Annotated in this window: 120 protein-coding genes, 7 pseudogenes and 2 riboswitches (2 of these 129 cut by a window edge); of the genes and pseudogenes, 82 read left to right on the top strand and 45 right to left on the bottom strand. The window is 35.9% G+C overall.

Annotation, left to right across the window (positions count from 1 at the left end):
* The 6 genes from fabG to panF all read left to right on the top strand — a co-directional run.
* On the top strand, window positions 1-117 hold the end of the coding sequence (gene fabG / locus PSR12_RS12275; RefSeq protein WP_274769066.1) for a 3-oxoacyl-ACP reductase FabG. It extends 615 nt beyond the left edge of the window; the window shows 117 of its 732 coding nt (coding positions 616-732); its start codon lies off the left edge, out of view; it ends in the stop codon at window positions 115-117.
* Between the two features lie 14 nt (window positions 118-131).
* Window positions 132-1,607 carry a class I adenylate-forming enzyme family protein gene (locus tag PSR12_RS12270; RefSeq protein ID WP_257522243.1) on the top strand — a complete coding sequence of 492 codons (1,476 nt, stop codon included), beginning with the start codon at window positions 132-134 and terminating at the stop codon, window positions 1,605-1,607.
* 61 nt (window positions 1,608-1,668) lie between these two features.
* A complete protein-coding gene (locus PSR12_RS12265; RefSeq protein ID WP_257522242.1) occupies window positions 1,669-1,902 on the top strand; it encodes a Rossmann-fold NAD(P)-binding domain-containing protein in 234 nt (77 codons plus the stop codon).
* Entirely contained in the window at window positions 1,889-2,224 is a 336-nt protein-coding gene (locus PSR12_RS12260) for a Rossmann-fold NAD(P)-binding domain-containing protein (protein ID WP_274769063.1), read from the top strand. Before PSR12_RS12265 ends, PSR12_RS12260 begins: the two co-directional genes overlap by 14 nt.
* 253 nt (window positions 2,225-2,477) lie before the next feature.
* Window positions 2,478-2,741, top strand: a complete 264-nt coding sequence (locus tag PSR12_RS12255; protein WP_004227902.1) for a YhdT family protein — start codon at window positions 2,478-2,480, stop codon at window positions 2,739-2,741.
* Window positions 2,741-4,186, top strand: coding sequence for a sodium/pantothenate symporter (panF, locus tag PSR12_RS12250; protein WP_216486813.1), 1,446 nt, complete (start codon window positions 2,741-2,743; stop codon window positions 4,184-4,186). The genes PSR12_RS12255 and panF overlap by 1 nt, the downstream gene beginning before the upstream one ends.
* Before the next feature lie 40 nt (window positions 4,187-4,226).
* Here panF and PSR12_RS12245 read toward each other — a convergent pair whose 3' ends face one another.
* Complete coding sequence (locus PSR12_RS12245) at window positions 4,227-4,997, bottom strand: TSUP family transporter (protein ID WP_274769059.1); 771 nt, start codon at window positions 4,995-4,997, stop codon at window positions 4,227-4,229.
* A 125-nt stretch (window positions 4,998-5,122) separates the two neighbouring features.
* Between PSR12_RS12245 and PSR12_RS12240 the strand changes: the two genes are divergently transcribed.
* Together PSR12_RS12240 and PSR12_RS12235 are read left to right on the top strand one after the other, a co-directional pair.
* Window positions 5,123-5,905 (top strand): TrmB family transcriptional regulator, encoded by a 783-nt coding sequence (locus PSR12_RS12240; RefSeq protein ID WP_221682870.1) that lies wholly within the window; start codon window positions 5,123-5,125, stop codon window positions 5,903-5,905.
* A gap of 23 nt (window positions 5,906-5,928) precedes the next feature.
* Window positions 5,929-6,315: a hypothetical protein gene (locus tag PSR12_RS12235; RefSeq protein ID WP_257522240.1), complete on the top strand. Its 387-nt coding sequence runs from the start codon at window positions 5,929-5,931 to the stop codon at window positions 6,313-6,315.
* Between the two features lie 50 nt (window positions 6,316-6,365).
* On the opposite strand, the gene PSR12_RS12230 is transcribed toward PSR12_RS12235, so the two are convergent.
* A complete protein-coding gene (locus PSR12_RS12230; protein ID WP_004227912.1) occupies window positions 6,366-6,737 on the bottom strand; it encodes a nucleotide excision repair endonuclease in 372 nt (123 codons plus the stop codon).
* Between the two features lie 203 nt (window positions 6,738-6,940).
* A riboswitch (SAM riboswitch) is annotated at window positions 6,941-7,052 on the top strand.
* A 123-nt stretch (window positions 7,053-7,175) separates the two neighbouring features.
* On the opposite strand from PSR12_RS12230, the gene metA reads away from it, so the two are divergent.
* On the top strand, window positions 7,176-8,111 hold the full coding sequence (metA, locus tag PSR12_RS12225; RefSeq protein WP_004227915.1) for a homoserine O-acetyltransferase MetA: 936 nt from the start codon (window positions 7,176-7,178) through the stop codon (window positions 8,109-8,111).
* A 40-nt stretch (window positions 8,112-8,151) separates the two neighbouring features.
* Here metA and PSR12_RS12220 read toward each other — a convergent pair whose 3' ends face one another.
* The 6 genes from PSR12_RS12220 to plsY all read right to left on the bottom strand — a co-directional run bounded on the left by PSR12_RS12220 (window position 8,152) and on the right by plsY (window position 13,440).
* A complete protein-coding gene (locus PSR12_RS12220; RefSeq protein ID WP_221682868.1) occupies window positions 8,152-9,300 on the bottom strand; it encodes a GerAB/ArcD/ProY family transporter in 1,149 nt (382 codons plus the stop codon).
* 31 nt (window positions 9,301-9,331) lie between these two features.
* Window positions 9,332-9,565, bottom strand: a complete 234-nt coding sequence (locus PSR12_RS12215; RefSeq protein WP_221682867.1) for a hypothetical protein — start codon at window positions 9,563-9,565, stop codon at window positions 9,332-9,334.
* 5 nt (window positions 9,566-9,570) lie between these two features.
* Entirely contained in the window at window positions 9,571-10,770 is a 1,200-nt protein-coding gene (locus PSR12_RS12210) for a Ger(x)C family spore germination protein (protein WP_221682866.1), read from the bottom strand.
* 25 nt (window positions 10,771-10,795) lie between these two features.
* Complete coding sequence (locus tag PSR12_RS12205) at window positions 10,796-12,340, bottom strand: spore germination protein (RefSeq protein WP_221682865.1); 1,545 nt, start codon at window positions 12,338-12,340, stop codon at window positions 10,796-10,798.
* Window positions 12,341-12,527: 187 nt separating this feature from the next.
* Window positions 12,528-12,818, bottom strand: coding sequence for a HesB/YadR/YfhF family protein (locus PSR12_RS12200; RefSeq protein ID WP_004227919.1), 291 nt, complete (start codon window positions 12,816-12,818; stop codon window positions 12,528-12,530).
* 19 nt (window positions 12,819-12,837) lie between these two features.
* The gene (plsY, locus tag PSR12_RS12195) at window positions 12,838-13,440 is read right to left on the bottom strand and encodes a glycerol-3-phosphate 1-O-acyltransferase PlsY (RefSeq protein ID WP_221682864.1); all 603 of its coding nucleotides are present in this window, start codon (window positions 13,438-13,440) and stop codon (window positions 12,838-12,840) included.
* A 560-nt stretch (window positions 13,441-14,000) separates the two neighbouring features.
* Here plsY and parE point away from each other — a divergent pair.
* The 7 genes from parE (at window position 14,001) to PSR12_RS12160 (ending at window position 22,307) form a co-directional block, all read left to right on the top strand.
* Window positions 14,001-15,980, top strand: coding sequence for a DNA topoisomerase IV subunit B (gene parE, locus PSR12_RS12190; protein WP_274769055.1), 1,980 nt, complete (start codon window positions 14,001-14,003; stop codon window positions 15,978-15,980).
* Window positions 15,973-18,411 carry a DNA topoisomerase IV subunit A gene (parC, locus tag PSR12_RS12185; protein WP_221682863.1) on the top strand — a complete coding sequence of 813 codons (2,439 nt, stop codon included), beginning with the start codon at window positions 15,973-15,975 and terminating at the stop codon, window positions 18,409-18,411. Before parE ends, parC begins: the two co-directional genes overlap by 8 nt.
* A 108-nt stretch (window positions 18,412-18,519) precedes the next feature.
* Window positions 18,520-18,630: riboswitch (TPP riboswitch) on the top strand.
* Between the two features lie 153 nt (window positions 18,631-18,783).
* A complete protein-coding gene (locus tag PSR12_RS12180; protein WP_274769052.1) occupies window positions 18,784-19,779 on the top strand; it encodes an ABC transporter substrate-binding protein in 996 nt (331 codons plus the stop codon).
* A 1-nt stretch (window position 19,780) separates the two neighbouring features.
* Entirely contained in the window at window positions 19,781-20,071 is a 291-nt protein-coding gene (locus PSR12_RS12175) for a thiamine-binding protein (RefSeq protein ID WP_004227928.1), read from the top strand.
* Complete coding sequence (locus PSR12_RS12170) at window positions 20,071-20,844, top strand: ABC transporter permease (RefSeq protein WP_221682861.1); 774 nt, start codon at window positions 20,071-20,073, stop codon at window positions 20,842-20,844. Before PSR12_RS12175 ends, PSR12_RS12170 begins: the two co-directional genes overlap by 1 nt.
* Window positions 20,819-21,568, top strand: coding sequence for an ABC transporter ATP-binding protein (locus PSR12_RS12165; RefSeq protein ID WP_274769048.1), 750 nt, complete (start codon window positions 20,819-20,821; stop codon window positions 21,566-21,568). Before PSR12_RS12170 ends, PSR12_RS12165 begins: the two co-directional genes overlap by 26 nt.
* Window positions 21,558-22,307, top strand: coding sequence for a TatD family hydrolase (locus PSR12_RS12160; protein WP_274773478.1), 750 nt, complete (start codon window positions 21,558-21,560; stop codon window positions 22,305-22,307). The genes PSR12_RS12165 and PSR12_RS12160 overlap by 11 nt, the downstream gene beginning before the upstream one ends.
* Before the next feature lie 25 nt (window positions 22,308-22,332).
* Here PSR12_RS12160 and PSR12_RS12155 read toward each other — a convergent pair whose 3' ends face one another.
* The 5 genes from PSR12_RS12155 to PSR12_RS12135 all read right to left on the bottom strand — a co-directional run bounded on the left by PSR12_RS12155 (window position 22,333) and on the right by PSR12_RS12135 (window position 26,869).
* Complete coding sequence (locus PSR12_RS12155) at window positions 22,333-22,509, bottom strand: hypothetical protein (RefSeq protein ID WP_221682859.1); 177 nt, start codon at window positions 22,507-22,509, stop codon at window positions 22,333-22,335.
* 97 nt (window positions 22,510-22,606) lie between these two features.
* On the bottom strand, window positions 22,607-24,151 hold the full coding sequence (locus tag PSR12_RS12150; RefSeq protein WP_221682965.1) for a solute symporter family protein: 1,545 nt from the start codon (window positions 24,149-24,151) through the stop codon (window positions 22,607-22,609).
* 8 nt (window positions 24,152-24,159) lie between these two features.
* Window positions 24,160-24,498 carry a DUF485 domain-containing protein gene (locus tag PSR12_RS12145; RefSeq protein ID WP_004227943.1) on the bottom strand — a complete coding sequence of 113 codons (339 nt, stop codon included), beginning with the start codon at window positions 24,496-24,498 and terminating at the stop codon, window positions 24,160-24,162.
* 481 nt (window positions 24,499-24,979) lie between these two features.
* Complete coding sequence (locus PSR12_RS12140; RefSeq protein ID WP_004227944.1) at window positions 24,980-26,533, bottom strand: solute symporter family protein; 1,554 nt, start codon at window positions 26,531-26,533, stop codon at window positions 24,980-24,982.
* Window positions 26,534-26,869 (bottom strand): DUF485 domain-containing protein, encoded by a 336-nt coding sequence (locus PSR12_RS12135; protein ID WP_004227946.1) that lies wholly within the window; start codon window positions 26,867-26,869, stop codon window positions 26,534-26,536.
* Window positions 26,870-27,454: 585 nt separating this feature from the next.
* On the opposite strand from PSR12_RS12135, the gene PSR12_RS12130 reads away from it, so the two are divergent.
* The 5 genes from PSR12_RS12130 to catA all read left to right on the top strand — a co-directional run bounded on the left by PSR12_RS12130 (window position 27,455) and on the right by catA (window position 31,609).
* Window positions 27,455-28,051 carry an SCO family protein gene (locus PSR12_RS12130; RefSeq protein WP_221682858.1) on the top strand — a complete coding sequence of 199 codons (597 nt, stop codon included), beginning with the start codon at window positions 27,455-27,457 and terminating at the stop codon, window positions 28,049-28,051.
* Window positions 28,052-28,240: 189 nt separating this feature from the next.
* Window positions 28,241-28,576 (top strand): ArsR/SmtB family transcription factor, encoded by a 336-nt coding sequence (locus PSR12_RS12125; protein WP_274769043.1) that lies wholly within the window; start codon window positions 28,241-28,243, stop codon window positions 28,574-28,576.
* A gap of 31 nt (window positions 28,577-28,607) precedes the next feature.
* A complete protein-coding gene (locus PSR12_RS12120) occupies window positions 28,608-29,606 on the top strand; it encodes an NADP-dependent oxidoreductase (RefSeq protein ID WP_221682856.1) in 999 nt (332 codons plus the stop codon).
* 354 nt (window positions 29,607-29,960) lie between these two features.
* Entirely contained in the window at window positions 29,961-30,503 is a 543-nt protein-coding gene (locus PSR12_RS12115) for a pyridoxamine 5'-phosphate oxidase family protein (RefSeq protein ID WP_004227952.1), read from the top strand.
* A 455-nt stretch (window positions 30,504-30,958) separates the two neighbouring features.
* On the top strand, window positions 30,959-31,609 hold the full coding sequence (gene catA, locus PSR12_RS12110) for a type A chloramphenicol O-acetyltransferase (RefSeq protein ID WP_221680405.1): 651 nt from the start codon (window positions 30,959-30,961) through the stop codon (window positions 31,607-31,609).
* A gap of 292 nt (window positions 31,610-31,901) precedes the next feature.
* On the opposite strand, the gene PSR12_RS12105 is transcribed toward catA, so the two are convergent.
* Window positions 31,902-32,369 carry a GNAT family N-acetyltransferase gene (locus tag PSR12_RS12105; RefSeq protein WP_274769040.1) on the bottom strand — a complete coding sequence of 156 codons (468 nt, stop codon included), beginning with the start codon at window positions 32,367-32,369 and terminating at the stop codon, window positions 31,902-31,904.
* 395 nt (window positions 32,370-32,764) lie between these two features.
* Here PSR12_RS12105 and PSR12_RS12100 point away from each other — a divergent pair, with 395 nt between their 5' ends.
* Window positions 32,765-33,301 carry an RNA polymerase sigma factor gene (locus tag PSR12_RS12100; RefSeq protein ID WP_274769039.1) on the top strand — a complete coding sequence of 179 codons (537 nt, stop codon included), beginning with the start codon at window positions 32,765-32,767 and terminating at the stop codon, window positions 33,299-33,301.
* A gap of 1 nt (window position 33,302) precedes the next feature.
* Window positions 33,303-34,904 (top strand): DUF4179 domain-containing protein, encoded by a 1,602-nt coding sequence (locus tag PSR12_RS12095; protein ID WP_274773476.1) that lies wholly within the window; start codon window positions 33,303-33,305, stop codon window positions 34,902-34,904.
* A 595-nt stretch (window positions 34,905-35,499) separates the two neighbouring features.
* Here the strand turns inward: PSR12_RS12095 and PSR12_RS12090 are convergent.
* From PSR12_RS12090 to PSR12_RS12070, 5 genes are all read right to left on the bottom strand, one after another.
* Window positions 35,500-35,907, bottom strand: coding sequence for a hypothetical protein (locus PSR12_RS12090; RefSeq protein ID WP_221683337.1), 408 nt, complete (start codon window positions 35,905-35,907; stop codon window positions 35,500-35,502).
* 292 nt (window positions 35,908-36,199) lie between these two features.
* Window positions 36,200-36,691, bottom strand: a complete 492-nt coding sequence (locus PSR12_RS12085; protein ID WP_221683336.1) for an HIT family protein — start codon at window positions 36,689-36,691, stop codon at window positions 36,200-36,202.
* 258 nt (window positions 36,692-36,949) lie between these two features.
* Entirely contained in the window at window positions 36,950-37,408 is a 459-nt protein-coding gene (locus PSR12_RS12080; protein ID WP_221683335.1) for an NUDIX hydrolase, read from the bottom strand.
* 138 nt (window positions 37,409-37,546) lie between these two features.
* A complete protein-coding gene (locus tag PSR12_RS12075; protein ID WP_274769035.1) occupies window positions 37,547-37,828 on the bottom strand; it encodes a hypothetical protein in 282 nt (93 codons plus the stop codon).
* Between the two features lie 290 nt (window positions 37,829-38,118).
* Window positions 38,119-39,078 carry a DUF2268 domain-containing putative Zn-dependent protease gene (locus PSR12_RS12070; protein WP_221683333.1) on the bottom strand — a complete coding sequence of 320 codons (960 nt, stop codon included), beginning with the start codon at window positions 39,076-39,078 and terminating at the stop codon, window positions 38,119-38,121.
* 1,196 nt (window positions 39,079-40,274) lie between these two features.
* Between PSR12_RS12070 and PSR12_RS12065 the strand changes: the two genes are divergently transcribed.
* From PSR12_RS12065 to PSR12_RS12025, 9 genes are all read left to right on the top strand, one after another.
* The gene (locus PSR12_RS12065) at window positions 40,275-41,501 is read left to right on the top strand and encodes a benzoate/H(+) symporter BenE family transporter (RefSeq protein WP_274769034.1); all 1,227 of its coding nucleotides are present in this window, start codon (window positions 40,275-40,277) and stop codon (window positions 41,499-41,501) included.
* Between the two features lie 26 nt (window positions 41,502-41,527).
* Window positions 41,528-42,820, top strand: coding sequence for a glutamate-1-semialdehyde 2,1-aminomutase (hemL, locus tag PSR12_RS12060; protein ID WP_274773474.1), 1,293 nt, complete (start codon window positions 41,528-41,530; stop codon window positions 42,818-42,820).
* A gap of 133 nt (window positions 42,821-42,953) precedes the next feature.
* Window positions 42,954-44,393 carry a MocR-like pyridoxine biosynthesis transcription factor PdxR gene (pdxR, locus tag PSR12_RS12055; RefSeq protein ID WP_274769032.1) on the top strand — a complete coding sequence of 480 codons (1,440 nt, stop codon included), beginning with the start codon at window positions 42,954-42,956 and terminating at the stop codon, window positions 44,391-44,393.
* A 41-nt stretch (window positions 44,394-44,434) separates the two neighbouring features.
* Window positions 44,435-44,797, top strand: a complete 363-nt coding sequence (locus PSR12_RS12050) for a hypothetical protein (protein ID WP_274769031.1) — start codon at window positions 44,435-44,437, stop codon at window positions 44,795-44,797.
* A 169-nt stretch (window positions 44,798-44,966) separates the two neighbouring features.
* Entirely contained in the window at window positions 44,967-45,467 is a 501-nt protein-coding gene (locus tag PSR12_RS12045) for a sigma-70 family RNA polymerase sigma factor (protein WP_257522229.1), read from the top strand.
* A complete protein-coding gene (locus tag PSR12_RS12040; protein WP_274769030.1) occupies window positions 45,464-46,720 on the top strand; it encodes a DUF4179 domain-containing protein in 1,257 nt (418 codons plus the stop codon). The genes PSR12_RS12045 and PSR12_RS12040 overlap by 4 nt, the downstream gene beginning before the upstream one ends.
* Before the next feature lie 167 nt (window positions 46,721-46,887).
* Window positions 46,888-47,403 (top strand): hypothetical protein, encoded by a 516-nt coding sequence (locus tag PSR12_RS12035; protein ID WP_274769029.1) that lies wholly within the window; start codon window positions 46,888-46,890, stop codon window positions 47,401-47,403.
* A gap of 56 nt (window positions 47,404-47,459) precedes the next feature.
* Window positions 47,460-47,756, top strand: coding sequence for a 3-isopropylmalate dehydrogenase (locus PSR12_RS12030; protein WP_274769027.1), 297 nt, complete (start codon window positions 47,460-47,462; stop codon window positions 47,754-47,756).
* A gap of 80 nt (window positions 47,757-47,836) precedes the next feature.
* A complete protein-coding gene (locus tag PSR12_RS12025) occupies window positions 47,837-48,589 on the top strand; it encodes an SDR family NAD(P)-dependent oxidoreductase (protein ID WP_274769025.1) in 753 nt (250 codons plus the stop codon).
* Between the two features lie 125 nt (window positions 48,590-48,714).
* Here the strand turns inward: PSR12_RS12025 and PSR12_RS12020 are convergent, their stop codons facing one another.
* Window positions 48,715-49,482, bottom strand: a complete 768-nt coding sequence (locus tag PSR12_RS12020) for a sulfite exporter TauE/SafE family protein (RefSeq protein ID WP_274769023.1) — start codon at window positions 49,480-49,482, stop codon at window positions 48,715-48,717.
* A gap of 104 nt (window positions 49,483-49,586) precedes the next feature.
* Here PSR12_RS12020 and PSR12_RS12015 point away from each other — a divergent pair, with 104 nt between their 5' ends.
* The 7 genes and pseudogenes from PSR12_RS12015 to PSR12_RS11985 form a co-directional block, all read left to right on the top strand.
* Complete coding sequence (locus tag PSR12_RS12015; protein ID WP_274769021.1) at window positions 49,587-50,471, top strand: LysR family transcriptional regulator; 885 nt, start codon at window positions 49,587-49,589, stop codon at window positions 50,469-50,471.
* A gap of 591 nt (window positions 50,472-51,062) precedes the next feature.
* Complete coding sequence (locus PSR12_RS12010) at window positions 51,063-51,497, top strand: hypothetical protein (protein ID WP_274769019.1); 435 nt, start codon at window positions 51,063-51,065, stop codon at window positions 51,495-51,497.
* Window positions 51,498-51,514: 17 nt separating this feature from the next.
* Window positions 51,515-52,393 (top strand): tetratricopeptide repeat protein, encoded by an 879-nt coding sequence (locus PSR12_RS12005; RefSeq protein ID WP_274769017.1) that lies wholly within the window; start codon window positions 51,515-51,517, stop codon window positions 52,391-52,393.
* 37 nt (window positions 52,394-52,430) lie between these two features.
* The gene (locus tag PSR12_RS12000) at window positions 52,431-52,883 is read left to right on the top strand and encodes a hypothetical protein (RefSeq protein ID WP_274769016.1); all 453 of its coding nucleotides are present in this window, start codon (window positions 52,431-52,433) and stop codon (window positions 52,881-52,883) included.
* A gap of 19 nt (window positions 52,884-52,902) precedes the next feature.
* Complete coding sequence (locus PSR12_RS11995; protein ID WP_274769014.1) at window positions 52,903-53,814, top strand: tetratricopeptide repeat protein; 912 nt, start codon at window positions 52,903-52,905, stop codon at window positions 53,812-53,814.
* A complete protein-coding gene (locus PSR12_RS11990; RefSeq protein ID WP_274769012.1) occupies window positions 53,807-55,093 on the top strand; it encodes an ATP-binding protein in 1,287 nt (428 codons plus the stop codon). The genes PSR12_RS11995 and PSR12_RS11990 overlap by 8 nt, the downstream gene beginning before the upstream one ends.
* Window positions 55,094-55,349: 256 nt before the next feature.
* Window positions 55,350-55,834, top strand: a pseudogene (locus tag PSR12_RS11985) (Type 1 glutamine amidotransferase-like domain-containing protein); the annotation flags it as partial.
* Between the two features lie 447 nt (window positions 55,835-56,281).
* On the opposite strand, the gene PSR12_RS11980 reads toward PSR12_RS11985, so the two are convergent.
* Window positions 56,282-57,181 carry a PhzF family phenazine biosynthesis protein gene (locus PSR12_RS11980; protein ID WP_274769010.1) on the bottom strand — a complete coding sequence of 300 codons (900 nt, stop codon included), beginning with the start codon at window positions 57,179-57,181 and terminating at the stop codon, window positions 56,282-56,284.
* Window positions 57,182-57,307: 126 nt separating this feature from the next.
* On the opposite strand from PSR12_RS11980, the gene PSR12_RS11975 reads away from it, so the two are divergent.
* Complete coding sequence (locus PSR12_RS11975) at window positions 57,308-58,189, top strand: LysR family transcriptional regulator (protein ID WP_274769009.1); 882 nt, start codon at window positions 57,308-57,310, stop codon at window positions 58,187-58,189.
* A 125-nt stretch (window positions 58,190-58,314) separates the two neighbouring features.
* Here PSR12_RS11975 and PSR12_RS11970 read toward each other — a convergent pair whose 3' ends face one another.
* Window positions 58,315-59,226: a DNA glycosylase gene (locus PSR12_RS11970; RefSeq protein WP_274769007.1), complete on the bottom strand. Its 912-nt coding sequence runs from the start codon at window positions 59,224-59,226 to the stop codon at window positions 58,315-58,317.
* A gap of 162 nt (window positions 59,227-59,388) precedes the next feature.
* Between PSR12_RS11970 and PSR12_RS11965 the strand changes: the two genes are divergently transcribed.
* From PSR12_RS11965 to PSR12_RS11950, 4 genes are all read left to right on the top strand, one after another.
* Window positions 59,389-60,102 carry a 2OG-Fe(II) oxygenase gene (locus PSR12_RS11965; protein WP_274769005.1) on the top strand — a complete coding sequence of 238 codons (714 nt, stop codon included), beginning with the start codon at window positions 59,389-59,391 and terminating at the stop codon, window positions 60,100-60,102.
* 85 nt (window positions 60,103-60,187) lie between these two features.
* Window positions 60,188-60,808, top strand: coding sequence for a bifunctional transcriptional activator/DNA repair enzyme AdaA (locus PSR12_RS11960; RefSeq protein ID WP_221683318.1), 621 nt, complete (start codon window positions 60,188-60,190; stop codon window positions 60,806-60,808).
* Window positions 60,792-61,325, top strand: coding sequence for a methylated-DNA--[protein]-cysteine S-methyltransferase (adaB, locus tag PSR12_RS11955; protein ID WP_274773472.1), 534 nt, complete (start codon window positions 60,792-60,794; stop codon window positions 61,323-61,325). Before PSR12_RS11960 ends, adaB begins: the two co-directional genes overlap by 17 nt.
* A gap of 30 nt (window positions 61,326-61,355) precedes the next feature.
* The gene (locus PSR12_RS11950) at window positions 61,356-62,174 is read left to right on the top strand and encodes an SPL family radical SAM protein (RefSeq protein ID WP_221683317.1); all 819 of its coding nucleotides are present in this window, start codon (window positions 61,356-61,358) and stop codon (window positions 62,172-62,174) included.
* Between the two features lie 97 nt (window positions 62,175-62,271).
* Here PSR12_RS11950 and PSR12_RS11945 read toward each other — a convergent pair whose 3' ends face one another.
* A complete protein-coding gene (locus tag PSR12_RS11945; protein WP_016992948.1) occupies window positions 62,272-62,421 on the bottom strand; it encodes a hypothetical protein in 150 nt (49 codons plus the stop codon).
* A 385-nt stretch (window positions 62,422-62,806) separates the two neighbouring features.
* On the opposite strand from PSR12_RS11945, the gene PSR12_RS11940 reads away from it, so the two are divergent.
* Both PSR12_RS11940 and PSR12_RS11935 read left to right on the top strand, forming a co-directional pair.
* Window positions 62,807-63,256: a GNAT family N-acetyltransferase gene (locus tag PSR12_RS11940; RefSeq protein WP_221683316.1), complete on the top strand. Its 450-nt coding sequence runs from the start codon at window positions 62,807-62,809 to the stop codon at window positions 63,254-63,256.
* A gap of 179 nt (window positions 63,257-63,435) precedes the next feature.
* On the top strand, window positions 63,436-65,592 hold the full coding sequence (locus PSR12_RS11935) for an ATP-dependent helicase (protein WP_274769002.1): 2,157 nt from the start codon (window positions 63,436-63,438) through the stop codon (window positions 65,590-65,592).
* Between the two features lie 64 nt (window positions 65,593-65,656).
* On the opposite strand, the pseudogene PSR12_RS11930 reads toward PSR12_RS11935, so the two are convergent.
* Window positions 65,657-66,412: pseudogene (locus tag PSR12_RS11930) on the bottom strand (LysR substrate-binding domain-containing protein); the annotation flags it as partial.
* A 102-nt stretch (window positions 66,413-66,514) separates the two neighbouring features.
* On the bottom strand, window positions 66,515-67,135 hold the full coding sequence (locus PSR12_RS11925; RefSeq protein ID WP_274769000.1) for a class I SAM-dependent methyltransferase: 621 nt from the start codon (window positions 67,133-67,135) through the stop codon (window positions 66,515-66,517).
* A gap of 413 nt (window positions 67,136-67,548) precedes the next feature.
* On the opposite strand from PSR12_RS11925, the gene PSR12_RS11920 reads away from it, so the two are divergent.
* The gene (locus PSR12_RS11920) at window positions 67,549-67,869 is read left to right on the top strand and encodes an ArsR/SmtB family transcription factor (RefSeq protein ID WP_221683311.1); all 321 of its coding nucleotides are present in this window, start codon (window positions 67,549-67,551) and stop codon (window positions 67,867-67,869) included.
* Window positions 67,870-68,418: 549 nt separating this feature from the next.
* On the opposite strand, the gene PSR12_RS11915 is transcribed toward PSR12_RS11920, so the two are convergent.
* Window positions 68,419-68,694, bottom strand: coding sequence for a YqhV family protein (locus PSR12_RS11915; protein ID WP_009371666.1), 276 nt, complete (start codon window positions 68,692-68,694; stop codon window positions 68,419-68,421).
* Window positions 68,695-69,259: 565 nt separating this feature from the next.
* A pseudogene (locus PSR12_RS11910) lies at window positions 69,260-69,784 on the bottom strand (LysE family translocator); the annotation flags it as partial.
* Window positions 69,785-70,259: 475 nt separating this feature from the next.
* Here PSR12_RS11910 and PSR12_RS11905 point away from each other — a divergent pair.
* The 4 genes from PSR12_RS11905 (at window position 70,260) to PSR12_RS11890 (ending at window position 73,846) form a co-directional block, all read left to right on the top strand.
* Window positions 70,260-70,784 (top strand): sigma-70 family RNA polymerase sigma factor, encoded by a 525-nt coding sequence (locus tag PSR12_RS11905; protein ID WP_221683310.1) that lies wholly within the window; start codon window positions 70,260-70,262, stop codon window positions 70,782-70,784.
* Window positions 70,777-71,793, top strand: a complete 1,017-nt coding sequence (locus PSR12_RS11900; RefSeq protein WP_221683309.1) for an LCP family protein — start codon at window positions 70,777-70,779, stop codon at window positions 71,791-71,793. The genes PSR12_RS11905 and PSR12_RS11900 overlap by 8 nt, the downstream gene beginning before the upstream one ends.
* Before the next feature lie 348 nt (window positions 71,794-72,141).
* The gene (locus PSR12_RS11895) at window positions 72,142-72,684 is read left to right on the top strand and encodes an RNA polymerase sigma factor (RefSeq protein ID WP_202342226.1); all 543 of its coding nucleotides are present in this window, start codon (window positions 72,142-72,144) and stop codon (window positions 72,682-72,684) included.
* Window positions 72,674-73,846 (top strand): anti-sigma factor, encoded by a 1,173-nt coding sequence (locus PSR12_RS11890; protein WP_221683308.1) that lies wholly within the window; start codon window positions 72,674-72,676, stop codon window positions 73,844-73,846. The genes PSR12_RS11895 and PSR12_RS11890 overlap by 11 nt, the downstream gene beginning before the upstream one ends.
* Window positions 73,847-74,252: 406 nt before the next feature.
* On the opposite strand, the gene PSR12_RS11885 is transcribed toward PSR12_RS11890, so the two are convergent.
* Entirely contained in the window at window positions 74,253-74,681 is a 429-nt protein-coding gene (locus PSR12_RS11885) for a HEAT repeat domain-containing protein (protein ID WP_004230391.1), read from the bottom strand.
* 443 nt (window positions 74,682-75,124) lie between these two features.
* On the opposite strand from PSR12_RS11885, the gene PSR12_RS11880 reads away from it, so the two are divergent.
* On the top strand, window positions 75,125-75,415 hold the full coding sequence (locus PSR12_RS11880; RefSeq protein ID WP_274768991.1) for an MraY family glycosyltransferase: 291 nt from the start codon (window positions 75,125-75,127) through the stop codon (window positions 75,413-75,415).
* Window positions 75,416-75,887: 472 nt separating this feature from the next.
* On the opposite strand, the gene PSR12_RS11875 is transcribed toward PSR12_RS11880, so the two are convergent.
* Together PSR12_RS11875 and PSR12_RS11870 are read right to left on the bottom strand one after the other, a co-directional pair.
* Window positions 75,888-76,928, bottom strand: a complete 1,041-nt coding sequence (locus tag PSR12_RS11875; RefSeq protein ID WP_221683306.1) for a cytochrome ubiquinol oxidase subunit I — start codon at window positions 76,926-76,928, stop codon at window positions 75,888-75,890.
* On the bottom strand, window positions 76,925-78,253 hold the full coding sequence (locus PSR12_RS11870) for a c-type cytochrome (RefSeq protein WP_274768990.1): 1,329 nt from the start codon (window positions 78,251-78,253) through the stop codon (window positions 76,925-76,927). The genes PSR12_RS11875 and PSR12_RS11870 overlap by 4 nt, the downstream gene beginning before the upstream one ends.
* A 321-nt stretch (window positions 78,254-78,574) precedes the next feature.
* On the opposite strand from PSR12_RS11870, the gene PSR12_RS11865 reads away from it, so the two are divergent.
* The 7 genes from PSR12_RS11865 to PSR12_RS11835 all read left to right on the top strand — a co-directional run bounded on the left by PSR12_RS11865 (window position 78,575) and on the right by PSR12_RS11835 (window position 83,712).
* Complete coding sequence (locus PSR12_RS11865; RefSeq protein WP_274768988.1) at window positions 78,575-79,168, top strand: class I SAM-dependent methyltransferase; 594 nt, start codon at window positions 78,575-78,577, stop codon at window positions 79,166-79,168.
* A gap of 197 nt (window positions 79,169-79,365) precedes the next feature.
* Entirely contained in the window at window positions 79,366-80,007 is a 642-nt protein-coding gene (locus tag PSR12_RS11860; RefSeq protein ID WP_221683303.1) for a nitrous oxide reductase accessory protein NosL, read from the top strand.
* Window positions 79,979-81,244 (top strand): right-handed parallel beta-helix repeat-containing protein, encoded by a 1,266-nt coding sequence (locus PSR12_RS11855; RefSeq protein ID WP_205443616.1) that lies wholly within the window; start codon window positions 79,979-79,981, stop codon window positions 81,242-81,244. Before PSR12_RS11860 ends, PSR12_RS11855 begins: the two co-directional genes overlap by 29 nt.
* On the top strand, window positions 81,241-81,693 hold the full coding sequence (locus PSR12_RS11850; protein ID WP_004230382.1) for a nitrous oxide reductase accessory protein NosL: 453 nt from the start codon (window positions 81,241-81,243) through the stop codon (window positions 81,691-81,693). The genes PSR12_RS11855 and PSR12_RS11850 overlap by 4 nt, the downstream gene beginning before the upstream one ends.
* Window positions 81,694-81,737: 44 nt before the next feature.
* On the top strand, window positions 81,738-82,487 hold the full coding sequence (locus tag PSR12_RS11845; RefSeq protein ID WP_274773397.1) for an ABC transporter permease: 750 nt from the start codon (window positions 81,738-81,740) through the stop codon (window positions 82,485-82,487).
* Window positions 82,484-83,170 (top strand): ABC transporter ATP-binding protein, encoded by a 687-nt coding sequence (locus PSR12_RS11840; protein ID WP_221683302.1) that lies wholly within the window; start codon window positions 82,484-82,486, stop codon window positions 83,168-83,170. The genes PSR12_RS11845 and PSR12_RS11840 overlap by 4 nt, the downstream gene beginning before the upstream one ends.
* Window positions 83,167-83,712 carry a TlpA family protein disulfide reductase gene (locus PSR12_RS11835; protein WP_221683301.1) on the top strand — a complete coding sequence of 182 codons (546 nt, stop codon included), beginning with the start codon at window positions 83,167-83,169 and terminating at the stop codon, window positions 83,710-83,712. The genes PSR12_RS11840 and PSR12_RS11835 overlap by 4 nt, the downstream gene beginning before the upstream one ends.
* A 60-nt stretch (window positions 83,713-83,772) precedes the next feature.
* On the opposite strand, the gene PSR12_RS11830 is transcribed toward PSR12_RS11835, so the two are convergent.
* Window positions 83,773-85,131 carry a PepSY-associated TM helix domain-containing protein gene (locus tag PSR12_RS11830; RefSeq protein WP_274773394.1) on the bottom strand — a complete coding sequence of 453 codons (1,359 nt, stop codon included), beginning with the start codon at window positions 85,129-85,131 and terminating at the stop codon, window positions 83,773-83,775.
* A 474-nt stretch (window positions 85,132-85,605) separates the two neighbouring features.
* On the opposite strand from PSR12_RS11830, the gene PSR12_RS11825 reads away from it, so the two are divergent.
* The 4 genes from PSR12_RS11825 (at window position 85,606) to PSR12_RS11810 (ending at window position 89,481) form a co-directional block, all read left to right on the top strand.
* Window positions 85,606-86,793 carry a serine hydrolase domain-containing protein gene (locus PSR12_RS11825; RefSeq protein WP_274773393.1) on the top strand — a complete coding sequence of 396 codons (1,188 nt, stop codon included), beginning with the start codon at window positions 85,606-85,608 and terminating at the stop codon, window positions 86,791-86,793.
* A gap of 32 nt (window positions 86,794-86,825) precedes the next feature.
* Window positions 86,826-87,365 carry a LytTR family DNA-binding domain-containing protein gene (locus PSR12_RS11820; protein WP_221683298.1) on the top strand — a complete coding sequence of 180 codons (540 nt, stop codon included), beginning with the start codon at window positions 86,826-86,828 and terminating at the stop codon, window positions 87,363-87,365.
* 10 nt (window positions 87,366-87,375) lie between these two features.
* Window positions 87,376-87,813 (top strand): hypothetical protein, encoded by a 438-nt coding sequence (locus tag PSR12_RS11815; protein ID WP_274773391.1) that lies wholly within the window; start codon window positions 87,376-87,378, stop codon window positions 87,811-87,813.
* A gap of 312 nt (window positions 87,814-88,125) precedes the next feature.
* On the top strand, window positions 88,126-89,481 hold the full coding sequence (locus PSR12_RS11810) for an FAD-binding oxidoreductase (protein WP_274773389.1): 1,356 nt from the start codon (window positions 88,126-88,128) through the stop codon (window positions 89,479-89,481).
* Between the two features lie 785 nt (window positions 89,482-90,266).
* On the opposite strand, the gene PSR12_RS11805 is transcribed toward PSR12_RS11810, so the two are convergent.
* A complete protein-coding gene (locus PSR12_RS11805; protein ID WP_263081689.1) occupies window positions 90,267-90,413 on the bottom strand; it encodes a YrzI family small protein in 147 nt (48 codons plus the stop codon).
* Between the two features lie 488 nt (window positions 90,414-90,901).
* Here PSR12_RS11805 and PSR12_RS23885 point away from each other — a divergent pair, with 488 nt between their 5' ends.
* From PSR12_RS23885 to PSR12_RS11745, 12 genes and pseudogenes are all read left to right on the top strand, one after another.
* Window positions 90,902-91,099, top strand: a complete 198-nt coding sequence (locus tag PSR12_RS23885) for a hypothetical protein (RefSeq protein WP_446720655.1) — start codon at window positions 90,902-90,904, stop codon at window positions 91,097-91,099.
* Window positions 91,060-91,387 (top strand): annotated as a pseudogene (locus PSR12_RS11795) (NUDIX hydrolase). Before PSR12_RS23885 ends, PSR12_RS11795 begins: the two are co-directional and overlap by 40 nt.
* 173 nt (window positions 91,388-91,560) lie before the next feature.
* On the top strand, window positions 91,561-92,508 hold the full coding sequence (locus tag PSR12_RS11790) for a helix-turn-helix transcriptional regulator (protein ID WP_216485913.1): 948 nt from the start codon (window positions 91,561-91,563) through the stop codon (window positions 92,506-92,508).
* 67 nt (window positions 92,509-92,575) lie between these two features.
* Window positions 92,576-93,106: a DinB family protein gene (locus PSR12_RS11785; RefSeq protein WP_216485911.1), complete on the top strand. Its 531-nt coding sequence runs from the start codon at window positions 92,576-92,578 to the stop codon at window positions 93,104-93,106.
* Between the two features lie 11 nt (window positions 93,107-93,117).
* On the top strand, window positions 93,118-93,591 hold the full coding sequence (locus PSR12_RS11780; RefSeq protein WP_216485909.1) for an EVE domain-containing protein: 474 nt from the start codon (window positions 93,118-93,120) through the stop codon (window positions 93,589-93,591).
* A gap of 159 nt (window positions 93,592-93,750) precedes the next feature.
* Window positions 93,751-94,191, top strand: coding sequence for an NUDIX hydrolase (locus PSR12_RS11775; RefSeq protein WP_216485907.1), 441 nt, complete (start codon window positions 93,751-93,753; stop codon window positions 94,189-94,191).
* Window positions 94,192-94,525: 334 nt separating this feature from the next.
* Window positions 94,526-94,852, top strand: a complete 327-nt coding sequence (locus PSR12_RS11770) for an ArsR/SmtB family transcription factor (RefSeq protein ID WP_257522201.1) — start codon at window positions 94,526-94,528, stop codon at window positions 94,850-94,852.
* Complete coding sequence (arsB, locus tag PSR12_RS11765; RefSeq protein ID WP_274773384.1) at window positions 94,845-95,903, top strand: ACR3 family arsenite efflux transporter; 1,059 nt, start codon at window positions 94,845-94,847, stop codon at window positions 95,901-95,903. Before PSR12_RS11770 ends, arsB begins: the two co-directional genes overlap by 8 nt.
* 12 nt (window positions 95,904-95,915) lie before the next feature.
* Window positions 95,916-96,332: an arsenate reductase (thioredoxin) gene (gene arsC / locus PSR12_RS11760; RefSeq protein WP_274773383.1), complete on the top strand. Its 417-nt coding sequence runs from the start codon at window positions 95,916-95,918 to the stop codon at window positions 96,330-96,332.
* Window positions 96,333-96,378: 46 nt separating this feature from the next.
* Window positions 96,379-96,585, top strand: coding sequence for a hypothetical protein (locus PSR12_RS11755; protein WP_004230360.1), 207 nt, complete (start codon window positions 96,379-96,381; stop codon window positions 96,583-96,585).
* A gap of 101 nt (window positions 96,586-96,686) precedes the next feature.
* Window positions 96,687-98,039, top strand: coding sequence for an NAD(P)-binding domain-containing protein (locus PSR12_RS11750; protein WP_274773381.1), 1,353 nt, complete (start codon window positions 96,687-96,689; stop codon window positions 98,037-98,039).
* 58 nt (window positions 98,040-98,097) lie between these two features.
* A complete protein-coding gene (locus PSR12_RS11745) occupies window positions 98,098-98,586 on the top strand; it encodes a GNAT family N-acetyltransferase (RefSeq protein WP_274773379.1) in 489 nt (162 codons plus the stop codon).
* Here PSR12_RS11745 and PSR12_RS11740 read toward each other — a convergent pair.
* Window positions 98,571-98,826 (bottom strand): annotated as a pseudogene (locus PSR12_RS11740) (AsnC family transcriptional regulator); the annotation flags it as partial. The gene PSR12_RS11745 and the pseudogene PSR12_RS11740 overlap by 16 nt on opposite strands.
* Before the next feature lie 195 nt (window positions 98,827-99,021).
* On the opposite strand from PSR12_RS11740, the gene PSR12_RS11735 reads away from it, so the two are divergent.
* The 3 genes from PSR12_RS11735 (at window position 99,022) to PSR12_RS11725 (ending at window position 101,716) form a co-directional block, all read left to right on the top strand.
* Window positions 99,022-99,213 carry a hypothetical protein gene (locus PSR12_RS11735; RefSeq protein ID WP_257522198.1) on the top strand — a complete coding sequence of 64 codons (192 nt, stop codon included), beginning with the start codon at window positions 99,022-99,024 and terminating at the stop codon, window positions 99,211-99,213.
* A 98-nt stretch (window positions 99,214-99,311) separates the two neighbouring features.
* The gene (locus PSR12_RS11730; protein ID WP_257522197.1) at window positions 99,312-99,800 is read left to right on the top strand and encodes a hypothetical protein; all 489 of its coding nucleotides are present in this window, start codon (window positions 99,312-99,314) and stop codon (window positions 99,798-99,800) included.
* Between the two features lie 1,034 nt (window positions 99,801-100,834).
* The gene (locus PSR12_RS11725; protein WP_439331355.1) at window positions 100,835-101,716 is read left to right on the top strand and encodes an alpha/beta fold hydrolase; all 882 of its coding nucleotides are present in this window, start codon (window positions 100,835-100,837) and stop codon (window positions 101,714-101,716) included.
* 961 nt (window positions 101,717-102,677) lie between these two features.
* On the opposite strand, the gene PSR12_RS11720 is transcribed toward PSR12_RS11725, so the two are convergent.
* Window positions 102,678-103,016 carry a winged helix-turn-helix transcriptional regulator gene (locus PSR12_RS11720; protein ID WP_132362202.1) on the bottom strand — a complete coding sequence of 113 codons (339 nt, stop codon included), beginning with the start codon at window positions 103,014-103,016 and terminating at the stop codon, window positions 102,678-102,680.
* Window positions 103,017-103,385: 369 nt separating this feature from the next.
* On the opposite strand from PSR12_RS11720, the gene PSR12_RS11715 reads away from it, so the two are divergent.
* A complete protein-coding gene (locus tag PSR12_RS11715; RefSeq protein ID WP_221681844.1) occupies window positions 103,386-103,937 on the top strand; it encodes an NAD(P)H-dependent oxidoreductase in 552 nt (183 codons plus the stop codon).
* A gap of 32 nt (window positions 103,938-103,969) precedes the next feature.
* Window positions 103,970-104,683, top strand: a complete 714-nt coding sequence (locus PSR12_RS11710) for an SDR family oxidoreductase (protein WP_274773374.1) — start codon at window positions 103,970-103,972, stop codon at window positions 104,681-104,683.
* 302 nt (window positions 104,684-104,985) lie between these two features.
* Here PSR12_RS11710 and PSR12_RS11705 read toward each other — a convergent pair whose 3' ends face one another.
* The 7 genes and pseudogenes from PSR12_RS11705 to PSR12_RS11675 form a co-directional block, all read right to left on the bottom strand.
* On the bottom strand, window positions 104,986-105,570 hold the full coding sequence (locus PSR12_RS11705) for a tyrosine-type recombinase/integrase (protein WP_274773372.1): 585 nt from the start codon (window positions 105,568-105,570) through the stop codon (window positions 104,986-104,988).
* Between the two features lie 529 nt (window positions 105,571-106,099).
* A complete protein-coding gene (locus tag PSR12_RS11700) occupies window positions 106,100-107,956 on the bottom strand; it encodes an alpha/beta fold hydrolase (protein WP_274773370.1) in 1,857 nt (618 codons plus the stop codon).
* Window positions 107,957-108,014: 58 nt separating this feature from the next.
* Window positions 108,015-108,581, bottom strand: a complete 567-nt coding sequence (locus PSR12_RS11695) for a TetR/AcrR family transcriptional regulator (protein WP_048392738.1) — start codon at window positions 108,579-108,581, stop codon at window positions 108,015-108,017.
* A 338-nt stretch (window positions 108,582-108,919) separates the two neighbouring features.
* Window positions 108,920-109,864: a serine hydrolase domain-containing protein gene (locus PSR12_RS11690; RefSeq protein ID WP_274773368.1), complete on the bottom strand. Its 945-nt coding sequence runs from the start codon at window positions 109,862-109,864 to the stop codon at window positions 108,920-108,922.
* A gap of 193 nt (window positions 109,865-110,057) precedes the next feature.
* On the bottom strand, window positions 110,058-110,819 hold the full coding sequence (locus PSR12_RS11685) for a glycosyltransferase (RefSeq protein WP_004229896.1): 762 nt from the start codon (window positions 110,817-110,819) through the stop codon (window positions 110,058-110,060).
* Window positions 110,820-110,833: 14 nt separating this feature from the next.
* Window positions 110,834-111,387, bottom strand: a pseudogene (locus PSR12_RS11680) (GNAT family N-acetyltransferase).
* A gap of 47 nt (window positions 111,388-111,434) precedes the next feature.
* Complete coding sequence (locus tag PSR12_RS11675) at window positions 111,435-111,929, bottom strand: DinB family protein (protein WP_112118638.1); 495 nt, start codon at window positions 111,927-111,929, stop codon at window positions 111,435-111,437.
* A 193-nt stretch (window positions 111,930-112,122) separates the two neighbouring features.
* Between PSR12_RS11675 and PSR12_RS11670 the strand changes: the two genes are divergently transcribed.
* Complete coding sequence (locus PSR12_RS11670) at window positions 112,123-112,509, top strand: hypothetical protein (protein WP_274773364.1); 387 nt, start codon at window positions 112,123-112,125, stop codon at window positions 112,507-112,509.
* A 111-nt stretch (window positions 112,510-112,620) separates the two neighbouring features.
* On the opposite strand, the gene PSR12_RS11665 is transcribed toward PSR12_RS11670, so the two are convergent.
* Together PSR12_RS11665 and PSR12_RS23880 are read right to left on the bottom strand one after the other, a co-directional pair.
* The gene (locus PSR12_RS11665; protein WP_274773362.1) at window positions 112,621-113,217 is read right to left on the bottom strand and encodes a hypothetical protein; all 597 of its coding nucleotides are present in this window, start codon (window positions 113,215-113,217) and stop codon (window positions 112,621-112,623) included.
* Window positions 113,218-113,315: 98 nt separating this feature from the next.
* Window positions 113,316-113,390, bottom strand: a pseudogene (locus tag PSR12_RS23880) (cupin domain-containing protein); the annotation flags it as partial.
* Window positions 113,391-113,517: 127 nt separating this feature from the next.
* On the opposite strand from PSR12_RS23880, the gene PSR12_RS11660 reads away from it, so the two are divergent.
* On the top strand, window positions 113,518-114,009 hold the full coding sequence (locus PSR12_RS11660) for a PaaI family thioesterase (RefSeq protein WP_036079148.1): 492 nt from the start codon (window positions 113,518-113,520) through the stop codon (window positions 114,007-114,009).
* A 70-nt stretch (window positions 114,010-114,079) separates the two neighbouring features.
* Here the strand turns inward: PSR12_RS11660 and PSR12_RS11655 are convergent, their stop codons facing one another.
* On the bottom strand, window positions 114,080-114,928 hold the full coding sequence (locus tag PSR12_RS11655; protein ID WP_274773359.1) for a copper amine oxidase N-terminal domain-containing protein: 849 nt from the start codon (window positions 114,926-114,928) through the stop codon (window positions 114,080-114,082).
* A gap of 146 nt (window positions 114,929-115,074) precedes the next feature.
* Window positions 115,075-115,343, bottom strand: partial view of a dUTP diphosphatase gene (gene dut / locus PSR12_RS11650; protein ID WP_048392753.1) — the 3' portion only. 169 nt of this gene lie beyond the right edge of the window; 269 of the gene's 438 nt are visible here — the last part of the coding sequence; its start codon lies off the right edge, out of view; it ends in the stop codon at window positions 115,075-115,077.

The following is a 115,343-nucleotide window of genomic DNA, read 5'->3' as shown; positions in this document are numbered from 1 at the left end:
CTACAACGCCTAGGGACACCACGTGATATTGCCAATGCCTATTTATTTTTAGCATCTGATGAGGCCTCCTACGTTCATGGGCATACTCTGCATGTGGATGGCGCAATTATGATGTGATAGGAGGTAGTCAAATGTTTGTTGAGCAAGAATGGATTTTAAAACGTGCAGCTTTAACACCTCACCACATCGCCTTGATTAATTTAACATCAAAGGAACAATGGACCTACCAGCAATTATCTGAGGAAATCGGCAAATGGAGTCAATTTTTCGAACGGCAGCAGCTACAAAAAGGAAGTAGAGTAGCTGTTTTTGCGAAAAATCATATCCAATTGTTTGCTGTTTTATTTGCCTGCGGGCTACGTGGGCTCATTTATGTGCCGTTAAATTGGCGCTTAAGCAAGGAGGAGCTAACACAAATTTTGGAGGATGCGACGCCTGCTATCCTATTATACGAAGAGGATAGTTATTGTCCCTTGGTTTTAGAAAAAATGTTTTCACTTCATGTTAGCCAGCATGAGAAGGAGATACAACCAAGTAGGCAAGACGTGGATGTGGATGATCCTTGGTTAATGATTTATACAGGAGGCACGACGGGTCAGCCAAAGGGGGTAGTGTTATCCTTTCAGTCGGTCAATTGGAATGCCATGAATACTATTATTAGCTGGGGTTTACATGCTCAAGATCGGACATTAAATTATATGCCGATGTTTCATACTGGTGGCTTAAATGCTTTATGCATTCCCTTACTTATGGCGGGAGGAACCGTCGTTATTGGCGATAAATTTGATGCAGAAGAGGCACTACAAGCAACGAACCAATATCAAACGACAATTTCTCTTTTTGTGCCAACTATGTATCAAGCAATGATTGCTACGAAGTATTTTCAGGAAAATCAATTTCCTTCCATGAAGGTATTTTTATCTGGCGGTGCCCCGTGCCCTCATCCTATTTACGATGCTTTTTATAATAAGGGATTATTTTTTAAAGAGGGATATGGTTTAACAGAAGCAGGACCCAATAATTTTTATATTGACCGAGAGCGTGCCTATGCAAAAAAGGGGGCTGTCGGGAAAAGTATGCAATTCAATGAAGCTAAAATCATCAATCATATAGGAAAAAGTTGTGCACCTGGAGAAGTAGGAGAGCTATTGGTAAGAGGGAAGCATATGTTTCGCTTTTACTGGAATAACAAGCAAGAAACTGCCAATATCCTGCAAGATGGCTGGTTGAAAACAGGGGATTTAGCGATGATGGATGCGGATGGCGATTTTTATATTGTTGGGCGTAGAAAAGAAATGATTATTTCAGGTGGTGAAAATATCTATCCTCAGGAAGTAGAACAATGTCTACTACGGCATCCAGATGTGCGGGAGGTGGCCGTGATTGGTGTAGGTGATGACTATTGGGGTGAGATCGTGACAGCTTTTATTGTTTGTCCCCACCAGGTAGCCTCTCTATTAGATGATCTTAATGAGCTATGTCATCAACAATTAGGTCGTTATAAGATTCCAAAACAAATGATTTTCTTAGACGAACTACCGAAAACAAGCGTTGGTAAAATCGATAAAAAGGCATTGTATAGGCTTGTTGACTCATCTATCTGTTAAGTATGATGAGAAGGAAGAAACGCTCGTCTTTCTAATTCCGAAATAAGAGAGGGACACATAAATGGCCCACGCATTAGTTATTGGTGGAACAGGGATGTTGGCAGACACCTCCCTATGGTTAGTGAATAATGGCTACCATGTCTCAGTAATTGGACGTAGTGCCCATCGAATGGAAGATTTGCGAAATAGAACAACCAAACCCGCCCTTCTAACGCCGATTTTAGTTGATTATTGTGATATAGCCTTATTAAAAGAGGAGCTAGAAGAAACGCTCGCGCATAATGGGCCCATTTGAATTGGTCGTTGCTTGGATTCATTCCTATGCGGACACTACATTAGAGAACATCTCCAATGTAATTTCAATAGAGAATAACGGGGAATGGAAACTGTTTCATGTGTTGGGGAGTAAGGCGAATTTAAGTGAAGTCCAAGAGAAATTGAAGCTCCATTCTCGTTCGCAATACAGACAAATCCAGCTAGGTTTTATGATGGAAGAAGGTCATGCGAGATGGCTGACACATGAGGAAATATCGCAAGGTGTCGTTGCTGCTATTCAACAGGATCAACCTATTCATATCGTCGGGACGCTACAACCTTGGGCAAAGCGACCGTTATAAACTAACTAACCTTCGTCTAACTAGATGGACGAAGGTTTTTACATATTTCCATTAGCAGTTTGTTTTAGATGTCTACATAATTGTGAGGGAATGTTAGGTTTGTGTGAAAAACGTCAGAATCAGCCAACTTTTTTCTCCTTACATTTTACTTAGTATAACAAAATCATTTCTATATAACTTATCCTTATTTATTCACATCTCTTCCCATCAGACCGACATATCAGTAAAATAGAGTAGGTTAGGGGGATTACATGTGAAAGATCAACGCTTTAAAATAGCGCATCGAGAGGCGCTTATCGGAATTGGACTCGTCCTTGTCAACTTTGCAATTTGGTTTGGCTTTGCCTATGGATTAGGTTCAGGAGATCCAAGAAATTATACGTATGTATTTGGTTTTCCTGCCTGGTTTTTCTATAGCTGTATCGCTGGGACAGGCTTTATGATCCTTCTTATCTGGATTGTGATGAAACTCTTTTTCAAAGAGGTACCATTTGATGATGAGGAGGTGGATCGCTAATGCATTGGCAAGTTGTATTTCCATTGCTATTATTTTTAATTATTATATTTGGAATCGGTATTTGGGCCAATAAGCATGTACGCTCCTCTAATTCATTCCTACAGGAGTATTTCCTAGGTGGTCGTGAAATGGGTGGTTTTATCCTTGCGATGACGATGATTGCTACATATGGCAGTGCGAGTAGTTTTATCGGAGGACCGGGTGTAGCCTATACAAAAGGACTTGGGTGGGTATTACTGGCAATGGCTCAGCTACCAGCAGGTTATTTTGTGCTCATGATTTTAGGGAAAAAATTCGCCATTATTGCTCGTCGTTACCAGGCCATTACGTTAATCGACTTTTTACGTGAACGCTACAAAAGCCATGTCATTGTTATTTTATCAGCAATTAGCATCATTGTTTTCTTATTTTCGGCTATGATGGCTCAATGGGTTGGGGGTGCACGCTTAATTGAGTCGTTAACTGGCTTAAGCTACACTGCAGCACTGTTTATTTTTGCGATTTCCGTGTTAGTATATGTGATTATTGGAGGTTTCCGTGCGGTTGCGCTAACAGATACGGTCCAAGGTTCCATTATGGTGATTGGTACAATTATTTTATTAATCGGCACGATTGTGGCAGGTGGAGGCATCGACAATATAATGGCCTCACTGGTTGCTGAAAATCCTGACTTTGTGTCACCATTTGGCGCACAAGGAGATTTAACACCTTTGTATGTCTCGACATTTTGGATTCTCATTGGTGTAGGGGTTGTAGGACTTCCGCAAATTGCGGTTCGTGCGATGAGCTATAAGGATTCCAAAAGTATGCATCAAGCGATTCTTATTGGCACGATTGCCATAGGGACAATCATGTTTGGCATGCATTTAATTGGTGTGTTAGCCCGACCTGTCATACCTGGCATTGAAATTGGTGATAAAGTTATGCCGCTCCTGACATTGAAGGTATTACCGCCATTTTTAGCAGGAATCGTTTTAGCTGCACCAATGGCTGCGACAATGTCTACGGTTAATGCTTTACTAATGCTTGTCAGCTCTACAGTTGTCAAAGACATCTATTTAAATTATATGAAGCCGAAAGCTAGTGATGCAGAGATTAAGCGTGCAAGCTTTATTGTAACAACAGTCATAGGCCTAGCGGTTGTCATCTTTGCACTCAATCCACCTGATTTATTAGTGTGGTTGAACTTATTTGCCTTTGGTGGACTAGAGGCTGTCTTTATTTGGACAGTCGTTTTAGGATTGTATTGGAAAAAAGCCAATAAATACGGAGCGATTGCGTCGATGATTACAGGCATGTTGTTGTACATTATGATTGATCGGTTTTATCCTTCTGTCTTTGGTATGCATACAGTCACGATACCAATTGTCGCATCCTTCTTTATTTTTGTGCTTGTCAGTTTGTCCACTAGTCATAAATTTAAAAATGAAAAGCTTATGATTTAACGCCAAAACGCCACAGATTTCAAATTCTGTGGCGTTTATTTTAATGCATCATAAAATCATAGGCATTTTTCGCAAGTAATGTCATTGTAACGACAATAAATAGTGTGCGGACAAAGCCACTTCCTTTCTTGATTGCCATGCGTGAGCCAAGCATAGCCCCACCAATTTGCGCAATGCCCATGACTAGACCATAAACATAATGAATTTGACCTAAGTAAGCAAACATACAAACACCAGCCACATTACTCGCCAAATTTAAAAACTTCGCATTACCAGCCGCCTTTAAAAAATCAAAGCCTACCAGTAAGAAGCTAAAGATTAAAAAGGACCCTGTCCCAGGACCAAGAAATCCATCATAAAAACCAATAGCAAATAATAGCAGCATAAATAGAAATAAATGCATTTTAGATAGATTTTTTACAGTAGCGACGGCACCCCAATCCTTTTTAAAGATCGTATATATCCCAACAGCCGCCAGCATAACAAGCATCAATGGCTTTAGTAATGCTGGATTGATTAGATGTACAGTCCATGCACCACATAATGATCCGATAAATGCTAGCGGAAAATATTTGAGGACAGAGCGAATGTCCAGCTGGCCAGAACGATAGAAAGAAATAGAGGAAGTGAGCGAGCCCATAGCTCCTGCTAGTTTATTTGTGGCAACAGCAGCGGCTGGATTAAGCCCTACAAATAGTAAGGCTGGTAGTGAAATTAAACCGCCCCCTCCCACTACTGAGTCAACAAAAGCCGCCAGAAATCCAAATGAAATTAATAGTATGAGAATATGTACATCGATTTCAAACAACATATGACACCTCTTTAGAATTAGTTACTACTGAAATAGTAACTAATTTTATTTACGCTGTAAACCCCATTTTTTCATTGGCAAATCTTCACAAAGGTAGCCTATAATAAAGATAATGGAGGGATTACATGGAGGAATTAATCACCCAGCTGAAAGAAATGGGTTTTACAGAATATGAAGCGAAGGCCTATACGGCACTTGTTCAGCAAAGTCATGTCAGTGCCTATCAGGTTAGTAAAAATTCTGGCATACCACGTGCAAGAGTGTATGATATTTTAAATATCCTTGTAGAAAAGGGCATCGTGTTAAAAGAAGAGACCGCAGAACAAACGACCTATTCGGCAATGCCTGTGTCTGTGTTCTTACAGCAAATGCAACAGCGCTGGGAGTCGAATTTTACGTCTATAAGCGGGAAGCTAGAGAAATTAGAGGAAAAAGTGCAGGAAGCTGAGCCTAAAGTGGTCATGCTGAAGGGCAGGGAATCTATTATCAATTATTGTCAGTCACTTCTAAAGAAGGCGAAGAAAAAAGTGATGCTGTCGATGTGGGAAGATATGTATGAGGTCTTACGTGAAGATTTGCAAGAGGTGGCGCTGCATGTTCCTGTTCATGGCATTACGTTATATGTAGGAGAGCATCTAGCCTCAATTGACCAGCATAGAGCCACACATTATACAAAAAAAGCGTCGACACCGCATTGGTTTATCTTATCGGTAGATGGTCAGGAAATGATTTATGGTCATTCTCCATCTACCCAAGAGACGGCCTTTATCACCAATGATTCCGTTCACATTTATTTGTTAGAGGATTATATATGGCATGATGTACTCATTAATCGGTTAGTAAAACGGGATGATCAGGAGTTAGAAGACTGGATTGCTAAGGAGCGGAAAGCTTTTTTCTTAGAATAGTCTTATAAGGGAAGGGGAGTAACTTGAAAAAATTCGTGTTGCTAGGTTTAATGAGCTTACTCATGCTAGGAGCCTGTAATGCTACACCACCAACCAATCCACCAACGATTCATGAGCTAACGGTTGTCCCAGATAATGTCCAAAAAAATATTGTTTCTAATGACAGAATACAACTATTACATGAAAATGATGCTCCATATTATCTTGTTTATTATTCAAAAGGGAATGTATTGGCAAGTATTACAGCTGAGGGAAATAGGCTTATCATCCAGTTAGAAGAAGGCAGCGAGCAAAGGAAAGAGGCTCAGCCCTATGTTTTTCAAATCACCGTCAAGAATCCTGAGCTTGATACCATTGATTTGCGAATAAACGGTCAGAGTACGCCCATTGATCGTATGACCATTATGTGATAAAAGAAACCGAAGTCTTTAGATGAGATTTCGGTTTCTTTATGAGATGTCTAATAAAAGACTTTGTCTACGTTATATTTAGAGCGGAAAGTATTAATCGCGTATGTTTCGTAAATTTCACGTTCCATTGGATCTTCTACTTCATAGACTTCAATTTTGAACACTTCATCACGATGGTTTTTCATCGGAGATACATTATCCTCGAAATGTTTTTTAATACGTTGACGAATTTTACGTGCTTTCCCAACAAATAATAGCTCATTCTTGTCATTATAGAATAAGAAAATGCCGCCTTTATCACGTGTGATTTTATGGAAGTCAATAAAACCGAAGTAAGGTGTGATTGGCACATCACCTGGTTTTAAATCTTGTTCACGTTGACGGATTACTAGATCTGGTTTTGGAAATTCAATTTTAATCAAACTATTCACGTTCCTCTCTCTTACTAAAAGTATATGGTAACATAATTACGGCATGTTTACCATAAATTTTAAATGCAGAAACACCACATATAGCAAGCTTAGTGTACATCAATTGAGCAAGGAACATGCACATGAATCACAAAATATTCTATGAATTATTGATATTCTAACTAGTTCGTGTTACAATTCAAGATAATTAAATAATCTTATCAAGAGAAGCTGAGGGATTTGGCCCGATGACGCTTCAGCAACCTCTAACAATTGTTAGAAAGGTGCTAATTCCAGCAAAGGATTTTTTCCTTTGAGAGATAAGAGTGGACGTGAAAAAAATCCTTCTCATTCTATCTCGTATGGAATGAGGAGGATTTTTTAATTTCGTTGCATCCTATGCAAGCAAGGTTTGCTAAAAGAGAGTGATTATAGAGAGGGGAAAGCAAGATGCCAATTAATATTCCGAAAAATTTACCAGCTGGAGAACATTTACGTGAGGAAAAAATCTTCGTCATGGAAGAAGATCGTGCGAAAACACAGCAAATCCGTCCATTAAATATATTAATATTAAATTTAATGCCTGAAAAAGAAAAAACAGAGCTCCAATTATTACGTTTATTGGGGAATACACCATTACAGGTGAATATTACCTTTTTGAATACAGCCACACACGAGTCTAAAAATGTGAGTAAATCCCATTTGCAGCTTTTTTACACAACGTTCAATCAGATTCGACACCGCCGCTATGATGGTATGATTATAACTGGTGCGCCAGTAGAAAAAATGGCTTTTGAAGAGGTCAACTATTGGCAGGAAATTTCAGAAATTATGGATTGGTCTAAAAAGAATGTGACATCTGTGCTACATATATGTTGGGGGGCACAGGCTGCATTGTATCATCATTATGGCATTGGGAAGGTCGAGCTTTCTGCTAAATGCTCAGGTGTCTATTCCCATGTGATTACAGATTTAACTGTAGATTTGGTACGTGGCTTTAGTGATTTATTTACTGCGCCCCACTCACGCTATACATCTGTTTCGATTGACGAGGTTCGCAATCATCCAGATCTACGATTATTATCCTATTCAGAGGATGCAGGGGTATTTATTGTACAATCAAAAGATAATAAAAATATTATGATTACGGGGCATCTAGAGTATGATGCGACAACGCTAGCCGATGAATACAGTCGCGATGTGGCGAAGGGCATAGATATCGCTGTTCCTGTAAACTACTTCCCGAATGACGATCCGACACAAGTGCCGATGAATACATGGCGTGCCCATACGCATCTATTATTCTCTAACTGGTTGAACTACTATGTTTACCAAGAAACACCATATGAATGGGATTTTGTAGATGAAATCGAATATCATATTTAATTAATAAAAAGTCTAATTTCTTTTCTAGCTTTAAAAGAAATTAGACTTTTTGATTGTCATTTTCTGTTTCCTGCTGAGGTGTTTCGTTTTTTTGAGCTTTGGATTTACGATTTCGAATAACTACCACAATCAGCAATAGTATGGGTAATAAAATGGTGAAAATAAAGGAAAAGATTGGCCAAATTTCATTATTATAATTAGTAGAATGCACAATATCTGGATGAACAATTTGAGAAAGTCCAATAACAATTATCCCCATCGGTATAATGAGTGGGCGATGATCCTTGATCTTTAAAATTTGTGCGAGGCCAACAACGGTCGTATAGAAATACATAAATGTACGAATATAAATAGACGAAATCCACATAAATGCCATAATGATCTCTATACGCTGTAAAAAATTTCCTATAGATATTCTTTGTGCTAAGGCATAGCTAGGAAAAGTCCTTGATGCTGTGTTTTCAGGACCTAATACAAGAATCGATAGGACAATCAACGTAACTAAGACGATTCCACCAAAGATTGCCCCAATATATAGCCCTTTCTGTGCAGACGGCTGTACATTGACACCAGTAGGATAGAGCATCATTAATACAAGTAATGGAAAGGAAAAGATACTCATAAAGCGTGCAATACTATAAAACATAGATGTTTTGGTTGCTTCTAGTAGAGGCTGAATATTCTCAAATGTAATTTGAGGGGTAATACTAAGGACGAAAAAAATAAAAATAAAGATAAACAATGGGAAGAGGATTTCTGCCGAACGGGCAAAGGTCTCAATTCCTAAATAAGCGGCATACATAATAATGATACTGAACAGTAGGGCAAATGCTAATGTCGGTGTCTCTGGCATTACTTCCGTTTTCATGAAAATACCTATAAAATAGAGTAATTCTCCAGCCGAAAGAAAGGTCATAATCAGGAAACAAATTGCTGTGATTTTCCCAAAAAAACGCCCAAGAATTTTTTCATTAGCCTCGATAAAGTTTAGAGATGGTGTTTGATTGGCCAGTGTTAAAAATAATTTTAGTACCAGTAAACTAAGGAGAACACCAATGCTTGCTGCTATCCAAGCATCTTGCTTAGCGGCACCAGTAATACTCGAAGGGATAATTAAAATCGCTGTACCGATAGAATAGAGGAAGGTAACGATTGTAAACTGTCTTGAACTAATTATCTCTTTTTCCATCAAGCTACCCTCCGTTTCTCAGTCCATCTTTCTATTTTGTGAATGACACAATGTAATCCCTAATTGGTGTGAAGATAAAGGTAATCAAATCTAATGGGCTAGGAATATGGATTTTCAGGGCAATCCCCATATTTAAAGCCGTTCCAATAAGAAGCAAAAAGGAGAATACAATCATGGCTTTTCTATCCTGTTGCTTTTTTAGCTTTGGAATAAAAATAAGCGCAATGATTATCGCGATGATCAAGATAGCTACGGCTAGTACCATTGCATTTATTCCTCCTTTGGCTTGTTTAATAATGAATTTTGCATCGTACCTGAACCTTGGGTAGTTACCTTTACATGAACTACCACTGCTAAATCTGGAAAAATGGAAGTCCAATCATCCTTGATTTTTTTCCACTGCTTAGGATCTGCCCGATGTAGGGCATCCCCAAATCCAAAAACATCTACTTCATATTGCTGTTGAATTTTCTCTACTGTTTTTTCTATGCGTTCATCAATTCCCTGGGCTGTTTTTTTGTTAACGTAATCAATCGATTTATTTTTGGTAAGATCGATATCACATTCGACCTCTCCAACATTCTGCTCTACATTAATATGAACATCGATTTTCGGTTTCCCGTTTTTAAATGACCCTTTCACCTTTGTAGTGGATTGGGTAATTTCAGTAGACAAGGTCCCTTTATTAGGACAGGCAATGATTTCTATCGTACTTTGAATTTTGTCATTAAGAAAACTAACACTTTTGCTTTCACTTTCAGTCAGTAGCCCTATATATTTATCTCCTTTAAAGACTGCTAAACCTGTATAACCTAATAGCACAGGTGCTTTAACACGTTGCACATTTGTTTGATCTACCCCTAATTTCTTATCGCCATGAATTTCAATAGCAGAAATTAATGCCCCTTTCTGCTTATTGCTTAACGTATTGACTAATTCATCAATATTAACAGCTATTGTGGAGCCCCAAGCCTTTTCAGAGACATCCAGGGAATTTAACATTTTATTAGCAGGAACTTTTTCGATGGGTGTTAGTACATTTAATACTTCCTTCGCTGTTGCTTCGTGAGACATAATGACGTCGAAATCCTTACGAAATTCATGGTCCCTTACAATTAAATCAAGTGCATCACTCATGCCTTCTTTAGCAAGATCTTCCCCTAAAACAACCACTTGAAGGTGGGCAAAATAGGGCTTTCGAGCAGCGATGGTCGTCATTTTTCGAATCGCCTCAAAGATGGTTTCGCCTCTCGAATGATAGCTAACGACAGGTGAGCGTTGAGTGGAAGCTTGTCGCACTGAGACTTCACTAGGATCGACAATTTGAACTGTAATTTCATATTCCTCATCTATTTTGTCAATGCCTAGTGCTACGACAATGGCTAATTCATTTAATTCTCGCTTACTCCAGCAACCACTTAACAGTAAAGTGAGGATACATAGTAAGCAAATCCAGTTTAATTTTGCCATATTCTATTCCTCATTTATCCTGAAGTTATTTCCTGCCTTTTACATTGATATAGTTATGTCCTCTAACAATATTTTTTTGATTGACTAAACGAGGTCGTGTAAGTAATTTTCTACGCGGGAACAGCACAAATGCATCCTTCTGATCCTGTAGTACCAAGGGTGCGAATGGACTTAAATAAGGTACACCAAATGAACGAATGCTACATAGATGAAGAATAATTAGCATAATGCCAAACATTACACCGAATAAACCAAACATAGCAGCTAAAATCATTAATGGGAAACGTAGTACCCGAATCGTATTCGATAAGCCATAGGCAGGGAATAGGAAGCTGCAAATCGCTGTTAGGGCTACGATGATTACCATTACAGCGGAAACGACCCCTGCATCAACTGCTGCCTGACCAATAACTAAAGTACCTACAATGGATACCGCAGGACCGATTGTTCGAGGCATACGAAGTCCAGCTTCCCTTAAGACCTCAAAGGCAACCTCCATAATAAGCGCTTCTACCACTGCAGGAAAGGGTACGCCCTCCCTTTGTGAAGCGATGCTAATTAACATGGGTGTTGGTAGCATTTCTTGGTGGAAGGTAGTAATCGCTACATACAAGGATGGTGCTACTAATGCTAGACTGATACCAAAGAAACGCAATATACGTACAAGTGAGCTAATCATCCAATGCTGATAATAATCTTCTGCTGATTGTAAAAAGGATGTAAATAGCGCTGGTACGACTAAGACAAAAGGTGTGCCATCAACTAGAATCGCCACTTTGCCATCTAATAATTCACCTGCGATGACATCAGGACGTTCGGAGTTATAGACGGTTGGAAACATAGAGTTTTTTGAGTCTTGAATAAAATCCTCAATATAGCCACTTTCCAAAATGCCATCAATATTGATACGATCTAATCGAGCCAATACCTCTGCGACGATTTTGTCACTGGCGATGCCATTTATATACATCACCGCTACATCTGTTTGTGTCACATCTCCAATTACACGGGACTTAATCCAGAGATTCGGACTTTTTATTTTGCGACGAATGAGCGCTGTATTCGTACGCAAGGTTTCCGTAAAGGATTCCCTCGGTCCGCGAATAACGGATTCCGTCGATGGCTCTGTGACAGCTCGATCCTTGGCACTTCTTGTACTTGTCACAATCCCCTCAGCAAAGCCATCTAATAAAATAACCGTTTCACCATTGAGAATAGCATTGTAGAGTGTTGTGAAATGCTCGATATTCGTGACATCGCCTACTGTTAAATAGGAATTCCGAACATATTGGTTAATTGTTGTTATTTCAATATCTTGTTCTTCTTCAATATTTGCCATCAGTTTATCGATAACAGAATCAGAAATAGTCGTTTTATCCGATAAGCCATCAATGGAAATTATGGCGAGACTATGGGGGGCAGTCTCTCCAATCGCAATTTCCCGTATGATAATATCATTACTATGCCCTAGTGACTGTTGAATGATTTTTATATTTTTAGATAGGGAAGTATACAATAAATCGTTCGTTGTATGGGATGGGGAGGTCTCGTTATGGTTAGACATGGACATGTGTTTTCCTCCTCAATTGGTCGTTCATTACCTTTAGAATGGACAATTTTTTTGAGAGATAAACGAAAGAGATATGAAAAATCTAGCTATTTGTGGCAATATCACATCCCTTGCGACTTTTGTGTGTCTTGTTTTGGAATAAATAAAAAACAGTCTGTCCTTTCATCTATTGAAAGGACAGACTGCTTTATGTACGATAGTCGTATTGTAATTCATCTTTACTTGTATCAACATCAACATGTAAATTGTGATCGTTAAAGAACCAAAGATCTTTCTCATCAATATAATAGATAACACCATCAATTTCTGTCTGCACACCTATGGCAATAGGTTCCTCACGTGTCATGCCTAGTGAAAAGCCTTCATGAAACGGGCTTGAGCCACCATAACGTGCATAAAAACGGATTGTATCACCAGGTTCAACTTCCATTTCATGTTTGAACCATTGTAGGGCTTCATCTGTCAATGCAATATTCATTTCAAATGCTCCTCTCTTCCTACAGCCATTTTACCTTTGGTTCGGTGCCGTTTTTAATACGAGCAATATTGGCACGGTGACGATAAATAATAAAGGTAAATAAAAAGGCTACCAAGATGCCTAATGCAAAGTCACCTGTTATAAAATAATAAACGATTGCATAGATAAGCGCTACTAAAGCGGCTATCATTGATGTTAAGCTGACGATTTTTGTGATTTTTAATGTCACAATAAAGGTAATAAATAGTAGGACAAAGAGTGGCCAAGAATAGCCTAATAATACACCCGCTGACGTTGCCACAGCTTTCCCACCACGGAAGTTGGCGAAGATCGGGAACATATGACCGATTACGGCGACAAGCCCCAGTAATAAAGGGTGGAGTGTAGTATCAGAGAAAACGGGAAGTGTCACGAGTAAGACAGCGGCAGTCCCTTTTAAGACATCCATTATCGTAACAATAATACCAGCCTTTTTCCCTAATGTTCTAAAAGTATTGGTTGCACCAAGATTACCGCTCCCGTGTTCACGAATATCGGTATTATAAAAAATTTTGCCTATCCATAATCCAGAAGGTATAGAGCCGATTAGATAAGCACATAAAATAATAAGTCCATTGATCATAGTTGGACTCCTTTCATTCATAGTCCATCACTTGGTACTAATAGTTTGTAACAAGTATTTTACACTTTTTCTTGCTAATCTACAATGTTAGAAGGAGATTTCATCCGAAGTCTTGAATCAATACAAAAGAGAATCTATTAGCGAGGACTTGGCTTTTAGACATAAATTTGTAGGAAGCGCTAAAACCTTTATAAAAATATAGGCAAAATGGCAATTTTGTCAATCGCTCATTCCTTTGGTAGAATAGAAGTCTAACTTTATCCTGTTTAATCGCAAGGCACGAGGTAGTGTGCTTCTATTTGCAAGCATCACAACTATATTTTGCAACTTAGTAGGCTTCAATGCGTCAAATGATGATGGAAGCTAGAAGCAGTTTGTCTTGCTCAAATACAAATTTTAAGCAACTGTTGAAGATGTTTACTATTGATAAAAATAATCAAAACTGTGAGCAAATTTTAAAATTTTATTGGACCTGTCGCTAGCTATTGACAGGAAATGCTATTATTATTAGGATGAGAACATAAATAGAACATGTGTTTGTTTTTTGGAGGGGAATTTTTTTGACGAATAAACAGTCACCTAGCGTCTATAATGATGACGCTATACAAGTATTAGAAGGATTAGAAGCGGTACGCAAACGACCTGGCATGTATATCGGTTCGACGGATGGCCGTGGACTTCATCACCTTGTGTATGAAATCGTAGATAATGCGGTAGATGAAGCACTGGCTGGCTTTGGATCTCATATTATTGTCACAATTCATAAAGATCAAAGTATGAGTGTGCGCGACTTTGGACGTGGGATGCCAACCGGTATGCATAAAATGGGCAAACCGACACCAGAAATTATTTTTACTGTGTTACACGCTGGTGGCAAATTTGGTCAAGGTGGCTATAAAACAAGTGGAGGTTTACATGGTGTTGGTTCTTCCGTTGTGAATGCGCTCTCAACATTTTTAGAGGTGACAATTCATCGCGATGGTAAAAAGTATCGTCAACGCTTTGAGCATGGAGGACAGCCTGTCACAACACTTGAAAATATTGGGCAGACCAAGCAGACAGGAACGCTTGTCCATTTCCTACCAGATGAAACAATTTTCTCTGTCACAAAATTCAATTATGATACGTTAGCAGAACGATTACGCGAATCAGCCTTTTTATTAAAGGGCTTAAAAATTGAATTAATTGATGAGCGCGAGGAGGGCAAGAGCGATGTGTTCTTTTATGAGAATGGCATCGAGGCTTTCGTTGCGTATTTGAATGAGGAAAAAGATGTCCTTCATCCAGTAAAATATGTAGAAGGCGTACAGGATGAAATCGAAGTAGAGTTCGCTTTCCAATATAACGATGGTTATTCAGAAACGATTTTATCATTCGTTAATAATGTCCGTACACGTGATGGTGGTACACATGAAACGGGTGCAAAGGCAGCATTGACACGTGTCTTTAATGAATATGCAAGAAAAATTGGCTTGTTAAAGGACAAGGATAAAAACCTTGAGGGGACAGATATTCGTGAGGGCTTAGCAGCGATCGTGTCTGTTCGTATTCCAGAGCATTTACTGCAATTTGAAGGACAAACAAAGGGCAAGCTTGGGACAAGTGAGGCTCGTTCTGCTGTGGATAGCGTAGTGTCTGAGCAAATTTTGTATGTGCTAGAGGAAAATGCAGAGTTATCAGCTTCTCTTGTTCGTAAAGCGATTCGAGCGCAGCAAGTGCGTGAAGCAGCTCGTAAAGCGCGTGAGGATGCACGAAATGGCAAGAAAAACAAAAAGGGTAGTACGATTCTATCTGGAAAATTAACGCCAGCTCAGTCACGTAATGCGGCAAAAAATGAGCTGTATTTAGTCGAGGGTGATTCTGCGGGTGGCTCTGCTAAACAAGGTCGTGACCGTACATTCCAAGCGATTCTGCCATTGCGCGGGAAAGTAATCAACACAGAAAAAGCAAAACTACAAGATATTATGAAAAACGAAGAAATTTCAACGATTATCCATGCGATTGGAGCAGGTGTTGGTACGGATTTTGCGGTGGAGGATTCTGCCTACGATAAAGTAGTCATCATGACCGATGCGGATACGGACGGGGCACATATTCAAGTCTTGCTATTAACATTCTTCTATCGTTATATGCGTCCACTTATTGAGTCTGGGAAGGTCTATATCGCACTACCGCCGCTTTATAAAGTCTCAAAAGGTACTGGAAAAAAAGAAATCATTGAATATGCTTGGACAGAAAGCGATTTACAAAAGGCCATCAAAAAGGTTGGCAAGGGTTACATATTACAGCGCTATAAAGGTCTTGGCGAGATGAATGCAGACCAACTATGGGACACAACGATGAACCCTGAAACACGGACATTGATTCGTGTCACAATCGAGGATGGTGCACGTGCGGAGAGACGTGTCACGACGTTAATGGGCGATAAGGTAGAACCACGTCGTAAATGGATCGAAGCCAATGTAGACTTCGGTATGGAGGATGATTCTAACATTCTAGAGAATGAATTCATCCAACAAGAGGAGGACCAGCATGAGTAGTACAGAAAAGTTCCAAGATTTACCGTTAGAAGAAGTGATGGGTGACCGTTTTGGTCGCTATAGTAAATATATTATTCAAGACCGCGCGTTGCCTGATGCACGTGACGGTCTTAAACCAGTACAGCGCCGTATTCTATATGCGATGTTTACGGAGGGCAACACACATGATAAACCGTTCCGTAAATCCGCAAAAACAGTGGGTAACGTAATTGGTAACTATCATCCGCACGGCGATAGCTCTGTGTATGAAGCGATGGTACGGATGAGTCAGGACTGGAAGGCACGTCATATGCTCATTGAGATGCACGGGAACAATGGGTCAGTCGATGGCGATCCTCCAGCTGCGATGCGTTATACAGAGGCAAGACTATCTGCTATTGCTGCTGAAATGCTACGAGATATTGGCAAGAAAACGGTCGAGTTTGTGCCAAACTTTGATGATCAGGATATGGAGCCAACTGTTTTACCAGCACGTTTTCCTAACCTTTTAGTCAACGGCTCTACAGGGATTTCCGCTGGCTATGCGACAGATATTCCGCCACATGCCTTAGATGAAGTACTGGATGCTGTGTTGATGCGCTTAGACAAGCCTAATGTTACTGTAGATGAATTGATGACAGTGATGAAAGGGCCTGATTTCCCAACGGGTGGCATCATTCAAGGTGTTGATGGCATTAAAAAGGCATACGAAACAGGTCGTGGTAAAATCATCGTCCGTGCACAAGCAGTTGTTGAACCAATCAAGGGTGGTAAAGAGCAAATTGTTATCACTGAGTTACCATATGATGTAAATAAAGCGAATCTTGTAAAAAAAATTGATGAGCAACGTGTAGATAAACGACTAGAAGGCATTGCGGAAATTCGTGATGAATCAGACCGTACAGGCTTACGAGTGGTAATTGAGCTGAAAAAGGATGTACCAGGACAAGGAATTTTACAGTACTTGTTTAAAACAACGGATTTACAGGTAGCTTATAATTTTAATATGATTGCCATTCATAATCGTCGTCCAACGATGATGACATTGCCATTATTGCTAGATGCGTATATTGCCCATCAAAAAGAAGTGGTAACAAACCGCTCCATTTATGATTTGCAAAAGGCAAAGGACCGTTCTCATATTGTAGATGGATTAATTAAAGCTCTTTCGATTTTAGATGAAGTCATTGCGACGATTCGTTCTTCTAATGATAAGAAGGATGCAAAGCTTAATTTACAAGAGAAGTTTGATTTTACAGAAGTACAGGCAGAGGCCATTGTAAGCCTGCAATTATACCGTTTAACGAATACGGATATTACAGAGCTTCGTCAGGAACAGGACGAGTTAGATAAGTTAATTGCCAAGCTAGAGGGGATTCTACAAAGTGAGGCTAAGCTTGTGCGTGTTATTAAACAAGAGCTGCTTGATATTAAGAAACGCTTTACAGAGCCTCGCCGCTCGAAGATTGAGCAAGAAATTGAAGAAATTAAAATTACATTGGATGTCCTTGTGCCAAGTGAGGAGGTTGTCGTAACAGTAACGAAGGATGGTTATATTAAACGCACATCCACACGTTCTCATGCCGCTTCAAATGGGCAAGATTTTGCCATGAAGGATTCAGATTATTTATTGTATGAAGCAAACTTAAATACACAGCACCATCTATTGCTGTTCACAAATCGAGGCAATTATATTTATCAGCCTGTTCATGAGCTGCCTGATATACGTTGGAAGGATCTCGGCCAGCATATTTCAAGTATTGTCCCAACAGGGGAAGATGAATCGATTATTGCGGTTTATGGCTTCGAAACATTTGAACAGCCAAATACGTATGTCTTCACAGCCACAAAAGATGGTCAAATTAAGCGCTCACCACTCGTAGACTATGCAGTGACACGTTATTCAAAGCCTATTAAAACGATGAACGTCAAGGCTGGTGATGCGATGATCTATGCATCGTTTGTAACAGATGACGTGGAGCTGATGCTCACAACGGATACAGCCTATGCAATTCGTTTCCCAATGGAGGAACTACCTGTGACAGGTGTGAAAACAGGCGGTGTGAAAGGGATCACACTAAAAGATGGAGAAGCCTTAGTTGGCGTCAATGTATTACAGCCTGATGTTACCCAATATGTAGTGATTGTGACACAGCGTGGGGCCGTGAAGAAAATGAATGTCGCTGAAGTTGAAGTAGCAGGTCGTGCAAAACGTGGACTAAAAGTATTAACAGAGTTAAAAGCAAACCCTCACCGAATTGTGGCAGTTGTTCAAGCAACAGACGGGGAGCAGGTTGTGATTGAAACTGAAAAAGGTGTTCAAGAGGTGATTGACGTGCAAGCATTGTCTCGTGCGGATCGCCATTCCAACGGTTCATTTAAAGTGGATATTGCAACAGATGGGGCAATCTCTCATGTTGTCACAGCCAAAAAAGAACAGAAACCAAGCTAAAAGAATGCCCAGTCTCTTAGGAGTGCTGGGCTTTAAGCTCATTTCAAAAATAGCACCTTGTCATTTAAGTGAAACTATGGGTATAATAATCATCGAAAAGTTCATAGCGAAAGAATGTAGGGGGGCTAGTAATTGCTAGCTGAGATTGTGTCCGATAGACGCTGACCCTTTGAACCTGATTTGGCTCGTACCAGCGTAGGGAACATCTATTCAAAAAAGCAAAGTTTTGAAGATTGATTGCGATACGTCTGGGAGGAATCCTAGGCGTTTTTTTATGTTTCAAGCAACAGCTTGCCAACATTGTATACGCTTTCTTCTGGTGACAACATTCATTCATGAACACTTTCATATTACAAACTGGGAGGCTTTCGCATGAAAAAATGGTTATTTATTCTAATGGTAGCACTATTAACATTAGCAGGCTGTAGTGACAAGGAGGATAAGCAGGCTGCTGACAAGCTGAAAAAGGTGTCTGTGGTACTGGATTGGACGCCGAATACAAATCATACAGGACTATATGTTGCAAAAAAACTCGGTTATTTTGAGGAACAGGGCTTAGATGTTGATATTATTATGCCTGGTGAGGCGGGCGCAGATCAGCTTGTTGCTTCTGGAAAGGCGGATTTTGGCGTGAGCTATCAGGAAGGCATAACACAGGCACGAGTACAGAATGTGCCGCTGGTCTCAATCGCAGCAATTATACAGCATAATACATCTGGCTTTGCTTCTATTGCTTCAAAGGGCATTACATCGCCAAAGGATTTTGAAGGTAAAACCTATGGTGGTTGGGGTGCGCCATTAGAGCAAGCCGTCTTACAATCACTAATGCAAAAAGAAAAGGCAGATATTAATAAGCTAGATATTGTCAATGCAGGGGATTTAGATTTCTTCACAATGATGGAAAAAGACATTGATTTTGCTTGGATTTATTATGCATGGACTGGTATTGAGGCTGAGCTGCGTGGGGAAAAGATTAATATGCTATATCTTACAGATTATAGTGATCAATTAGATTATTATACGCCCGTTTTAGCTACAAATGAAAAAATGATACAGGACAACCCCGATGTAGTCAAAGCCTTTGTGGCAGCGGCAGCGAAGGGCTATGAATACGCAATTGGAAACCCAAGTGAAGCGGCGGATATTTTAATCGAAGCGGCCCCTGATTTAGATAAAGCGTTAGTGCATAAAAGTCAGGAATGGCTGGCTGATAAATACCAGGATGATGCCAAGCAATGGGGAGAGCAAAAGCTTTCTGTGTGGGAAAATTATGCGAAATGGATGTCTAGCAATCAAGTACTAGAGGGCGAATTTGATGCGAAAAAAGCCTTTACTAATGAGTTCTTACCTAAAAAGGAGGCCAAATAAGATGGCAAATTCATTAATCAGTGTACAAATCATTCCGAAGACAGAGAAATATGAAGATGTGATACCGTATGTAGATGCAGCAATTGCGGTGATCGATGCTTCTGGGGTGAAATATGAGGTTCATCCATTGGAAACAACGATGGAGGGTGAGCTTTCAACATTGCTCCAAATCATTGAAAAAATGAATGAGAAGATGATCGAGCTTGGTGCCATCAATGTCATTACACAAGTGAAAATTTTATATCAGCCAACGGGGATTACGATGGATACATTAACGGAGAAATATCAGTAATGAAACATGCATTACACAAAGGAAGGACGATAATTTTTATCGCCTTCCTCTTATTCATATGGGAACTAATCGTGAGGTTCGCTGAAGTTCCTCATTGGTTATTACCCGCACCCAGTAGTATTTTGTCGGAGTCCATCCAGTCGTATCAAACCTTTCTACCACATGCATTTGCTACGGTACAGCTAGCTCTACTAGGTTTGGCCATTGGCATCGCTTGTGGGCTAACGGTGGCAGTAGTGTTGCATCGATTTAATTTTATTCGAGAACTGTTTTATCCAATTCTTATTATGTCGCAGAATGTTCCTATTCTAGTCTTGGCACCGCTACTTATTATTTGGTTTGGCTTTGGCTTATTACCGAAGCTTATCATTATCTGTCTTGTGTGCTTTTTCCCGATTGTCATTGCAGCGATGGATGGATTTAGACAAACAGCTCCAGCATTAAAGCATTATTTTGCCATGGTTGGTGCTACAAAGGCACAAACCTTTTGGAAGCTGGAATGGCCTTATGCCTATCCTGCGATTTTTTCAGGCATTAAAATTGCGGCTACATATAGTGTGATGGGGGCTGTGATTGCGGAGTGGCTTGGAGCAAAAAAGGGTATTGGTGTTTACATGACCCTAGCCCAGTCCTCCTTCCGTACAGATCGCGTATTTGTAGCAATTTTTGCGATTGTTCTCTTGAGCTTACTATTGTTTAGCGGTATTCGTTTAATTGAAAAATTTATGGTGAAGGGAAGAGGCTATCATGCTCAGCATTCAAAACATCGCTAAATCCTTCGATGCACTAAAAGTACTTGATCAACTTTCTTTTGACGTAAAGGATGGCGAGTTTGTGGCCATTGTTGGTCCTTCAGGCAGTGGTAAGAGCACACTTTTTCAATTAATTGGTGGTGTTTCGCCAATTGATCAAGGAGCCATTTTACTAAATGGAGAGGATATCCAACGAAAAAAAGGAACGATTGGCTATATGCCACAGCAGCCATGTCTATTACCCTGGCGCACAATAGTAGAAAATGTCACGCTTATAGAGGAATTACAGCATAAACCGAATGTTGAACGTGCCAAGGAATGGTTAGAAAAGGTTGGTCTTGCCTCCTTTATCCATGCCTACCCGAACGAACTGTCTGGAGGTATGCAGCAGCGTGTGTCCTTTATTCGAGCAATGGTCAGTGAAAAGCCGATTTTATGCTTAGACGAACCATTTTCTGCGTTGGATGAATTTACTCGACTGGAAATGCAAGCATGGCTTTTATCTATCTGGGAAGAGTATCGCAAATCCATTCTATTTGTTACACATAGTATTGAGGAAGCTCTCTTTTTAGCAGATCGCATACTTGTTTTAACCAAACGTCCAGCAACCGTTAAAAAGGAAATCATCGTGCCATTTGAGAGACCTCGGAAAGAGGAAATTCGACATTCTGCAGCATTCACAGCGTTAAAGCAACAATTATTTATGTATTTACAGGAGGAAAAGGGTGATATGTATGTTGATTGATGCGCATATTCATTTGGATCAGTACACCGATGAGGAAATTCCCTCCTTATTAGAAGAGGTGAAAGCTGTAATTGCGGTTAGTATGCAACTTTCCTCTTGTGAAAGAACGTGGCGTTTATCGAATAGCTATCAGCAAGTAAAGGCTGCTTTTGGCTTTCATCCTGAACAGCCTTTACTAAGTCCAAATGATGAGGCAGCATTATTCGATTGGATTCGTTCGCATCAGGATGACATGGTTGCTATTGGTGAGGTGGGTCTACCTTATTATTTAAGACAAGAGCAAGGGATTGATGAACGTCCCTATGTGGCGTTATTAGAGCGTTTTGTTGTATTGGCGAAGGAACTGAACATGCCAATTGTGTTACACGCAGTATATGAGGACGCCCATGTTGTGTGTGATTTGCTGGAAAAGCATCAGCTTCACGAAGCCCATTTTCATTGGTTTAAAGGGGATGAAGCTATTGTGAAGCGCATGATAGAGCGTGGTTATTTTATTTCCATAACCCCAGATTGCTTGTATGAAGAGGAAATTCAACAGCTAATTGATGCGTATCCGATTGATTTGATGATGGTAGAAACGGATGGTCCTTGGCCGTTTGAGGGACCGTTTACGAAGAAGCGTACATCTCCCTGGATGATGCACTCAACGATTGAGGTGATTGCCTCCATCAAAGGGCTATCAACACAGGAAGCGGCCAAAATTATTACGCAAAACACGAAAACATTTTATCGGCTTTAATAGGACAAAGCAGTATAGGTACGAGTTATTCGTCCTTATACTGCTTTTTATATTTCGTATAATCATGCGCTAATTTTTCGTTTTTTGTTTTCGTTAGACGTTCATGTGTACTAAAAGAGATAGATTGTCGATTTTTTTCAACATCTTTACCAACGGTGCGTTTAATGTGCATCCGCTTCTTTTTAGCTTTAGATTGTGACATGAGCATCGCCTCCAATTCATTTTTAATTCTATAGTAGCGAAAAGGGAAGAAAAAGTAAAACCTCGTAAGCAAGATACTTACGAGGCTGTCGAGTGTATTAGTGAGATACGTCCTGTACAGAAATACCTGTGTTTGCTTTAACGTCAACTTCACGATACTTCGCATCATCTGTTTCTTTAGAAATTAATGTGCCGATGAAACCACCAAGGAAACCAAGTGGTACAGAGATTATGGCTGGGTTCGTTAACATAATTAATGGATCACCAACGAAAATTGCCTTACCTTCAACTGGATTCCAAACGTTTGGAGACATAGCAACTAATACTAATGCAGAGATTAAACCTGTTAACATCGCAGTAACAGCACCTGTTGTATTGAAGCGTTTCCAATAAATTGTGTAAATAATAACTGGAAGGTTAGCAGAACCTGCAATACAGAATGCTAAAGATACTAAGAATGCCACGTTTAATGTTTGTGCACCAAGTGCTAATAGGATAGAAATAACAGCGATTGTAATCGAACCGATACGAGCTGCAAGAACTTGCTCTTTTTCTGTAATTTTACCCTTTTTAATAATTTGTCCATAAATATCATGAGATAGGGCAGATGCACCAGATAGTACAAGACCTGCTACTACCGCTAAAATTGTTGCGAATGCTACTGCACAAACGAATGAGAATAGAATGTCGCCACCAAGTGCTTCTGCAAGAAGTGGGGCAGCCATGTTACCAGCAGCGTTTGCTGCGATAATATCTTCTTTCCCAACGAATGCTGCTGCACCGAAGCCTAAGAAAATTGTTAGAACGTAGAAGATACCTACGATCCAAGTAGCCCAAATAACAGATGAACGAGCTGTTTTCGCGTCTTTTACTGTGAAGAAACGCATTAAGATATGTGGAAGACCCGCAGTACCTAATACTAACGCAATTAACATAGAGATTGTATCAAGTCCATTTGTATATTTAAGACCTGGGTTTAAATAAGCAGCGCCACTGTCAGTAACCGTTGTCATTTCTTTAAACATTGTAGAGATACTGAAGCCGAACTCTTTTAATACTAAGAACGAAATAATAACTGTACCCAACATTAAAAGACAAGCTTTAATAATTTGTACCCAAGATGTTGCAGTCATACCACCGAATAGTACGTAAGTTGTCATCATGAATCCTACGATTAATACGGCGATCCAATAGTCGATTCCTAAAAGTAATTGAATAAGTGCTCCTGCACCAACTAGTTGTGCAATCATGTAGAATAAAACAATTGTAATAGTGCTTAAAGCAGCTGTTCCACGAACTTTGGCGTTATCAAAACGCGCTGTAATCATGTCAGCTAATGTAAATTTCCCAAGGTTACGTAATGGCTCAGCAACGATATATAATACCACTAAGTAAGCTACTAAATAACCAATAGAGAAGAAGAATCCATCAAATCCAAATAATGCTACAGCACCAGCGATACCCAAGAAGGATGCTGCTGATAAATAGTCACCTGCGATAGCTAGTCCATTTTGCCAGCCTGTTAAGCCACCACCAGCAGTGTAGAAATCACTTGCTGAAGATGTACGTTTAGATGCCCACCATGTAATAACTAATGTTAAACCAACAATGCCTACGAAGAAGAATATTGCTGTAAAACTCATTCCGTTACTCATCGGCGGCCACCTCCGTTCTCGTATTCAGCGATAATCGCTTTTGCTTCTCTATCGAAGCTGTTTGCTTTTGCTACATATAAATGACATAACCCCCATGTCATGATGAAGAGACCTGCTGCATAGATCCACACCCAAGTAATTTCCCCAAATGCCTTTTGGTGTAGAATTGTCGTGTACGATGTCAGAATTGGTAACAACATGTATGCCGATAAAAATATGGCAGTTATAGACCAAAGAAAAGAGTTCTTTCTTCGTACAAGAGACTTAAATGATTCCTGATTTGCAATTGAATCATAGTCAATCACGATACCTTTTTTTGCTTGATTGTTCGCCATTAACATTCCCCATTTTGTGTATATTTTTTCTACCTCAAGACTTGATTTTGCTAGTTTAGTGAATTCACATTTTCATTTTATGAAACAGTTCACAAAATTGCAATACATTTCAGAAAAATTATGTAAAAAAAATTTTTCAGAAAATACTCCTAAGTGAGAAAAAATGGCGCAAAGCCAAGAATATAAAGGGTTTTAGAAAATTCAGATAAATAAATGAAGTGAAGAGAAATCTAGATTCTTGACAAAAAACCAAGGGTAAATTTACAAAAAAATCTTGTTTTTTCAATTGAAAATAAACACTATTTACCTAGTGAAAATTGGATTTTTTCTGTTTTTTGGAAGTAAAATAATATTGTTCGATAAATAAATTGGTAGATATTGAATAACAAAAAAGGCGAAAAACTCGACCAAAAATCGAATTTTTTGCCTATTTTTTTGCATTTTTTGAATTAGGATTCATTATGCAGGAGGTGTATAAATATTAATGTGAAATATCAGAGACAGACACACCTGTATTTGCTTTCACACGAATTTCTTTATAAATACGTTCTGCTTCTTCCTGTGGTACTTTGTTAGATGAAAGGACAGTACCTAGGTATCCAGCAATAAAGCCTAATGGAATTGTAATAATCGCTGGAACAGCAAGTGGCACAAGTGGTTGTCCAACAAAGATTGCTGCACCTTCAACAGGGCTCCACACATTTGGTCCCATTGCTCCTAAAATTAAACATGATACTAGCCCCGTTACCATCGCAGTTACAGCACCTGTAGAATTAAATTTCTTCCAATAGATTGTATAAAGGATCACAGGTAGGTTTGCTGATGCACCGATACAAAAGGCGAATGACACTAGGAATGAAACGTTTAAGTTTTGTGCAAACAGAGCAAGAATAATAGACACGATCGCAATGGAGATAGAGCCTGTACGAGCTGCTACTACCTGTTGCTTCTCTGTTAATTTACCACCCTTAATGATTTCTCCATAAATATCGTGAGAAATGGCAGAAGCTCCTGTTAGTACTAAACCAGAAACCACAGCTAAAATAGTCGCAAATGCCACTGCGCCGATAAACGCCATCAATACATCTCCACCTAAGTAATGCGCAAGAAGCGGAGCAGCTGTATTACCAGCCTTACTTTCAGCAAGAATTTGATCTAAACCTACAAAGTTTAATGCACCGAACCCTAAGAAAATTGTTAATGAGAAGAAAATGGCTGTAATCCAAGTTGTCCAAGAAATAGAGGCACGTGCTGTCTTTGCATCCTTTACTGTAAAGAAACGCATTAAAATATGTGGTAAACCAGATGTTCCTAAAACTAAAGCCATCATCATCGAAACCGAGTCGATTGTGCTTGTATACTTAATTCCAGGTACAAGGAACTTTTCGCCATGATCTACTGCAATCGTGTCGAACATCTTCATAAGAGAGAAGTCAAATTTCATTAGCACTAAAACCGCTAATAGACCTGTCCCGAATAATAATAGACTTGCTTTAATAATTTGCACCCAAGAAGTCGCTGTCATACCACCAAACAATACATAAGTTGTCATCATAACACCGACAATTAAAACGGCAATCCAATACTCAATACCGAATAATAGCTTAATCAATGCACCAGCACCAACTAGCTGTGCAATCATATAAAGAATTACGATAATAATGGTACCAGACGCTGCCACACCACGAATTCGTTTTTCATTGAAACGAGCCGTTAACATATCTGCTAACGTGTAGCGGCCTAAGTTTCGCATTGGCTCAGCAATGACATAAAGCAGTACTAAATTCGCTACTACATAGCCTACAGAGAAGAAGAAACCATCAAAGCCAGTTAAGGCAATTGCACCAGACACCCCAAGAAAGGCTGCTGCAGATAAATAGTCACCAGCAATCGCAAAGCCGTTTTGCCACCCCTTTAAACCACCGCCAGCAGTGTAAAAATCAGCTGCAGAAGATGTACGCTTTGCTGCAATATAGGTAACAACAAGTGTTAAGCCAACAATAGCTAAAAAGAAACCTATGGATACGATGTTCATTTATTTTCCACCTTTCGCCTGATACTCTGCAAGAACAGCAGCTGCAGCTTTATCGAATGAAGCAGCTTTTTTTACATATACTGTACAAAGCACAATGGTCATGATAAATAGTCCTGCAGAATAAACCCATACACCCGTTATATTTCCGAAGAATTTTTGTTGTAGTACAGGCTGGAAAGCAAGAATCGGTAGCAGGATATAAAGAATTAAAAACACTGCTGTAATCGAGAAAAGAAAGGTATTTTTCTTTTTTACAAAGCTATTAAACGATTCCATTGCTTCAATTGCATGATAATCAATTGATTGGGCCTGTTTTTTGCTTGAAACATTCGCCATTATTATTCCCCCTAAAGTTATATATTTCTGTTTTAAACGACATATTTCTTTTTCGTTCGTCGTTATATTCACTTATTTTATGGGGGAGATTCCTATAATGCAATACTAAATTTTGAGTTTTTATAATTTTTAGTCACTTCTGTTTTGAGGAAATAACATAGAAATATTAAGGATTTATTAGAAAAATTCTGTTTAAAAGAGCGTGTGGTTTTCTGATGAAATAATATTGTTAAAATAGTTTGTTGTTGATAAAAATGAATGTAGGAGAAAATACAAACATAAAAGAGAATTTTCTGTATTTTATTATTCTGCTATTAAATTCCAGAGTAGCTAGTTAAGTAGAAATAATTTGTTATATAACAATAATCTGAGATTTTGGGAAATAACGAAAATGATAAAAAAAAGCTATGAAAAAATTTTTAAAAAGGATGTGTCATTTGGAAGAATTAGTGAGGCGGAATTCCAGAATCAGTTAATGTTCACATGTTATACAAATAGCCATCTGGGTGTAAGTCCATTATCTTGTGTTTAGCTTCTATAATTAATAAAATAAGGTGATGAAATGAAGGGAAGTGGGCACCACTAATGACAAAGAAAAGTATATTGCTAGTTTTAGTTCTAGCATTTAGTAGCATTCTAGCTGCTTGCGGTAGTTACAAGTTTGAACCAACATTAAATCTCGAGGTTCAAGATTTCACAGTAACGAATCAAAAAAATGAACAAGTGACCCTAGATGATCTTAAAGGTAAGCCTTGGTTAGCCATGTTTATTTTTACAAACTGTACGACAATCTGTCCACCCATGACATTTAATATGACAGAAGTTCAACAAGCACTACAGGATGAAGGCCTTGAAGATTATCAAATTGTGGCATTTAGCGTGGATCCAGAAGTGGATAAGCCTGATGTATTAACAAATTACTTAAATACGTATAATGTTGTAGATGAAAGCAAATGGCAGCTACTAACGGGCTATCAACAAAAATTTATTGAACAATTTGCACGTAAATCATTTAATTCCTTAGTTAAAAACGATCCTAACTCAGACCAAGTCATACATATGTCGAGCTATTATTTAGTAAACGCAGAAGGCACAGTTGTAAAAGACTATGATGGCGCGACAAACGTACCAGTTGAAACAATCGTTGGAGATATGAAGGCTCTTATTAAGGAGAGCAAATAACACAGAAGTCCATGTGACTTCTGTGTTTTTTTATTGAAAGAGGGGAAAGTAGGGTGTACGCCTTTAAAAATCATTCGTCTCGATTTACTTTCCCAATATTGCAGCAAATACAGCAATATTATATCGTTATATGCATCAATGGTTCATTAACTTAAACTATTCAACTGATTAGTAAGAGGAGGGATTTAAATGAATAAACAGGACCAGCTTAACTTGATTAAGGACGACTTTATAAATTCTCAAAAGGTACTATTAGCAATTGGTGATGAAACCAGACAAGCCATTTTAATGGTTTTAATGGGCACAGATTGTCAAACGGGATTGCGTGTAGGAGAAATCACGGAACAAACACATCTTTCTCGACCAGCTGTGTCACATCATCTTAAAATTTTGCGAGATGCTGGTGTTATTTTAATGCGCAAAGAAGGTACAAAAAACTTTTACTATATAGATATACGGACAAAACTAGGTTCGTTAAAAAATCTTGTTTGGGATATTGAGACGTTGTTAACGGAATTTTATTGACAATATAATAGATTATCTGGAGGAAAAAACAATGAGAGCAATGGTGATCGATCAATATGGCAAAGCCCCAATGCGCTTGGCAGAAGTGCCTACACCTGAAATAAATGAATATGAGGTGCTTGCTGAAATCCATGCAGCAAGTATTAATCCAATTGATTTTAAAATCCGTGATGGGAAAGTGAAGCTGTTAATCCAATATAAAATGCCACTGATCCTTGGAAATGATTTTTCAGGGGTCGTCGTAAAGGTTGGCGAAAAAGTGACGCGATTTAAAGTAGGAGATGAAATTTATGCACGTCCAAGGAAAAGTAAAATTGGTACTTTTGCGGAATATATCTCGATTCATGAAGATGACATAGCCCTAAAACCTAAAAATTTGAGCTTTGAGGAAGCCGCATCAATCCCACTGGTTGGCTTAACGTCATACCAAGCTTTACATGACATCATGCAATTACAAAAAGGTCAAAAGATTTTAATTCATGCTGGTTCTGGTGGTGTAGGTACCTTTGCTATTCAACTAGCAAAGGTAATGGGCGCCACAGTTGCAACAACAGCTAGCGAAGCTGGTGCAAACTTAGTTACATCTTTGGGTGCAGATAAAGTGATTAATTATAAGAAAGAAAGCTTTGAAGCTATACTGAAAAATTATGATGCCGTCTTTGATACGCTCGGAGGAAAGACCTTAGAAAAATCTTTCGAGATTATCAAGAATGGTGGGAAAATTGTATCCGTATCAGGTTGGCCGAATGCTCGTTTCGCCAAAGAATATGGTTCAGGATTTTACAAAACATTGTTATTTTCAGCAGCCAGTCATAAATTGACCTCACTTGAAAAGAAATATCATGCTCAATATTCCTTCTTATTTATGAAACCTAGTGGCGAGCAATTACGCATAATCGCCGATTTAATTGAAGCTGGTAAAATCAAACCAGTCATTGATAGAACTTTTTCATTTGAAGATGCTCAAAAGGCGATGGAATATGCGGAGTCAGGTAGAGCAAAAGGGAAGATCATCGTAAAAATGAAATAGCCTTTATGTTGTATTTTAGCAAGGTTTAAGTGAAAAGTTCGTAATAACCACAAACCTCCAATAAAATAAGAGGCTTCTGCTTTTGAAGGATAGATGTAGTCCAATAGTGAAATGAGCGAAGGTTCACCACTTGCGTTCTTTGAAGGCAAATATAGCAAAGTTAGTCAGCCGATAAGCTTATAATTACCTATCTCCTAAAAAATAGAACCATCGTTTGAGCATTATTTGTTCGAACGGTGGTTTTGTCTTTGTTTTAAGTGGAAAATGGATTGCTTAATTGCTGTAGTTATGGACGTTTTTATTCAATCCAAAGGTTGATAAAATCACATCATACTACAAGTAGGAGTGATAACAATGGATAAGGTACGTTATAAAGTAAGAGAAGTGTTGGACAAGAACAAAATTGATGCATTTTTGCAGCAAGCTCGCATTGGGCATTTGGGTATGGTTGATGGTCATCTGCCATATGTTGTCCCCCTTAATTTTGTGTGGACAAATGGAGTGCTTTATTTCCATGGAGCCACTGGCGGTAGACGAAATCAAGTGATGGAAGAGAATCCAGAGGTTTGCTTTACGGTTTGTGATGAATATGGAACCATTACAAATCCAGTACCTGCAAAGACGGACACCGCTTATATGAGTGTCATGGTTTTTGGCAAGGCTCAGCCTATTTTCGATTTGGATGAAGCGACACACATGTTGCAAGAAATGATAAATAAATATGTACCTGGTTACTATAATCGCCCATTATCCCAGCAACACGTGGACAAATATCGATCAGCCGTTTTCGGAGGGCCTGTTCAAGTTTACCGTATTGATCCTCAACATATTACCGCGAAAGAAAATCCAATTGCCTTAGGGGAGATGTTCAATATTGAGAAAATCCCACATACATAGTATTGGTTTTCAGAAATTAGTACATCAAATCCCTGCAAGCACCACTAACTCTAGTCAGATATGTAGCTTTGGAATAAAGATGGATTAACAAATAGCCCTTAATCCTTATCTAATAGCAAATAGCAACATCAAAACCTCCATTTTGAAAAATTGATCAAAATGGAGTTACTCTCTTTAAATAAGTATGAGATTTTTATAAAAAAGTTTGATCATTTTTCAGCTATGTTGTTCCACAATTGCGCCCTATTATTGAATAAGCTATTGCATGATGTCCTCATATTGTTCTGTAGTTTTTGGATTAGTAAACTCGCTATGCAAATCTAAATTAATAATCGAAACCGTAATTATATGTTAAGATTGACTTATATAAAATAAAAGGAATGATCTGATGAAAAAAGCAGTCAAATTAGCTTCCTAAAATTATCTAGATTTTAAATTTTAGGAGGCTTTATAAGATGAGATTCAATAAAATTGATATTAATAATTGGGAACGAAAAGAAATTTTCAATCATTTTTTAAATCAACAAACGAGCTTTAGCATCACCAGAACTATTGATATTACCAAACTTTATAAAATTACAAAAGATAAGGGATATAAATTCTATCCTGTATTCATCTTTTTAATTACTCATGTAGCAAATTCAAATAAACATTTTAGAATGAACTTTAATTCTGCTGGAGAGTTTGGATACTGGGATAAGGTAGTCCCAATGTATACTATCTTTGATAAGAAATCAGAGTTATTTTCAGCCATTTATACAAATACAGATGAAGGTTTTAAAAAGTTTTATGAGAACTATATTTCTGATACTGAGAAGTTCAATGGTATAGGAAAGCTTTTTCCTAAAACACCAATCCCTGAAAATGTCGTCAATATTTCTATGATTCCATGGACTTCTTTTACTGGTTTTAACTTAAACGTGAATAATAGCCCAAATTATTGTTTGCCGATAATCACTGCAGGTAGGTTTATCAATAAAACTAGTAATATTTATTTACCTTTATCCTTGCAGGTTCATCATTCTGTCTGCGATGGTTACCATGCAGCACTATTTATGGATAGATTTCAGACTCTTGTAGAAAATAAATTAGAGTTTCTTGTATAAATTAAACACGAAACACTGACTAATTTCTTTTAGTTGGTGTTTTTTACTAACCTGCTCCTAAAACAAGGTAGTATATGTGCCTTATTTTGTATTCCTTGTATCAGATTATTGTCTATATGCTTTCCTCCTATGTCCCCTCAAGTTACTGAACAATTTCTTTCAAGTATGCAAAACCGCTTTTAAAGATGTTAACTAAAAAGACACAAATCCTTTTATAAGAATTGCGCCCGATTGTAGAAGGTTGTGATTCAACTTAAGCCCTCGTTACTTCCATATAACAAATTACTAAATGTCAGTTGATAGTTTTGAGCATATTTATTCCCGCTATTTCAAATCCGAGTTCCTCATATAGTTTCCTAGCCCCTTCATTACTTCCAAAAACATGAAGTTTGAAGTAATAAATTCCTTCCTGTTCTAACCACTCCTCAATATTTTTCATCACTCTAGTCCCGAAACCTTTACCTCTGTATTCTTCAAAAATAAAAATCTCATAAAGAAATGCACTTTTTTTTTCCTTTTCAACCTTTATCCAAACAAATCCAATTAACGAATCATCTTCATATATATTATATAAATGATGATTAGAGGTTTCTATTCCTTGAGGAAGTAGATTATATAACTGTTTACGTGCTTTTGAAAGAGGATCTTCGCTACTTACCTCATGGACATATTCTGATTGAACTTTGCTATATCTCTCTACCTTATCTTCTAAATAAATTGTAAATTCTTTTTCTGACATTTTCTTTAAGACAATATTCATTTTAATCTCCTATTTTGAATGACTTGTAAAAAAATTGATACACTGAACTGTTCAGTAAATTTATGTGAACTTTCTACAAATATATCTATATTTTAACATTCATACTAATTTATTTGTGTAGTATTACTCCACAATCTGGCTCTTTACTGATAACGAGCACTGATTCTTATTACAGAATCGCGCCCGATTGCTGAATATCAAGTCGGTGATTTGTCTTTTGCTTGTTAAAGTAAGCACGCCGTTAGTTAAAGAAGATTTATAATTAAAATAAGTGTTTTTGAATAGATAAGGTGCTTTCTCCATCAAATTCGATGGCAGATGATCCATTTGAAAAAATGAACTATTTATAATGCTAAATTGTTACTTGTGTAGAAAACGGAAAAGGAGGTGGGAATATGGAACAAATTAGCGATGAAAAGGTCTTGTTTCAAACATATTATAAGGACGTCTTCAGAGCTTGCTATTACATGCTTCAAAATAAATACGATGCAGAGGACCTTTGTCAGGATGTATTTGCAAAAGCTTTGAGTGAAGATTTCCAATCTATACAAAATCAAAAATCTTGGTTACTTAGTATTTCTATGAATATGTCTCGAAATTATTTAAAAAAAATGAAAAGACTGCTATTAAAAGAAAATTTTGAATTCCTATCATTGAGACGAGTTGACAAATCCCAAAATATTGAGCGTACAATACAGCTCAATGAAAATAAAAGTGAGTTAGTCGACTTAATGAACAAATTGCCTGTTCGTATACGGAAGGTAATGATATTGAAATATGTGCATGACTGTAAAGATAGAGAAATCGCTGACATTCTAAAAATCCCTGAGGGAACGGTTAAATCGAGGCTTTTTAAAGGTAAAAAATTAACGAAAGAGTTTATCCAAGTAGATGAAAATTTGTTATTTGAATGGAGGGATCATCGTGAATAATATGGACGATTTAATAAAAGAAAAAGTGAAGTACGATCAAGTAGATTATCCTAATGAGAATGAAATGTGGAGTAAAATCATCCGTAAACAACAAAATCAAAATTATAAAACTAAAAAACATAGCTATAAAACACAAGTTATATTAACCGCCATTATGTTCACAATTGTTTTATCAGCCACACCTGTATTTGCTAAATATACAACAGAAATCTTGGATTGGATGCGAAATATGAATAGAACAGGCGTTATTACTTCTTTAGAAAATGGCTTTGGACAGGAAGTCAATAAAACTGTAGAAAACGAAGCTGGCGTATTAAATATCCATAATGTAATTTCAGATCAAAATGGTACTACTATTAACTTTAGCTTAGATATTGATCATGATTATCCAATCGATGCAGCAGATTTCGAACAAGCATCACTCAAAATAAATGACGGAAAAGAAATAAAGTTGGAGGCTAACGCAGTATATAATCAGGAAACGGATCAATTAGTAGGGATTCTACATACAGATGAGGGAATCCCGCACAACAGCAATGTTACACTTCAACTTGGAGGTGTAAAGGAGACACAGTTGAAAAGTGTAGAGTTAAAAGATGTGGTTCAATCGAACGCATTCCCTGAAAAGATTACTATTAATCAAGATGGAATATCACATATAGAATTCACTTCAAATGGATATCAAAACGGGCAATATACATTGGATTATCTTATCGATCTGGAAGAGTCCAATAACATAGAAAACGCATATTTATCTTATAAAATTCAAGGTGAAAACATTGCGAGTTTTGGCGTTACTCATAAACGTCCAAAACCAAATGTCATTAAAAGTAGTGATTCACTAGAGATTCAAAAAGAAGTGGTAGAAAAATTAGGGGTATTTTTAAGTTATACTGATACAGTAAGTTATAAACCAGATACGTGGAGCCTGGATTTCCAATACAATCAGGATCTTGCTAAGAAATCTACATTTGTTATGGATATAGACGAAACAATTGAGATAGGCTCTCAGCAGCTTCAATTTAACGAGCTTGTTATTACACCGAGTGAGGTAAAGCTTTATTTTGAAGAAAAATATATAGATTCTAATTCTAATATAGCTCATTTCAACTATCGTCAGTTTAAATTACGAATTGGTGAACAGGAATTATCGGGAAATAATTTTAAAGATTATATTTCTTTTGAAACAATGGGGATGATAAAGGATATTACGAATAAAGAAATTTCTCTTACTTTAAATGATGCGAAGATTTCTTATGAAGCTGGAAAGCAAGACAAAGTAGAGCTAAGAAATATTTCTGAAGTTCCAAAGACTATAAATGCAGAATTAAACGGGTATCCAATTGATATTACCTACTATACGAAAGGTAATGATTTAATTGTTGAATCAGAAAGTAAGAACGAGCAATTTGGAGGTATCACACAAAATGTTATTTATGAGAATGGCAAAAGAATCTTTGCTGAAACTCGTTCTAATGACGGAGTGTTAAGAACACACAAACAAGTAGAAACATTTAAAAATATAAAAGAAAAAGATATTACATTAAACTTCTTCCTTTATACTGTCAATGAGGATCGAGCTAAAACTATTGTTTTACAGTAAATCGTTTGCAGTATAACTTCTTTCAGCAAATATTTTATGTAACGTAAGTGAAACGGCAGTGACAAATGTTTTATGTAACGTAAGTGAAACGGCAGTGACAAATGTTTTATGTAAGTCTTTTCGTAGCGACAGTACACAACTGCTTGGTGTTTTATGGCAGATTAGGGAGATGCTCTAAGTCATCTAAAGGTAACGCTATTTTAAGGCACATGATAATAAAAGAATAATTCATTTGATTATAAAAAAAGCGTGTTTTGATTAATTCAAAATACGCTTTACTATTTCTTTGGTTGTTGTACATCTGCATCTAATTGAGGAATTTTTCTCTTTAATTTGACTGTTCAACAAACCATCAGAATAGGTGCATTTGTTGTAATCAATATTCAGCTAGGATTAACTAAAAACGAGACAAATAAAAACACCTTTCGTTATAAAAAGGTATTGAATAATCAATGAGGATGTATCTATAGGGACAAAAGTATGATTCAAACTATATGGCCCTTTCATGGAAAAGACGCATTCTTAATTAAAGAATTGCGCCCGATTGTGGAAGAAAGAAATACTCTACAAATTAGGTTTTCTTATCTTCAGTGCCCTATTTTAAAATTGTCTCGGCTGGGGTAAATGCTTCCCATTGATTATATTTCGTTATTATTGATGAAATAAACCAATACTCTTTAAATGGTTCTAAATTCTTCTCCACGATTATAATCTTCTCTCCACCACCAAAGTCTCCATATGATGCCCATAAATCGTATTTAACGGTGTACTGCATTTTTGATTGGCTGAGCTTTTCTACTTTAGGAAAACGAAAGTTACTAACCGAAGGACTTGACTGACCTGTTATCCAGTGAGTTTGCTCGAATTTACTCCTTGACTGCTTTCGAAGCGCAGGGGACAACATCGCATATTGAACAGCACCACTTCGATTAATTACTCCTGATATCCACAATTCTACAGCTTGTTTTGGTTCGGTTACCATCAAACCAGTCATAAAAGACATTAACTAGCTTTCTAAAGGGGTGAGTGGTTTGCCTTCATTAATCTTTTCCTCAAAGGAAGGGGGAGTATCGTTCGATTTTGCATTTACTGTTCCATAATACAAACCACAAATTAGTATACTAAATAAAACCAAAAGAAAAGGTTTACTTTTATTCACTTCCGTCACCTTAAATTATATTTGGGTTTAGTATATCCAGTTCAATTACAACAATCCCCATTCAAGTAAACGGCCCTTTTCATGGTAAAGCACAATTCTTGCTTCAGAATTGCGCCCGATTTCGGTATAAAAAATTTTATCTATTGTTGATATTACAATAGTTTTCACTTATCCATGAACGCAACTTATCTGCATAGAATGGGCGTTCATCTGGTTCAGAGTAATAACCTTTGGTTAGGTATAGGTTATCGTTTTCATATCTTGGATAGACGTGGAGATGATAATGCCACACATCTTGATTTCCAGCAGGTTCATTATGTTGTCGAGTAGAAACTCCATCACAACCATATGTATTTTTCATGGCAAACGCTGTCAATTGAGAAGCACGATGAATTTCAGCAGCTACTTCTGCTGGAAGCTCATATATATTCTCGAAGTGTTCGTTAGGAACAACGAGAACATGCCCCATGTTATTAGGCCACCACTTGCTTGCTATAAACGCTGTTACATATTTATTCTGATAAATAATGTCTCTTTGTTTAGTTCCCTTATTTGGTTTTTCTTTACCTGATACTACTCGACAAAATGGGCATTCGTACGCTTCTGGTTTATGTGAATATAATTCCATATCTCGTTATCACTCTCCTTAGTTTTGAAAACTCTGTTCCTTTTACTATCCTTTAAAACTTATAATAATCATCTCAAATATCCATTATTTCTACAATCAGTTATTCAGCAAAATAGCCCTTAAACTGAAAAAGACACATTTCTTTATTAAAGAAATGCGCCCTTTAATTGAATAACTAAACTTCATTTTGTAGCTTTTAAGTGTGTTTTTAAACTTTCATGTATGCGCGATTTATCCTCACCAACTGTATTAAGGCAGTTAAATTTTTAAATGACTCAAAGGTTTTTTCTTAACAAAATTATTTTCAATAGATTGAAGAACTTCTTCATTACCAGGTAAACTTACAATTTCTTTTGCTTTTTCAAAAGGAATCCATTGATATTCACTATGTTCGTCGTTTAAAAAGACAGATTGCTCTTCGTGAACAAAACCTACAAACACTGGTGCAATGTAAATGTAATTTTCTTGCGGAGAAAAAATTTGGTCAAATTGATTAGAAGAATACAATTCGAGTTCTGTGATACCTGTTTCTTCTGCAATTTCTCTATAAACAGCTTCTATTGCCGTTTCCCCATCTTCAATACCGCCTCCTATATAGCACCAAATATTATTTAAATTAAGAGATGTTCTTTTTAGTAGTAAAACATGATATGTGTTATTTATTTCTTTTAATAATACAGCAGCGATACCTGTGGACTTAATAGGAATAACATTCATCGTTTACACCTACTTTCATATTTTAGTTTCAAAAATTTTTATTAATTAGACATTATTAAATAAAAAAGTTCCAAAAGCGTTGTTGGGGACTTTATTTTGCTTACCGTTGTAAATCCAAATGAACAACAATCAGAGTAATTATTTTTTATTTTTTAGTTCTAAAAGTATAGGTGCTATATTTAGTAAGATAGAAACAATTGTCAGAAACCAAAACGTCTTATTCATATTAGGTATTTCCCTTAAAGCCGACCAATCTTCACCTTTTATCCAATTAGATACAAGGCTATGTTCTGCACAGAGTGTCAATGCTGTAAATGATAACCCCATTGCCATTGCCAATTTATAATCTTTACCTGTCCCATACATAAAAAGATTTATACAAGTAGCTACTATAGCAATAAGACCTAATATTAACCACATAATGACACCTCCCTTTTTCAATATAGACATAAATTGTAATTAAATTGTTCCCAAACCCTCGTTTGGTAATTTTTAATAAAAAGTTGTTATTCCACAATATGGCCCTTTTCATGAAGAAAGACGCTTTCCTAATTTCAGAAGAGTGCCCGATTGTTGAAGATCGTTTTTGAACTAAAGCACCTGGTTAGTTCAATAAGAAAAAAAGAGCTGCATACGCAACTCAATTATTTTTAACAAATTCTTAATATATATTTACCCCTAGAATATATGTCAATTCATTCATATATTTGTTATTTATAGTTTTCAAGATAGTTTCCTTTTTCAAAAATTTCTTTTGCACTTAAGGCAGTCCATTCCTCTAGAGTTTTATCAGGATTTAAGTCAAGATAGGATTTAACCATCTTGTAGCCTTCACTATAGCCGTAAGATATCGGCAACCCTTTTCCGCCATTTAAAATTTCTAAACTACGATTACTGTCATAATTTTTTAAATCAGGTTTAACTTTAGACCACAAAACCTTGTTGTAAGTCAAGTAAATCGGAGTATAGTCGTAGTCAGGATATACAGATTTTTCAAACATGACCGCTTTTCCTTCAAAAACCATATTATCCAAAACAGAAAACCTGTCCCCATTGGCATGCTTTTCCGCCCAAACACTGTGATGGTATTCGTGGGCAACGATTGACTTTAAAGCATCCCCCAAAACATTTAGATTAAGTGGGATAATAATTTTGCCCGCCCCTACTGCGAATGCCCTCCTATTATTGGTAGAGGAAGGGAATACACAAACTGCTACATCACTTTGAGAGGGTAGGAGGTCAGCTGATTTCAAAAGGGATTCTTGTATAAGTTGATTGATTTCTGCTTTACGAGTCTCCATTTTTTCACTTACCACTTCTATTTCTGTTAACCCATTAGGAATCGTATTAAGAAGGTTTTCTGCCATATGAAGGTATTCTCCATTTTCAAAACAATCTTGATATATGGGTTGAATAATCTCATTATTATACAGTTCTAAGGTTTCCGAGGTTGAAAGATTCGGATTATCTTTGACCTTTTCAATATACGGATAAAACAGTTGATTGGCATAAATGATTTTGTATTTTTGTTTGGTTTGAGGGTGCTCAAATGAGAACATCATTTCTTTGTCAAGTGTTTTTTGCTCTTTTTCTGTTTGTGTACAAGAAGTAAGGGTTAGACATGAAATTATTAGAATAAACACAACAACAATGTTTAGATATTTTTTCAAAAAAAACCTCCTTATGTAAAAAAGACTATTTGTAAATAATATTACCATATTTTAGTCTATTTTCGTCTATTAATTCTTGAACTAAACTGCCCCGTTAGTTTAAGTGAAAAGCTTCAAAATCTTTTACTCAATAATTCAACAATAATGTCCACTTTTATTGAAAACGTTTATCAATAATTTGGCCCTTTAATTAAAAAAAGCACTGATTCTTGTTACAGAATCGCGCCCGATTGTGGAAGATTATAAGCATAATTCTTGCTAAACTAAAGCATCCCGTTAGTTCAACAGCAAAAGTTTATTAATTCTTTATTTTCCTTTATGTAAAAACTTCAAATAAAGCAAGAAGGAAAATAACAATATTATTGCATAAAACCAAATTGAACGATACCAAGCATTCTTAAATTCCACCCAAAAACCCCTTCCACCTAGTTCTGGAGGCAAAGCTGAATAAATTGAAACTTCAATATATAGCATTAAACTGAAAAATAAGAATAAAGGAAGAAAAAATACCCACACCAAAAGATTGGATTTCATAAAAGTCCCCTTTCTATTTCACAAAACTATTAATAACAGTAGAGAATTTATAAGTTTAACGTTTGTATTTAGATGAAAGTTCCAATATAAAAAGGAGATGGTACTTCAACTAACCTGCACCATTAGTTTAAGTAATCTTCACAATCTTCGCGTCCAATAATTATTGTATTTTATTCTATTAAATGGCCCGTTTGTTGACAAAAAAATCCTGCATTTCAACACAGGATTTTTTTATCAAACTTAATATGAATGAACAATCTTTGTTTTTAACGATTAGTCATATTTATAAAACTACAATATAGGGATAGTGGTTATTTTATTGTACCTAATTTTATGGACTGCTAAAATTCGCAATTTTGGATGTTTTTTATCAATCCGTATTACGTTATGCTAAGACCGTTCATTTATTAGCAAGGAGGGGGAGTGCTACTTCTGTTTAGTTCAGGTAGATTGACATTTTATTAGATAGCGGCAAGTAAAGCGTTACTTGGGATCAAGCAAATTGAAATTTATGGAATGACACATTACATAAAGAGGGCTAATGACAATAGGAAAACGACATTCCACAAAGGAAGGAAACAGTCCTTAAAGGACGAGAATACGTGATGAATTCCTAGTATGAAGAAGGGATTAAAATAATTTGTAGAAAGGTAGGAAAGTGTATGAACTCAACATCCGTTTCACTGAATGTGCGTGATTTCCTGTCGCCCACCATCGCTGCTTTTATATCTGTCTTAGTTAACTATGGGGGCACTTTTATCTTGGTGTTTCAGGCTGCCAAGGTTGCTGGTCTAAGTCCAGAAATGACTGCATCATGGATATGGTCGATTTCCATTGGTGTGGGGGTAACGGGTATCTGGCTAAGTTACCGATACCGTGAACCCATTATTACAGCTTGGTCAACACCAGGCGTAGCGTTTCTTGTTTCGGCTTTAGCGGTTACCCCGTATGCTGAAGCCATTGGTGCTTATATTATTTCTGCAATAGCAATTGTTTTGTTAGGTTTATCAGGCATGTTCGAACGTTTTGTCCAACTCATTCCGCCAGGCATTGCTTCAGGTTTATTGGCAGGTATTTTATTACAATTTGGTATTTCAGCCTTTGGTGGTGCGAAAGTGGAACCTTTACTTGTTATCGTCCTGTTTACTACGTATATCGTATTAAGAAGGTTTACATCTCGCTATGCGATTGTCGGTATTCTAGTCATTGGCTTGATTTATTTAATAAGTATGGGGCAGGTAGATTTCAGCCATATCGAGTTGGCCTTCGCCTCTCCTGTATTTGTTGCGCCAACGTTTTCTCTACATGCATTATTGGGTGTGGCTTTGCCGCTTTTTATTATTACCTTAACAGGACAGTACATGCCAGGCATGCTAGTGTTGCGAAATGATGGATTTAAAACGAGTGCCAATCCGATTTTGATTGTAACAGGATTGGGATCACTCCTGACAGCCCCCTTTGGATCACATGCTTTTAACGTAGCAGCAATTACAGCAGCCATCTGTACGGGGAAGGACGCTCATGAGGATTCAAGAAAACGTTATATTGCAGGTATTGTCTGTGGCATTTTTTATATAATTGTCGGTATTTTTGGGGTAACATTGGCTGCATTGTTTTTAATTCTCCCAGCTACGTTCATTGCAACATTAGCGGGATTAGCGTTGCTAGGTACAATTGGTAGTAGTCTTGCCAATGCATTAACAAATCCAATTGGGCGTGAAACAGCACTCATTACTTTTTTGGCAACAGCCGCAAATGTTACTTTACTTGGAGTTGGCGGGGCATTTTGGGGGCTTGTAGCAGGTTTGGGCGCACATTTATTAATGAATGTTCCATTGCTCAGAAAACAGCAAAGCATAAATGAGGGACAACAAATTAGACAAAGATAATATCACTACGAAAGGTGGTTTTTAACATCGATACGACGAAATCAATAGAAGCCTTCGAAATAGCAAAAAAGCTTATGCCTGGTGGGGTAAATAGCCCAGTGAGAGCATTTCAATCAGTTGGGATGGAGCCAATTTTTATGAGTCATGGGAAAGGCTCAAACATATATGATATTGATGGCAATAGCTATATAGATTATGTGCTATCTTGGGGCCCATTAATTCATGGACATGCAGATAAGGAGGTTTCAGATGCACTTCTTGAAGCCATCCAGAGGGGGACAAGTTTTGGATTGCCAACTTTACAAGAAAATAAGCTAGCCACATTAATATCTACTCGCATACCTTCCATAGAGAAGATTCGAATGGTTAATTCGGGTACAGAAGCAACAATGAGCGCCATTAGACTAGCTAGAGGCTTTACTGGCAAAGACATCATTGTGAAATTTGATGGAAACTATCATGGGCACAGTGATCATCTATTAGTAAAGGCAGGCTCAGGAATTGCTACATTCAGCCTTCCTGATAGTCTGGGTGTACCTTTAGAGATCACTAAGCATACAATCTCCATTCCTTATAATAATATCGAAGTCCTGAAAACGATATTTGATAAATATGGCTCACAAATTGCAGGAGTTATCGTAGAACCGTTTGCAGGCAATATGGCGGGAATACCAGCTAACCCTGAATTTCTTCAAGCAATACGTTCTTTCACTACAAAATATGGTGGCCTATTTATACTCGATGAGGTCATGACTGGTTTTCGTATAGATTACCACTCTGCTCAAGGGCTTTATAACATAAAACCAGACTTAACATGTTTAGGAAAGATCATTGGTGGAGGAATGCCTGTTGGGGCATATGGTGGAAGAAAAGAAATCATGAATCACATTGCACCTGAAGGTAGTATTTATCAGGCTGGAACCTTATCGGGTAATCCCATCGCTATGGTAGCGGGGTATACCACAATCAATAAATTAAATCATAACAGTTATACGTATATCGAAGCGTTAGCAGATCGGCTTATACAAGGCTTATCAAAAGTAGCTCATAACTATCATATTCCACTTAAAACAACGAAAGCTGGAACAATGATTGGATACGCATTCATCGATCATCCCTTACAAAATTTTGATGATGCTCAAAAAATAGATGCTGAGATGTTTCGCCGTTTTTATAAAGAAATGCTTAAACAGGGTATACTTCTACCTCCTTCTCAATATGAAAGCATATTTATCTCGACTGCTCATTCCATACATGATATTGATAGAACGATTCATGCTGCAGATGTAGCCTTTAAAAGGATGCTATCATGTAATTAGATAATGCAAGGTATACTACAAACATCCTATATCTATAAAATGATCGATTTGATAGTATAATAATTATTGACTGTACAAAACTATTAATTTTCGCATATTTTAACAATCTCTATTCTAACTGGAGGTGAATTGAATGTTACAAGTTAACCGAGACGATAAAAATCCTATATGGCAACAGTTACTTGACCAAGCTATTCATCATATTACAACAGGCAAATGGCCACCAGGGGAGTTACTTCCTCCATCCCGAGAACTCGCCTTATTAGTAGGTGTTTCACGCTCAACCATACAAATTGTTTATGAGGAATTATTTAGTCGAGGGTATACCGTGACAAATTGGCGTGGAGGAACAAGAGTAAGTGAATGGGGATTTAAAACCAACTTGGCAGAAGAGGTGATTCCTCAAGGACCATCTACGCCAACATTACCTTTATTAAACGTGGCAGTTGATGAATTAAACAGTTGGTTTAGAGGCAAAGAAATTGGAAACGTCGCAATCGATTTTTGTCCCCATGAGCCGTATTTGGACGAGCATTTCCGAAAAACTTGGCGACAATCGTTTTTACAGGCTTCAGCAGAAACAGATCTGACCAATTGGGGCTATGGCGATGCCTACGGTTTCACACCGCTCCGTGAACAGATTCAACGTTACCTGACATTTGAAAGAGGGGTACATGTAGAGATTGACCAAATCATCTTAACCTCTGGCGCGCAGCATAGCATCGATCTGATTGCCCAAGCCCTTCTAAAGGAAGGAGAAACGGTTTCTGTTGAAGATCCTGGCTTTCCTGCAGCCTGGATGACCATGAAATATAGGCGTATGAATGTTGTCGCTGTGCCCGTGGATGAGTATGGCGTACAAGTAGAGCAGATTGATCCACAAACCAAGCTTATTTTTGTTACACCTTCGCACCAATGTGCAGTGGGTGTCATAATGTCTGAGCCACGCAAACAACAATTGCTGCAAAAATCTGCGAAAAATCAATTTTGGATTGTAGAAGATGATTATGATGGTGAGTTTAGGTATCGAGGTGGCCCGCTTCCTACCTTGTTTAGCCAACAACCCCACAACACATTATATATGATGAGTTTTTCTAAAATGGTTGCTCCTGGCATACGAATATCGGCAGTTATCGGCCCAAAAGATGCCATTCGCCAGCTTGCACAAGTACAACAATTAACCTATCGGCATCTTCCCATTATGGAGCAATTAACGCTTGCTCATTTTATTGAGCACGGTCATTTTATGCGTCATATGAGGAGAGCCAGAAATGTCTATCGACGTAGACATGAAGCGATGACAAAGGCAATCATGGCAACAGGACTAGCCGAACGTTTCAAGCTAAGTGGCATTGAAACGGGTTTGCATATGCTTCTTGAAGCGGAAGAATCGTTTGATGAAGAAGCAATGACAAACCTCGCACTCGAAAATGGGATACGTGTTTATCCACTTAGTAAGTATTGCTTAGAAAATAATCGAAAAGGATGGGTTCTAGGCTTTGCTAAAATTGATGAGCAAGCCATTGAGGAAGGCATTTTTCGTCTTGCAAAGATCCTCTTGCAAGAAACGTAATCATTAGCCGGGCATAAAGGGAATTGGAGGTTGCGATACTATTGCCATACATTCATGAGTTTGGGATCATTGCTTGTATAGAAAAAGACAAGGAGTATGCTGCTTATGAACCTGAAAAATACAATTGCATCGGTGTAGATGGTGACCTCTTTGATGAACTGCTTTCAAAGAATTTTGGCAAAAAAATACATCAACTCGAAACTTTTGCACACACCACAAATAGGCCATTTAAAAGTCTCGCCTATTTTGGGATAACCTTGATACCACCGAGCTCTCATAAACAATTTTTAAATATGGTGAGAGAAGCCAATGTCGAATACCAATCTGCAGAACTTGAAGAATTAATCAAAAAAATAGCTGAAGCAATAAAACAAGATAAATGGATGATTCATTATGGTGTTTAATTTTGTCAATACATATGGGTAAGAGGAAGAGGCGATTGTTCAATTAGAGCAATCGCTTCTTACTATTAATGGGGAGATGTGTTGAAATGACAGTTTCCTAAAAACTTCTAAAACATTTTGAACGAAATGCAACAATGTTGAGTCTAATGAGAGAAGGAGGCGAAAAAGGATGAAATTTGAATTAGAGAAGCGTGCTATACGTGGAGATCAAGAAGCGATACTTTCACTGATTGAAATGGATGAGGATATTTTATATCGCATGGCCTTTACATATATGAAAAATGAGCAAGATGCTATGGACGTGATGCAGGAGCTTGTTTACAAGGCACTCAAAAAAATGCATACCGTTCAACAGCACGAATATGCCAGAACATGGCTTGTACGCGTCTTAATCAATTGTTGTAAAGACCATTTACGAAAACGTCCACCGACTGTTCAGATTGAGGAACACCACCTATCTGAATGGGTCATCTACTCAGATATGGAGAGATTATTGGAACATTTATCTTTATCGGAGCAGCAACTCGTCTATATGAAATATTTCCAGCAACTAAAAAACAAAGAAATTGCTGAGCTCAATCAAATTCCTGAGGGTACTGTAAAATCGAAGCTTCATCACATTTTAAAGAAGCTTAGAAGCTTTGCTAGAGAAAAGGAGGACTGGCTATGAGTAAATCATTAATTGACGTTCCAAAGGAGAAACTGCAACAAGTTCGCATGGACATGTTTCGGAAAGTTCAACGAGAAAAAAGAAGAAAGAAGCGCATTGTTTCGGTTGCATGCATCTCCATGCTTTGCCTAAGCCTTCTCTTTTCAATTCGCGTCTCGCCAACGATTGCTAGCCAAGTTGCCAAAATACCTGGCTTTCAAGCAATTGTATCAGCGATTGCAATAGATAAAGGAATAAAAGATATTGTAGATCATGAATACTATGAAGAAATCAATGTGACGCAATCTAGAAAAGGTCTAGCCCTTACATTGCAGGGCGTGATTGCCGATAATTCGGGATTTGTACTGTTCTATGACGCTGATGCCTCATTTGATATTTCAAAATTAAACTTAGAAGAAGTTCAATTGTTTCAAGGAGATGAGGAGATTGAATGCGGCTGTACGTTTACTAGAAATGCAAGCAATCAAACATACATCTCTTCCTCAGTGGAATATAATTTTTTAGAGCCTATCGCCTATATTTCAAAGGATTTTAAAGCAGTTTTTCACTTTCATGATGAAGAGAAGGGGAACATTGAAATTACTTTACCGTTTTCACTGAAAAATGAGGTCGCAAAGGAGAAAATTTTTACTGCGAATCGTACGATCGATGTCAATGGGCAGAGGTTTACGATTACACAAATTCGCCGTTCGCCATTAAAAGTGGCACTCGATATTGAGGTAGCCAAAGATAATACAATGCAACTATTAGCGCTGGATGATGTTGCCGTCATGACAGAAAGCGGTGAGCGCAGAGATAGTATTAGAAATGGCATTTCAACAGGTGGAGATATTCGCGATGGCAAATTTACACTCTATTTGCAAAGTAATTATTTCGATGATCCAGCGTCATTGACGGTTATGATTGGCGCAGTTCAAGCTGTGCCAAAGGGTGAGGATTTTATCGAAGTTGATTTTGGCACAAAAGAGATACTCACGAAGCCTACTTATTTTAAGGGGGACATTTCAATAGTGCAGCAAAGTGTAGCGGTTAAGATGAATAAAAATAATGAAGGCAAATTATTAATGCTCTCTGACGCCATAAAAGAAGATGGCACGCCATTAGAATTCAAAAGTTTGACTATTTCACGAGACGAGCAGTATGTAGTGGAGACATCACAATTTGAAGAATATAATGGAAAAGTTAAGCTATATTTAAACTATTACCCTCATCCGATTGGGGAAAATATTGAAGTAAATATTCCATTGCAATAAATGCAGCAGCTGTTCAAAAAGACGAACCTTTTTGAATAGCTGTTTTGCTATTTTCCGGAATTAGTTACATAGCTAGCTCTTTTTTCTTTTTGAACTTACAATGTAGGGTAGTTGTAGAGCGATGATGGTATAATTTAAGTTAAACTTACTTTAAACGGAGGTGTAAAATGGACTCTTTAGAATTAAACAAATCAAAATATATGGTCTCTAATATCAAAGACATTTTGCATAATAAGCTTATTCTTGCAAAACCGTTGACTAAAGATGATCTCAAAAAAATAAACATAGTTAATCCCCCTGTATACGATAAAGAGAAGTATCTTATTCAGGAACAGTGGTTATACAGGATGAATATTGGGGAATGGGAGGATGTGGAGATTATTGTCCAAGGAAATAATGAAAATCCTGAGGTAGGGATCATCGAATTAGCAGAAAGAATTTTCGATGAACTCCATTTACATATAAGCTGCGCATTGGAGTATTTACATAAGTTTTTTCCTAATCAAGAAATAAACAGCTATTATTTATCTACAATAAGCTTTGGAAATATGGCTAACTTTGATAGTTATATATTTTCAGGCTTTAGTTTAGCTTTTATTTATGAGGGTCACTTTGAATTTCAGTATAAAGTGAAATTTAAAGAAAATGGTTGGCCTATTGGTTTTGAGGGTGGGCCACTTTAATTCAATAGGAAGGAATGCTATCCCATGACAAAATCGTTTTGAAAAGAGGGCGTTGAATGGAAGGTTTTTTCTTTATACTGATAGGCTTTTTGATTGTTGGTGCAAATGTGATTGGGTTTGTATTCTACAAAAAAAAGAAAAATCTATATAATGCGGCTTTCATCATTTTACTACTGGCAGGTGTATTGGGTGGGTTAGGAAGCGTATTGGCACTTTTAATTATACGTGACCCCTTTGCATTATTCTATGGATTAAACATTGCCTACTATCTACTCATTAATAGTTTGATTGTATTTATTCTAGCGATTTTAGTTACGATCATTCAAAAATTTACTAGAAGTAGAATCATGTGACTAACCATCGTGGTGCGTGAGCATTGAGTTGTTTATGAACGAATTAACGAATTACTATTAAAAACGTTAGGTGGGAAGCTATGCATAACTTGTCGGGAAAGGTTATTCTTATCACAGGTGCAAGCTCTGGGATTGGCTTTGCCACGGCTGAACTAGTGGCAAAATACGGGGCTAAAGTAATTATCAATTATCATACAAATGTGGAAGGTGCCAACGAAGCTGTCCAACGAATTCAAGAACAAGGTGGAGATGCCATTGCCATTCAAGCGAATATTGTGAATAAAGAAGACGTGAACGCAATGGTTGCGCAAGCTATTTCTTCATTCGGCACAATTGATGTTTTAGTGAATAACGCTGGAGGCGGCATCCGTCAAAGTACATTTATGGAGATGAGTGAAGAGCTCTGGGAAGAAACATTCAAGCTAAATGTCAATAGTGTGCTCTTATGCTCTCAAGCTGTATTAAGACATATGATTCCGAAGAAATGTGGAAAAATTATTAATGTCTCTTCTGCAGCTGCACGTATTGGTGGAGCAGGGGAAAGTATTCATTATGCATCTGCTAAGGGAGCTGTCAATACAATGACGATTGGTATGTCCAGAGAATTAATTGACTATGGAATTATCGTGAACGGGGTAGCGCCTGGAATGGTAGAGACACCCTTTCACGATAAATTTGCTCCTGGCGACAATCGGCTTGAACGGATGGCTTCCGCTGTACCAATTAAAAGAGCTGCAGCGCCTATAGAGATAGCAGAAGTAATTGCCTTCCTTTCTGCCGATGCCTCAAATTACATCCTTGGAGAAATTATACATGTGAGTGGCGGTAGATAAATAAAAAAATAGGCAAATTATTATTGTTCTCGTCTATGTACTAACAGTCGTAAATTTCGGATTCTAAACAAGCTCCACATTAGATGTCCTTAAATTTTGGGGCAAAAAAGGTAGGATTTGTTTGGTTATTTTATTAAATCTGACACTACTTGAACAATTAAGAACAAAAAAACGATTGGTAAAATAATTTGAATCCATTTTGTTTGGATATAATGAATGATCTTTAAACCTAAGAAAGAGCCAGCAATAGAGCCAAGTGACACAGGGATAGCAATTTCCCAATTAACAATGCCAGTAAAGTAATAAAAGAGAAAAGCACCTGTACAGCTTGATAACGAGAGCATTCTTGTTAACTCGACTGCTTTTAAATAATGGTATTGTTTTTTCAAGAAATAGGTTATATTCATTAGTGCTGAACCTGGTCCAAAACCTCCGTCATATATGGAAATTGCAAATGGAATGAGCTTGTTCAAAGGTTGTTCCTCTGTTTCTTTTACATCATTGACAATCCATTTACTACTGCAAAGGACAAATAGAAATGCGAAAATTAAGCTTATACAAGCGACGACATTCATGATTTGTTCCGATAAGAGGATTGCTAATAATGCACCAAATACTCCTCCTATACTAGAAACAATCATGAAAGAAAAATATTTTTTTACAGATAGACGCCCTTTTATGACAAACGAAACAACATTTGATAGGGCTGATAAACCTGTCGCAAATTTATTAACAGCAACCGTTGTATGAATCGGAATGCCGATGAGTAATAATGCAGGCATCAAAATAAAGCCTGCTGCACCAAATAAAACGCCTATTATGGCTGCGAGTAAACCAATTGTAAATAAAATAACTCCTTTTACTGTTAACCATTCCTGTAGTAAAATTTCCATTCAATCACCTCAATACTTAAATTACTGGTAAACTATACATAAAACAAATATATAATTATTGCTTATTCATAAATATTATTTATGGATAGAAAGGTTGGAATGGAATGAATTTACATGCATTGAGGATCTTTACGAATGTAGCCAAGCTTGGGGGAATTACTGCAGCAGCGAATAGTATGCTACTAAGTCAACCTGCTGTTACCATACAAATTCGAAAATTAGAGAATGAAATAGGGGCAAAATTGATTGAAGGTAAAGGGCGTGGAATTCAATTAACGCCAGAGGGGAAGTTTTTATACGAGCAAGGCATGCGTTTATTTTACTTAGAAGCACAAATCGATGAGAAGCTTGGGAAGTTTTTAGCAAAGGAAGACAAAATACATATTGCGTCCTCTTACATCCCCATTAATTATATACTTCCGCCTATCATAGCTAAATACAAGCTAGCGCATCCTCAAATTGAATTTTTTGTATCGTTAGGCAATGTTCAATCTGTGGAGGAGCAAGTTCTGAATTATGAAGTAGATTTTGGTTTTGTCGTTCAAAGTAAAATTGGTCATGAAGATTTACAATTTGAAAAGGTATTGGATATCCCTTTTTGGTTTATAGTCCATCCGTCACATCCTCTCGCAAATCAAACGGTCACCATCTTTGAATTATCGAACGAGGACTTTATTTATCGGGAACGTGGTAGCTCGACACTCGATTTATTGGAGTCCATATTTTACACGTTTAATGCACCATTACCTAAATTAGGACTTCAAATGCAGGGCCTACATGAATCCATCAAAGTAGTGGAAGCAGGGTACGGCATGACTTTAGCTCCGTCCTATAGTGTGGCTGAAAGTATAGCAAACGGGAAACTTGCTCAAGTGTATGTTGAGCAGGCAGCTATTCAGCAAAGTTTATTTATATGTACACGTAAATCGGATATAGCTGAGCAACCATTTATTCAGTTTTTAAACACCCATTTGCATACATTAAAGTAACCTAAGTGATGGACTAGATGGAGAAAAAGCATTTAGCATGCTGATTTATAAAAGGCAAAATGTTAAAAATGCATAGATACAAAAAGGGAACATCAAATTTGGATGTTCCCCTTTGTATGCTGAAAATAAATCTAAGAGGTAGTAATGAATAAAAAGATGAGAAATTTTGATCTAATAACTAATTTTGAGTATTTATTTAGGGAGGGGAGTCAAGTAGCGATTTATTAGAAAAAGTAAGTAAACTTTGGAAACAGTGATTGGAAAGTAAATACGTGAATACATAGAATCAAAAGCTAAAAAAGTTTAAAAATGAACTATTTATCAAATAAAAATTCTGAATATTCTTATTTCACCCTTTGGAATGCGCTTTCACTACCGACTGAAGACCGTCCATTTTGAATTAAACACGAATATTTTATTATTATGAAGATGTTTCTAACATTCGCGATGAAAACAGTAATTTTAACAGAAAGCATTTCAATAAATGAACTGTTCATACATTTGAAGAAATAGTTTCCATTATTGATAAATAAATGTATAATACGAAATGTCAATGAGATAGGTAATAAATAGAAGGAGGCTTATGTATACTTGCATTCACTTTATACACCAAGCTTAACTGGTAAGAAAGTAAGAAGGACAAAAAGCTTTAGCATACATAATTTAGTCATCGTTGCCTTTATTGGAGGTCTACTTGCCATTACGATCGTTGGATTCATAAATGCCAACGCACTCAAACTAGAGAAGCATTACATCAGACTACTGATAGTAATAAATGTAATTCTCCATACGGCTACTATAATCTTTTATGTTTGCCTTCCTTTTTCCGCAGAAATGGATGTGCTAATCAATCGATTGTTGGCTGGAGTGAGTTATTTTATCTTTTTCGTGATTTTAAAAAGGCCTTATAAAGAACATTTAGTATTTGTGGGGGAAACCCAAACCTTGTATTGGACAGGGATTATCTATTGTTTAATTTCCATCTTTATGGATGATTTTCTTAGAGAAGGTGTCCTAGCTAATTAGGGAAGGAATTCAAGTGCATGAACAGTGAAAAAGAACATACACCTATGGCTCTTATTGAACATTATTTTGCGATTGGAAAATACACAAATGTTATTCCCTTAGTGAAGCAGAGAATTGCTGATGATATGGAAAATAAGGAATTATGGTATAAGCTTGCTGTCAGTCATTATGCCATGGGTCAATATAAAGAAGCTTTAGAGCTGTTTCATAAAGCATTTCAGTTTGGATATGATAAGAGCGTAATTTACTATTTTATAGGCGGCATCTATATGGCAATGGAAAAGTGGCAAAAAGCAGAAGAATCTTTTCTGGAAGCATTACGTAATAATCCAAATAATGCGGATATTTATTCAGCATATGCTATTTTGATGAAAATAACGGGCCATAGAAAAAAAGGCAGTTTATTATTAGAAAAAGCTCTAGCATTAGATCCTAACAGCACAGTCGTTTTACACCACTATCTACTTACCGCAATGGCTGCAAAAAAGGAGCAGCACAATTATGCTTTAGCACTTTATATGAATTCAGCTGATAGTAAATTCTCAAAGTTAATTCATCTTGGCTGGAGTGCTGCCTTTTATAATCGATTTAAGGAAGCTAAAGAATATTATCGCCAAGCCTTTGTAATAAAACCTGAGGATAAAGGAATTTTATCAACTTTAGAGGCATTGGAAATTAAAACGCACCCACTTTTGCTTCCCAATCGTATAGTAGAGAGATTAGGCGGAATTGGCTTTGTTTTAATGATGTGGATTATACTATGTATCCTTCTTGACACGTTTGTCAACGAGTACTTTCTCAATCACCTTCTTCGCTTTTCTATCTTTTTAACACTCTATTATTTTATATCTATTCCAATTGTAAAAGGCTTAAGAAAATGGAAAAGTCCTAAATAGGGGAGACAAAATTTGTAAAGGAGGAAAATAAGGGATAATGGAAAATATTTATCAACCGAGTTTAATAAACGAAAATGAGGATCGTACACGAAGTTATAGTGTGAGCCATTTATTTTTCTTCGCTTTTGTGGGAGGAATTATTGCTATTGTAGTATTAGGTATGCAAAATGCTAAGTGGCTAAAACTTGAAAAAAAATATATCCGTATATTAACAATTCTTAGTGGTTTATTAATTACGGGAAAACTGGTGATTGTGTATGTCATTGGTCAAGGAATCTTAGCGATTGATGAAAACCACATAAAGATTTTTGGAAGAATTATTGCAGTGGTAGGGTATTTTATTTTTTACGCCTTTTTAAATAAGCCCTATAAAGATCATCTAGCTGTTGGTGGACAAACTGAGTCCTTATTATGGAAGCCTGGCATACTGGCATGTATTATTTCTTGGTTTTTCGATTATCTCGCCATGGCATTCTTATTAGCAATTTAAAAAGGAGCTTTATAGTCGAATGATTAAATATGAAGACACTGAATTGAATGAAAATTACGAAGAGATATCATTTGAATTAATAGAATACTATGTTAAAATAAATAAATTTGCAAAAACCATTGAACTTGTCCACGAGCAGTTGGCTGATCATATTGAAAACAGTCGATTATGGTTTATATTAGGTTATAGTCATTTGGCTTTGAGAGAATATGATCAATCTGAAGAGGAATTGAAGGAAGCCCTGCGTTTAGGTTATAGTGAAGAATTAGTTTACTATACACTTGGACATATTTATTTGGAAACAGGGCGTTGGAAGAGGGCTGAGGAAGCTTTTCTCAAATCATTACGATCTAATCCAAACAATGAAGAAGTCCTAGCTGATTATGCGCTTCTAATGAAAATAATGGGTCATCGAATAAAAGCAAGACGATTAATTAATAAAGCAAGAGAACTGGCTCCTGAAAATGATTATGTAGTACGTAGACATTTTATTCTAGAGGGGATTAATAGCTCTAAAAAACAGCGAGTCCTAGCATTGGAGCAATATATGAATTCAAATGATAGTGAATTATATAAATTATTAAATCTAGGAGCTCATGCAATCTTTCATAATAAAGAAAAGGAAGCACAAGAATACTTTAGGCAGGCCTTTTTGCTTAACCCTGAGGATAAAAAAATATTTTCTCTGTTAGAGGATTTTGAATTGGAAGGACATCCACTTTTAATACCTAATCGCCTCGTTGAACGTGTAGGCGGTCCTGCTGTTGTCTGGCTGATTGGAATTGTCATTTACATTTCATTAATAGTTTTAGAGTTTAATAGTACAGCAACTCTATTTATACAATGCTTCTTTGTATTCGGACTATATACATGGATTTCACGTCCTCTTGTCCGGGTAGTAAAAAAAATAAGGAGATACAAAAATGGATAAAATAAAATGGTTACAACAAATGGTAGATCAAAATCCCAATGATTCACAGGGGTATTTGTGGCTCGGCAAAGAACTAGCTGATCATCATCGTTGGCTTGAAGCGGTTCAAACTTATTCATTGGGTCTTTCTTTTTGCTCGGACGATGAGCTACGAAATGACATCATTCAGGAATTAACAAAGGCTAGTTTACAAATTCAACACTCTTCAAATGATGCTAGCCCTGTTGGAATTGACGATGAAGATAAGGCTGAATTAGCTATCGTAGATAATTGTCTAGACACAGAAGCAGAAGTGGAACTGGATAATTTAGATAACATTCCTGACATACAGATAGAAGATAGGAAAGTAAAAAACCTTGAACCAAAGTTTAGGGTGATTGATGGGGATGCTTCTAAAAAGGCTATAAAAAAAATCAATGAAACAGTGACTTTTGCAGATGTGGCTGGTCTTGATGATTTAAAGAAAACGATCAACTTACGTATTATTAGTCCCTTTTATAACAAGGGATTGTTTGCAAAGTTCCGTAAAAAAGTTGGTGGTGGCGTTCTTCTTTATGGACCACCTGGCTGTGGGAAAACTTATATCGCTAAAGCGACAGCGGGAGAATGTAAGGCTAATTTTTATCCCGTTCATATTACAGATATCTTAGACCCTTATATAGGAGTAAGTGAACAGAATTTAAAAGCCATATTTGATAAGGCTCGCTTCCAAAAGCCTAGCATTATGTTTTTTGATGAAGTAGATACTATTGGCATGAGTCGTTCACAAACGTCCTCCCATGTTCGTGGCATAATCGATACGTTTCTAACTGAGATGGAAGGTGTGGATACAAACAATGATGAGGTTCTGGTGATGGCTGCTACCAATACACCTTGGGATGTTGATAGCGCTCTAAAAAGACCTGGTAGATTTGATCGACTCATCTTTGTAGCGCCACCTGATGAAAAAGCAAGAGCAGAAATTTTTAATTTGAAGTTAAAGGGAAGATTAGTTGAAAAGATTGATACAACTGTACTAGCAGCCAAGACACGATTTTTCTCGGGTGCAGACATTGCAAACGTAGTGGAATTAGCAACGGAAAATGTGCTGGAAGAAATATTACTTTCAGGTAATGAAAGACCCATCAATACTAATGATTTAATAATGGCACTACAAGAACTTCAGCCCTCTACGTTAGATTGGCTACGTACAGCAAAAAATTATGTCAAATACGCAAATCAATCAGGGTTGTATAATGACGTAGAAAAATATCTTCGAGCTCATGCACGGTACATATAAGTAAAAATGGCTATCTCAAATTATTGATAACAAAACATGAAATAAACCTTTTAGACATTCACAGTTTAGAAGTTTTACTTAGGTGAACTCTATACACAACACGAAACACGAAAGTTATACTACATCGTGGACTTATGGAATAGATTATCAACTATCAAGTGATCCTACTTTACAAATTTATGAACTAATAGATATTTTCACGAATAAGGTAAACATTATTAATCATTTTAAAAAGGAATTTAATTTAAAATGTAAAATAATGTTCGATGAATATCATTTAATTAATTATCACGTACAGAAGGAAGATGCCCAAACCTTAATTCAAAATACTTCAGTCATTTTTTTGTTGGGTGGAAATACGCTTAATCAAAATGGGTTTTTGAAGGATTATGAATTGTTGGATTTGATTAAAAAAAGCAGAGCCGTTGTGATGAGGGCAAGCGCTGGAGCAATCAACATGTCCTCTAAATGGTTATGCTCGAAAAACTTTGGCTATAAAGTTGAAATAAGCTCTTTATATGACGGAATCGGTCTTGACACTTTTTCTGTCCTGTCTCATTTTGTCTTGAAAATAACATAGACTTGGTGCAAGACGAACTGTCTCCCTTATCGGAAGAAATGAATATTTATGCGTCGAATAAAGATTGCGCTGTACGTGCAAAGGGAGGCAAAATCGACATTTTAGGCAATGTATATTTAATTTCCCACTCAAAAATTCAGAAACTAGAGGAGACACTCTAGTTGTGGAGTATGGCTATAGCTTAACTGAATTTATTTCTTTATGGAAAGCTTCTGGAGCAAATAAACTTTTTAATAAAAGTGAGTCAATTGGAAATATGAAGAGCGTGTTTTGATCAAACTTTATTTTAAAGCAACAAGATTTAGTTTTTGTCATTAAATGTAATTTTTGTTCAACCATGCTAGGGCTTCAAAGGCGGAAATTGTAGAGCGTATACCATAGTAACGCATTGACATTATTAGCAATGATTTTAAGTACCTTCTATGACTTTAAAATTGTTGTTTCCACCTCAAAATAAAACTTCTCTAAATTTCCCTTTAGTGAAGAATTTAGAGAAATTTATTTTATGTTTGATTGTATTGATAATGACATATACAGCCTCTTTAAAGTACGAAAAATTCAGAAAGTATAGCATGTATAAGTATTTTAGCTATAAGTAAAATCGATCTTTATACAAATATTTTTCCCTCTATTGAAACAACTGCTGCTCCTGCTACTTCAATAACAGCGTTCTCCCCATCAGGTGTAATCGTGACATAAAGAGTCCCAGGTCTATTAATCGTATGTCCCTGCCCAATTACTAATTGATGTTTTTCTTGTGGAGCTAGTATATTTTCTAGATATAAATAACCACCTAATGCACCGTTTGCTGCCCCTGTAACTGGATCTTCATCGATCCCTATATTTGGGCAAAAATCTCTTGTATAAATATCAAATTCCCCATTTGTGTCAAAGGTAAAGAGGTGAGTGGTTGATATGTTAAAATGATTGTTCATCTTTTTAAGCTCATTTAATTTAGGTTCTGCTTGATCAATTGCTTGACGTGTTTTAACGGGAACCATAAGATGTGGGACCCCTGTGTTCGCTACTTTTATCGGGTATCGATCATCAATGTCCGTTTCCTCTATACCCACAAGGTCAGCAACGACTTCAGGGCGAATGTCTATACTTTTTACATGGGGACGTACTTGAGTCATGGACACGCTCGTTAAGTGATTGTTTTCCGTAATCCATTTTACAGGAATGAGTCCAATGTTTGATTCAAAGATTATTTTCTCGTCCTTATCAATCCAATTGTACTTACTAGCCATTAACCATGCTGTACCTAACGTAGCGTGACCGCAAAAGTCAACTTCTTTTGTAGGAGTAAAATATTTTATTTGATAATCTGCATTGTCATTTGTTGATGGTAAAAGAAAGGCCGTTTCCGAAAGGTTTAATTCATTGGCTATGTTTAGCATTTCCTCATCTGTTAAATTTTCTGCATGAGGTATAATGCCAGCTGGATTTCCTCCAAACGTTTCTGTGGTGAATGCATCAACATAAAAAAACTCTACCACTTTTTTCATTGTTATATCTCCTCCTTCATTCTAAGATTATTGTATTATGATAGAATTGATAAGTAAAATTCATGTTTTTGATCATCAACATGAGGAAGTTGAATGGAAAGTTAAATCTTATACGGAGGTTAGCTTGTGAACCTTTTGCAAATAGAAATATTCGTCAAAGTAGTCGATATTGGGAATTTCACAAAAGCAGGAGAAATATTGGCGATGACACAATCGGGCATAAGCCATAATATCGCTTCATTAGAGTCAGAACTCGGCATTAAACTTTTGAATAGAGGAAGAAATGGCATCTCATTAACAGATAGTGGAGAACGCATCATCAACAATATGAGAAACATCTTATCCGAAGCAGAAAGCATTAAACAAGAAGCCGCTTCTATTTTAGGAATACAAAACGGAAAAATAAATATTGGTAGCTTTTCAAGTTTCGCCTCAAAAGTGTTGCCAACGATCATATCAAGGTTTAAAGGAGAGTTTAAGGGAATTGAAATCAATTTTTATGAGGGGAGCTATGACCAAATTACACGTTGGGTAGAAGAGGGGAAAGTGGATATAGGTTTTACATCTTTAAGTAACCCTATGGATCATTTGGAGGCTATTACCATAGTAAGAGATCGATTAGTAGCAATCGTACCGATTCATCATCAACTTGCCATAAATGAACAAATAAAAGCGGAAGATCTTCAAGGGGAGGCTTTTATTATGCCCCAGCTAGGATGTGAAGTAAGTGTTAAGAAGTTTTTACAGAAACATGAGGTATCCCCAAACATACAGTTTAATGTGGAAGAAAATCAAACAATCATTGCAATGGTATGTGAGGGATTAGGCATTACAATCATACCAGAACTAGCTTTACCCTTTAATTTAGAAGGTACCATTGTAAAACCTCTCTTACCCGAACCTTTCCGAGAAATAAGCATTATTACTCGCTCAAAGAAGCAATCCCTTCCCGCTGTCAAAGAGTTTATAAAAACAACCATGGATTGTATTAAAGAATTACAGCTATAATAAGAGTTCTATGTCCATTATGATTGTTCAGCATTATTGTGCTTTTGTAGAAGAATAATATGTACCTACATAAGAGCATGTTTTGATTCATTTTTCAAGACATGCTCACATCAGGGCGATGATATTTAGTAAAGAACACGCCATAAATAGAAGGTAGCGTAGGATTCCCAGTTTTTCCATGGTTCTGATAGCTCTAAGATTTCCTCTTTCGTAGGCTTTCGGTTCATATTACGTAATGATTTTATTGAATTAATCAGACCCACATCATCGATTGGAAAAGCTGTCTGAAACCTTAGGCAGCGCATTAGCACGTAGTTGGCTGTCCAAGGTCCGATTCCTCGTATTTTGATTAAGCTTTTTTCTGCCTCTTTAAAATCCATTTTCTTTAATTGTTTCTTCGATAAATCTCCGTTTGCCATTAGTCTTGCAATGCCAATAATATATTCACTTTTTTTAACTGTCATTTTAATAGCTGCTAGGTCAGTAGGTGTTAACTGTGCAATTCGTTCGTACGGAGGGAATATCCAATACTTTTTACCATTCCATTCGATAGAATCGCCAAAGCTTTCTACAAATTGTCTCTTTAAAGTGTAGGCAAAGGCTAGGTTAATTTGTTGCCCTAAAACGCCCCAGCATAATGCTTCAAATAAATCGGGAATGCCGATAACTCGTAATCCAGAGTATTTTTGCGCAGGTATTTTAAGTAATGGATCTGTATTTGCCATTTCATAAAATGGCGTTAAATCGTTATCAAGATCAAACCATTCTTGAATATATGTTACAATTTCTTGCCGCTCCCACTTCTCAATAGGTCTAGAATCATTTAGGAATTGAACAACCATTTGTTGATTATCAATTACGCTTATCTGTACTAAAGACTGCATTTCTCCAATGGCTATCATTTTTATGATGATATCGTTCTCTATTTCATACATGCATTCATTTTTTTCTCTTGTTAAATAGCCTAGATTCGCATTCATATCAAAATTTTCTGGTAAGGTAATCATCATCACATCATCAACGTCATGCCATATCACTTTTTTATTCTCCTTTTCAACATACACAGTTTGTTAGTTTACTTTAGCATAAAAGTAGCTTTACTCATTTTGTTATCTTGCTATTACATTCTAAACTCCTTATTTTTTTCTATTGATGAGGTTATAGTGTTAGTTATTAAGAAGGCTAAGGAGGGAATAAAGATGGTCCAAGATATTCAAACACGTGTCGAAAGCCTAGATTGGGATTCCATTCAACAGGAACTAGATAAGCAAGGATTTGCAAAGCTTCCAGCGATCTTAACAAAAGAGGAATGTGAATTCTTAATAGGGTTGTATGGTACGGAAGAGCCATATAGAACGACCATTAATATGACGAGGTATCGCTTTGGGGAGGGGGAATACAAATATTTTTCCTATCCATTGCCTGAAATTATCCAAAGTTTAAGAGAATCCTTTTATCAAGAATTGGCCAAAACAGCCAATCGATGGTTAGGTTATTTAAAGAAAACAGCACAGTTTCCAGCTCAGCTTCAAGATTTTTTGAACACCTGTGAAGAAAATGAACAAACTAGACCGACACCTTTACTCTTAAAGTATGAAACAGGTGGCTTTAATTGTTTGCATCAAGATTTATATGGCGATATCTTCTTCCCGTTTCAAGTAGTATTTGTATTAAATCAACGTGAACAAGACTTTTTTGGTGGAGAATCACTCCTAGTGGAACAAATTCCACGTGCTCAGAGTAGGGGACATGTCATTACGTTAGATCGTGGCAGTGCGCTGATCTTTCCTACGAACCATAGACCTGCTCAAGGTAAAAGGGGATATTATAAACATACAGTTCGTCATGGAGTAAGTACGATTACTGCTGGAGAACGATACGGTCTTGGCATCATTTTTCACGATTCTAAATAAAAAAACTTCAATATCTTGCTATTCCATATCCAGAATTGTACATGGTGAATTTTTAGGGAGTATATTGTAAGGAGAGGTGAGATAAATGCATGAGCCTATGAATGATGAAAATAAAATTTTAAATAATGTAGAAATGATGACAGATGAAAAGTGGCAAGCTATTATCACGAATGATACAGCGTACAACAATCAATTTTTTTATGCTGTCAAGTCAACAGGGATATTCTGTAAACCATCCTGTAAGTCTCGCGTTCCGAAAAAAGAGAATGTATGTATTTTTGCAACCGCAGAACAAGCACTCCGCGCAAATTTTCGCCCTTGTAAACGTTGCAAGCCTACTAATGAAAATTTGCCTGATAGCGAGTGGGTTGATGTTATCACAGCATACATTGATCAAAACTTCACTGAAAAATTAACACTAGAATCACTAGCAATGATTTGTCATGGGAGTCCCTATCATATGCATCGAACATTTAAAAAGATTAAAGGCATGACGCCCGTTGAGTATATACAACAAGTTCGCGTACACGCGGCTAAAAAGTATTTGATGCAGACGAATAAAGCAATAGGCGATATTGCCATATGTGTGGGTATGGCGAATGCGCCCTATTTTATTACTTTATTTAAAAAGAAAACAGGTCAGACCCCAGCGCAATTTCGTCAAATGAGAAAAATGGAGGAAATAAATGATGGAAACAAACAATAAACCAACCCTTTATTGGTCTTTACTCGAGTTTGAGGATTGGCATTTTTATATTGCTGCTACCTCCAAGGGCCTTGTGTTTGTAGGTTCACAGAACAAACCATTCGAGGAAATGGTTGAATGGGCGAAGAAACGCTTTCCAGAAAGTCCTCTTGTTGAAGATGAGGAAAAGCTTGAACCCTATGTCAATGAAATCATTCAATATCTAGCAGGAAAGAGGAAAACCTTTACTGTCCCATTGGAGTACAAAGGTACGCCATTTCAACTAGCAGTCTGGCAAGCACTTTGTGAAATTCCTTATGGGCAGACGAAATCCTATTCAGACATTGCCCATGCTATAAATAAACCAGCAGCTGTTCGTGCTGTGGGAGCGGCTATTGGGGCTAATCCAGTGTTACTTACTGTACCGTGCCATCGTGTAACAGGAAAGAATGGCTCTTTAACAGGCTATCGGGGCGGATTAGCAATGAAAAAATTGCTTTTGGACCTTGAAAAGCGAGGTTCGTCTAGCAATGCGTAATACTTACCGTACATGGAATGGGGGTTCCGTATGAAATGTGAAATCCTTTATAAAAATCCAAAAACCATTCTGAATAAAGGGACTGGCTTTCTTTCTGGCTATACGCATTCACTCAATCCTTATACAGGCTGTTCATTTGGATGTTCCTATTGCTATGTACGTCAAATGCCTGTATCTCTTTTTCGAGAAGGGGAATGGGGAAGTTGGGTAGATGTTAAAAACGGTGCAGCGAATGTATTAAAAAAGGAGCTTCATCGTGCCAAAGCCAAAGGGCCAGTAACCATTTTTATGTCTTCAAGTACAGACCCGTATCAGCCAATAGAGCATAAGGAAAAAGTGACGCGATCTTTACTAGAAATTATGCTAGAGGATCTCCCTGACTTTTTATTTGTACAGACGAGAAGTCCACTTGTCAGTCGAGATATTGATTTACTGCGACAATTTAAAGATAAAGTGCGGGTAAGTATGACAATTGAGACAGATTCGGAAACGATACGTAAACATTTTACGCCAATGGCACCTCCAATCCAGGCGCGTTTTAAGACATTGGAAAAATTAGCAGCTGCGGACATACCGACCCAAGTTGCTATCGCTCCCATTTTACCAAGTGGAGAATATTTTCCTTTGAAATTGAAGCAACTCGTCGATCGAATATGTATAGATGACTACTTCATGGGAGATGGCAGTGGTGGAAAACGCACAAGAAAACTGGAGATTGGGAAAAAATATGACCAACTTGGTTTAGAAGAATGGTATGGACCAGATGTAATAAAAAAAGTATATAACCGATTTATTGAAATCTTTCCAGAAGATCATGTTTATATAAGCCAGACTGGGTTTGAGCCGTAAAAATAGTGAGTAAAGTGCAAAAGATGTATTATAAAAATAGCCCCAATACCCTTCTTTACTGAAGTGAGTATTAGGGTTTTTTTACATGATAATATTATTAACGTTTGTTTTCATTTTGAATTTGACTGAAATCTACTTCTTCAGCAAACTCTTCTCTGTTTTTACGTTCATTGTTAGCATTTTGATTTTGATTCTGCTGTTTTTTGTTGTCTTGCGTTTTATTATTTTTATGTTTATTATTTCCCATTTTCATCTCACCTCCACCATTAGTGTGAGTGGAAGATGTTTTTTTATCCGTAGAACTTACAATTAATTCTTCAAGTAATGTGCTTTACTTTATGAAGAAGTACCTATAACTGGAAAAGTGGCATACGGTTCAAACTAGGGGTAGATTTGAATCACGACATTGACAAGTCGAGAAAATAATTATTGTAGTCGATGTGAATGACTTTGGGGATAGTAAAACCTATATGCACAAAAGGATTTTCTACATATATCCAAGATAAATCATTCCTATATAATTTGATGCATACAGGAATGTCCTATATTTTTCAATAACCAATTAAACGGTATCCGAAGTTGTGTAGAATGGTAATTCGCAAACAACGAATAGCACTTAAGGAGGCATCGTAGTGGACCAACACAAAATAATTATTACGCAATATAACCCCCAATACGCTGAACAAACAGTTGCTATGTGGCGAGATAGTAAGGAAAAGGCGATTGGTCAGAAAGAAATTCACACCTTTGAAAGTCATGTATATTTCTTAAATCATCTATTAGCTGAACAGTTTCACATCGATTTAGCGTTAATGGATGAAAACGTAGTTGGAATGATTGCCTATAACGAAGAGGAAATAAGCCAACTATATATTCATGTTGACTATCAAGGGATGGGCATAGGGCATACATTACTAGATAAAGTAAAAGCTCAAGCAAATGGGCGATTAACTTTATACACATTTGAGGTCAATGAAAATGCTCAACGATTTTATGAAAAACAAGGATTTAAAATTATAGGTAGAGGTCATGAAAATGAAGAAAATTTAGCTGATATTCAATATGAATGGATAGCCAAATAAAAGATATAACTAACGAGTTACTAAAAAGCGTTGTACAGATTTTGTATATACGCTTTTTTGTTTTTGAAAAGATTTAAAAATGATGAAGAGGCAAACAATCTCTTTTAATGATCTTAGGAGGTTAATCAGTATCATCTGGTATAATAGAAAATAGATTTTTTTAGAACGGAGTAATTGATATGAATGGAGCGCAAAAAGCATTTTTTGAAGAAAAGGAGCGTTCACTTGGCGTTTATCTAAATGATGTGCAGAAGCAGGCCGTATTGCAAACGAATGGACCGTTGCTACTATTGGCATCTCCTGGTTCAGGAAAAACGACAACGATTATTATGCGTATTGGCTATATGATCGAGATGCTTGGTGTCAAGCCTGCTCGCATTAAGGCTGTTACGTTTAGTAAGGCATCAGCAAATGATATGAGGGCACGTTTTGCAAAGTTTTTTCCACATTTGCCACCAGTTGATTTCTCGACGATTCATAGTTTAGCATTTCAAGTGGTGCGGCAGACACTTGAACGTCAGGGCATTTCGTATGGGATTATGGAAGAAGCGGACAAGCCTGGTGTTATGTCAAAAAAACGAGTGCTTCGTGAGATTTTTGAACAATTAAATGGCTTGAAAATTACTGAAGATCAGTTAGAAGAGCTACTGACGTACATAACGTTCATCAAAAATAAAATGTTGCCAGAACAGGAATGGGCAATGGCAGAAGTAAAGGTGCCAAAAAAAGTCGAGATTTTGCAGCGATATGAGGAATATAAACGCACAGGTTGCGATCGTTTGCTTATTGATTTTGACGATATGCTGTTAATGGCGAATGATATTTTTACGAAAAATCGAGAGGTGTTGGCGCAATATCAGCGTCGATACGATTTTTATTTAACGGATGAAAGTCAGGATACATCGCCAGTTCAACACGCGATCATCGAGAAGCTCGTCTCAGTCCATCAAAATTTATGCGTTGTTGCTGATGAGGATCAGGCTATTTATAGCTGGCGTGGTGCAGAGCCAGATTATTTATTGACTTTCCAAAAGATTTATCCAGACGCACAAGTTTTACTAATGACACAAAACTATCGTTCATCTGCCTCGATTGTAGCGCCAGCCAATCTGTTCATTCAGCGCAATAAAAAGCGATATAACAAACAAATGTTTACGCAAAATCCTGCAGCAGAGCCAATCTCGTTTAAAATCCTAGAGAATTACAGCTTACAGGCCAAATATGTAGTGAATCAGTTAAAAAGCTTGTCTAAGCATGGCTCAACGGCTGTTTTATATCGAAATAATACGTCAGCCATCCCACTTATGGACGCGTTAGATAGAGCGGGCCTGCCTTTCTATATGAAGGATTCCACCATACGCTTTTTTACGCATTGGGTCGTGGAGGATATTATGAACTTCATGCGTCTAGCGTACAATACAAAAAATATCTCGATATTTGAAAAAGTTTACAGAAAAATGAATGCTTATATTACACCAACGCAATTAAAGGCACTACAGAAAGTGCCAGAGGATGGCTGTGTATTCACACTTTTATTAGAGCATGTGGAGCTAAAGGATTATCAGCCTGAATATATTAAGCGAATTCGCCAAACGTATGATAGCATTCAATTTGATCAAACAACACCAACAGCCATGCTAGAGCATATCCGTTATGATTTTGGTTATGAGCGTGCCTTAAAGAAAATGAGCGAGGATCTCGGTTTTAATTATGAAAATTTACTAGATATTGTGGATGTACTTGGACTAATTGCTCGCCATACGTCGACGATGACTGAATTTGCGGGTCGTTTGAAGTACCTTGAAAATTTAGCACGTACATCTCATCTGAAAAATGAAATGAATGCCATTACATTAACAACCTTACACAGTTCAAAAGGCTTGGAATTTGATCGTGTGTATTTGATTGACTTAATTGATGGGGTTTTACCTAGTGAGACGGAAGAAGCAATAGAGGAAGAAACAAGGCTCTTTTATGTCGGTATCACCCGTGCAATTCGCCATTTGGAATTAATTTCGTACAGCAAGCGTTTTAAAGCAAGTGTGGTGCCATCAATATTCATGAAGGAGTTAAAGCAAATCGTCCCACCTCAGGAATTACCAAAGAAAGCGTCGAAAAGTCCGAGGAAAGCATTGAAGCAATACCGTAATGATCGGACAATTACAACGGAGTCAGCGTTAATCGTGGGCTCAAAGGTGAGGCATGTGATGTTTGGAGAAGGCGAAATTTTGGATGTCACAAGTAGCACGATCAAATTGTCCTTTGATGCAGGGATAAAGCAGTTTATGACGGATACATGTTTACAGCAAGGCTATTTAGAAGCGGTGGAAGATTAATGCAGCGTATTCGAGATTTTTTCGAATATGCTTTTTATAGTAGTGCAAATAATATCTAAACTTCTTATTTTCTCTTTCTATAGGATAAATATTCTATAAATCTCTTTGCTGCAAGTGACAGCGATTTTTGCTCTCTCATCGCAATCCCAATAGTTCGAAATGCAGGTACTTCAAGCTCTTTCGCAATAATTTGGTAAGGAATGCGTTCTAAAATCAGTTCAGGTAATATACTGATTCCTAACCCGTTTTCCACTATTGACATAATGGCATAGTCGTCCCATGTTGTAAAAGAAATGTGCGGCGAGATATTGTGCTTGTCAAAAATTTCGGAGATTTCAGCTTTTGCGCCTTTTTCTAAAAGCATGAATGGACTGGTCAATAGTTCACTTATAGGAAATTTATCGCAATCAGCAAGAGGGTGATCCTGATGAATGATGACCAACAAACGGTCTTGCTCTACAAAGATTGTTTCCATTTCAGCTTTTGTTGGCAGTCGTAAAAATCCAAAGTCGACCCTACCTTCGATAATCCAGCTTTCGATTTCGGTGTAATCTCCTAATAGTAACTCGAAATCAATCCCTGGATAATCCTGCTTAAAGTATTTGATCATATAAGGTAGCCAATGGGTTGCTACACTAGAAAATGTACCAATTCGAATGATTCCAGATTGGATATCATGTAAGTCATCGATCTACATCATTAACATTTCATGTTCATTGCATATACGTTGTAATTGGGGCAGTAACTTTAAGCCATCAGATGTTAAACTGATTCCGGCACGACCTCTTTCAAAAAGGGATATTCCCCATTCTGGACTGATTGTTGTTTTTTTAAACTCTCCATTATTCTTTCTAGTTTGATAAGATGCTTGTGCTCCTTGATGAGTTTTCTCCGAAACATTGATTGCGATTATACGATTTAGCTAAGAGAGCTTAAGAACTTCAATATATCGATACATACCCTTTAACATAACAGATTCATCTCTTATAATTTTGAGCCTATGATCATTTTGGTTAAACAACTCCTCAAAACTTCGACCAATATCTGTTCCTAACATACTTATAAATGGCCTTACCAATTTTTTTGATAGCGTTAGTTTTTGATTTTTAGGAGCAAATTTATCAAAGATAAGAATTCTACCATCCTTCTTTAAAACTCGTATCATCTCTTCAAAGCATTTATTTTCATTAGGAACCACAGAAAGAATTAAACTAGCTACAATATAGTCAAATGATTCATCTGCAAAAGACATTTTTTGAGCATCCATTTCTAAAAAATTGATAGAAGAGTGCTCGAATTTATGTTTAGCTTTCGCTAGCATATCAGGAGAATAATCAATAGCTGTTATATCATAATCAACATAGTTGATTAATTCTAAATCAGCACCAGTACCAATACCTACATAGAGGATTTTTTGCTTACGCTGAAAAGGTACTTCTTGAAAAATCCTCTTTCTAGTCTTTAAAAAAGCACCTGTGTTAAAAAGTTTATCGTAAAAGGAAGAGCCAATTTTATAGATAATTTTGTTCCACGTATTATTCAATGCAACATCCAACCTTTCTACAGAGGGTATGAGCTTCTAAAATCCTGTGCACCCTCCGAAAATAGGAGTGACCTACATCCATCCACCAATAATTATAATAAATAAGTATGTATACTATCCTTTATCGGGGTTTGTTAGCCCTAGAGCCATTACTCCAGCTAAGATTTGCCCTGTACAAGTGTCCAGCCAGTTGCGAAACCTGTCCCAAATTTAAACTGATATTCCTTTTCAGAAAGTAAAAAATCTAACTTGAGGATGCCTACGTTTATTAGCTGAAGAGAGACCCATATTTTTAAAAATTTTTGACAGACATATTAGGTAGTGCTAGTATGTTTGACACACATATTAGTGATATCGAATATGATCATATCAAAACATATTAGCTAAGTCTAATATGAATTGGAGGAGATTTTGTGACAGAAAAAAATATTGATTTAAAAATCAAACTAATTCATGGATTTTCAAATAAGGTAAGACTACAAATTTTAGGGTGTATCAAAGAGAAAGAGAAGACAGTATCTCAAATCGTCGAGGAATTAAAGGGGAATCAGTCTAATATCTCTCAACACTTAGCCTGTTTAAAAGGTTGTGGCATTATTGTTGGTCGTAATGAAGGAAAATATTGCTACTATAGTTTGAGAAATGAGCGTATTCGTGAACTTCTTGAAATGATTGATACGGTTTTAGTAGATGTTCATGCTGATGTCGCGTGCTGTGTAAACCATGTAGATTAAAGGGAAGTTAAATATAGGCAAGGTTTGTAGTACTGAGTAAGATGGGAAGTACACTTACAAATCGGGTTAGTGGTCGTAAAGGTTTGATCAAGGTTAATCCAAAGTAGAAAACTACCTGATGTAGTGTAATGTTAATTTGAATAGAAATTAAAAAAGGGTTACTGAGGTAATGTAACCCTTTTTGAGGGAGGTCGTGACGGTCAACCAACGCCACAACCGTATAAGTGCGTGCGATACACTCAATATTAATTTGTGCAAGCAAAGGCTAATTATACATAAAAAAAAGCAGCGTCGTCACACGCTACAGTGATTTAATGAACATGAATAGGAAGAATTATAAAAAATTTTTCAAATGGACGGATAAACATGTTATGTGATTCATAAAGAGTTTAACAAAGATTATGAATGGAATCAGGCTATAAAATAAATGTTCGAGACAGAAGAAGACTTATGTCCAAAATGGTGGATGGGAAGATATCAATCTACTTACTAATTTCATATTCTGGCATTTTCATACTTTATAATTATTATTTTAGTAATATTTTATGTTTACTTAATATGTGAGCTAATAATAATAAGTGTTATACCTGTAAATAAGCAAATGATTCTCGTCACAGGTATTTTATCTGCTAGTCCAAATAAGGCAATTGCTGTCGTTACGATTAAAACGGTTGGCCCAACCAAAGCAAGCATTGTATTAATATAAAATGCTTTTTCTAGATTATTTAACTTTAGCATCAACAATCCAGCACTTACTTCAATACTCCCAGACAATACACGTAAAATAACCATAGCAAGAACCGACTTTTCAATAATTGTCATCATCCTATCTTTATAGAAAATTTAATATAATTCCATCATGAATGGAATAATAGATGTTTGTTTTAATGAAATACTAAAATCAATATATGTCTGATTCGTATCTAATATTCTTATTAGATAATGCTTTATATGTAGTGATTTTCTAGTTAAAAGTTCAAAGAATTAAAATCAGTTTTATAAATCCATTTTCTGTTTTTAATAGGAAATAGTATGGGAAAAATAGTTCTTTCAATGGTACTTAAAAAAGATGCAGGTTTTACAAATATCTTAATTAATTGAGGGGATTTGCTAGTAGCCTTGGAGCTAGATTAAAATATGGAGCAAAACAAGCACTCAAAAAACTATTAGTAAGTTGAGGATTCCAGTAGCCCTAGGTGAAAAAAGATATCCCTTCTTCAACTAAAGGAGCTTTACTTCAATAAGGAGTGGAAGGAAACTTATCATCACTATATTGAAAGAATGTCAGAAATAAAGTCTGCAGTAAACGAACTGATATTAATTAAGAAACAGTCCCTTCAAATTTGAAAGGAGCTCATTAGGTAGGGGGGCATTGTTTTATTTTACAAGTTTAATGTGGAGCTTTTGTTTGAAGTAGCTTTAACCCCATACAAATAAATATCATTCCCGTTATTTTATTCAGAAGCATACCTAATTTTTGGTTTCCTCTTAGTTTTTTAGTAACGTACGAGGAGAAATAAGCAACAAATAAACACTATAGGAGTTCAGTTGCTGTAAATGTAAGCCCTAATATTAAAAAAGGAGCAGGATCTGATGCTTTTACATCTATAAACTGCGGAAGAAAAGCAATAATAAATAACGAGACTTTTGGATTCGTTAAAACTGGTTAAAAGACCTTGTATATAAATTTTTCTTAAGTTTAATTTACTAGATGACGTTTCAAAACCTATGTTTGATTTATCAAATACCATTTTAATTCCTAGATAAACGAGATAAATTACATCAATAATCTTAAGCCAAAAGAAACAAATAACGTATGAACCAAGGAGCCAGTAATAATACCGAATACAGAATAAACACCAGCTCTTTTACCTTGTGAAATACTTCTATCAACAATATACATGGTATCAGCACCTCCATCTGTTTTTGGGGTGCCCTTATCGATATTAAAGTAATTGAAAGAGAATTTAATCTGCCACAATAAATAAGAGCATGTTTTGAACAATCTTTTCAAAACATGCTCTTTAGATTTGCTCTCATATCAAGGTTGATATCATTAATTTAATCCAACATGATTATAATGCTAGTCTATTCTTATGAAATAGTAAGAGAGAAGAATAGATGGTTAGACAAGAGTCATTCACCTTCAAAAAATCGCGTCTATAATTCAGACATCAATGAATTATAAAAGGAGCAATCAATAGAATTTATGGAAAGGTTGATCAAATAATTAACAAATCCAACACCCACCTGTTCTCAGCACTTACAATCGCAATTGTTACAAGTCGGTAACGGATATTTTGGAGTTATTTTTAAAAATTGAACCTTTCTTGAATTGATAATCGTCTAATAGAAGAATTTGGGAGCAGGTTGAGAAGGAGGGAAGTAGATTGGGTAGTGAAGAAAATGATTTCATACTAGAAAAATTGATGATTGATTATGGTAATGAGTTGGTACGATTAGCGTTTTCATATGTGAAAGATGCAGAGATTGCGAAGGACATGGTTCAAAATACGTTTATCAAATGTTACAAAAACCTTGATTCATTTCGCTTTGACGCACAAATTAAAACATGGCTTTATCGTATTACCATTAACGAATGTAAGGACTATTTGAAAAGTTGGAATTACAAAATGGTACACGTAAAAAGTTTTATTAATGAAACGGCGAAGTCAATATTACCTTCAACAGAAAAAACAGTACTTGATAAATACAATAATGAAGAAATTAAAGATACGATTTTTTCTCTACCAAAAGTATATCGGGAAGTGGTTTATCTATACTACTACGATTCATTGACGACTGATGAAATTGCCAATGTTTTAGATGTTTCGGTAAATACAGTGAAAACTCGATTAAGAAGAGCAAAACAACGATTAGAGTCGATGATAAAGGAGGCAGAAGTTAATGAATGAGAAACGTTCAAAAACTAACTTTTCTAATAAGTTAAATCAAGAACTACAATTTACGAAAGAAGATCGTCAAAAAGTATTTGAACAAATCAAGAAAATAGACAGGGATTCTCATATGCAAAAAAAGTCACCTATTTTCCTACAAAAATTTGCACCAGTAACAATTTCTATATTAATAATAGGTCTATGTTTATTTTTATTTTTGCCATCATTATTCCCTGGAAATCTGACTAAAGAATCTAATATACGTACTACAAGTAACCAAGTGGTTGAAGAAGAGAAGGTTTCAACTACATTAATTACGGTGAAATCAAAAGAGATGGACAATAGAATTTATCTAAATCTATTACTTACTTATAATAAAGATAAAAAGATGATGAAAGTTGTATCATTCCCTGCTGAGACATATGCACCAGTATCGACTAATAATGATGGGACACCTTTGTACGATAAATTATTGTTTGCATATAAATTTGGGGGCGCTGATAATGTAAAAACGACTGTTTCAAAATTAGTAGCTTTACCAATTGATTATTATTCAGTAATTGATGTGGAAACTATTTCAACGCTCATTGATTCTGTAAATGGATTAGAATACGATTTGTCAGAAGATATTCGAGTGAGAGCAATCACACAAGTAGCATTTGAATTTGAAAAAGGATTACAGAGTTTTAGCGGTGAAGAAGTTATCGCATTGTTAATGGCAGCCACAGAAGGTGTAAATCTAAATGAAGAAAATCTCGTAAATCTATTGCAAGCTATAATTAATAAAATGGAAGTTGAAATGTCACCAGTACAATTAAAAAAAATGTTTACTCAAATGGAAACGAATACATCACTTGATTCATTGTTAGAAAATCAGCTAGAAATTCAGTCAATAAAATTGGTTTCTTTAAGCAACGGAATGCAAACGGATTCAATAACATTAAGTGAGACTGAGGGTAAATTTTATTATAAATTTGAAAAAGATTTTTTAAATACTATATCAGATAATTTAACGACCTTTAACTAAGTATAATATACAAACACATACAAAATAACGTTCCCAAATCAAAGTTTGGAAACACTTGAAAAAGCCATGAGCGTGAACTGCACTCCCATTGTTAGACACAATTTAATAATGGGGGTGCAGTTCATTTTCGTGGCTTTTTCTATAAATTTTATTTATACAGCTTATTATGCAAGAAGCGAAAACACTAGATACACTAATATTTAGACGTTTATGGCTTGCCGTTCGATGTATATTTCTTAGTGTTGTCAATCCGCATTTCCCTTGCAGCACTCCGTCAATAGAAAAAATTAAACTTATTCTGAGAGGAAATAAAGAATTGATCGTTATAGTAGTAAGGAGGTGAATCAGATGGAGATAGATGAAGTGATTGCACGAGTAAAGAACGGAGAAGATCATTGCTTTGCATATATTATCAAACATTATGAACAGAAAGTATTTACCACTGTTATACGAATTGTTCGTAATCGTACAGTTGCAGAAGATATCGTTCAGGATATTTTTATTAAGGTGTACTATAACCTACATAAGTATGAAAAAAAAGGGTCGTTTAATGCATGGCTTTATCGGATTGTTGTCAATAAGTGTTTTGATTATTTAAGAAAATATAAGCAGCAAGCAAGATCAATAGATATGGATATAGCAGACGGTCGTTATCCAGAAAAAATTCTATTATTACGTGAGAAAAATGAGCAATTAGAACAACTCCTACAGCAGCTAGATGAAACCGAGTATTTCGTGTTGTTGCTAAAATTTGTGAACGGGCTTCGCTACGATGAAATTAGTGAAGTGCTTCAAATTTCTATGAACGAAGTACGTAACAAACTGCACCGTAGTAAAAGAAAATTAAGATCAATCGGAACTACAAAGGGAGGTTATTTTTATGAAATGTGATTCGTTACTGATAGAAGATTATGTGGAAGGCTTTTTAGAAGCTAATGAGTTGGAGAAACTTGAAGCCCATTTGCAAACCTGTAAAAGTTGTCAAAATGAATACCAGCAATTAAGAAATGAGCAGCAAACTTTATTTGCACAGCTTAATACTCCAATTATTAAACATAGTAGTCAAGCGGATCTAATTATGCAGCTTATTCAAACAAATACTAAGCGTAAGAAAGTGTGGCATAGTTTGAAAATTAGTGTAATTAGTGCTGCAGTTCTGGTCTTAAGTTTCGGACTTTATTATTGGAATCGAATGCCCAGTGAAGTTGCACAGCCAATTGATGAACCAGCGGAATTAATCGAACCTAACAGTGGTGACCAGGAGGTACTTAAAACAAGTGAACAAAACCAAAACCCTAGCTTAGATGCACCGTTTTTGGATGTTTCAATCGAGCAAGTGGTTAATGATGGAGAAAACATGGATATTGAATTTCGTGTAAAATTCAATGATGAAAATCAGCGTTATTATGAAAATTTATACAGTCAAATGCTAACTCGTTATGAATATGATGAATTTCTAAATCCACCAATTGATAAAATGGAAGATTTCTTTTTCGGTGAAGTTCGGACAAATGTCCATTTTGCCCTTAAAAATGATGCGGGTGAATTGATTGCAGGGCATAGATTAAAAGAAAAACCGTTAATCAATAGTTCTTCTAGTGGGAGGGGAACTAATGTATTAGGTGAAATGATTTATTCGGTTTCTGTCCCAAGCTATACTAAGTCAACTGTATTAGAAGTGTTTGCTATGGAAAAAATTGTGCACAATTTAAATGAGACGCAAGTAAATCCGCAACAGCCGCAACCATTTCAATTTGAAAACGCAGAATATACAGTAGATTCAATGGAAATTGAAAATAATTCATTGCACATTCAAATTTCTACGGAAGGTGAACCAAAGATAAGGCCGATGGGATGGAATATTGTAATCGATAATCGCTTAGTTGTTGCTGATAGAAATTCTAGTAAATTTGATGAAAAACGTACTAATAATCGTACCATTTATAGAGCACAATTTAACGATTTACAAAATATACCGCACACTTTCAAAATAGTGCCTTCTACTGTGAAAATAACAGAAGAGATTGATCCGATACGGTTGAAATTAAATTAGTGGTAAAAAACTTTACAGTGAGAGCCTTTTAATGAGAAGAAAAAATCTGTATAAAATATGATATAAGACTTTTTTAATTGTAAGTTAAAAAACGAACTTCAATCTGGCGCGATTTTGTAATCAGGATTAGCGCTCGATCTCATTATAGAGCCATTTACTTGAGTAACATATTTAATCAAAATTGTTATGGAGCAAAGAAATTGTGAAAATTTCCACTTAAACTAAAGGAGCAGGTTAGTTTTATTAGGTGTTTGTTTTATCATTAAACAATAAAGATAGATGATCAAAGAAAAGAAGTAAGACAATTTAATATTGGTTTCGATGAACCGCAGCGTAAGATATGAAAAAGTCATTCCCTCCATAAGCGGAGAGAATGACTTTCCTTCATAAATCGCAAAACTGCTGATTATAGTTTTGTCCAACGTTCCTCTAACCAGTTCATAAATTGTTCACCTTTGTCGCCTTCATACGCGTCAAAGACATCTAAACGCATACGTTTTAGTTTATCCGCAAAGTCTGCCACTGTATGGTCCTTCGGCAAGCTCTTTTTAACACGCAGGAAAATTTTTTCTGTTCCTTTAATAATATCAAAACGTGCAGGTGATGGCTTCTCTACGTCCTCGCCAAACGCCGCAAGTGCTTCATAGGCTGCTAATTGCACCTTGTTGACAGTATCATGCTGCATACGATTTTTTAATAAATCTATGATTTTGTCATGTTGATAAGCTGATAACTTTTCGACTGCGTCTAAACGCTCTCGCCAGCTAGACGTATAATTGGCCTGTTTTTTTAATGTTTCATACTGCTCTGGTAATGCTGTTTCAAATTGTTTCAAGTAATTGCACCTCTTTTTTTAACTAGAGGAAAAATGAATTCTTCTTCTGTTTCTCTTATTATACGTTGTTTTGGTGAAAATAGCGAAGAATCGAAGGGAAGGATATATATAGAATATGGCAACTAACTACATTGAGGTGAAACGTATCAAAATTATGTACTATTCTTTATTAGATTTGCCATTCTTCTTAAACTAACTCCAATCGGGCGCTTTTCTGATATAAGGAAAGCGTCCTTCTTCATGAAATGCCATTTAATTGAATAACACTTCTAAATTAAAAATGGGATTTTATGTTAATCTTGATGTGAGTTTGTAAAACAATGTGCTTAAGCCAAAGGGGCAGTTTAGTTAGTATTTATTTATTTTTTACATATACTGTATAATTTGGAGTTGGAATATTTAAGTTTGAGTATTTCTAAAGAATTACTTTGGGAGGGGAGTATTTGTTATATTTAGCTTTATTTATTGGTGTCATTTCAATTGTAATTACGGATAAGCTTACTCGAGCTTTTAAATTATCAAGCATTTGGGTGGTGCTTGGTCAAATCAGTGCGTCACTTGTAATCATAATGGTCGGAAACCTCGAGGTTAATCAAATTAGTCTAGGTAATAACTTTGAAATAGGGTATTTGACGGTTCCATTTACTTTATTACTTCTTGTAAGTTTTACAAATGTAATGAATGTAGAAAAAGTGCAAAATTCTTCTATATTGCTGTTGCCATTCGTTTCTTAGATAAAGCAAAACTGGTTGAATTAAGAAGTTATCCAGACGGAACTTTAAATTCAGTTCAGGATATTTTAACTTATAATGCGAAGCAATTAGAAATTGTAAAATAAAAGTGAAGTTTAAGTACGTAAGTAACCTTAATACTTGAGTATGGTATTACTAGTCACATCTAAACAGGTGTGGCTGTTTAGTTTTTAATAAAACAGTAGAGCAACAATTAAAGTAATACCTATAATAGGGGAAAAATATGATGAAAAGACAATTTGATCAGAGTGATTTATATAGTGAATCTACTTAGAGTGCATTACAATTTATATTTTATTTTATCTATGAGCAGAAGTTTTATCTCATAGTTTAAGCTAAACAATTTCAATCAAATGGTGATATATTGTTTTAATAACAAAGCAATCCCGTTTATCCAATAGAAAAACGGGATTGAGGATTACGTTATATAGAAACATGATTAATACAATTAATTTTATTCAGAGGTAGATTCAATTCCTTCTTCTGTTCGTGGATGTTCGTCAAGATATGGAGATAAATAGGCTTCCCTTAATTCATGTCGCATCCATCCCATAATTCCTATAACAAAAGTGAATACAATTATAGATCCTAGAAAAGCACTTGTAGAATCTTTATAACCTGCTGCATATAGTAGCATACAAAGAATGACAGTCAATACAATAGAAATGATGAGTAAAGATGTTAACAATAAATCCTCGCCTAAATAAAGCATACGAATATCCGTATCAAATGAAAATAATAATAAGAAACCAGCTACCAACTGTACAATTGTAATCCAAAAGCCTACTTTTGCACCAAGAAGTTTTAATGATTGCTCATGTTCCTCTAATCTCTTCTGCTTTCGCTTCTGAAAAGTAAAATAGACAAACATATAAAATCCACCTGTTGCTAAACTTGCTAGCATGAAATGAAGGTAACGTTGCCAAATTTGAGGATAATAAAATAAGCTTTCAAAAAAACCATTTGCTTCTCCCCAACGATCAGGATATAACATAGAAGTTACATTGACAATAAAAATAAGGGGTACAAAGAATAAAATCAACATTGCCAATAAACCAATACTAATATGAAGTAATTTTTTGGTTTGATATTTATCCCAAGTGAACTTGTAAATGTATAACAGAAGAAATGCAGTAATCAATAGGATTAATAAACTCATCCAAGCCTTTCCTATTAAAATAGTTGAAGAATAAAAATATTGTGTATACAAGACACTCACAATTAGTAATGGGCCAACTCCTAGAACGACTGCAATACTCTTATGTATTGAAGCATGAAATGAACAAATTTGCGCCATTTTATCAAATAAACTATTTTTTTTGATCATACTCGTAATTTCTAATCCAACTGCTCCTGCAGTCAATGAGATTGTAAAATTCACGAAAATGATATGAAAAATAAATGTCGCAACGATAAGAATTTCTAGTAACCCAATAGGTGCAGGTATTGGTAAAGGGTTATCTGAAGAAATTAAAGCAAAACTTAAATACTTCATTTTGTAGACACCTCTTTTTCTTCTTCAAGTACTGTTAAAATATAAGTAGCTAAAGCTTCTATTTCTTTTTCAGTTCCCATAAATGGAGGCATTGCTACTTGTGCATAATGCATATTCGGAACAAAGGACATAATGGCTTCCTTATCCCAACCTTCCATTCTACTAGACAAGGCTCTTGTATCTCTCCATCCATCTATTGTATGACAGGTAATACATTGACCAACGAATACATCTCTACCCGCTTCCACCATATTGTTGTCATTTACTTCTTTTTCTTTTGCCCATGTAGCATTAGCCAGAAAACCTTCTTTTTTTAGTTTTTCTTCATTTTTTGCTAACATCCCATTCGCATACATATAGTTATAGATAATATAGGGTTTTCTTACAGTTTCCCTTACTACTTCAAATTCCCCAATAAAACCGATGGATGAGAACATCACTGCTATTGATAGAATCCACGGGACTGTTTTTGGACTTTTTACAAGCCATACTAAGAAAATAATAAGTATACTAAATCCTAAGATATTTAAACTTTTGAAGATGACCTCGGACATCCCTGTAGACCAGACAATCATATTATAAGTTTCAGTTGGAATGGCCCATAAATACCATAACCCTGTGATAAAAGTCATAGGTAAAGAGATAGCACCCCAGAATGCAAATACACGAAAAACTTCTGTACGTAAAGCCTTATCTTTAATACGCCAACGGATAAAAAATGATACTAAAGATATTGCCAACATGATTGCTAAAAACATGCGGAATCCAAGTGAAGGGAAGTAGGTTGGATTGAGAAATGCATTCCAAAATGAAAAAGTTTCAATCCAACGCCCTGGTGTTAATTTTGCAGCTAAGACACCCGTAATGATCACCATTGTTACCCATGAAGCAACACTTAGTGCTACGCCCAGCATGATATGTTTACGTTTACGTTCGCCTTCTTTCCATTTATCCCAAGTATAATAGTAAATAATAAGTATAATTACTTCTGAGATAAACGCTCCCCATTCAACCACCCATGCCCAGAAAAAAATACGCAATAAAGAAGAAATTGAATCTGGTTGTATAACTGTGGTTGAAAACCAAATTCCTACTCCGGTCATCGCTCCTATAGTTGTAGTAATGATTAAAACCCACTTCAACATTGTTTTTGCTACTTGATCTAATTTCTCATTCTTCTTTTTCATCGCTCGATATTCAGTCGATACAACTAAAACAGAAGTACCTATCGCGACGCCATGGCTAATTATCACATGAATAATTGCAATAAGAGCAATCACAGTGCCATTACCAAACCATGTATAATCCACGGATGGAAAATTCATATTACCCTCTTCCTTTCATTTTTTAATCAAATGCAATGCAATCATACAAAATAGTTTTGAAAATCGAATGAGTAATATGTGAAATTGAAAGGAACTATATTTCATTGTTTTGTCAAAATAGTTTAAGTAACAAGAATTTCTTTATACTGGGTTCTCTTTATTAGCCCTTTTTTTATAGCAGTCCCATAGGTTATACTAATGAAATTCTATTTTTTGTTGCTTAAAGTTCATTTGAATTTCTCAATTGTTTTTTATAATGGTCATGTTAATAGGAACAATATAGTTAAAAAATGAAGCTTTTTTACAAATAGGAGGAAGGATATGAGTATATGGAGTAAGCAAGCTAGTCCACCATTATATATATATGGAACTGAGGCTAATCGATTTATTACCTCAGCAGTTCAATATTTTCCTAAACAAGCCAAAATTGCTGCCTATGAAGAGAAAGAGGGAGCGAACGCGGTTTTTTTAGCGAAGCTTGGACACCAGATAACAGTTTATGATTCAACTTCATCTGGTCTAGCAAAGGTGCAGTTATTAGCAAGAATGAATGGTGTATCAATCATTACAATAAGAGCAGATTTAATAGAGTATGAGCTACCTCAAGAAACTTATGATGGCGCAATTATGGTATTTGGTCATTTTCAGCACAAATTCCAATTAGTGATATTGGAAAAAATAATGAACTCTATTAAATTAAATGGTGTTTTTATGTTTGAGGTCTATGAATATGCGCAGCTTTTATACAATACAGGAGGACCAAACGAAATGGCTTATTTATATAATGCTGAAGATATATTAAGGTGGGCTAGGCGTTATAAGCTAAAACATTACTTCACAGGGGAAGTAGAACAATATGAAGTTTCTTTCCAAACAAATACTCGCCGTGTCATACAAGTTATTGTAGAAAAATAAGACATTTATTTTACAATTCAAAATACATTTTTTTAAGATCTCAAAGAAATAATAAGGTGGTGGTAGGAGCGAATCTTCACGTAATCCATTTTAACTATTCAAAAAGAATATAATTGTCACTTTAATTTCTAATTTTTTTCACAACTTTTTAGTAAAGTGTATATGTCTAGTAAAATAATTACTTTGGAGGTAAAGGTATGAAGAAAATTTTTCTAGTTGTTCCATTTATGCTAGCTCTTTATGCATGTAATGAGGATAGTACAACAGAAACGAACAAAGACGCTAAACAGGAGCCCAAACATGAAGAGGTTGTTTCAGAGCAACCGAAGAATGAAGTTACATATTTAGCATCCACTGCTGAGTGGGAAATAGATGATCGTCTACAAGAGCCAGCAGAGGATACTGTTTGTGAAATGTGTAATATGAAAGTATATACAAAGGACCATGACCTAGGCGTTTTTTCTGCGCAATCTGTTAAACCTGATGGATCGATTGCATTTTATGACGACATTGGCTGTTTATTAAATGCGGAGTTGGTTCAAAATCAAACGAATGAAAAATTTGTGAGAGATTATATAACATTAAATTGGATAGATGTTGAGGAAGCTACAGCTGTTAAAACTGATATGAAATCCCCTATGAACTGGGGGTATATATTCTTTGCCTTTGAAGAAGATGCAAAAGCTTATATTTCAGAAAATCCAACCGCAAAAGTTGAAGAATTAGACGTAATTAAACAAGCAGCAAAAGAACGTCGTGAAAAAATGATGCAAGAAAAAGGGGACCATGAACAACATAGTGAGGACCAGCATGGAACTGAAGAAACACATAGTCACTAATATGAAAAAGGGCAGTTTACTTGCCCTTTTTTTCTGCATAGTTGGATTTTCAACACCTGCATATGCTCAGAGCGTACAACAGCAGATTGATAGTCTCTCATCGGGTGAGATTTTAGAGCTAGAACCAGGACTATATTCAGAAAATTTATTAATAAAAGAACCTATTAAAATAAACGGAAACAAAGGTGTTAAATTCACTGGGAAAATAGAAATTAAAGCTGATGATGTAGAGATTAGTGGCATTCAATTTCTTGGAGAGCAAGGCATTGTTGCAAAAAAAGTTAAAAACATAAAAATCACCCAAAATTCTTTTCAAACAAAAAGGTTTCCTATTTACTTCGATGGTGTAGAAAATAGTGAAATTGCTGAAGTAGACGTTATTGGTAAATCTGGTCATTATTCAGAAAAAAGCCATGGTATTTCTCTTTATAACTCTAAAGGTATTCATATTAAAAATAGTACTATTACACAAACACAAGATGGGATTTACTTAGAGAATAGCAGACAAGTTACAATCGAAAAAAACACGATTACGTATGGACGTTACGGGACTCATATCATGTATGGTAGCGATATGAAATTGCTTCATAATAACTACTCCGATCATATAACAGGGGTAATGTCCATGATGGCAAATAATGTAGATATAGAAGAGAACACAATTAAACATCAAAATGCTTTAAATAGTTCTGGCATTACACTTTATCAAACTTCAAAAGTAAATGTGGTCCATAATATCATTCGTGAAAATTCTATAGCAGTTCAATTACAGCAGGCAGATACGGTAGATATGTCCAGTAATATATTTGCTAGTAATTTATTAGTATTTAAAAATATTCAGCCAAAAGATGTCCTTGTTACAAACAATCAACTTTATGGAAATGTGCTCGTTGCTTCAAGTGGTTCCCAAGGCATAACACTTAGAGCGAATGTTTATGATGATTACGAAGGGGAAGACTTCGATGAGGATGGCTATGGCGATAGTGTTTACATTGCAACGTCTACTTTCGGCAAATGGGTATTAAAAAACGAATATTATCAATATTTTATTGGGAGTACAGCCACAGGATTATTAGAAAAGATGGATAACAAAATATCAGAACCAAATGCTCTAATGGATGCGCAACCCATTGTTCGTGAGGGTCAGCCTTGGCAATTATCCTTTTCAGGAAAACATTTTAGCATTGGCGTTGCTTTACTGATTGTACTAGTTTTTAGTTGGAGGAAATTGAAATGAAAAAGATCATTTTATTAGTAGTAATAGGACTTTTTTTGATGGGTTGTTCGGAGAAGACAATAGAACCTCGGGATATTGATCCTGAGACGGATATTTGTATTGTGTGTAACATGGGTATCACGCATCCTGATTATGCAGGGCAAGTAATTTTCAAAAATAATGATTATCTAGTATTTGATGATTTAGGTTGTTTAATTGAATATTTAAAAAGTCCAGAGCAAGAAGTAGCCGCAGCTTATATCAAATCAAATGATAAGCAAGAATGGATAGATGTGAAGACGGCTGCTTATTTATATAACGAGGATTATTGGACACCCATGAATTATGGTGTACTTGCCTTTGCGTCAATTGGGGACGCAGCAATTTATGAGCAAGAAAATGGTGCTGGTAAGCCACTTGGATACGAAGAATTAGTAACGTCATTTAATTGGGGTGTGCATGAACATTGATTAAATCGGAAATAAAGCAGCTTTTCCGGAGTAAGTGGATTTACATGTTGCTTGGTATTTTTATTGTATTATTTGTTGCTATTTTGATGTTGCAACAATTAAACACGGATGCAGGTGGCTTCGATCGCTTTCAAGCCTCTCTCTTAAATTTATTACTTTTTTTGTTTCCTTTATTTATTTTGACAATAGGGGCAATGAGTATAGCTGCTGATATAGAATCAGGATGGTATCAATTAATTCGATCATATCCCGTTAGTATCGCACATTATTTATGGGCAAAATATGTCGCATTAGTATCCATTTTTTTATTCGCTTTAGCAACTACAGAAGCAGTTATTTTAATTGTAGGAGCTTTCTTTGGTGGCGTTCATATAGATAGTCAGTTTATTGTATTAACGGCCGTTATTATTGTTGTTTTTAGTGCTATTAGTGTAATGATCGGCACTTTCTCCGTACATCGGTTACAAGCATTAGGTTTTAGTCTAGGGCTATGGGCAGTTTTTACATTACTAAGTAATTATGTAGTAATGGCAATTGGAACCATTATTCCAAAACACGTCTATGAAAAAATAATCTATACACATGTCCATATTAATATTATTGAGTGGCTCCGATATGTCTATTTAATTCAAATAGAACAAACAGGCATCTTAGGGAAGTCGTTTTATTATTTAACACAGTTTTATGAAACTAGTCTAGGAATTGTTTTGATAATAGGTATCACAATAGTATGGTGGTTTATTCCACTTTGTCTTGCTTTTTTAAAGTTGAAACGTAAGGAGAGCTATAGATGATAGAGCTACAAGAGGTTGTGATTACATATCGTAAAGGACAACAAATTGGTCCAGTTACCTATCAACTTACAAGTGGGAAAATTGTAGCATTAGTGGGAGAGAACGGTGCTGGAAAAAGTACGCTAATGAAACTGATTATGGGACAATTACCATTAGATAAAGGGACTATAACAGGCATTCCTCAAGGCCGAGTTCGATATATGCCTGATGATCTAAACTTTCCAACTACATTAAAAGTGAAAGAAATTATTGAGCTTTTAGGTAAGTTAAAGGGTATTACTAGTAGGAGTCAAGATGATATTTTACAGTTAGTTGATCTATTCGAGCATAAAAATAGTTTTGTTAGTGAGCTTTCAAAAGGAATGAGACAACGTTTAAACTTTGCCCAAAGCCTGTTAGGCGAATGTGATGTGTATATTTTAGATGAACCTACCAATGGTCTAGATCCATATTGGATCAACAGAGTGAAATCAATTTTAAAGGAGGAAAGAGATAAAGGTCAATTGATCTTGTACTCTACTCACTTACTATCAACAGTAGAGGAAATTGCAGATGAAGTAATTTTCATTCATAAAGGTAAAATTCTTGCTTCTGGTAATATTTCAAGTTTAAAAAGACAATATGCTGAAGAATCTTTAGAATCCCTATGGTTGAAATTGTATTTAGGGGAGGATTTGTCATGAAAAATTGGCTTTCAGCATGTGTTATTTTAATTTTAATTGGTATTGTCTTTATTAACTATTTACCTTCAGATAAAGCAGAAACTTCTAAAGAGATTATAGATAGCACAGTTAAATCAACAGATATAAAACTTTCAGATAGAGCAGTGCGAAATTTTGAATTGCCAAATCTCAGAGGCGAACGAAAAACATTATACAATTATCTAGGTAAACCGGTTGTCCTTGTATTTTGGGCTACCTGGTGTGGACCTTGTAATGAGGAAATGCCACGATTGCAAAATTATTATGACACAAAAAAAGATGTACAGATTGTCACAGTCAATGCAACTGATACTGAAGCAAGTATAGAAACGGTAACTAAATATGCTACTAAAAAGGGATGGGATTTACCTATTTTATTGGATGAAACTGGGGATATCCGAAAGCGATTCGGTGGTTTTACAATACCAACTACAATATTTCTAAGCGCCAATGGAGAGATTGTTCATGAAGTTTATGGACCTATTGATGAGCAATATATAGACAATATTATTAGTGAACTATAATACGATAAAAACAGGTGCTAATTGTGTTTTAGCACCTGTTTCTTAATAGTAATTACTTCTTCAAATAGCTGTTTTTTTCTTTTTTGTAATCAAAATAAACAGTTCAATTATAACAACTAAAATAAGAGAAATACCGAAGAGTGGCATAATAATGCCTAGCAAAATCATGAAAATACAAAATGGAATAGATATTTCTTTTGGCATAGGTGGTGCAGAAATCATCCCTTTTTGTCTACGTAATAACCATGTTTTAAAGCCAAGATAAATTAAATATAAAAACGCAAGACAAATCAATAGATTGATTATTTTATTTGGCCAACCAAATAGATGCCCTTCATGAAGTGGGATACCCCATGTAAACCATTTTCCTAAAATACCATATTCATCGTATCCGACTGATGAGATAAGTGAGCCAGTGTATTGGTCAAAATAATTAGTTATTTCTTCATTTGGATTTACATCCAGTCCTGTTATACCTGTGTTTGACCCCTTAGCAACAGTAAAAACGCCTTCTTCCGAACTAGGTAAAATAATAGAGTATGGTTTAGAAATATTTTCACTGTCCACATGCTTCATCAAATCGCCGACTGACATCGCATATTCATTTGAATAATCAACAACACCATGAGCTCCTCCATGACCTGCATGACCTGAATGGTCTTGGGTAGTAGAAGTTGGCGTTTCATTTTTGCGAGTAGCCCATGGAATTTCATTAATATCAGATGTTGGTGGATTTTGTTGCAATTCTGGAATCCCAATGGACGGATTTTGTTGTGCTGCTGTATAAATAAAATTCCCCATAAATGCTGACCATGGCAATCCTGTGAAAATAATTGCAATCATAGGTATGGTAATAATCACACCGAGGATACTGTGCCATCTACGTGACCGAATACGAGATGTTTCTGTTTGCACTTTCTTCCATACTTTCTTTCTAAAGGTCATGTATAAACCTGAGAGTAATAAGAAGATAGCCCAGCATGCAGCTAGCTCCACTAAGTAGTTTACGAATGTCCCACCTATAAATAGAGAGCTATGGAGATTTCGCATAATATTCGAAAATGTGTAATTTGCATCCTGACTATCGACTACCTGATAATTATCATCTAAAAAGACATACTTTTGTTCGCCTTCACTGTTGGTCAGTGTTAAGCGGGTATTATAAGGTTCGTCTAAAACTATTACTTTACTAACTTTATAGTCACTAAATTTTGCTTTTGCCTGTTCAATTCCTTCATCAATTGTAATATTTGTTGTTTCTTTACTATCACCAAAGAAAGCATCAGAATAGAGCTTGTTCTCTACATCTGTGTAGAATAAGTAGCCTATTCCACTGATTGTTAAAGTAAGCAAGAGGGGAGTAATAAATAATCCAGCAAAAAAATGCCATCGCCAAAATCGATTGTATAAGTTCTTCATAAAGCCTCCTAAAAATAGATAATTTCACTTACATGAATACTATACATTTGAAATGTGAAATGTAGATGATATTTTTGAGGAGAATTTATGTTTAAATAAAAGAAATATATTATTTCGAGGGAAAAAGTTCTTTTAGATAAACTAAATATTAATATTATATAGTCGCTAATTCCTTTTTAGATTTTGTAAAAGTGAGATTGTCCTGAATATTGTAGACCAGTAAAAATAGACATAAATTGAAAAAAACGTTTCATCTAAAGTAAATAGGCGTGTTCTAACTCAATTTGGTAATTTTGTTTTAAGAGAGGATAGATGCTTATGTAAAGGTTATAAGCGGAGTTTTCTACACATTGATAGACGAAAAAAACCTTCTTACCCTTTAATTTTGCCAACTTAGACTAAATACATTTCTAAATCATAAACCATCGATTAAATTGAAAGTATGAAAAGTAAATGAAGCGAGGGATGGGCAATATGATAAATGTAAATAGATCATTGTTTGGCATAATCATTGTTGTCGGAATTGTATTTTGCGTATTTGTCATCATAAATAGGCCAATATCAAAAGCGGCAGTTTCTGAAGAAATTAACACACGTTTAACAAAAATAGTTGAAAAAGATGAAACATTGTCTAGTGCATTATTAACAATTTACTCCAACAAGACAGGTTATTTCGAACAGTTTGCAGTAGGAACTAAAAATCAATATTCGGAACTACCTGTTCAAATCGATAGTCGTTATCATTCAGCCAGTATTGGAAAAACCATGTGTGCTACAGTGTTTGGCATATTATCTGACGAGGGTAAAATCAACTTAAACGATAAAATCAGTTCTTGGCTAGATGATGATATTCTTAAGGGATTATTTGTCGTAGATGGCACGGATTATAGTGATCAGGTAACATTGAAACATTTACTTAGTCATACATCAGGAATTGGCGATTATTTTGAAGGTCCAGTAAAAAGCGGGAAGCCTATGCTGGAAATCATTTCATCCAATCCAGATCTTTTATTTACACCAGAAGAATTGATTGCATTTACTAGAGAAAACCAGATTCCAGTGGGGAAGCCAGGACAACAATTTTATTATTCAGATACGGGATATATCTTACTTGGATTTATTCTACAAGCTATCGAGGAAAAACCTTACTCAGCAATCTTAGAAGATAGGATATTTCAGCCATTGGGCATGACTGAGAGTTACTTCATGTTCTATAATGATAAGCCTACTGATATCATTGGAATTTATATGAATGAAATTGACTTTAGCAACAAAAACGCTTTATCCATAGACTGGGCAGGAGGCGGTGTTGTTACCACTATGAATGACCTCTTAACATTCATGATGGCATTAGAAAATGGAACCATTCTTTCTGATGATGTTTATAGTCAAATGACTGACTTTTCAAACATCTATACAAAGGGTATTTATTATGGAATGGGTATGATGTATTTTGATTTTAGCGAGTTATCTTTACTGTTAAAATTAAGCTCAATGACAGATCTTTATGGCGGTGTAGGAGTTACAGGAACTTATATGTTATATGATAAAGAAAAGGATACTTATTTTATAGCTAATTTTGGATCACTTGATTATGGAGAAAAAGGCTTAGAAGAATTAGTTAAAATAAGAATGATTTACGATAGAATGAATATAGATTAAATACGTCTTAAGTTGTTATTAGGAGACATACGATGGTTCAATTATTGTGTTCAAATAAAGTTTATGAAAAATTAAAAAAAGAACTATCCAAGTACCAAATTGAAATCAAGCCAGATAGTAGTTTAGTACTCGTAGAAAAAGGATATGACATACCAGACGGAAAGTTGAGTGTCGTATTTGATGGCATTGATTACATGAATGTGATAAAACTATTGATTACGGGCATTCGAGAAGACCTGCATTTTATAAATACTATTGTAGGTTTTAGAGATAATAAATTTGAAGTAATAGAACCTATAGATGTTTTTTATCTAGAAGCAGGTCCCAATGGTATTACGGCATTTACTGAGTTTAATCGGTACAGTATAAAAGAAACCTTACAATTTTATGAAAACGTGTGGGGTATAAAAGGATTTATACGAATTAATAAATCACAACTCGTTAATTTGCTGCATGTGAAAGAAATTATCCCCTGGTTTAACTCCAGATATGTATTGAGAATGGAAAATAACACTGAACTGGAAGTATCGAAAATGTTCTCAAAAAAGCTTAGAAGTACGCTAAAAATATAGGAGATCACTTATGGAGAAAATTCATTTAGAAAATATCATAAAGTCAATTATTCTTGGTCTCTTCATCGGGGTTATACTACAGTTTTCTGATAATACAAACATAAAATTTTCGTATAGAGTTTTAGCGATATTAGCCAGCGGATGTGTAGGTTTCTTTATTGGCTTAGTTACAGAATGGCTAACAGCAATATTACCAATTAGCATGGCAAATGCCCGAACCTACTTCTTAATAAACAATTTGATTGCATTAATTGTGACTACAGTGATTATGATGTCTTTAATTATTATCACAAATAGCGAAATGGTGAAAAAGGGAGAATTCATCTCGGTCTTATTGATTGTGCTTGGCATTATATGTTTAGCAAACCTAAGTGATTATATGATGTATCGGCGTGCCCAAAAAAAATTGAGAAAATTCAAAGCAATGATTAAAGATACTAAGTATTAGCTCCAAAAATAGTGATGGATGGTGCGAGCTGGTAACCGAAATGTTTTTTGCTGTAACAGATATTTTCACCGTTTAACTACAAGATAAGTAGGAACGTTTTTTAAAGGAGCCTCATTTACAAATAAGAATGATGCTCTTTAATTTTGTACTTTTTCAATAAACTTCCGATGTATTTGCATGCTTTTTAACTCTAAACTAACTCATTATATTTAGCTACAGTAGTCATTTATATCAGCCTAAAACCTAAACCATTTTCAACCAAAAGAATAAACTAGTAGAAAAATTATTATTGTGTTGATAGAGGTGACTGAAATGGAGCGAGATTCATTGTTCTTAAAAGGGCTAACTGGTGAAGTAGTAACCGTAAAAGATCCTAACTACAATGAAGCAAGACAAGAATGGAATCGTGCCAATCAAAAGTTTCCATTGATCATTGTGTATTGTGAAAGAAGACAAGATGTTGTGAATGCCATACATTGGGCACGTAAACATTGTGTGGATATCCGCATTAGGTCTGGAGGACATCATTATGAAGGCTATTCTAATGGTGATTTCGTGCTTGTAATTGATATTAGTAGATTGAATAAGCTGAAACTAGATAAGAAAAAACACATATTAGAGGTGGAGGCTGGAGCAAAAAACACAGAGGTGTATGATTTTGTTGGCTCCAATGGATATGTTTTTCCTGGTGGAACTTGCCCTACTGTTGGAGTATCTGGCTTTACACTCGGGGGTGGATGGGGATTCTCCAGTCGACTTTATGGGTTGGGGTGTGATAGTTTACTAGAACTAGAATTAGTAGATTACGAGGGAAGGATTATTAAAGCAAATAAAAATTGTAACGCTGATCTTTTCTGGGCTTGTCGAGGTGCAGGTGGAGGTAACTTTGGTGTGGTTATTAGCATGACTTTTCAGTTACCAAAACCAACACAACGTTCTGTCACATTCATTAGATTCTATTATGTAAATACAACAATTGCTAAGCAAATAGATGTCATGAATATTTGGCAAAATTGGTTGCCTAAATTGGATAAACGAATGACTTTAGTTACAAGCTTTTATAACGCTGAAAATGAAGGGTTAGGTATTTTTGGAACTGGTTTCTTTTACGGTCCATCCAAATTAGCAAAAAAGATTTTACAACCTTTTGCAGAAATTAAAGGGTTTCGATTGAACTTAGAAGAATCTTCCTTTCTAGAAGCAGTGAAAAAGGTAGAGGCAACCTATCCACCTTTCGAAAAATTTAAATCCACTGGTAGGTTTGTACAAAGAAACTATACAGTAGAAGAGCTTAAAAATATTGGAACTAGTGTCCAAAGTCCTCCGAATGGTTCTGTATATGCTGCTATTTCTTTTTATGCATTAGGAGGAGAAATCAAACACATTGATAAAGAAGAAACGGCTTTTTACTATAGAGATGCTAAATATATAATGGGTGTCCAGTCTGTATGGATAGAGGATAAGTATGCAAGAGATAATCAGGAGTGGGTTCGTGAGCGTTTTGAAATGATTAAAAATATGACAAAAGGTTCTTATGTGAATTTTCCTATAAGTGAGCTTAAAAATTATGATAAGGAATACTTTGGAGGCAATGCACAAAGGTTGAAACGAGTTAACCAAAAGTATGATCCGTTTAATGTATTTAGGTTTCCACAGGGATTAAAATGAAATTAAATTGAAATAGGAATGATCACTATATAAGAGATAATTTACGGCTATACTATAAAAGTTCTGTAAATCTTAGTTTCAAATTAATTAAATAAAAGTACTTGTCTAAAATATTATGAAGCTTTAAAATCCTCATGCAAAGGAAGGCGGGTTTATTGCAATGGCATGGGTAGTAGACGCAATCAAGCCCGACTCCTCACCAAACAATTTTAGTTTACATAATATAAGTAAATTGGTCACAACTTACTGGTTATCGGATGCTCCTCATAATTGATCGCTCAAAAGGTTATTCGTATAAATAATATTATTTATTATTTAATCTAGACATGTCCAATATACATATCAAATTGATAATTATTGAGTAACAATAGAGTAGTCCCACAATCAGGCCATTGAAAAAGACTAAAAGTTACTTTCCTCTCCGTAAGGAAAGTGACTTTTTAGTTTGTTTTAAATGAATAACGATCTTCAATATTCGGGTACTGTTTGAATTACGATTTTTAGCATTAGAATTATTTTTCTTAACATTGTAATTCCGCATTTTCTTAAACTACATCAAGTTGTTTGTGTAACATATCACTTAAAAAAGTGCAAAATACCTCCTGAAGCTACCCGTCCTAGATTAGAACGGGTTAGCTCAACTGAGATTATAACATTAGCTATATTATCACTTTATATTACTTCATCTGGTGGTTGTGTCTTTCTCCAGCCATAAAACTGCATAACGTCTTTTGATCATATAAAACATTTCAATTTCCACCTTTCATGTTTTTTAATTAACAAGATTAATATTGACGAATACGAAGATAATCGTCTATTTTTTTTCGGTTCTCTTCAAAGATTTTTTTCACATATTCATCATGAAGAGCTTTCTCAAGAGAAATCTCACGTTTTGTAATAGTTATCGTGAGCGCAAAAAAGTTTAATATCATTTATTATCACCTCCTTAAATGGCCATAAAAAAACCGTAGAGAGACTCCCCTACGGTGAAAAAGGCACAAAAATACCGCAGGGGGACACTTCTCCCTGCGGTATGGGTATGCTTATTTACAAAAAAATCTTAAGCGCTCCATTCCGATGTGGTCGAATGTGTGATTTTCATTTTTACTGAAGTTGTAGCTACCAATGACATCAATTTAACGATAACGATCATTTTATTCGACCTCCTTAAGAATTTTTTTGATTACTTAGTAAGTATAACTAACTTTACGTTGTTTGTAAACATCTTTTACTAAGCTTTCCTAATTATTGAAGTGTGAAGCGTTATGAATGCTGCGGTACATAGGGAAATCCAAACCCGGGGTATGGCTACAAAATGAAAAAGTATTAGCAGATCACATTGAGTAGGGTATCCCAGACATAAATATGAATACTAAAGAAAATTGCAATTATTGGTGGTGACCATTCGGCTATTAATACCTTGTTAGCCCTTGCGGAATTACAAGTAGAGAATTTTGCAACAAAGCTAGTGTGGATTATGCATAAAAAGTCTGTAGAAGAAGCCTATGGCGGCGAAGAAAAAGATGCTTTGGCAGCACATGGCACACTCGGTGTTCACATTCACGGCTTGAATATGCAATTTTTAAGAGAAGTAATTATGGATATTGGCAGGGATTAGCTGGTGGTGGAGAAGAGGGGCAGACTCCTATTAAATCTGCTAAACGAGAAGTATTTGAAGAGGCTGGCTTTACAAGAGATTATCCATATATTGCATTACTTCACTAGCAGTAGAAGATTTAGTTAAAGTAATTTCCTTTGGGGACAAGTCGTTTATGTATTAAATGAATTTTCATTTGGTGTTAAAGTTCCAAAAGATATATCATTATCCAAAGAGCACCTTAACTATGAATGGTTATGTTTTGAAGAGGCATTAACACTTTTGAAATGGGATAGCAATAAAATCTGATTAACCCCAAACATATGTAAGAAAATATTTAAGCTAAAACGGGTGCTTTGCTTGAAGAATACTGAGTTACATAGGCAGCTCATTTTTAGGGATATAGCCCACATACAGTGCTTGCTGTTATTCAATTATTGGGCAAGTACCGTAATAGAATGTAGAAATGGTGGAGGAAAAAAATGAACAAAACGGAGAGGCAGCTTGCAATCACGCTTGAATTACAGCGAAGCAAAACACTGAGAGCAGAAGATTTAGCTTCTCAATTTGAGACAAGTGTACGTACGATATATAGGGATATTCAAGCACTAAGTGAGGCTGGGGTTCCCATTTTAGGCGCCCCTGGTCAGGGTTATTCCTTAATGGAAGGATATTTTCTACCTCCGGTTAGGTTCACAGCAGAAGAGGCCGTCTCCCTGCTCATGGGAGCTGATTTTATCGAGCAAAGGTTGGATACAGATTATGGTATTAATGCAAAGTCCGCTAAACGCAAAATCGAGGCTACTTTGGCGGAGTCAGTTCGTAACGAGTCAAGGCTTGTTCGGGAAACAATGCGACTGCTTCATATAGGCGATCAGTCAACTGAAGAGCGTGTAAAAACGTATCTTAATCAAGTGCGCGATGCAATTTTGAAACAGTGCAAAATCAGTTTTATGTATATTAAAAAAATGCCAGGAACAGATGGGAATCGGAAAAATAAACGTGTGGTCTCTCCATATGGATTAACACTTGTCCATGAAAATTGGGTTTTACTAGCATACTGTGATATGAGGCAAGAAATGCGACATTTCCGCTTGTCCCGGATGTCCGAGCTTTCTGTGTTGGAAGATCAATTTCTTCTACCAAATGATTTTGACCTAAGTAGCTATCGACCACCTGACAATCGAGATGAAAGAATAATAATGAGGGCAAACCCCGAAATTGCCGACAAAATCATTGAGGCAGTTAATTTTTATATTGCATCCATTGAGGAGCGGAATGAGGATGTAATCTTTCAATTTCGTGTTCGGTATCCAGAGGAACTATTACATCATTTACTTGGCTGGGGCGGAGATATCGAGGTGATTGAGCCGAAGTCTTTACGCTTCAAGATTCGAGAAGTAGCGAAAAAAATTTTAGAACACTACTGACATACACCTGTCAGTAGTGTTCTTTTATACTGTGACTATACCAAGATGAAGAGGAGCTGCTTAAAGGATGAAAAGTACAAAGGATGTATTGAAGTCATTTGAACTTACAGTAGAAAGATATTTGGAAGAACTGACAAAACTCAATATGGATAAATTACATAGAAAGCTGAACGAAGAAGATTGGTCCATTGGACAGATGTATGTACATTTAATTCAATCAGCTTTCATGCATCTACATAATGTCGAGCAATGTTTAGCTGGTAGCGAATCGACATTGAACCCAACGAAGGAAAAAACTGAGCAGGGTAAGATTGTTTTTAAACTAGAACAATTTCCAGCTGTTCGTATTAAGGTCCCTGCTTCTCCGATTTATACTCCGCAACCACCAGAGAGCATGGAGCATTTGGTAGAAGGACTTAACAGTGTAGTGGAACAGATGAGGAATACGGAATCAGTTCTACTTCAAGCGCCTGTAAGTAACAAGATACTTCATCCGGCGTTCGGTGCTTTAAACGCTCAGGAATGGTTTATGTTGATTGAAATGCATTACAGACATCATTTTTTACAACTGGATCGGTTGAAAACGAGTTTAGTGTAGGGGGATGCATCATGTCGAATATAACAAGTCAGAAAAGCAGATATTGGATTGGCGTTGTATCCGCTTCTCATGTGAATTTAGCCATAGAAGGTGGTTTTGCACAGTTGTGTCACGGTAAGGCAGCACCTTTGCGTAAAATGTCTCCAGGTGATTGGCTGATATACTATTCCCCTCGCACAGACATGTTAAAAGGGAAGCCAGTTCAAGCATTTACTGCTATTGGTCAGGTTACGGACAACGGTGCTTACAAACATCAAGTGTCGGAGTCGTTTGTGCCATTTCGCAGAGATATGCGTTATATTCCTTGTCGAGAAGTTAAGATTGCATTGTTGTTAAACCAGCTCACTTTTACGCGTGGAAATCGCAATTGGGGATTTCCATTCCGTCGAGGTCATTTTGAAATTGGAGCTGAAGATTTTATGACAATCGTTACTTCGATGTTAGATGGTGAGGAACAGGCGTTATCCGAGTTCCTAAAACACTGATTATTTGAGTCGTGGTGGTAATAATTGGTGTGTGATATGATTAACAGAATATTGTTTGAAGGTTCTATAACCGGGCGCATTTCTGCAGAAAAAAATACGTCTACGAAATAAAAAGGACCATGTGTTTATGGATAAAGTATAAATTTTAGGGGGTATTTTATGTTTGTAGTAAATGTAGAAGGGGCTATTCGTCGCAATGAGAAATGGCTTTTAATCCGTAGAAGTGAAAAGGAGGAGCATGCTGGTGGAGGTCTCTCATTAGTAGGAGGAAAGTGTGAAATTGAAGGTGATTCGTCTGATATTCTGGAAAGAACATTAAAACGAGAAGTTTTTGAAGAAGTAGGTAGCGAAATTACAGGCATTAAATATGTAAATAGCTCCTCCTTCGTGACAGAATCAGGGATAAATGTAATCGATATAGTTTTCCTATGTCATCATAAATCTGGAGAACCTTACGCTAAAAGTACTGAAGAAGTGGATGATGTTATTTGGATGACTACATCAGAGGTTCTTGCACATACGGAACTACCTTTATTTCTAAAAGAAAACATTAAACTTGCAGAGAAAATACTACAAGATAATATGCAGATGAAATATTAGTTATACATTTTCCATTATAGGGCGCCATTGTGGAGCAACAAAGTTGGAAAATGATCAAACTTTTTTATAAAAACCTAACTTAAAACTGCTAAAGAAGAATCCCTTTTGATCAATCTTTTTCAAAAAGGAATTCTTCTTATTTAACGTAAAATAAAGGTTTGTGAGGTATTTTTGCTCAATCTTTATTCTAAATCTACAAAAATCTGTTGCAATTCAAAACATTAAATCATAATATAAGAATATAGTTATATACGGATTAATTCACCTTTCTTTAACGAGGTGATTTTATTTAAAATAATATATAAGCAAATAATTATATAAGGAGTGCAGATAAATGGAAAATACACTAATTGAAAAACAACTAAAAGCAGCTGCAGATTTAAATCGCATTAAATTACTTGCATGCATGAAAAATGGGGAGGTATGTGTATGTGATTTTGTAGATGTACTAGGCATATCACAACCAGCCGTTAGTCAACATCTGCGAAAATTAAAGGAGGCAGGCATTATTACGGAACGAAAAGTAGGGACTTGGAAACATTACCGTTTAGTAGAGGATCAAACGCCATTGATGAAGGGCATCTTAGAACAAATTCAGCCTTTAAAGGGTTGCAACTGTGGCACAGATTGTTGCCATGTAGGGGGAACTGATAATGAATAATAATTCTTTAACCAAGCAGCTTTCTTTTCTAGATCGTTACCTTACCCTATGGATATTTGTTGCTATGGGAATAGGTGTTTTATTAAGTTTGACAATGCCTAATATTGGAGAAGCATTAGAGGCCATGTCTATTGGCACAACATCCATACCGATTGCTATCGGGTTAATTGTCATGATGTACCCACCATTAGCGAAAGTAAAGTATGAAGAAATGTGGCGTGTGTTTAAGGATTGGAAAGTGCTTTTACTTTCTCTTTTTCAAAACTGGTTACTCGGACCGTTCTTAATGTTCTTTTTAGCCATCATCTTCCTGCACGATTATCCAGAGTATATGGCTGGACTGATTATGATTGGTTTAGCTCGATGTATTGCAATGGTCATTGTATGGAATGATTTAGCGCGTGGAGACCGTGAATATGTAGCTGGTTTAGTTGCGTTTAACTCCATCTTTCAAATCGTGACTTATTCAATTTTTGCTTACTTTTTCTTAAATGTATTACCTGGTTGGTTTGGTTTAGAGAATTTCCATGTATCCATTTCTATGTGGGAGATTACTAAGAGCGTACTGATTTACTTAGGGATACCATTTGCTGCAGGGTTCCTCACACGATGGATAGGCATTAAAACAAAAGGGAAACAGTGGTATGAGGAAAAATTCTTGCCAAAGATTTCACCACTTACTTTAATTGCCCTGTTATTTACGATAGTGATGATGTTTGCCTTAAAGGGTGAGCAATTAGTGGAACTGCCACTTGATGTGGTACGAATTGCAATCCCATTATTTATTTACTTTGTAATTATGTTTGCTGTGTCATTCTTCTCTTCCCGTAAAGTAGGGGCATCTTATCCTGTCACAGCAGCTCTTTCTTTTACAGCTGCAAGTAACAATTTTGAGCTGGCGATTGCGGTAGCAGTTGGCGTGTTTGGCCTTCACAGTGGCGTGGCATTTGCTGCTGTTATTGGTCCACTTGTAGAAGTACCTGTTCTCATCGGACTTGTATGGGTTGCCCTACGTTGGCAGAAAAAATACTTTAAAACCATTAAATTATAAGGAGCAATTACTATGACAAATACACTTTATTTCTTATGTACAGGAAACTCATGTCGAAGTCAGATGGCTGAAGGATGGACAAAAAAGCTACTACCAACCAATTGGACAGTTAAAAGTGCTGGGATTGAAGCACATGGCGTAAATCCGAATGCTGTTAAAGCGATGGCAGAGGTAGGAATTGATATTTCAAATCATACATCCGATTTAATTAATATGGAGACATTACATAACGCCACGTTAGTAGTCACGTTATGTGGAGATGCAGCTGATAAATGCCCAATGACACCTCCTCACGTTCGTCGTGAGCATTGGGGATTTGAAGATCCAGCGAAAGCGACAGGTACGGATGAAGAGAAGTGGGCTGTATTTCAAAATGTTCGTGATGTAATTGGTAAACGCATTGAACAATTTGTAGCTGAGGAGCTGTAATACTTCTATTAGAAATACTTCAATCCGTTGAATGGAGGATACAATCATGACAGTAAACCATGCTAGCGTATTAACTAAAAATTATTTTATCGCTTATCTAATGTTAATTATGAAAAGTAGAGAATACACATTGAATCAGGCTAAAAAGTTTGCTTTTGATTTCTTTTTTAAAGGAGATAGAGATCATTACGGCACTTCTACTTGGTTGCAATTTGAAAAGGCTATAAAAGAAATTGAAATTGAAATGTGTTAATTACACATGCACAGTATAAACGTCTAGCTAAGTGCTAGGCGTAAAAAATACATTTTATATAAGTGAATGCTTATATAAAGAAAATAGAGGAGAATTTAATGATGAAAACACTAAAAGTAATCAACCAAAATGGATCTTGTTGTACTACTAAGGATATTGAAGTACAGGAGAGTGTTAATAACCCCAATAAGAATTTACCGATTGTCATAATTGGTGCAGGTCCCATTGGATTAGCTACAGCTGCTCATTTAGTGGAACAAAAGCAAGCATTTATTTTACTTGAGGCTGGGCATGAAATAGCACACAATATTCGTACCTGGGGGCATGTTACATTATTTTCACCATGGCGTTATAACATCAATAAAGCTGCTAAATCATTATTAGAGGGGTCTGATTGGGTAGAACCTAACTTAGAAACAATACCTACCGGGCATGAGTTAATTGATCTTTATTTAAAACCTTTGGCAGAGTTAAGACAAATAAAACCAAGTATCCGATTGAACTCCAAAGTAGTAGCTATTTCAAGACAAAAAAATGATAAAATGAAATCAAAAAATCGATTCAATCAATCCTTTAATATATATGTTGAAAAAGAGGATGACATCGATATTATTGAGGCAAAAGCTGTTATTGATGCAACAGGAACATGGGGGAACCCAAACCCAGCAAATTCTACAGGTGTATGGCTTCAAAATGAAAAAGCATTAGCAGATCACATTGAGTATGGTATTCCAAACATAATTACCAAGGCAAAGCGATATGCCAATAAAAAGATTGGAGTTATTGGTGGTGGCCATTCAGCTATCAATACATTATTGGCACTTGCGGAATTACAAGAAGAGAATCCTGCAACAAAGCTAGTGTGGATTATGCGTAAAAAGTCTGTAGAAGAAGCCTATGGTGGCGAAGAAAAAGATGCATTAGCAGCACGTGGCGCACTCGGTGTTCGCATTCACGAATTAGTAGATACAGGTAAGGTTGAAGTAATAACTCCTTTCTATATCTCACAGGTGAAGAAAGAAGAGAACATCCATATTGTTGGTACTATAAACGGAGAACAAAAAGTATTAACAGGATTTGAAGAGCTTATTGTCAATGCGGGAAATCGACCAGACCTATCAATTAACAGCGAATTACGCCTTTCGATTGACTCAGCAACAGAAAGTGTGCAAGCATTAGCGCCACTAATTGATCCAAATGTTCATAGTTGTGGCACAGTAAGGGCGCATGGTGAAGAAATACTACGTCAACCTGAAAAGGACTTCTATATTGTCGGAGCTAAAAGTTATGGACGTGCACCCACATTTTTAATGGCAACAGGCTATGAACAGGTTCGTTCCATAACAGCTTATTTATCAGGAGATGAAGAAGCGTCGAAACGTGTGGAATTAGAATTACCAGAAACAGGCGTATGTAGTATTAATCTTGTTAATCAATCCAATACATGTTGTTAAAAATTTGACTGTTAGCGCAAGCTAGCAGTCCTTTTAAAATATTCAAGGGGGAAATGGAATGGACACACTAATTACTCGTAAAATGGAAAAGAAGGATTTACAAGAGGTATTAAAGATTTATAAAGAAGGAATCGAAACAGGAATGGCAACCTTTGAAACAATTGTGCCTAGTGAACAGGTATGGGATGAAAGACATCATGCGGCCCTGCGCTTTGTTGCAGAGGAACACAATAGAGTAGTTGGTTGGATTAGTATTTCCCCTGTCTCTACACGCGTTGTTTATTCTGGAGTGGGAGAAGTTAGTGTTTATCTATCAAGTGATCATAAAGGCAAGGGTATTGCTTCAAGGCTTTTTAAATTACTAATAGAAACGAGTGAAAAGGAGGGGTTTTGGACACTCCAATCATCCATCTTTGCGATCAATACATCAAGTATCCAATTACATAAAAAGATGGGCTTTCGAATTGTTGGTACAAGAGAAAAAATTGCTCAGTTAGATGGGATATGGCATGATACAGTTTTAATGGAAAGAAGATTAAACATATAGTACGCGCTCCCTGCTATGCTAACGAAATTCTATACTAGGAAGTTTCTCGATATAATTTTAAAAAGATTTATAGTCACCATTTTTTACAGAGGCTTCAATTATGCATTGGATTGGTAAACCTAATTTCTCATAATCAACTTCTAAAGTTTATTTTTTTATATTTCCCAATGATTCCATTTGTCTTACACGTTCCGTTACTGATGGGTAGGACAGATGTACCCTTCTTCCAAGCTCGCTCATTTATAAACGGCTGTTATTATGGAAAACTCAAAAAGCTAAGGATTTCGAGGGTGCTAGAGAACTTCAAAGATATAAATTTGGACTTCAATACAAGCAAAGCAAGGTCAAATTCAAACGAATGAGGTTTCCACATTTTCAGAAAATACTTTAGATATTTCTTTTGCAAATGGTCTAAAACTTTACTTAAATCATGACATGGCAGGATGGAACTTTAATTCTAGTGGTGCACCAACATTTGGAGGTATCCAAACAGCGAAAAACGGTAATAATCCTGTTGGAGCAGTGTGGTTATTACTTAGTGGAGAAAACTACCATTGGAGACTAATACATGGTTATGACACTGAAGGTGGAAATTATGTAGGCTATAAAGATCCAGACGGTGGATAATATAATACATCTACTAATTATGTAAGTTGGACAAAAATATCTGATAAAATCAATACAGTTTACATGAGTAGATAATTTAAAGATTGTGAGGGGGAAAAGTGAATAAATTATCATTGTTTTTTTATTCTTTAAACGTTATTGTTACTTCTATCGCCTTTTACGTGATTAATTTTTTAACTGAACCAGTTTTGATAGGTAGTTCAGAGAATAATATTAGTAATGGTAATCCAGGACTCTTTCCTTTAGTATTTTTAATGCCGTTCTTGATAGTTTCGATTATTGGTACATTTAAAATTGCATATTCTTTTGCTAAAAGAACTTACAAGACAATGCAATATAAAATAATAATTATATTTTCATTCCTTCTTTCGAGTATTATATATTTCTTTACTTTTAAAGAAGCAAGAGAATTTAGATTATTAGTCTTTGAAAATAATGATTCAGTTACTAAAATAACTCAAATTCCATTACTTAACACATATTCAAATAATATCTTCTTTAATGGATGGACATTACTTGCGTTACTATTTACCACTGTTTTTATAGCTTATTGTTTCGCATTAGTTAAGCAAAGAGATACAAGATGAATAAATGAAGCGTTGATCCAAATGGATTAACGCTTTTTATGTGTGCCCGGCATGTACAACAACTCGATGGTAAAAGTCCATACAGGCTTGGCAGTAGGAACTGTTAGCAAAAGACAGGGGTGTCCATGGCGACGTGGAATCTGGAGGTAATAGGACGCAAACTCTCAAACTGTTGAACAGAAATCAGATAGAAGGCTGGCTTGGGATGGATAAACTTGCATAACAAAACGAAGTCTAATACTGTGCGAATCCCATACAGTAAATCTGGTGGTTATATGAGAGGAAAGTGGTTGTGCTTACCCAGGGAGGTCTCTTGAGGGTTATTTTAATTAACAATTTGACTAGTGATAGTCAGATGAGCCAAGTCAACTATGGTGAATGACAGAACAAACTCCAATCTTGAAAGAAACAAGGAGGTGGAGACATCCGCCGAAGCACAGAAAACATCGGGATATAGACCGAATAGATGACTACTTATAGAGGGATAAGCTGGAAGCAAAAGAGCATATAAGAATTTGTCGGGATGTAAACATGGAAATAAAGAAACAAGATGCTATCGAACTAATTGACAAAATCATAGCTGATAAAAATCTATGGGGAGCCCAACAACTGTTGTAGAGTGTGAACCAATATCATGAACGAAGGGTCTGTAGATTCTTGTCCATATACAAGTCTGGACATTTCTTATTCGTATATTTAAGAATCATTTCAAATGCAAAAGAAGTCCGTATAATTGTCTCAGGGGATGAAAAAGAAGTTTTAAGGACTGAACCGTTTATAATGTTGAAAAAACTCCCATGTGATATTCAACAATTGAGTGTGATACTGTAATAAGAAACAGCGCTCGTTTTCATTAAAGATCCAATATAATGATCGTGCAATTCTTTTCTCATCTAAAAAGGCAGGGTTACGCATTTTTTTGTAGAACTAAATGTACAAGAAGTTAATAAAAGAATAAAACGATATTAGATTCTATATATGTATCAATATTCTAAGTTTTTTTAAAAAAAGGGGTGTAAGTTGTGCAAACTTCAATGGGGGAAACGGAGCTTTATCAGGAAAGAGTTATCGATAATTTCATTGACGATATTGGAAGAAAAATGGAATATTCAATTATAGGAAAAGGTACACCAATACTTGTGTTTCATGGTGGACATTCTAATTGTAAAGAAGAGTTTGGCTACGCTGAATTATTGGAACAAGGTTATTCAATAATAACTCCTTCTAGAGCTGGATATGGTAATACAGATCCACTTCTCGGGAAAGATCTTCAAACAGCCTGCCATGCTTATTTAACTATACTCAATCATTTGAATATCGAAAAGGTACATGTAATTGCCATTTCTGCTGGAGGACCAAGTGGAATCTTTTTTGCTTCTAATTATCCAGAACGTGTAAGAAGTCTTACTCTACAATCGGCCGTAACGAAACAATGGCTTACATCTAAAAATATGGAATATAAAGCAGCCAAAATTTTATTTCGTCCTACTATAGAAAAATATACTTGGAGAATAATTAGTCACTTAAGTAACCGATTTTCCGAATTTATGTTTAAACAAATGGCCTCTTCTTTTAGTAAACTTCCTTATATTGAAGTAGCCGCTCAAATTACTGATGTTGATATTGAGATGTTTCGTAAAATGAACAATAGACAACGCTCTGGATATGGTTTTATTATTGACTTATCACAAACTGGAACAATTTCTGCAGCTGATTTACGCTCAATTAAGTGTCCTACATTAATTTTACATAGTATAAATGATAGTGCTGCCCCTGTTGAACATGCTTATTATGCACAACACAACATCACAAATTCGAAACTTTGTATTCTTCAAAATTGGGGTCATTTAATTTGGCTCGGGCATGATTCCGAAAGAATGTATGATGAATTAATAAAATTTTTGATTACCTATTAACAACTTCATATGTATCTAAATTAGTATACGAATCACCTTCTTGTATTTTGTAATAGATATTTCTACTTTAGGAGGTGCATGAAAAGGATTATTTATTTGATTAACTAGAGATATGGATGACTTTACAATACTTAATGTAAGGTTGTCCATTTTTACTTTGGACTCTTTGACTCTATTTATTTAGTAATATTCAAAAAATTAGACTGTTAGAATACTTCGAACAGCCAAGAACTTCAGAATGACAAGTCGAAATGTACAGATATAATGTGAAGTTGACGTATTCAAGCCCTCCTCCTCGCCAAATGATTTTAGTTTACATAATATAAATACCGCTGACACAACCTTATAGTTATCGGATGGTTCCTATAGATTATCGTTCAAAAGGGGATTATTCGTTTAAATAATGTTAATTATCGTTTAATGTAGATTTGTCTAATATTCATAAAAATTATTCTAACAGAGATGAACTTAGCTTGTTGTTAAAGAATCACGATTCAAGTTCATAAGAAAATATATATTGAGATTCTAAAACAGGAATACTTGAGTCGAACATACAAATTTGTATGTTCGACTCTTTTTTACACATTATATAGAACCAATGGATAAGTAATAAATTTGATACTCTGAATTTTTAAAAAGTATTTAAAAAAGGTGTTGATTATGAGATCTTGCAAAATCTAATAAAAGACAAAAGTGAAGCAGCCTAGGTTCTTTTAAATAAATTTAAAAAAGTGTTAAGGAACACTTTAAGGAAAAAAATAAAAAGGGTCACTTGGGATAGGAGTGCCCCTAAGTAACAAAATTCGGAGGTGTAAGGCTAAAATAGCTTTACTTTACTATCAATATGCGGTGATAGCGTAGTTTGTATAGTTCATAGCCTGAGAAATAGATTTTAAAAAAATGCTCTGATATGATTCATAATTAACTTACCAAAATTTAGAGAATGACTTATTTTAATTTTTTATAAATTTAATCCAAATCTCTTTAATTCAATGAAAATACCTTCTAATTGTTTTCCTTTGTCTGTTAACGTATATTCCACACGAGGGGGAACCTCCGGGAATACCTTTTTATTCAATATCCCATGATCTTCTAGTGTCTTAAGACGGAGTGAAAGTGTTTTCGGGCTAATTCCATTCATTGATTTCAATAGGTCACTGAATCGCATTGTTCCTTCTATAAGCAGATCACGAATAATTAAAAAAGTCCATTTAGTCCCAATCACGTCGAGCGTTTTAGCAATGGGGCAAGTCTCACCTGGTGCTCCTTTGGTTAATATTACTGGCTCAATAACACTCATATGAAACATCCTCCTGAAAAATTTTTTTGTTTAATTCACCTTATCATATCACAATAGTATACTTTCAGAAACTTTATGAAATAAATATCACTACTTCCATAAATGAAGTTACTATATTTATAATATCGTTGTACCTATAATTTCATCCCTTATTGAGGAGGTGACTAAAATTATTGCAAGAAATCAACGAAACAAACTACCGTTTGCTCTCATTGCTATATAAATCAATGCTTTTGCTATTGATACATAATCATGAGTGTTCTTCCGGATGAAGCAAACGATTTGAATTTTACCTTAAGTACAGAAGGGTTATCATCTACACGCTGGGTAGTTTTTTAGAAATCATATAATTGAGGGAGCTAGATAAAGATGAAAAATATACTGATAATTAACGGTCATCAGAAGTATAGTTCAGCAGAAGGGAATTTAAACCAAACATTGATGAACAAAATGGTCAGTTTTTTAAGTGAAAAAAACAATGTAAAAACAACAATTATTCAAAAAGGATATAAAATCGAAGAAGAACAACAAAAATTTATATGGGCTGACATTGTCATTTACCAAACACCTATCTATTGGTTCAGTGTCCCGGGCTTATTGAAGTCGTATATGGATGAAGTATATGCTTATGGTTTGTTTTTTAGGGGTGCTGATCAGTATGGAGAAGGCGGGTTGTTGACTGAAAAGAAATATATGTTTTCGACTACCTGGAATGCTCCTGAAAAAGCATTTAACGATCCAAGTCAATTTTTTGAAGGGAGCAGCCTAGAAGAAGCATTAAGTCATTTACATCGTATACAGAAATTTCTCGGAATGAAACCTTTAAAGAGTTTCTCTTGTTATGATGTAGTCAAAAATCCGAAAGTTGAAAAGTTTGTATCCGAACTTGATTTACATCTACAAGAGGTATTGAATTTTTAATCTATTAAGTAAACGTATAAGGGGAGAAAAACATGTTAAAAGATAAAAAAGTTATAATGATCGGTGGAAGCTCTGGGATTGGTTTGGAATCAGCTAAACAGCTAATAGCTCATGGGGCAGAAGTAATCATTGCCAGCCGTTCCGAAGATAAATTACGGAATGCCAAAGAGCAACTAGGAGATAGAGCAACGGCTTATACTCTAGATACAACGCAAGAACAGCAAGTCCAGTCTTTCTTTGAAAAGATCGGCCAGTTCGATCATCTTGTGGTAAGCGCGGCAGAAACATCCGGCGGGTCATTCCTCCAAACGGATACAGCCCAAGCCCGAAAACTGTTTGAAAACAAATTCTGGGGACAATATTATGCAGCGAAATACGGTGCTTCGAAAATTTTACCAAACGGTTCAATCACTTTGTTCTCTGGGGTTGTAGCCTACAAGTCTATGGTTGGCTCAGCAATTCTAGGTGCAGTCAATGCGGCTATTTCGAATCTAGGCCAGACTTTGGCTTTAGAACTTGCTCCGATCCGAGTAAACATCGTTTCACCTGGAATAATTGATACACCTTCCCGTAGCAAAATGCCTGAAGAAGCACGTAATAACTTCTATAATGCACTTGAAAACAAACTCCCTGTGAAACGAATAGGAAGAGCTGAAGATGTTGCACAAAGCGTACTATACTTGCTACAAAATAGTTTCGTGACCGGTACCGTTCTTCATGTAGAAGGCGGTCACATTTTAATTTAAGTCAGCAGCTGAGGAAAATATATCCACTAAACAAGAAAAAACGCTATTCTTTTTGTAGAACTATACGAAAAGATAGTGTTTTTTAATCTTCCCATCTCCATGGGGCTTAAAAGGCACTCTAACACGTTTTCCTTATTTTGTTGTAACATCAGTTATGCAGTGTAAAGCGGGTAGGTGGGAGGCCTGACTTTTTCAACACATCATTAAAGATGACATGTAACCCACGCGGATCTAATGCTTTACGATTTTTATTAGGGAAAACTGGCTCTGATGGATAAATTTGATAGGATCTTAAAGAAGCTTTATAAGATGCCTGAAGCGGCATTAAGTGTGGATGAAGGGGCAATATTCGTTCTTTTTCCCTTTCCATCAATTCGAATCGTTTCATTTATCAAATCCACTTGTTCCCATGTTGATGAAACAAGTTCAGAACGTCTTATACCTGTTATTGCTAACAATTTAAACATTATCTCATTCCGCATCGAAAAACGTGATTTAGTGTGTTCTAGATAGTCAAATAGATGCTTTAGATCCGTTAATGTCATATAGACTGGTAGTTTATCATCGGTCTTTGGTGATTCAATCCCGCGCGTAAAATCATTAGCAAGGTATTGTTCCTTTAAACAATATTTTGTGAATGATTTTAATGAAGAAATTTTTCGGTTCACCGAACGAGGTTTTTGTTTTAAAGATCCTAATAGATATTGGATAAAGCGACGTACTTGGGTCTTGGTAATCTCGTTTAAACAGGTTGAACAGCCATGATCCGTTAAAAAGGTTAAGAAGAGTTGTAAATCGTATTCATAACTCGTTACCGTATTAACTGAGTAATTTTTTTCAATCTCGATATACAAAACAAATTCATCAATGGCAGCATGTAGTTGCACGTAGAAAACCTCCAGATAGTGTATTAAACAATAATTATTATCTGTACAAATAAAACCCATTATCGTAAAAAAGGAGAATTCGTTCACATGAAAATTATAAAGAACTTGGCAGTTACAACTCGAAAAGTACAGATATTATGGGGTGTTGGCGGATTCAAGCCCTCCCTCACGCCAAATAATTTTAGTTTACATAATATAAATTATAGGAAGTTGTGTTTCATTGAAAAGTATACTAATAATAGTGAGACAAAATGAATGTAAAAGGTCACATAGGTTTTGGACTTTTTAATTTTTAAAATAACCAGTCGTCAAATAAATTTCGACAACTGGCTAGGTGTATACTTTTTCGACTGTAATATCAAAGGATACTAAATATTAGTTTTTACCGAAGAAAGATCTCATCTTCATTTGCAAGTTCATTTTCTAAAAAAACGTTCTTTCATGGGAGTTTAAGAATATTTCTTCACAAAGCAACTTTATTTCAAAGACACAACGATCTTACTACATGCTTTTTATTTATCCCACACGCTCATCTGCTAGTACTACTATTTGTTATGACCAAATTAGCCGTTTCACTCGGATGGTTAAGAGGAAAATGATGACCATATGGAACAAAATCAACCTTACCCAGATGCTTAGGAGCAGAGTAGCCTCTATCAGAATCCCCCCAAATAATGTGAAGATTATACTTTGTTACTTCATTGAAATCACCTTGAATGTTTTTCGATAGTAAACTGTTAAGCTGAACAGTAGTGTTTAAAATTCTAGGAGAAGTAAAACTTTTACCTATTTTTTGAATATAGTGTTCAGGGATGCTCTCCGTATTTTCAAATAAACCATTATTTAATAAATAACGCTCTATTAAATTAGTAGTTGCCAATTTCAATGTCCATTTGTTTATAAATTGAGGAACATTTATTGATTGAGCATTTTTTTTGGCAACAGGTGGCTGAAGTAAAGTAATTGTATACTTCTTATCTATGTACTTTTGTACTAATGCTTCCAAAAGAATATACGCACCAAATGAATGGCCAATTAGATGGGCACCGTTAGTAGCTTTCTCCAATAACTTTTTTACTACATTCAAATAGATATTTAAAAGATTTTTCTCTCGTTTAAAAGGAGAACGTCCCAAACCAGGAAGGTCTATGATCCATACAGGACGACCTGTTTTTTCATGAAGCTCTTTTCCTAAAGGAAATAAATCCTCTCCATCACTCAATAAACCATGTAATAAAATAAACGGTTTCCCCTCTCCTTGTAATTGGTAAAGGGTATTGTTATCGCATAATGTTCGCTCAAATAAATGATAAAGCTCACCATTTTGATACATCAATCGATAATCCAGATCAGCTACTACGGCAGGGAAAAAGTTCATGACACTCGTCTTCTTAAACCGATCTCCCCCCATCATGTTTTTCACCGAACCATTTGAAAATGTTCGTTTTGTCATAAAATTCAGTCCATCAGAAGGAATGTTTGTTATTTTACTTACTCCACTTTTCATTATTGTTTTCATAAGCGGCATTGGAACAGAGATTTTTGGTGCCCGCATATTCATACTTTCCGACATGACACTTAATAATTCAGCAATGTTCGGATCGTTCTCTTTGTCTTCAACAAGTGTATATGTTTGAATAGCTGGCTGCTCCAATTTGAAAACCTGCACAATAAACTTCGCAATCTCATCGTTTGAAATCAGTGGCAACCTATATCCCTTACCTCCAGGAATCACTGGCATGAGCCCTCTTCGCATACTTGTCACAAGCAAACCTAATCCTGCTATCTGCTCTGTACTCCCTGTTTTACTACTACCGACCACAGTTGGCGGATTAATGACAGACAGCGGATAACCTACTGCTGATGCCTGCTGACGGATATATAGATCTGCTAAAAACTTTGTTCTCTCATATGGATTTTTTATTTTTAAAAATTTGTTTCCTTCTTTAAATACATCTATCGCAACCTTGCTATTTTTATCATCAAATGGACTCATATAGCCTACAACATGAATAAATTGCTGCAAGCCCTTTAATTGGTGAATACTTTTAGCTAATTCACTAATATGTTTGGCGCCATTTAAAAAGACGGAAGCGGCCTCTTTACTTGTCGCTTGAATATCCATAGGGCCTCCTGCGTGAATCATCACATCCGTTTTCAATACCCTCTCCTTATCTTCAACACTCAGACCTAAGTCTATTTTCGTTAAATCACCTTCAATAAAGTGCATATTTGCCTCTTTTAAGATGCCTCTTTCCTGAAAAATGCGTGTTGCTTTACTTTTCGATCTCACTAATAGAAGAATTGTAACGTGCTCTTTGGCTAATTCCTCGACTAATTGCTTTCCAATAAAACCTGTTCCACCAGTTAAAAATACGGTTCTCATAAAAAATCCTCCTTGTAGTACTATTTAGTACTAATTTGATGTAAAAAAAATGCTTCTTTTATCGAAGCAAGTTAAACAAATGATCTGCTGTTTTCATGATTACAGTTGCATCCTCCAGTGTTTCTGAAATAAATAGCGCTCCTTCAAGATTTGTAATAAAAAGAGATGCAACCTCGTCAATATTTATTGTCTTTCTAAATTCACCATTCTCTACCCCTTGTTTAAGGAATAGAGAAACTTTCGTTTGTAAGCCTTTAAAAAAAAGACCTATTTTTTCTTTTACTTTTGTGGCATTTGTAGGACTTTGAATATAAAGCGTAATAAATGGACAGCTCCCCTTATATTCTCTCGTCTGAACTCCTTGTGATATTTGCTTTAAAAACAATTTGATACGATCTTCAACTAATAATTGGTTTTGAGATAGTAAGTCATCTATTGCAGATTGATACATTTCAATCCAATAATCAACGACCCCTTCCAACAATTCTTCCTTATTAGAGAAGTGATAATACACATTAGACTTTGAAACTTTACTTACACGAACTAATTCATCCATGCTTGTATAAGCAAATCCTTTTTCTAAAAATAATGTTGCAGCTACTTCAATCACACGTTTTTGATTCATTAATTTTACTTTTGTCATAATTAGAACTATACAGTACTAAAATGGGTGTTGCAAGTATTATTGTTAGTTTAATAAAAAAATTGATCAAAAAAGCTATACCTTAATTGGTTATACTGCTAAAAATTAATCTCATTTTGAACAAAGTTGAATAGAACCCCAAAACTGTTTTGGATGGCTTGCAATTTTTCACTTGTATTATTTTTGTAGTCAATAAAGGAGATGCTTTTATGCCCTTTAAAGATGATTTGCAAAATTGATTCATTCATACCCTTCATTCAATATAAAAACTCCATTTTGATTGATGCTGATCAAAATGGAGTTTTTATTATCCCTAGCTGTTATTCAAACAATGGCATCATATGTTTTCTAATCAATTCAACACGATCCTTGGCACTTGGCATAAAGCGCGAAGCAATCGAAATGACCATCTTCTTTTGAGGATTTATGAATATTACATTTCCACCATCCCCCAAAGCTGCATAGCAATCATCAAGTATCCACCACAAATAACCATAGGTCAGCTTTCCTGATCGACTTTGTACTTTAGTGCTGTCCTCTATCCATTGAGAAGAAAGAATTTGCCGACCGTTCCATACACCCTCATTTAAATAGAGCTGACCTATTTTGGCCATATCCCGGGTTGTTAATGTAAGTCCCCAACCAGCGGTATTTACTTCCTTAGGATCTACTATCCAGCCAGTGACATATTTATCCTTCAGAAAAGCGAAATAGTCTTCTTTATTTTGTATAGTTGTATTTGTGGGAGCTTTGATTGCAAGAGGTTTAAACAAGTTTTCTGTAGCGAAATCAAGAACAGATTGACCAGTGGCAGTTGTAAGAACACCTGATAAAATATGTGTGCCAACGGTAGAATAGTTAAACACCCCAATACTACCTTTGCCCCCTAGCAAATCCAATGCAGCTTTTACCCAGTCATCACTTGAATATACTTTTGTATAAGGCTCCGACTTGTATTTATAGGGTGCAGTCATTGACAACAAATTTGCTATGGTGATGTTTTGAATGGTTTTTTCGCCACGTTTCACTATATAATTTGGAAAAAAATCTAACACATGCTGTTCTATATTTTTCATATATCCTTTATCAATTGCCATTCCAATAAGAATGGAGATGATACTTTTAGTGACAGATGCTATATGCAAAGCATCATCTTGGGTGTACCCATCAAAATATTTTTCGTAAATTAAATGATTATCTTTTCTAATAGCGATGCCTGCTATATTGGAATACTCTTTTTCTATTAAATCTTCAAAGTTATTCATCATTCTGATTGTTAGGGTTTGACACATTGACGTCAGCTATATCAATCCCCATCCTTTCGCTAAAATGAATCATCAATATTGATGTAATAAAGAATAATTTATTATAAAAAATTATTCAATTCTTTTCTTTTTTCCAGCTAGTGTGATAACAAAAAAACGTTAATCCTTGTTCGATTAACGTTACAGTTTCTTTTTATCTATCTTCATTTTCATAATATGCTTCATTCGCATGTTTCTGATCTGTACCTTTAAGGTATGCCAGGATCATTTTAGGACGTTTAAGTAAAACCCAGTCTCCATGCTTATCAAATTTTCTGCTTGAAGTGATCATTCCATTTTGAATTGTTCCGTATTTTTTTCCGTTCTTTTTTCCCCAATCTTTTAATCGTTTAGCAAAATCGGCATCTTCTGCCATGAGCATATTTTCATTAAATCCATTAATTGCTTGAAAATCTTTTTTGTAGCACCAAAAGATGCCTACAGAAATTGCACCATATTTTAAAAATAGTGGTCCAATTAATAACAAAGCTGAAACAAAAATTCCTAAGGACATTCTTTCAAACTTTCCTGTAACGCCCCCGCCAATGTACTTACCTGTGCTTAAGTTCTCCACTGCCTTCGATAACACATGTTCGTTCATCTGTGTATCGGCATCAATTGTGACGATGATTTCACCTCTTGCTATATCAACGCCAGCGTTCCTAATCTTCGAAAGGTTCTTATCGCTATTTTTTAGTAGGATACAATTATACGATTTTGCAATTTCCTCTGTTCTATCTGTACAGCGATTTAAAACAACAATAATCTCTACTTGATTTTCAAAGGATTTGGAAGCCTTTAAAATAGATTCTAAGCATTTTCCAATGTATTTTTCTTCATTATGGGCTGGTATGACAATTGAAATTTTTATATCCTCTTTCTTTTGCACTTCTAAAGAGTTCTCCATGTCGTACATACAGCTCCTCCCTTTTAAATGTCTTCTGCATTTATAAAATAAACCAGCTGATCAGTCCACTTGTTGTCCTCGTATATGAATCCTTTCCTCGTGCATTCATAAAGCATCCCAACATTTTCTGCTAATTTTTTAGATGCCGTATTGTCGAGGTTTATATGAGCTTCTATTCGATGATAATTTAATTTTTCAAATGCTAGATCAATCGCTGCCTTTACAGCCTCTTTACCATAACCTTTTCTCCAAAAATGGTTATGAATGGTATACCCGAACCTAGCCCATTGAAATTCTTCCCTCATAATTGTGGAAAAGTCTACAAAACCAATATGCGTATTATCTGTTTTTCTAAATACGCCAAATACATACACCTTATCATCCTCAGCCATCTGATGATCTTAGTAACTAAATCACGAAACCATTCTTTCGTACAGATGCTCATATCTAATTTACCTTCATCGTATTTATGCTGGGAAGGTAAACGATTTTCATATTGCGTAAGCCAAGAAGAGTAATCTCCCTTTTCCATTAATCGAATAATTAATCGTTCTGTTTTCGTCATTATCTTAGTCAATCGAACACCTCATACCTTTCTAAATAGCGATTCATGGAAGTAGTTTACTAGGCTTCTTCGTCTGCAGAGGGGCCGTAGATGCCTGGTACTGGAATATCGAGAAGTCGCAAGTATACCCCAAGCTGCGCCCGATGATGGACCATGTGGCTTAATCCGAAGGTGCGGAACGCAATTGCTCGAGGCTCTTGACGAATAATATGGTCACCGTGACGGAGTGTCCATTCTTCTCCGAGCGTTTTCTCATCACATTCAGTAAGCATCATTTCCACTTTTCTTACGTTTGTATCGAACTCATCCAGAATGTCAGCTCGCTTTTCTAATGCCTCTCGTCGCAACGGAACGGCGGAAAGATCAAAGTCTAAGTACTGTAAAATAGCCATTTGCCAGTTTAGCAGATTGATTAGGTGCGTGGCCAGACCTCCTAGTGTCATTGATTTCTCATGTGGCCTCCATGTCATATGCTCGTCGGGCAAGCGTTCCAGCATACGACGAGTAGAAGCCAATTCCTGTGTTGTATCCCCAACAATCAATTGTTTAAGCATAAAATCCCTCTCCTCCCTTTTAATCAGCATACTATAAATTCCATTCAAGGGGAAAGCTCTCAGATAAGTTTTTATGCTGTGGTTAAACCTTTTTTTAGACTGTTAGAATATGTAAATAATTTGAGGGTTTTGCAGTTTGAAGAAATGTTCATAAGGGAATATACTAGATTGAACAAAAAGGGGTGAAGACAAGGTGAAAATAAAAACAATTTTGTTGTTAATGATTTGTTCTTTAGCGTTAGTTGCTTGTAACGATCAGAAAGAAGCATCGAAGGTGATAGAAATTCAAGAATTAATTAATTTTGATGAAGTGCAACCCGATACTTTACAAAAAATCTCCGATGCGAAAGATATTAAAATTATAGAAAAAACATTTAAAAAAGCTAGAGAATTCGGTGAGGTCGATAACGAAATTGCTCCGCAGTATAAGATCAAACTAAACGATGATGAATACTATCTATGGATTGATAATACAATCACTGGGACAATAGCAAACGTAAACAGTAGAAATATGTTCTACAATATCCTAGCTACCGATGAATTTAAAGAGGCCATTAATTATCGAGAGCAAAATAAATGATTTTTAAATAATTGTAGCAACGATCTGTACGCAACATAGATTGTTGCTATTTTTTTAGGGTATGTTTCATATTATCTAGCTTCATGTTGCTGGGAATGTTCTCTCCCTTTTTCAACGGATATAGAGCCCCTCCGTATTAGCAACCTTTTCTAATAACTCAAGATTATGTTGGCTGTAAATTAAAAAGGCTAAGCCATTCCCACTAAATACAATATTCTCCTCAGGTAAAATAAAATGTAAATGGAGATGGTCTGAAACAGCTAATTTTATTAGTGAAATTAACATTGTGTATTCATCAATGTTTACAAAAGTTCCTTCTGTAAGATCTTTAGGTGTAATTTTACCCCACTCATTCTTGTAGACTTTATAATACAATTGATCCTTATATAAAGGATCTGGTAAATAATAAAATGCATAAAATTCAGATGATTTTAACCACATCAATTCAAAAAATCTCTCAAATTTTTCTAGGCTTTTCTGGTACGAATGATAATCCTGCGTTTTTTGTTGGAAATCGACCATCTCTAATTTATCGAAGAATACTTCTACTTGACTATATTTTTCATTACTTTTTATCTGATAAGGGTAAATATCAAGTATTTTAGCACTTTCATAATCATACAATTGCTCTAGTAATTCTTCTAATTTTTTACTGTCTTTATTAGTTGCTTCCTTGCAAATACAATCGATTATATTTTTTAAAGACATACCTTTTGACTCCTTTAATTCCTTCTTCAGCACAGCAATGCAACGATCATAGTATACCATCTTTCTATTGTTGCACCATGCCAGCGTTTTACAAGCTATGCAGCTTTTCCTTCTTCCTGATACCAGCCCTCCCCATCTGTCACTAATAAAATTTGTCCAACTTTATGGTAGTGCTTTTTTACACAGTTTAAATAGATGGAATATTTAGATTTTTATTGATGGAATGGAAATGATTAATTATACTTAAATGATTAACGTTCGATTAGAAACAAATAATACTAGAGTATTGGAGAGAGAAGAATGGAAGAATTAAAAGTAGAAAAAGCAATTCAAGATATTTATCCAGATGATATCGCTTGGTGTTATGGGTGTGGCCGTTTGAATGATGATGGTCATCATCTTCGCACGGGGTGGCATGGTGATAAGACGATTACAATCTATACACCTGAATCAAAATATATGGGTATTCCAGGATTTATCTATGGTGGTTTAATTGCTTCATTAATTGATTGCCATGGAACAGGGTCGGCAGCGCTTGCCTTGCATCGTAAAAATGGACATGAAATTGGTGATGGAGCGGAGCCACCTCGATTTGTAACGGCTAACCTTAATGTAGATTTCCTCAAGCCAACACCCCAAGATGTTCCCTTAAAGGCAATTGGCACTGTTGAAGAAATTCATCCGAAGAAATGGAAAGTAGAAACTGAAGTTTACGCGCAGGATACGCTTTGTGCTCGTGGAACAGTAGTTCTTGTAGTCATGCCTAGTACTTTTCTAAATAAAAATGATTAGCATTTTTAATAAGAAGAGCACATCTTATTCATAGATGTGCTCTTCTATTGCGTTTTTAATGGATTCATCATCAAGGAACTGTATTACTAATAACTGTCACAAAGCCATTTCTCGTGGCAGTTTCCATTATCGAATAAATAGAGTCACTGGCAGTTTTGTTAAACTCATACCATTGGTCAACAGCTGCGTCATAAATCAACACGTCTGGCTGTCCAGTCAAAGGTTTATCTGAAGATTGCACCAACGAATAGAGATCATAACGTGCTATGCTACTACCTTCCTTGTTCAGGAAATCATATTGGCCCATTTTATAATAACCCCCAATTACGGTGCTATGGACAGACCAGGTGTAGTCGTTAGGCTGTTTTATCTTCTTGCCCATATTTTTAGTAAATATACGGTGCATTTCTTCCATATAGGCATTGCCATTGATTTGCTCGACTACTCCCCCCATTGTCATGTGGTATTCATGAAGTAATGCTTTCATTTCCACACCCTTAATCATCAATGGCTCTGTATCGATTGAGATCGTTAAATGATCGTAATGAACTTTACAGCCAAAGGTTTCTGCTAGAAAACGTAATGGTACAATGGTGCGTCCATTCTTTAAGTATGGCTTTGCATCCAATAATACCTTTTTTCCATTTACTGTGGCTTTACTACTGTTTAACTTTAAACTGACTTTCATCTCACCTTGGGTCAGTATCACTTGCCCTTCCGACCAATGCACCTTAGCCCCTAAATTTTCACTAATCACGCGTAAGGGTACCATTGTTCGATTGTTTTTTATTTCGGGCTTCACATCCGTTTGTACTGTCATACCGTCCACTTTTAGTTGACTACTAGCTGCTGCAGCAGTTGTGATAGATGTAAGAATGACAATCAACATAAGGAAAATACCTGAACATATTTTTTTCATGATTATTAGCTCCTTTAATTCGCTATCATTACTTCATTCCATATGAACCCTATTATTTCCTTCTGCTATTAGCAACGGTAACAAAAAAATCCTGCATTTTAAGCAGGATTTTTAAGTAAACTTTATGAGGTTTATATATAGGTACGCTATTTCGTACCACTTGCACCAAATCCAGATTCTCCACGGACCGTTTGAGATAATTCATCTACTTCCACTAATTGAATAGAAGGAACAAATTGAATAACCATTTGAGCAATGCGCATTGATTTTTCTACGATAAATGGTTCTTGACCATGGTTGATTAAAATAACACCGATTTCGCCTCTATAGCCTTCATCTATAGTGCCTGGGCTATTCAGTACGGTTACACTATGCTTTAATGCTAGTCCACTTCTTGGTCGAATTTGGGCTTCCG

It is taken from the genome of Lysinibacillus sp. G01H, assembly GCF_028872195.1.
GTDB classification, from domain to species: Bacteria; Bacillota; Bacilli; order Bacillales_A; family Planococcaceae; genus Lysinibacillus; species Lysinibacillus capsici.
This window is presented reverse-complemented; position numbering and strand designations above follow the sequence as displayed.

What these genes read in the sequence shown, in the direction of transcription:
- PSR12_RS11700 (WP_274773370.1), bottom strand. Translation starts at nt 107,956, where the DNA reads ATGAGAACCGTATTTTTAACTGGTGGAACAGGTTTTATTGGAAAGCAA.
- PSR12_RS11675 (WP_112118638.1), bottom strand. Translation starts at nt 111,929, where the DNA reads ATGCTTAAACAATTGATTGTTGGGGATACAACACAGGAATTGGCTTCT.
- PSR12_RS11915 (WP_009371666.1), bottom strand. Translation starts at nt 68,694, where the DNA reads ATGATGACAATTATTGAAAAGTCGGTTCTTGCTATGGTTATTTTACGT.
- PSR12_RS11960 (WP_221683318.1), top strand. Translation starts at nt 60,188, where the DNA reads ATGCATGAGCCTATGAATGATGAAAATAAAATTTTAAATAATGTAGAA.
- PSR12_RS12045 (WP_257522229.1), top strand. Translation starts at nt 44,967, where the DNA reads ATGAAATTTGAATTAGAGAAGCGTGCTATACGTGGAGATCAAGAAGCG.
- PSR12_RS11850 (WP_004230382.1), top strand. Translation starts at nt 81,241, where the DNA reads ATGAAAAAGATCATTTTATTAGTAGTAATAGGACTTTTTTTGATGGGT.
- PSR12_RS11980 (WP_274769010.1), bottom strand. Translation starts at nt 57,181, where the DNA reads ATGAAAAAAGTGGTAGAGTTTTTTTATGTTGATGCATTCACCACAGAA.
- PSR12_RS11690 (WP_274773368.1), bottom strand. Translation starts at nt 109,864, where the DNA reads ATGAATAACTTTGAAGATTTAATAGAAAAAGAGTATTCCAATATAGCA.
- PSR12_RS12075 (WP_274769035.1), bottom strand. Translation starts at nt 37,828, where the DNA reads ATGTGGTTAATATTAGGTCTTATTGCTATAGTAGCTACTTGTATAAAT.
- PSR12_RS12145 (WP_004227943.1), bottom strand. Translation starts at nt 24,498, where the DNA reads ATGGCGAACAATCAAGCAAAAAAAGGTATCGTGATTGACTATGATTCA.
- pdxR (WP_274769032.1), top strand. Translation starts at nt 42,954, where the DNA reads ATGTTACAAGTTAACCGAGACGATAAAAATCCTATATGGCAACAGTTA.
- PSR12_RS12120 (WP_221682856.1), top strand. Translation starts at nt 28,608, where the DNA reads ATGAGAGCAATGGTGATCGATCAATATGGCAAAGCCCCAATGCGCTTG.
- PSR12_RS12020 (WP_274769023.1), bottom strand. Translation starts at nt 49,482, where the DNA reads ATGGAAATTTTACTACAGGAATGGTTAACAGTAAAAGGAGTTATTTTA.
- PSR12_RS11900 (WP_221683309.1), top strand. Translation starts at nt 70,777, where the DNA reads ATGAATGAGAAACGTTCAAAAACTAACTTTTCTAATAAGTTAAATCAA.
- PSR12_RS11655 (WP_274773359.1), bottom strand. Translation starts at nt 114,928, where the DNA reads ATGAAAAAAATATGTTCAGGTATTTTCCTTATGTTGATTGTCATTCTT.
- PSR12_RS12085 (WP_221683336.1), bottom strand. Translation starts at nt 36,691, where the DNA reads ATGGAATTATATTCACATAAACCAGAAGCGTACGAATGCCCATTTTGT.
- PSR12_RS11785 (WP_216485911.1), top strand. Translation starts at nt 92,576, where the DNA reads ATGAAAAGTACAAAGGATGTATTGAAGTCATTTGAACTTACAGTAGAA.
- PSR12_RS11870 (WP_274768990.1), bottom strand. Translation starts at nt 78,253, where the DNA reads ATGAATTTTCCATCCGTGGATTATACATGGTTTGGTAATGGCACTGTG.
- PSR12_RS11875 (WP_221683306.1), bottom strand. Translation starts at nt 76,928, where the DNA reads ATGAAGTATTTAAGTTTTGCTTTAATTTCTTCAGATAACCCTTTACCA.
- PSR12_RS11665 (WP_274773362.1), bottom strand. Translation starts at nt 113,217, where the DNA reads ATGTCTTTAAAAAATATAATCGATTGTATTTGCAAGGAAGCAACTAAT.
- PSR12_RS12150 (WP_221682965.1), bottom strand. Translation starts at nt 24,151, where the DNA reads ATGAGTTTTACAGCAATATTCTTCTTCGTAGGCATTGTTGGTTTAACA.
- PSR12_RS11685 (WP_004229896.1), bottom strand. Translation starts at nt 110,819, where the DNA reads ATGTACGACATGGAGAACTCTTTAGAAGTGCAAAAGAAAGAGGATATA.
- PSR12_RS11890 (WP_221683308.1), top strand. Translation starts at nt 72,674, where the DNA reads ATGAAATGTGATTCGTTACTGATAGAAGATTATGTGGAAGGCTTTTTA.
- PSR12_RS12140 (WP_004227944.1), bottom strand. Translation starts at nt 26,533, where the DNA reads ATGAACATCGTATCCATAGGTTTCTTTTTAGCTATTGTTGGCTTAACA.
- PSR12_RS11950 (WP_221683317.1), top strand. Translation starts at nt 61,356, where the DNA reads ATGAAATGTGAAATCCTTTATAAAAATCCAAAAACCATTCTGAATAAA.
- PSR12_RS11660 (WP_036079148.1), top strand. Translation starts at nt 113,518, where the DNA reads ATGGAAGAATTAAAAGTAGAAAAAGCAATTCAAGATATTTATCCAGAT.
- PSR12_RS11855 (WP_205443616.1), top strand. Translation starts at nt 79,979, where the DNA reads ATGGAACTGAAGAAACACATAGTCACTAATATGAAAAAGGGCAGTTTA.
- PSR12_RS12245 (WP_274769059.1), bottom strand. Translation starts at nt 4,997, where the DNA reads ATGTTGTTTGAAATCGATGTACATATTCTCATACTATTAATTTCATTT.
- PSR12_RS12105 (WP_274769040.1), bottom strand. Translation starts at nt 32,369, where the DNA reads ATGAATATTGTCTTAAAGAAAATGTCAGAAAAAGAATTTACAATTTAT.
- PSR12_RS11945 (WP_016992948.1), bottom strand. Translation starts at nt 62,421, where the DNA reads ATGGGAAATAATAAACATAAAAATAATAAAACGCAAGACAACAAAAAA.
- PSR12_RS12025 (WP_274769025.1), top strand. Translation starts at nt 47,837, where the DNA reads ATGCATAACTTGTCGGGAAAGGTTATTCTTATCACAGGTGCAAGCTCT.
- PSR12_RS12080 (WP_221683335.1), bottom strand. Translation starts at nt 37,408, where the DNA reads ATGAATGTTATTCCTATTAAGTCCACAGGTATCGCTGCTGTATTATTA.
- PSR12_RS11965 (WP_274769005.1), top strand. Translation starts at nt 59,389, where the DNA reads ATGGTCCAAGATATTCAAACACGTGTCGAAAGCCTAGATTGGGATTCC.
- plsY (WP_221682864.1), bottom strand. Translation starts at nt 13,440, where the DNA reads ATGATCAATGGACTTATTATTTTATGTGCTTATCTAATCGGCTCTATA.
- PSR12_RS12180 (WP_274769052.1), top strand. Translation starts at nt 18,784, where the DNA reads ATGAAAAAATGGTTATTTATTCTAATGGTAGCACTATTAACATTAGCA.
- PSR12_RS11830 (WP_274773394.1), bottom strand. Translation starts at nt 85,131, where the DNA reads ATGAAGAACTTATACAATCGATTTTGGCGATGGCATTTTTTTGCTGGA.
- parC (WP_221682863.1), top strand. Translation starts at nt 15,973, where the DNA reads ATGAGTAGTACAGAAAAGTTCCAAGATTTACCGTTAGAAGAAGTGATG.
- PSR12_RS11840 (WP_221683302.1), top strand. Translation starts at nt 82,484, where the DNA reads ATGATAGAGCTACAAGAGGTTGTGATTACATATCGTAAAGGACAACAA.
- PSR12_RS11935 (WP_274769002.1), top strand. Translation starts at nt 63,436, where the DNA reads ATGAATGGAGCGCAAAAAGCATTTTTTGAAGAAAAGGAGCGTTCACTT.
- arsC (WP_274773383.1), top strand. Translation starts at nt 95,916, where the DNA reads ATGACAAATACACTTTATTTCTTATGTACAGGAAACTCATGTCGAAGT.
- PSR12_RS11790 (WP_216485913.1), top strand. Translation starts at nt 91,561, where the DNA reads ATGAACAAAACGGAGAGGCAGCTTGCAATCACGCTTGAATTACAGCGA.
- PSR12_RS12175 (WP_004227928.1), top strand. Translation starts at nt 19,781, where the DNA reads ATGGCAAATTCATTAATCAGTGTACAAATCATTCCGAAGACAGAGAAA.
- PSR12_RS11990 (WP_274769012.1), top strand. Translation starts at nt 53,807, where the DNA reads ATGGATAAAATAAAATGGTTACAACAAATGGTAGATCAAAATCCCAAT.
- PSR12_RS12260 (WP_274769063.1), top strand. Translation starts at nt 1,889, where the DNA reads ATGGGCCCATTTGAATTGGTCGTTGCTTGGATTCATTCCTATGCGGAC.
- PSR12_RS12035 (WP_274769029.1), top strand. Translation starts at nt 46,888, where the DNA reads ATGGACTCTTTAGAATTAAACAAATCAAAATATATGGTCTCTAATATC.
- PSR12_RS11825 (WP_274773393.1), top strand. Translation starts at nt 85,606, where the DNA reads ATGATAAATGTAAATAGATCATTGTTTGGCATAATCATTGTTGTCGGA.
- PSR12_RS12215 (WP_221682867.1), bottom strand. Translation starts at nt 9,565, where the DNA reads ATGGTACTAGCCGTAGCTATCTTGATCATCGCGATAATCATTGCGCTT.
- PSR12_RS12220 (WP_221682868.1), bottom strand. Translation starts at nt 9,300, where the DNA reads ATGGAAAAAGAGATAATTAGTTCAAGACAGTTTACAATCGTTACCTTC.
- PSR12_RS12240 (WP_221682870.1), top strand. Translation starts at nt 5,123, where the DNA reads ATGGAGGAATTAATCACCCAGCTGAAAGAAATGGGTTTTACAGAATAT.
- PSR12_RS12005 (WP_274769017.1), top strand. Translation starts at nt 51,515, where the DNA reads ATGAACAGTGAAAAAGAACATACACCTATGGCTCTTATTGAACATTAT.
- PSR12_RS11815 (WP_274773391.1), top strand. Translation starts at nt 87,376, where the DNA reads ATGGAGAAAATTCATTTAGAAAATATCATAAAGTCAATTATTCTTGGT.
- PSR12_RS11835 (WP_221683301.1), top strand. Translation starts at nt 83,167, where the DNA reads ATGAAAAATTGGCTTTCAGCATGTGTTATTTTAATTTTAATTGGTATT.
- PSR12_RS12115 (WP_004227952.1), top strand. Translation starts at nt 29,961, where the DNA reads ATGGATAAGGTACGTTATAAAGTAAGAGAAGTGTTGGACAAGAACAAA.
- PSR12_RS12095 (WP_274773476.1), top strand. Translation starts at nt 33,303, where the DNA reads ATGGACGATTTAATAAAAGAAAAAGTGAAGTACGATCAAGTAGATTAT.
- arsB (WP_274773384.1), top strand. Translation starts at nt 94,845, where the DNA reads ATGAATAATAATTCTTTAACCAAGCAGCTTTCTTTTCTAGATCGTTAC.
- PSR12_RS11865 (WP_274768988.1), top strand. Translation starts at nt 78,575, where the DNA reads ATGAGTATATGGAGTAAGCAAGCTAGTCCACCATTATATATATATGGA.
- PSR12_RS12205 (WP_221682865.1), bottom strand. Translation starts at nt 12,340, where the DNA reads ATGTCCATGTCTAACCATAACGAGACCTCCCCATCCCATACAACGAAC.
- PSR12_RS11725 (WP_439331355.1), top strand. Translation starts at nt 100,835, where the DNA reads ATGGGGGAAACGGAGCTTTATCAGGAAAGAGTTATCGATAATTTCATT.
- PSR12_RS11995 (WP_274769014.1), top strand. Translation starts at nt 52,903, where the DNA reads ATGATTAAATATGAAGACACTGAATTGAATGAAAATTACGAAGAGATA.
- PSR12_RS12135 (WP_004227946.1), bottom strand. Translation starts at nt 26,869, where the DNA reads ATGGCGAATGTTTCAAGCAAAAAACAGGCCCAATCAATTGATTATCAT.
- PSR12_RS11750 (WP_274773381.1), top strand. Translation starts at nt 96,687, where the DNA reads ATGAAAACACTAAAAGTAATCAACCAAAATGGATCTTGTTGTACTACT.
- PSR12_RS12210 (WP_221682866.1), bottom strand. Translation starts at nt 10,770, where the DNA reads ATGGCAAAATTAAACTGGATTTGCTTACTATGTATCCTCACTTTACTG.
- PSR12_RS11780 (WP_216485909.1), top strand. Translation starts at nt 93,118, where the DNA reads ATGTCGAATATAACAAGTCAGAAAAGCAGATATTGGATTGGCGTTGTA.
- PSR12_RS12040 (WP_274769030.1), top strand. Translation starts at nt 45,464, where the DNA reads ATGAGTAAATCATTAATTGACGTTCCAAAGGAGAAACTGCAACAAGTT.
- PSR12_RS11695 (WP_048392738.1), bottom strand. Translation starts at nt 108,581, where the DNA reads ATGAATCAAAAACGTGTGATTGAAGTAGCTGCAACATTATTTTTAGAA.
- PSR12_RS11895 (WP_202342226.1), top strand. Translation starts at nt 72,142, where the DNA reads ATGGAGATAGATGAAGTGATTGCACGAGTAAAGAACGGAGAAGATCAT.
- PSR12_RS11715 (WP_221681844.1), top strand. Translation starts at nt 103,386, where the DNA reads ATGAAAAATATACTGATAATTAACGGTCATCAGAAGTATAGTTCAGCA.
- PSR12_RS12155 (WP_221682859.1), bottom strand. Translation starts at nt 22,509, where the DNA reads ATGTCACAATCTAAAGCTAAAAAGAAGCGGATGCACATTAAACGCACC.
- PSR12_RS12160 (WP_274773478.1), top strand. Translation starts at nt 21,558, where the DNA reads ATGTTGATTGATGCGCATATTCATTTGGATCAGTACACCGATGAGGAA.
- metA (WP_004227915.1), top strand. Translation starts at nt 7,176, where the DNA reads ATGCCAATTAATATTCCGAAAAATTTACCAGCTGGAGAACATTTACGT.
- PSR12_RS11755 (WP_004230360.1), top strand. Translation starts at nt 96,379, where the DNA reads ATGACAGTAAACCATGCTAGCGTATTAACTAAAAATTATTTTATCGCT.
- adaB (WP_274773472.1), top strand. Translation starts at nt 60,792, where the DNA reads ATGGAAACAAACAATAAACCAACCCTTTATTGGTCTTTACTCGAGTTT.
- PSR12_RS12170 (WP_221682861.1), top strand. Translation starts at nt 20,071, where the DNA reads ATGAAACATGCATTACACAAAGGAAGGACGATAATTTTTATCGCCTTC.
- PSR12_RS11720 (WP_132362202.1), bottom strand. Translation starts at nt 103,016, where the DNA reads ATGAGTGTTATTGAGCCAGTAATATTAACCAAAGGAGCACCAGGTGAG.
- PSR12_RS12125 (WP_274769043.1), top strand. Translation starts at nt 28,241, where the DNA reads ATGAATAAACAGGACCAGCTTAACTTGATTAAGGACGACTTTATAAAT.
- catA (WP_221680405.1), top strand. Translation starts at nt 30,959, where the DNA reads ATGAGATTCAATAAAATTGATATTAATAATTGGGAACGAAAAGAAATT.
- PSR12_RS12000 (WP_274769016.1), top strand. Translation starts at nt 52,431, where the DNA reads ATGGAAAATATTTATCAACCGAGTTTAATAAACGAAAATGAGGATCGT.
- PSR12_RS12100 (WP_274769039.1), top strand. Translation starts at nt 32,765, where the DNA reads ATGGAACAAATTAGCGATGAAAAGGTCTTGTTTCAAACATATTATAAG.
- PSR12_RS11845 (WP_274773397.1), top strand. Translation starts at nt 81,738, where the DNA reads ATGTTGCTTGGTATTTTTATTGTATTATTTGTTGCTATTTTGATGTTG.
- PSR12_RS11710 (WP_274773374.1), top strand. Translation starts at nt 103,970, where the DNA reads ATGTTAAAAGATAAAAAAGTTATAATGATCGGTGGAAGCTCTGGGATT.
- PSR12_RS12200 (WP_004227919.1), bottom strand. Translation starts at nt 12,818, where the DNA reads ATGAATATTGCATTGACAGATGAAGCCCTACAATGGTTCAAACATGAA.
- PSR12_RS12065 (WP_274769034.1), top strand. Translation starts at nt 40,275, where the DNA reads ATGAACTCAACATCCGTTTCACTGAATGTGCGTGATTTCCTGTCGCCC.
- PSR12_RS11775 (WP_216485907.1), top strand. Translation starts at nt 93,751, where the DNA reads ATGTTTGTAGTAAATGTAGAAGGGGCTATTCGTCGCAATGAGAAATGG.
- PSR12_RS12265 (WP_257522242.1), top strand. Translation starts at nt 1,669, where the DNA reads ATGGCCCACGCATTAGTTATTGGTGGAACAGGGATGTTGGCAGACACC.
- PSR12_RS11770 (WP_257522201.1), top strand. Translation starts at nt 94,526, where the DNA reads ATGGAAAATACACTAATTGAAAAACAACTAAAAGCAGCTGCAGATTTA.
- PSR12_RS11860 (WP_221683303.1), top strand. Translation starts at nt 79,366, where the DNA reads ATGAAGAAAATTTTTCTAGTTGTTCCATTTATGCTAGCTCTTTATGCA.
- PSR12_RS11735 (WP_257522198.1), top strand. Translation starts at nt 99,022, where the DNA reads ATGGCAGGATGGAACTTTAATTCTAGTGGTGCACCAACATTTGGAGGT.
- PSR12_RS11810 (WP_274773389.1), top strand. Translation starts at nt 88,126, where the DNA reads ATGGAGCGAGATTCATTGTTCTTAAAAGGGCTAACTGGTGAAGTAGTA.
- PSR12_RS11745 (WP_274773379.1), top strand. Translation starts at nt 98,098, where the DNA reads ATGGACACACTAATTACTCGTAAAATGGAAAAGAAGGATTTACAAGAG.
- PSR12_RS12270 (WP_257522243.1), top strand. Translation starts at nt 132, where the DNA reads ATGTTTGTTGAGCAAGAATGGATTTTAAAACGTGCAGCTTTAACACCT.
- PSR12_RS12015 (WP_274769021.1), top strand. Translation starts at nt 49,587, where the DNA reads ATGAATTTACATGCATTGAGGATCTTTACGAATGTAGCCAAGCTTGGG.
- PSR12_RS12030 (WP_274769027.1), top strand. Translation starts at nt 47,460, where the DNA reads ATGGAAGGTTTTTTCTTTATACTGATAGGCTTTTTGATTGTTGGTGCA.
- PSR12_RS12130 (WP_221682858.1), top strand. Translation starts at nt 27,455, where the DNA reads ATGACAAAGAAAAGTATATTGCTAGTTTTAGTTCTAGCATTTAGTAGC.
- panF (WP_216486813.1), top strand. Translation starts at nt 2,741, where the DNA reads ATGCATTGGCAAGTTGTATTTCCATTGCTATTATTTTTAATTATTATA.
- PSR12_RS12165 (WP_274769048.1), top strand. Translation starts at nt 20,819, where the DNA reads ATGCTCAGCATTCAAAACATCGCTAAATCCTTCGATGCACTAAAAGTA.
- PSR12_RS12090 (WP_221683337.1), bottom strand. Translation starts at nt 35,907, where the DNA reads ATGTCTTTTATGACTGGTTTGATGGTAACCGAACCAAAACAAGCTGTA.
- PSR12_RS11820 (WP_221683298.1), top strand. Translation starts at nt 86,826, where the DNA reads ATGGTTCAATTATTGTGTTCAAATAAAGTTTATGAAAAATTAAAAAAA.
- PSR12_RS11805 (WP_263081689.1), bottom strand. Translation starts at nt 90,413, where the DNA reads ATGATATTAAACTTTTTTGCGCTCACGATAACTATTACAAAACGTGAG.